The sequence below is a fragment of the Thioclava sp. F28-4 genome, from assembly GCF_002020045.1.
Classification (GTDB): domain Bacteria; phylum Pseudomonadota; class Alphaproteobacteria; order Rhodobacterales; family Rhodobacteraceae; genus Thioclava; species Thioclava sediminum.
In genome coordinates this window covers 1-115,343 of record NZ_MPZQ01000010.1, presented here as the reverse complement: position 1 = coordinate 115,343, position 115,343 = coordinate 1, and the positions used below count along the sequence as shown (strand labels likewise).

The 115,343-nt window shown below is 60.4% G+C and carries 98 protein-coding genes and 8 pseudogenes (1 of these 106 running past the window's edge); 43 read left to right on the top strand and 63 right to left on the bottom strand.

From position 1 onward, the window contains the following. From BMI87_RS18060 to BMI87_RS18045, 4 genes and pseudogenes are all read right to left on the bottom strand, one after another. On the bottom strand, positions 1–110 hold the 5' end (the start) of the coding sequence (locus BMI87_RS18060) for a type 1 glutamine amidotransferase domain-containing protein (RefSeq protein WP_009573565.1). It extends 568 nt beyond the left edge of the window; 110 of the gene's 678 nt are visible here — the first part of the coding sequence; the start codon lies at positions 108–110; its stop codon lies beyond the left edge, outside the window. Positions 111–119: 9 nt separating this feature from the next. Further along, complete coding sequence (locus tag BMI87_RS18055) at positions 120–1,157, bottom strand: NADP-dependent oxidoreductase (protein WP_078522931.1); 1,038 nt, start codon at positions 1,155–1,157, stop codon at positions 120–122. Positions 1,158–1,169: 12 nt separating this feature from the next. After that, complete coding sequence (locus BMI87_RS18050) at positions 1,170–2,327, bottom strand: iron-containing alcohol dehydrogenase (RefSeq protein WP_009573563.1); 1,158 nt, start codon at positions 2,325–2,327, stop codon at positions 1,170–1,172. A 4-nt stretch (positions 2,328–2,331) separates the two neighbouring features. Then, positions 2,332–2,469: pseudogene (locus tag BMI87_RS18045) on the bottom strand (organic hydroperoxide resistance protein); the annotation flags it as partial. Between the two features lie 142 nt (positions 2,470–2,611). Here BMI87_RS18045 and BMI87_RS18040 point away from each other — a divergent pair. Further along, positions 2,612–4,150: an ISL3 family transposase gene (locus BMI87_RS18040; RefSeq protein WP_078522938.1), complete on the top strand. Its 1,539-nt coding sequence runs from the start codon at positions 2,612–2,614 to the stop codon at positions 4,148–4,150. Between the two features lie 93 nt (positions 4,151–4,243). Here BMI87_RS18040 and BMI87_RS18035 read toward each other — a convergent pair whose 3' ends face one another. The 9 genes from BMI87_RS18035 to BMI87_RS17995 form a co-directional block, all read right to left on the bottom strand. Then, positions 4,244–5,062 carry an MBL fold metallo-hydrolase gene (locus tag BMI87_RS18035; RefSeq protein ID WP_146681659.1) on the bottom strand — a complete coding sequence of 273 codons (819 nt, stop codon included), beginning with the start codon at positions 5,060–5,062 and terminating at the stop codon, positions 4,244–4,246. A gap of 201 nt (positions 5,063–5,263) precedes the next feature. Then, entirely contained in the window at positions 5,264–5,830 is a 567-nt protein-coding gene (locus tag BMI87_RS18030) for a biotin transporter BioY (protein ID WP_078522930.1), read from the bottom strand. A gap of 48 nt (positions 5,831–5,878) precedes the next feature. After that, a complete protein-coding gene (locus BMI87_RS18025; RefSeq protein ID WP_078522929.1) occupies positions 5,879–7,045 on the bottom strand; it encodes an acyl-CoA dehydrogenase family protein in 1,167 nt (388 codons plus the stop codon). After that, the gene (locus BMI87_RS18020) at positions 7,042–9,045 is read right to left on the bottom strand and encodes a biotin carboxylase N-terminal domain-containing protein (protein WP_246832737.1); all 2,004 of its coding nucleotides are present in this window, start codon (positions 9,043–9,045) and stop codon (positions 7,042–7,044) included. The genes BMI87_RS18025 and BMI87_RS18020 overlap by 4 nt, the downstream gene beginning before the upstream one ends. Continuing rightward, on the bottom strand, positions 9,042–9,836 hold the full coding sequence (locus tag BMI87_RS18015; RefSeq protein WP_028093931.1) for a crotonase/enoyl-CoA hydratase family protein: 795 nt from the start codon (positions 9,834–9,836) through the stop codon (positions 9,042–9,044). Before BMI87_RS18015 ends, BMI87_RS18020 begins: the two co-directional genes overlap by 4 nt. A gap of 9 nt (positions 9,837–9,845) precedes the next feature. Beyond that, positions 9,846–11,444 (bottom strand): acyl-CoA carboxylase subunit beta, encoded by a 1,599-nt coding sequence (locus BMI87_RS18010; protein ID WP_028093930.1) that lies wholly within the window; start codon positions 11,442–11,444, stop codon positions 9,846–9,848. Positions 11,445–11,448: 4 nt separating this feature from the next. Next, entirely contained in the window at positions 11,449–12,078 is a 630-nt protein-coding gene (locus BMI87_RS18005) for a TetR/AcrR family transcriptional regulator (RefSeq protein ID WP_028093929.1), read from the bottom strand. 180 nt (positions 12,079–12,258) lie between these two features. Next, a complete protein-coding gene (locus BMI87_RS18000) occupies positions 12,259–13,089 on the bottom strand; it encodes an SDR family NAD(P)-dependent oxidoreductase (RefSeq protein ID WP_028093928.1) in 831 nt (276 codons plus the stop codon). A gap of 24 nt (positions 13,090–13,113) precedes the next feature. Then, entirely contained in the window at positions 13,114–14,298 is a 1,185-nt protein-coding gene (locus BMI87_RS17995; protein WP_028093927.1) for a lipid-transfer protein, read from the bottom strand. Positions 14,299–14,541: 243 nt separating this feature from the next. Here BMI87_RS17995 and BMI87_RS17990 point away from each other — a divergent pair, with 243 nt between their 5' ends. Continuing rightward, positions 14,542–15,204: a transferase hexapeptide repeat family protein gene (locus BMI87_RS17990; RefSeq protein ID WP_229861757.1), complete on the top strand. Its 663-nt coding sequence runs from the start codon at positions 14,542–14,544 to the stop codon at positions 15,202–15,204. A 114-nt stretch (positions 15,205–15,318) separates the two neighbouring features. Here the strand turns inward: BMI87_RS17990 and BMI87_RS17985 are convergent, their stop codons facing one another. From BMI87_RS17985 to BMI87_RS17965, 5 genes are read right to left on the bottom strand one after another with little or no spacing between them, the layout of a single operon-like run. After that, positions 15,319–16,926: an acyl-CoA carboxylase subunit beta gene (locus BMI87_RS17985; protein WP_028093925.1), complete on the bottom strand. Its 1,608-nt coding sequence runs from the start codon at positions 16,924–16,926 to the stop codon at positions 15,319–15,321. Between the two features lie 2 nt (positions 16,927–16,928). Continuing rightward, entirely contained in the window at positions 16,929–17,432 is a 504-nt protein-coding gene (locus BMI87_RS17980; RefSeq protein WP_229861756.1) for an acetyl-CoA carboxylase biotin carboxyl carrier protein subunit, read from the bottom strand. Beyond that, entirely contained in the window at positions 17,432–18,901 is a 1,470-nt protein-coding gene (locus tag BMI87_RS17975) for an acetyl/propionyl/methylcrotonyl-CoA carboxylase subunit alpha (protein ID WP_028093923.1), read from the bottom strand. The genes BMI87_RS17980 and BMI87_RS17975 overlap by 1 nt, the downstream gene beginning before the upstream one ends. A gap of 12 nt (positions 18,902–18,913) precedes the next feature. Further along, entirely contained in the window at positions 18,914–20,713 is a 1,800-nt protein-coding gene (locus BMI87_RS17970) for an acyclic terpene utilization AtuA family protein (protein WP_028093922.1), read from the bottom strand. A gap of 21 nt (positions 20,714–20,734) precedes the next feature. Further along, positions 20,735–21,520, bottom strand: coding sequence for an enoyl-CoA hydratase-related protein (locus tag BMI87_RS17965; RefSeq protein WP_028093921.1), 786 nt, complete (start codon positions 21,518–21,520; stop codon positions 20,735–20,737). A gap of 132 nt (positions 21,521–21,652) precedes the next feature. On the opposite strand from BMI87_RS17965, the gene BMI87_RS17960 reads away from it, so the two are divergent. Genes BMI87_RS17960 through BMI87_RS17935 form a run of 6 tightly spaced genes read left to right on the top strand, consistent with a single transcriptional unit; the run spans position 21,653 to position 26,638 of the window. Then, positions 21,653–22,867, top strand: coding sequence for an acyl-CoA dehydrogenase family protein (locus BMI87_RS17960; protein WP_051312421.1), 1,215 nt, complete (start codon positions 21,653–21,655; stop codon positions 22,865–22,867). A gap of 13 nt (positions 22,868–22,880) precedes the next feature. After that, complete coding sequence (locus tag BMI87_RS17955) at positions 22,881–24,080, top strand: acyl-CoA dehydrogenase family protein (RefSeq protein ID WP_028093919.1); 1,200 nt, start codon at positions 22,881–22,883, stop codon at positions 24,078–24,080. Positions 24,081–24,091: 11 nt separating this feature from the next. Further along, positions 24,092–24,946 (top strand): SDR family NAD(P)-dependent oxidoreductase, encoded by an 855-nt coding sequence (locus BMI87_RS17950; protein WP_028093918.1) that lies wholly within the window; start codon positions 24,092–24,094, stop codon positions 24,944–24,946. Next, positions 24,939–25,742: an enoyl-CoA hydratase-related protein gene (locus BMI87_RS17945; protein ID WP_028093917.1), complete on the top strand. Its 804-nt coding sequence runs from the start codon at positions 24,939–24,941 to the stop codon at positions 25,740–25,742. The genes BMI87_RS17950 and BMI87_RS17945 overlap by 8 nt, the downstream gene beginning before the upstream one ends. 12 nt (positions 25,743–25,754) lie before the next feature. After that, positions 25,755–26,237, top strand: coding sequence for a PaaI family thioesterase (locus BMI87_RS17940; protein ID WP_028093916.1), 483 nt, complete (start codon positions 25,755–25,757; stop codon positions 26,235–26,237). Further along, complete coding sequence (locus BMI87_RS17935) at positions 26,237–26,638, top strand: PaaI family thioesterase (protein ID WP_028093915.1); 402 nt, start codon at positions 26,237–26,239, stop codon at positions 26,636–26,638. The genes BMI87_RS17940 and BMI87_RS17935 overlap by 1 nt, the downstream gene beginning before the upstream one ends. Here the strand turns inward: BMI87_RS17935 and BMI87_RS17930 are convergent. Then, the gene (locus BMI87_RS17930) at positions 26,620–28,020 is read right to left on the bottom strand and encodes a TetR/AcrR family transcriptional regulator (protein WP_229861755.1); all 1,401 of its coding nucleotides are present in this window, start codon (positions 28,018–28,020) and stop codon (positions 26,620–26,622) included. The genes BMI87_RS17935 and BMI87_RS17930 overlap by 19 nt on opposite strands. Before the next feature lie 89 nt (positions 28,021–28,109). Here BMI87_RS17930 and BMI87_RS17925 point away from each other — a divergent pair, with 89 nt between their 5' ends. The 6 genes from BMI87_RS17925 to BMI87_RS17900 all read left to right on the top strand — a co-directional run bounded on the left by BMI87_RS17925 (position 28,110) and on the right by BMI87_RS17900 (position 34,515). After that, a complete protein-coding gene (locus BMI87_RS17925) occupies positions 28,110–28,871 on the top strand; it encodes a glucose 1-dehydrogenase (RefSeq protein WP_028093914.1) in 762 nt (253 codons plus the stop codon). 80 nt (positions 28,872–28,951) lie between these two features. Then, positions 28,952–30,922: an AMP-binding protein gene (locus BMI87_RS17920; RefSeq protein WP_246832736.1), complete on the top strand. Its 1,971-nt coding sequence runs from the start codon at positions 28,952–28,954 to the stop codon at positions 30,920–30,922. After that, a complete protein-coding gene (locus BMI87_RS17915; protein WP_028093912.1) occupies positions 30,919–31,773 on the top strand; it encodes an SDR family oxidoreductase in 855 nt (284 codons plus the stop codon). The genes BMI87_RS17920 and BMI87_RS17915 overlap by 4 nt, the downstream gene beginning before the upstream one ends. A 4-nt stretch (positions 31,774–31,777) precedes the next feature. Continuing rightward, complete coding sequence (locus BMI87_RS17910) at positions 31,778–32,482, top strand: AraC family transcriptional regulator (protein WP_229861754.1); 705 nt, start codon at positions 31,778–31,780, stop codon at positions 32,480–32,482. A 21-nt stretch (positions 32,483–32,503) separates the two neighbouring features. Next, complete coding sequence (locus BMI87_RS17905; RefSeq protein WP_028093910.1) at positions 32,504–32,959, top strand: PaaI family thioesterase; 456 nt, start codon at positions 32,504–32,506, stop codon at positions 32,957–32,959. Between the two features lie 515 nt (positions 32,960–33,474). Further along, positions 33,475–34,515: an IS110 family transposase gene (locus BMI87_RS17900; protein WP_146681660.1), complete on the top strand. Its 1,041-nt coding sequence runs from the start codon at positions 33,475–33,477 to the stop codon at positions 34,513–34,515. A gap of 406 nt (positions 34,516–34,921) precedes the next feature. Here the strand turns inward: BMI87_RS17900 and BMI87_RS17895 are convergent. Further along, a pseudogene (locus BMI87_RS17895) lies at positions 34,922–36,076 on the bottom strand (IS256 family transposase); the annotation flags it as partial. Between the two features lie 25 nt (positions 36,077–36,101). On the opposite strand from BMI87_RS17895, the gene BMI87_RS17890 reads away from it, so the two are divergent. Further along, a complete protein-coding gene (locus BMI87_RS17890) occupies positions 36,102–36,512 on the top strand; it encodes a glutathione S-transferase domain-containing protein (protein WP_229861753.1) in 411 nt (136 codons plus the stop codon). Between the two features lie 475 nt (positions 36,513–36,987). On the opposite strand, the gene BMI87_RS17885 is transcribed toward BMI87_RS17890, so the two are convergent. Further along, positions 36,988–38,508, bottom strand: coding sequence for a class I adenylate-forming enzyme family protein (locus tag BMI87_RS17885; RefSeq protein ID WP_028093908.1), 1,521 nt, complete (start codon positions 38,506–38,508; stop codon positions 36,988–36,990). 26 nt (positions 38,509–38,534) lie between these two features. Continuing rightward, a complete protein-coding gene (locus BMI87_RS17880; protein ID WP_035366641.1) occupies positions 38,535–40,535 on the bottom strand; it encodes an NADPH-dependent 2,4-dienoyl-CoA reductase in 2,001 nt (666 codons plus the stop codon). 128 nt (positions 40,536–40,663) lie between these two features. Between BMI87_RS17880 and BMI87_RS17875 the strand changes: the two genes are divergently transcribed. The 18 genes from BMI87_RS17875 to BMI87_RS17790 all read left to right on the top strand — a co-directional run bounded on the left by BMI87_RS17875 (position 40,664) and on the right by BMI87_RS17790 (position 61,410). After that, entirely contained in the window at positions 40,664–41,845 is a 1,182-nt protein-coding gene (locus BMI87_RS17875; protein WP_028093906.1) for an acyl-CoA dehydrogenase family protein, read from the top strand. Beyond that, positions 41,842–42,621 carry an enoyl-CoA hydratase/isomerase family protein gene (locus tag BMI87_RS17870; RefSeq protein WP_028093905.1) on the top strand — a complete coding sequence of 260 codons (780 nt, stop codon included), beginning with the start codon at positions 41,842–41,844 and terminating at the stop codon, positions 42,619–42,621. The genes BMI87_RS17875 and BMI87_RS17870 overlap by 4 nt, the downstream gene beginning before the upstream one ends. Positions 42,622–42,630: 9 nt before the next feature. After that, entirely contained in the window at positions 42,631–43,791 is a 1,161-nt protein-coding gene (locus tag BMI87_RS17865) for an acyl-CoA dehydrogenase family protein (protein ID WP_028093904.1), read from the top strand. Between the two features lie 27 nt (positions 43,792–43,818). Continuing rightward, entirely contained in the window at positions 43,819–45,210 is a 1,392-nt protein-coding gene (locus BMI87_RS17860) for a phenylacetate--CoA ligase family protein (RefSeq protein ID WP_028093903.1), read from the top strand. Continuing rightward, positions 45,207–46,814 (top strand): acyl-CoA carboxylase subunit beta, encoded by a 1,608-nt coding sequence (locus BMI87_RS17855; RefSeq protein WP_028093902.1) that lies wholly within the window; start codon positions 45,207–45,209, stop codon positions 46,812–46,814. Before BMI87_RS17860 ends, BMI87_RS17855 begins: the two co-directional genes overlap by 4 nt. Positions 46,815–46,824: 10 nt before the next feature. After that, positions 46,825–48,831: a biotin carboxylase N-terminal domain-containing protein gene (locus BMI87_RS17850; protein WP_028093901.1), complete on the top strand. Its 2,007-nt coding sequence runs from the start codon at positions 46,825–46,827 to the stop codon at positions 48,829–48,831. 4 nt (positions 48,832–48,835) lie between these two features. Further along, a complete protein-coding gene (locus tag BMI87_RS17845; RefSeq protein WP_028093900.1) occupies positions 48,836–49,795 on the top strand; it encodes a hydroxymethylglutaryl-CoA lyase in 960 nt (319 codons plus the stop codon). 12 nt (positions 49,796–49,807) lie between these two features. Next, a complete protein-coding gene (locus BMI87_RS17840; protein ID WP_028093899.1) occupies positions 49,808–50,722 on the top strand; it encodes an SDR family NAD(P)-dependent oxidoreductase in 915 nt (304 codons plus the stop codon). After that, a complete protein-coding gene (locus BMI87_RS17835; protein WP_028093898.1) occupies positions 50,722–51,516 on the top strand; it encodes a citryl-CoA lyase in 795 nt (264 codons plus the stop codon). The genes BMI87_RS17840 and BMI87_RS17835 overlap by 1 nt, the downstream gene beginning before the upstream one ends. Before the next feature lie 3 nt (positions 51,517–51,519). Further along, positions 51,520–52,683 (top strand): acyl-CoA dehydrogenase family protein, encoded by a 1,164-nt coding sequence (locus BMI87_RS17830; RefSeq protein ID WP_028093897.1) that lies wholly within the window; start codon positions 51,520–51,522, stop codon positions 52,681–52,683. 11 nt (positions 52,684–52,694) lie between these two features. Beyond that, complete coding sequence (locus BMI87_RS17825; RefSeq protein ID WP_028093896.1) at positions 52,695–53,534, top strand: MaoC family dehydratase N-terminal domain-containing protein; 840 nt, start codon at positions 52,695–52,697, stop codon at positions 53,532–53,534. Between the two features lie 211 nt (positions 53,535–53,745). Then, the gene (locus BMI87_RS17820; RefSeq protein ID WP_035366640.1) at positions 53,746–54,525 is read left to right on the top strand and encodes an ABC transporter ATP-binding protein; all 780 of its coding nucleotides are present in this window, start codon (positions 53,746–53,748) and stop codon (positions 54,523–54,525) included. Between the two features lie 4 nt (positions 54,526–54,529). Continuing rightward, positions 54,530–56,527: an AMP-binding protein gene (locus BMI87_RS17815; protein ID WP_246832735.1), complete on the top strand. Its 1,998-nt coding sequence runs from the start codon at positions 54,530–54,532 to the stop codon at positions 56,525–56,527. 15 nt (positions 56,528–56,542) lie between these two features. Continuing rightward, entirely contained in the window at positions 56,543–57,427 is an 885-nt protein-coding gene (locus BMI87_RS17810; protein WP_028093893.1) for a branched-chain amino acid ABC transporter permease, read from the top strand. Positions 57,428–57,430: 3 nt separating this feature from the next. Further along, on the top strand, positions 57,431–58,483 hold the full coding sequence (locus BMI87_RS17805) for a branched-chain amino acid ABC transporter permease (protein WP_028093892.1): 1,053 nt from the start codon (positions 57,431–57,433) through the stop codon (positions 58,481–58,483). Positions 58,484–58,517: 34 nt separating this feature from the next. Next, entirely contained in the window at positions 58,518–59,756 is a 1,239-nt protein-coding gene (locus tag BMI87_RS17800; RefSeq protein WP_051312416.1) for an ABC transporter substrate-binding protein, read from the top strand. A gap of 61 nt (positions 59,757–59,817) precedes the next feature. Next, the gene (locus tag BMI87_RS17795; protein WP_028093890.1) at positions 59,818–60,609 is read left to right on the top strand and encodes an ABC transporter ATP-binding protein; all 792 of its coding nucleotides are present in this window, start codon (positions 59,818–59,820) and stop codon (positions 60,607–60,609) included. Between the two features lie 12 nt (positions 60,610–60,621). Further along, positions 60,622–61,410, top strand: coding sequence for an SDR family NAD(P)-dependent oxidoreductase (locus BMI87_RS17790; protein ID WP_028093889.1), 789 nt, complete (start codon positions 60,622–60,624; stop codon positions 61,408–61,410). Between the two features lie 25 nt (positions 61,411–61,435). On the opposite strand, the gene BMI87_RS17785 is transcribed toward BMI87_RS17790, so the two are convergent. Beyond that, complete coding sequence (locus tag BMI87_RS17785; RefSeq protein ID WP_035366655.1) at positions 61,436–62,539, bottom strand: CaiB/BaiF CoA-transferase family protein; 1,104 nt, start codon at positions 62,537–62,539, stop codon at positions 61,436–61,438. Positions 62,540–62,651: 112 nt separating this feature from the next. Between BMI87_RS17785 and BMI87_RS17780 the strand changes: the two genes are divergently transcribed. Genes BMI87_RS17780 through BMI87_RS17770 form a run of 3 tightly spaced genes read left to right on the top strand, consistent with a single transcriptional unit; the run spans position 62,652 to position 65,878 of the window. Next, on the top strand, positions 62,652–63,440 hold the full coding sequence (locus BMI87_RS17780) for an enoyl-CoA hydratase/isomerase family protein (protein WP_051312414.1): 789 nt from the start codon (positions 62,652–62,654) through the stop codon (positions 63,438–63,440). 16 nt (positions 63,441–63,456) lie between these two features. After that, positions 63,457–64,695, top strand: a complete 1,239-nt coding sequence (locus BMI87_RS17775; protein ID WP_028093886.1) for a thiolase family protein — start codon at positions 63,457–63,459, stop codon at positions 64,693–64,695. A gap of 16 nt (positions 64,696–64,711) precedes the next feature. Beyond that, on the top strand, positions 64,712–65,878 hold the full coding sequence (locus BMI87_RS17770) for an acyl-CoA dehydrogenase family protein (protein WP_035366638.1): 1,167 nt from the start codon (positions 64,712–64,714) through the stop codon (positions 65,876–65,878). Between the two features lie 85 nt (positions 65,879–65,963). Here the strand turns inward: BMI87_RS17770 and BMI87_RS17765 are convergent, their stop codons facing one another. From BMI87_RS17765 to istA (BMI87_RS17755), 3 genes are read right to left on the bottom strand one after another with little or no spacing between them, the layout of a single operon-like run. Then, positions 65,964–66,449 carry an acyl-CoA dehydrogenase family protein gene (locus BMI87_RS17765; protein ID WP_246832734.1) on the bottom strand — a complete coding sequence of 162 codons (486 nt, stop codon included), beginning with the start codon at positions 66,447–66,449 and terminating at the stop codon, positions 65,964–65,966. 27 nt (positions 66,450–66,476) lie between these two features. After that, the gene (locus tag BMI87_RS17760; RefSeq protein ID WP_276202913.1) at positions 66,477–66,911 is read right to left on the bottom strand and encodes an ATP-binding protein; all 435 of its coding nucleotides are present in this window, start codon (positions 66,909–66,911) and stop codon (positions 66,477–66,479) included. Next, the gene (istA, locus tag BMI87_RS17755; protein ID WP_078522926.1) at positions 66,899–68,137 is read right to left on the bottom strand and encodes an IS21 family transposase; all 1,239 of its coding nucleotides are present in this window, start codon (positions 68,135–68,137) and stop codon (positions 66,899–66,901) included. Before istA (BMI87_RS17755) ends, BMI87_RS17760 begins: the two co-directional genes overlap by 13 nt. 148 nt (positions 68,138–68,285) lie before the next feature. Here istA (BMI87_RS17755) and BMI87_RS17750 point away from each other — a divergent pair. Next, positions 68,286–68,480 (top strand): annotated as a pseudogene (locus tag BMI87_RS17750) (transposase); the annotation flags it as partial. 72 nt (positions 68,481–68,552) lie between these two features. Continuing rightward, on the top strand, positions 68,553–69,581 hold the full coding sequence (locus tag BMI87_RS17745; protein ID WP_028093883.1) for an IS110 family transposase: 1,029 nt from the start codon (positions 68,553–68,555) through the stop codon (positions 69,579–69,581). A gap of 334 nt (positions 69,582–69,915) precedes the next feature. Here BMI87_RS17745 and istB read toward each other — a convergent pair whose 3' ends face one another. The 3 genes and pseudogenes from istB to BMI87_RS17730 all read right to left on the bottom strand — a co-directional run. Further along, the gene (gene istB / locus BMI87_RS17740) at positions 69,916–70,680 is read right to left on the bottom strand and encodes an IS21-like element helper ATPase IstB (protein ID WP_028093882.1); all 765 of its coding nucleotides are present in this window, start codon (positions 70,678–70,680) and stop codon (positions 69,916–69,918) included. A gap of 14 nt (positions 70,681–70,694) precedes the next feature. Beyond that, the gene (gene istA, locus BMI87_RS17735; protein WP_028093881.1) at positions 70,695–72,233 is read right to left on the bottom strand and encodes an IS21 family transposase; all 1,539 of its coding nucleotides are present in this window, start codon (positions 72,231–72,233) and stop codon (positions 70,695–70,697) included. 301 nt (positions 72,234–72,534) lie between these two features. Beyond that, a pseudogene (locus tag BMI87_RS17730) lies at positions 72,535–73,499 on the bottom strand (IS3 family transposase); the annotation flags it as partial. Here BMI87_RS17730 and BMI87_RS17725 point away from each other — a divergent pair. Then, a pseudogene (locus tag BMI87_RS17725) lies at positions 73,495–73,686 on the top strand (transposase); the annotation flags it as partial. The pseudogenes BMI87_RS17730 and BMI87_RS17725 sit on opposite strands and share 5 nt — an antisense overlap. Before the next feature lie 200 nt (positions 73,687–73,886). Here the strand turns inward: BMI87_RS17725 and BMI87_RS17720 are convergent. The 10 genes from BMI87_RS17720 to BMI87_RS17675 form a co-directional block, all read right to left on the bottom strand. After that, a complete protein-coding gene (locus BMI87_RS17720) occupies positions 73,887–75,083 on the bottom strand; it encodes a phenylacetate--CoA ligase family protein (protein WP_229861750.1) in 1,197 nt (398 codons plus the stop codon). Between the two features lie 27 nt (positions 75,084–75,110). Then, positions 75,111–75,920, bottom strand: coding sequence for an enoyl-CoA hydratase/isomerase family protein (locus tag BMI87_RS17715; protein ID WP_028095226.1), 810 nt, complete (start codon positions 75,918–75,920; stop codon positions 75,111–75,113). Positions 75,921–75,948: 28 nt separating this feature from the next. Further along, complete coding sequence (locus BMI87_RS17710; RefSeq protein WP_028095225.1) at positions 75,949–77,100, bottom strand: acyl-CoA dehydrogenase family protein; 1,152 nt, start codon at positions 77,098–77,100, stop codon at positions 75,949–75,951. Next, positions 77,097–78,221 (bottom strand): acyl-CoA dehydrogenase family protein, encoded by a 1,125-nt coding sequence (locus BMI87_RS17705; protein ID WP_028095224.1) that lies wholly within the window; start codon positions 78,219–78,221, stop codon positions 77,097–77,099. The genes BMI87_RS17710 and BMI87_RS17705 overlap by 4 nt, the downstream gene beginning before the upstream one ends. Beyond that, positions 78,208–78,657 (bottom strand): MaoC family dehydratase, encoded by a 450-nt coding sequence (locus BMI87_RS17700; RefSeq protein WP_028095223.1) that lies wholly within the window; start codon positions 78,655–78,657, stop codon positions 78,208–78,210. The genes BMI87_RS17705 and BMI87_RS17700 overlap by 14 nt, the downstream gene beginning before the upstream one ends. Continuing rightward, on the bottom strand, positions 78,654–79,373 hold the full coding sequence (locus tag BMI87_RS17695; RefSeq protein WP_028095222.1) for a transglutaminase family protein: 720 nt from the start codon (positions 79,371–79,373) through the stop codon (positions 78,654–78,656). Before BMI87_RS17695 ends, BMI87_RS17700 begins: the two co-directional genes overlap by 4 nt. 63 nt (positions 79,374–79,436) lie before the next feature. Further along, the gene (locus BMI87_RS17690) at positions 79,437–80,573 is read right to left on the bottom strand and encodes a CaiB/BaiF CoA-transferase family protein (RefSeq protein ID WP_028095221.1); all 1,137 of its coding nucleotides are present in this window, start codon (positions 80,571–80,573) and stop codon (positions 79,437–79,439) included. A 10-nt stretch (positions 80,574–80,583) separates the two neighbouring features. Next, positions 80,584–81,441, bottom strand: coding sequence for a MaoC/PaaZ C-terminal domain-containing protein (locus BMI87_RS17685; protein ID WP_028095220.1), 858 nt, complete (start codon positions 81,439–81,441; stop codon positions 80,584–80,586). Positions 81,442–81,464: 23 nt separating this feature from the next. Then, positions 81,465–82,616: a thiolase gene (locus BMI87_RS17680; protein ID WP_028095219.1), complete on the bottom strand. Its 1,152-nt coding sequence runs from the start codon at positions 82,614–82,616 to the stop codon at positions 81,465–81,467. Between the two features lie 3 nt (positions 82,617–82,619). Then, a complete protein-coding gene (locus BMI87_RS17675) occupies positions 82,620–82,997 on the bottom strand; it encodes a Zn-ribbon domain-containing OB-fold protein (protein ID WP_028095218.1) in 378 nt (125 codons plus the stop codon). 104 nt (positions 82,998–83,101) lie between these two features. Here BMI87_RS17675 and BMI87_RS17670 point away from each other — a divergent pair, with 104 nt between their 5' ends. Together BMI87_RS17670 and BMI87_RS17665 are read left to right on the top strand one after the other, a co-directional pair. After that, entirely contained in the window at positions 83,102–84,247 is a 1,146-nt protein-coding gene (locus tag BMI87_RS17670) for a CaiB/BaiF CoA-transferase family protein (protein WP_028095217.1), read from the top strand. 33 nt (positions 84,248–84,280) lie between these two features. Next, positions 84,281–85,447 carry a CaiB/BaiF CoA-transferase family protein gene (locus BMI87_RS17665; protein ID WP_028095216.1) on the top strand — a complete coding sequence of 389 codons (1,167 nt, stop codon included), beginning with the start codon at positions 84,281–84,283 and terminating at the stop codon, positions 85,445–85,447. A gap of 21 nt (positions 85,448–85,468) precedes the next feature. On the opposite strand, the gene BMI87_RS17660 is transcribed toward BMI87_RS17665, so the two are convergent. From BMI87_RS17660 to BMI87_RS17575, 18 genes and pseudogenes are all read right to left on the bottom strand, one after another. Then, positions 85,469–86,626 (bottom strand): acyl-CoA dehydrogenase family protein, encoded by a 1,158-nt coding sequence (locus BMI87_RS17660; protein ID WP_028095215.1) that lies wholly within the window; start codon positions 86,624–86,626, stop codon positions 85,469–85,471. Between the two features lie 204 nt (positions 86,627–86,830). Further along, complete coding sequence (locus BMI87_RS17655) at positions 86,831–87,757, bottom strand: electron transfer flavoprotein subunit alpha/FixB family protein (RefSeq protein WP_028095214.1); 927 nt, start codon at positions 87,755–87,757, stop codon at positions 86,831–86,833. Beyond that, positions 87,757–88,515 carry an electron transfer flavoprotein subunit beta/FixA family protein gene (locus tag BMI87_RS17650; RefSeq protein WP_028095213.1) on the bottom strand — a complete coding sequence of 253 codons (759 nt, stop codon included), beginning with the start codon at positions 88,513–88,515 and terminating at the stop codon, positions 87,757–87,759. Before BMI87_RS17650 ends, BMI87_RS17655 begins: the two co-directional genes overlap by 1 nt. Before the next feature lie 42 nt (positions 88,516–88,557). After that, positions 88,558–89,340 (bottom strand): enoyl-CoA hydratase/isomerase family protein, encoded by a 783-nt coding sequence (locus tag BMI87_RS17645; RefSeq protein ID WP_028095212.1) that lies wholly within the window; start codon positions 89,338–89,340, stop codon positions 88,558–88,560. Between the two features lie 11 nt (positions 89,341–89,351). Beyond that, positions 89,352–90,128, bottom strand: a complete 777-nt coding sequence (locus BMI87_RS17640) for an enoyl-CoA hydratase/isomerase family protein (protein WP_028095211.1) — start codon at positions 90,126–90,128, stop codon at positions 89,352–89,354. 78 nt (positions 90,129–90,206) lie between these two features. Beyond that, complete coding sequence (locus tag BMI87_RS17635; RefSeq protein WP_028095210.1) at positions 90,207–91,457, bottom strand: ABC transporter substrate-binding protein; 1,251 nt, start codon at positions 91,455–91,457, stop codon at positions 90,207–90,209. A 107-nt stretch (positions 91,458–91,564) separates the two neighbouring features. Then, a complete protein-coding gene (locus BMI87_RS17630; protein WP_028095209.1) occupies positions 91,565–92,803 on the bottom strand; it encodes an ABC transporter substrate-binding protein in 1,239 nt (412 codons plus the stop codon). A 33-nt stretch (positions 92,804–92,836) separates the two neighbouring features. Next, on the bottom strand, positions 92,837–93,646 hold the full coding sequence (locus BMI87_RS17625; RefSeq protein WP_028095208.1) for an ABC transporter ATP-binding protein: 810 nt from the start codon (positions 93,644–93,646) through the stop codon (positions 92,837–92,839). A 10-nt stretch (positions 93,647–93,656) separates the two neighbouring features. Beyond that, positions 93,657–94,730, bottom strand: coding sequence for a branched-chain amino acid ABC transporter permease (locus BMI87_RS17620; protein WP_028095207.1), 1,074 nt, complete (start codon positions 94,728–94,730; stop codon positions 93,657–93,659). A gap of 3 nt (positions 94,731–94,733) precedes the next feature. Continuing rightward, positions 94,734–95,621, bottom strand: coding sequence for a branched-chain amino acid ABC transporter permease (locus BMI87_RS17615; protein WP_028095206.1), 888 nt, complete (start codon positions 95,619–95,621; stop codon positions 94,734–94,736). Beyond that, positions 95,622–97,541 carry a long-chain fatty acid--CoA ligase gene (locus BMI87_RS17610; RefSeq protein WP_028095205.1) on the bottom strand — a complete coding sequence of 640 codons (1,920 nt, stop codon included), beginning with the start codon at positions 97,539–97,541 and terminating at the stop codon, positions 95,622–95,624. Then, positions 97,534–98,340 (bottom strand): ABC transporter ATP-binding protein, encoded by an 807-nt coding sequence (locus tag BMI87_RS17605; protein ID WP_028095204.1) that lies wholly within the window; start codon positions 98,338–98,340, stop codon positions 97,534–97,536. The genes BMI87_RS17610 and BMI87_RS17605 overlap by 8 nt, the downstream gene beginning before the upstream one ends. A 37-nt stretch (positions 98,341–98,377) precedes the next feature. Next, entirely contained in the window at positions 98,378–99,232 is an 855-nt protein-coding gene (locus BMI87_RS17600) for an SDR family oxidoreductase (protein ID WP_078522925.1), read from the bottom strand. Positions 99,233–99,337: 105 nt separating this feature from the next. Beyond that, positions 99,338–100,504, bottom strand: a complete 1,167-nt coding sequence (locus tag BMI87_RS17595; RefSeq protein WP_028095202.1) for an acyl-CoA dehydrogenase family protein — start codon at positions 100,502–100,504, stop codon at positions 99,338–99,340. After that, positions 100,501–101,712 carry a CaiB/BaiF CoA-transferase family protein gene (locus BMI87_RS17590; RefSeq protein ID WP_035367056.1) on the bottom strand — a complete coding sequence of 404 codons (1,212 nt, stop codon included), beginning with the start codon at positions 101,710–101,712 and terminating at the stop codon, positions 100,501–100,503. The genes BMI87_RS17595 and BMI87_RS17590 overlap by 4 nt, the downstream gene beginning before the upstream one ends. A 123-nt stretch (positions 101,713–101,835) precedes the next feature. Continuing rightward, positions 101,836–102,042, bottom strand: a pseudogene (locus BMI87_RS22595) (transposase domain-containing protein); the annotation flags it as partial. A 50-nt stretch (positions 102,043–102,092) separates the two neighbouring features. Next, a pseudogene (locus tag BMI87_RS17580) lies at positions 102,093–102,849 on the bottom strand (IS5 family transposase). Between the two features lie 140 nt (positions 102,850–102,989). Continuing rightward, positions 102,990–103,487 carry an Hsp20 family protein gene (locus BMI87_RS17575; protein WP_078522923.1) on the bottom strand — a complete coding sequence of 166 codons (498 nt, stop codon included), beginning with the start codon at positions 103,485–103,487 and terminating at the stop codon, positions 102,990–102,992. Between the two features lie 212 nt (positions 103,488–103,699). On the opposite strand from BMI87_RS17575, the gene BMI87_RS17570 reads away from it, so the two are divergent. Continuing rightward, positions 103,700–103,924, top strand: coding sequence for a hypothetical protein (locus BMI87_RS17570; RefSeq protein WP_078522922.1), 225 nt, complete (start codon positions 103,700–103,702; stop codon positions 103,922–103,924). A gap of 42 nt (positions 103,925–103,966) precedes the next feature. Here the strand turns inward: BMI87_RS17570 and BMI87_RS17565 are convergent, their stop codons facing one another. The 6 genes from BMI87_RS17565 to ftsH form a co-directional block, all read right to left on the bottom strand. Then, positions 103,967–106,171 carry an amylo-alpha-1,6-glucosidase gene (locus BMI87_RS17565; RefSeq protein WP_078522921.1) on the bottom strand — a complete coding sequence of 735 codons (2,205 nt, stop codon included), beginning with the start codon at positions 106,169–106,171 and terminating at the stop codon, positions 103,967–103,969. A 17-nt stretch (positions 106,172–106,188) separates the two neighbouring features. Continuing rightward, positions 106,189–107,289, bottom strand: coding sequence for a glycosyltransferase family 4 protein (locus BMI87_RS17560; protein ID WP_078522920.1), 1,101 nt, complete (start codon positions 107,287–107,289; stop codon positions 106,189–106,191). Positions 107,290–107,611: 322 nt separating this feature from the next. After that, positions 107,612–108,757: a cation:proton antiporter gene (locus BMI87_RS17555; protein ID WP_078522919.1), complete on the bottom strand. Its 1,146-nt coding sequence runs from the start codon at positions 108,755–108,757 to the stop codon at positions 107,612–107,614. Continuing rightward, positions 108,757–109,338 (bottom strand): NADH dehydrogenase ubiquinone Fe-S protein 4, encoded by a 582-nt coding sequence (locus BMI87_RS17550; RefSeq protein ID WP_210402487.1) that lies wholly within the window; start codon positions 109,336–109,338, stop codon positions 108,757–108,759. Before BMI87_RS17550 ends, BMI87_RS17555 begins: the two co-directional genes overlap by 1 nt. A gap of 62 nt (positions 109,339–109,400) precedes the next feature. Further along, positions 109,401–112,181, bottom strand: a complete 2,781-nt coding sequence (locus BMI87_RS17545; protein WP_078522917.1) for an ATP-dependent Clp protease ATP-binding subunit — start codon at positions 112,179–112,181, stop codon at positions 109,401–109,403. Positions 112,182–112,233: 52 nt separating this feature from the next. Then, positions 112,234–114,066 (bottom strand): ATP-dependent zinc metalloprotease FtsH, encoded by a 1,833-nt coding sequence (gene ftsH / locus BMI87_RS17540; RefSeq protein ID WP_078522916.1) that lies wholly within the window; start codon positions 114,064–114,066, stop codon positions 112,234–112,236. Positions 114,067–114,297: 231 nt separating this feature from the next. Here ftsH and BMI87_RS17535 point away from each other — a divergent pair. Further along, a pseudogene (locus BMI87_RS17535) lies at positions 114,298–115,281 on the top strand (IS3 family transposase); the annotation flags it as partial. Positions 115,282–115,343: the final 62 nt, after the last annotated feature.

Sequence of the window (115,343 nt, the reverse complement as noted above, 5' to 3'; positions counted from 1 at the left end):
GCGTCCTTGAAGACGTAATAGGGGGCCGCAAACTCCTCCAGCCAGAAGCCGGTTTTCTTGCCTGTGTCCCCGAGTGTGTCGTGGGATGTCAGTACCATCAGAATTTTCATGTTATTTTCCTATTTTTTCTCGCCGACGCGGATCACGCGCTTGCCAAAGTTTTCGCCATTCAGCAGGCCAATGAAGGCTTCGGGTGCATTTTCCAAACCGTCGATGATCTCTTCGCGGTATTTGATTTGGCCGCTTTCGATCCACGCCCCCATGTCTTTGGCAAAATCCGGGTAGAGGTGGCCGAAGTCGTCAAAGATGATGAAGCCCTGCACCTTGATCTTTTTGCGCAGGATTTGACCCATAAGCCAATTCATCCGGTCCGGTCCTTCGGGCAAGTCAGTCGCATTATACTGAGAGATCAATCCGCAGACCGGCACCCGTGCGTTTGAATTCAACAGCGGGATGACCCCGTCGAGGACCTTGCCGCCGACATTTTCGAAATAGACATCGATGCCATCGGGACTGGCCTTGGCAAGCTGTTCGGCAAAGTCATCTGCCTTGTGATCGATACAGGCGTCAAAACCCAACTCATTGACCGCATAGGCGCATTTCTCTGGTCCGCCCGCGATGCCGACCACGCGGCAGCCAAGGATCTTGCCGATCTGGCCCACAGTGGCCCCGACAGGGCCGGTTGCGGCCGCCACGGCGATGGTCTCGCCAGGTTTTGGCGCGCCAATTTGCGTCAGACCCGCCCAAGCGGTAAAGCCGGGCATACCCATGATACCGAGCGCCCAAGACGGATGCGCGGGTGATTTGCCAAGGTTTGTCAACCCCGCGCCATCCGACAGGGCATAATCCTGCCAGCCATTGAAGCTGAGCACCCAGTCGCCCGGCGCAAAGCCATCAACCTGTGAGGTGACGACCTGAGCCACTGTGCCGCCCTCCATCACGCCATCAATTTCCACCGGCGCGGCGTAAGATGGCGCATCGCTCATGCGCCCCCGCATATAAGGGTCCAGCGACAGATATTCGGTGCGCAGAAGCATTTGCCCAGCACCAGGGGAGGGGACGTCCCCTTCGACCAAGCGAAGCGTGTCCTTGGTCGGTTCGCCTCTGGGGCGTTCCGCCAGCACAAGCTGGCGGTTTACTGTTTCGGTCTGTGTCATGGTCATCATCTCCTAGAAGGCTGTTTCAAGAATGCGGCGGGCATCCTCGGGGGTGATGGCATTTTGTTCGCCAAGGGCGGTCATGCCGTGATCCTTCAAGGCGGCGACGATGCGATCAATTTCAGGTGCAGCAATTGCGTAATCGCCGAGTCGGGTTTTGATGCCCACCTGTTCAAAGAACCCGCGTGTTGCCTCGATCACGGCATCAATCCGCGCATCATCAGATCCCTCGCGGATGTCCCAAACATTGGCAGCATATTGCAGCAGTTTCTCGCGTTTGGGGCCACGTTGGTCGTTCATCAGTGACGGCAACACGACAGCCAGTGTGCGGGCGTGGTCGGTGTCATTGAGCGCGGTAATCTCATGTCCGATCATATGGCTTGCCCAGTCCTGCGGGACACCTGCGCCGATCAGGCCATTCAGGGCCAGCGTTGCCGTCCACATCAGGTTGGCGCGAACGTCATAGTCCTCCGGCGTCTCAAGGGCTTTGGGCCCAAGCTCGATCAGGGTGCGTAGCAGGGTTTCGGCAAAACCGTCCTGAACGCGCGCGGCGGATGGATAGGTCAGATATTGTTCGATGATGTGAACAAACGCGTCGGCCACGCCGTTCGCGATTTGACGGGGCGGCAGCGTGTAAGTGACCTCGGGGTCCAGCACCGAGAAAACCGGGTAGCAATGTGGGCTACCAAACGGAAGCTTAGCGCCCTTCTCGGGATTGGTGATCACAGCGCCAGAGTTCATCTCCGAACCGGTGGCGGGCAAGGTCAACACGGTCCCAAAGGGCAGCGCTTGCGTGATGACCGACCCGCGAGATGTCAGGATGTCCCAGGCGTCGCCATCATATTTGGCCGCCGCCGCGATAAATTTGGTGGCGTCAATAACGGAACCACCGCCGACAGCCAACAGGAAGGTGATCCCTTCTTGGCCAATCACCTCGACAGCTTTCAGCGCAGTGGCGAAGCGCGGATTGGGCTCAATGCCGCCAAATTCGACCAAGGTCCGGCCCGCAAGTGCCGCACGCACCTGACCAAGGACGCCTGTTTTCTCCGCGCTGCCTCCACCATAGAGGATCAGCACCTTTGCGTCAGCCGGAACCTGATCCTTTAGGTCCGCGATACGGCCCTTGCCAAACAGGATATGTGTCGGATTGCGAAAGTCAAAATTATTCATGGGTTCAGTTTCCTTCAGTTTCAATGTGCAGGCGCACGTCAACGTTTCCGCGTGTGGCGTTGGAGTATGGGCAGACCTGGTGCGTCGCTTCGACAAGTCTTTCAGCATCCTCGCGGGTCATGCCCGGCAGATGTGCGGTAATGTGGTTCTGCCTCACTTTGTGTGGCGCAACTATCCTGAAACTGGAAAATTCAGGAGGTATAGTTGTGAGTTCGAAGAAGCACTGGTCGCCCGGGAGCGATGTTGCCGTTCAAAGCGTTGAGCGAAGTGAAAGAGGCGGGTGGATTGTATCTGGCGTCTTGGCTCCCAACGGCATTTGCCCAGACTGTGGATTGCATTCACGCCGACGTCACGGCTGGCGGCGTCGGCGGCTGCAGGATTATCCCGCGCATGGAGACGAGGTAACGGTTGATCTCGCAATTTGCCGTTGGCGATGTCAGGCACCCGCTTGCCCACGCCGGACATTCTCAGACCAAATCGCCTCGATTGCGCGTCCATTTGCACGTCGTACTTCGCGTGTCGGGGAGATTGTCACCCATCTTGGGCATGCGACCGGCGGACGGCCAGCCGAGCGGTTGTTGCATCGTTTGGGCCTTGGAGTCAGCGATGACACGGTGCTTAGGCAGCTGAAGAACCGTGCCCAAGACAGTGGCGAGTCGCCGACAGTCATCGGGATCGACGACTGGAGTTGGCGGAAATCGCAAACCTACGGCACGATCATTGTGGATCTGGAGCGTCGCGTGGTGATCGACATTCTTGAGGATCGAGATGTCGTCAGCTGCACCAACTGGCTGAAGCGACACCCCGAGGTGGAAGTGATCAGCAGAGATCGCTGCGGTCTCTACGCCCAGGCAGCACGGCAAGGGGCACCGCAGGCGAAGCAGGTCGCTGACCGGTTCCATATCGTACAAAACCTGCGGCAGGCCATCGAGGAGCAAATGAACCTTCACGGCCGTGCGACCGGCAGGGCGCTGCTGTCCGACGCCGACAACATCACCGCAGCCGGCAGCCTTCTGAAGTCACGCCTGGCGCATAGGACGTCTCGGGAAGAGATTTTCGCCACCATTCATGCGCTCCGAAATCAGGGGCTTTCATGCAGCGAGATCGGGCGGCGAACAGGGTTCCCGCGTCGCAGCATCGCAAAATGGCTGCAGTTCGAGACACCACCGGACCGCAGGCGGGCCGCTTTGAAGCCGACATCGCCGTGGTACTTTGAAGAGTTCCTGAGCCAAAGCTGGAAGGAGGGCATTCGAACTGGCAGCGCCCTGTTCCGTCTGATCCGAGAGCGCGGTTACGAGGGGAGTCAGTCGCATTTGCAGCGTCTGTTGGCGGGCTGGCGAAAAGCAGAACAGCAAGGGAGCGACTCCAAGGTAGAGCACGAAATCCTTAAGCCAGTCCGGGACCCGGAAACGGGGCACGCGATTTCCCCGGTCATCGCAGCCGCGCTGTGCATCAAACCCCGCGGAAAGCTCACCCCGGATCAAGCGCGGAAAGTCGACGCGCTCAAGGCCGGTTCTCCCGCCTTCGCAACGATGCGAAGTCTCGCCATGCGGTTCAACGGTATCCTGCGTGGCCGCCAAGCAGACCCGCTCCCAGCATGGATCGACAACGCGATCGAAACCGATCTGGCGCCCATCGTGCGCTTTGCCCGCACATTGAACCGGGACTTCGATGCAGTCAAAAACGCCATCGAGATGCCATGGAGCAACGGCCAAGCAGAAGGTCAGATCAATCGCCTGAAGACGCTCAAACGCGCCATGTACGGTCGAGCCGGTCCAGAATTGTTGCGGGCGAGAATGCTACCGTTCCGCCACACAGATTGAGGCAGAGCCCAATTAAGGGCTACGCGACAGGAGTCCAGCATACATACGATATTATACTATCGCAACACCAAGTATAAAGACGCATAATGAAGTTTATGTTAATTTCCAGACTCCGCCATCTTGTACCACCCGCGACTCAGACAACAGCTTCTCCAGATGCGCCGCAACGTTTCGTTCTGCGGCCATTGCGATATGTGGGTCGGTTTTCTGGTAGACGGAAGCGGCGATATTCTGGACCGAACCCGGGGTGTTTGAGAGGTGGGCGAGGATCTCCGCCTCGCGACGCATGCGGTTGGAAAGCAACCGTTTGACGTAAGGTTGCGGATCCCGGAGTATAGGTCCGTGCCCCGGAAAGTAGATCCTATCGCCGCGCTCAATCAGCCGCTGTAGCTGCGCGCAGTAGTCGTGCATGTTTCCGTCAGGGGGGCTGACGATCGAACTGTTCCAGCTCATGACGTGGTCGCCCGTGAAGAGCACTCCGTCAGGTCTCGCGAAACAAAGGTGGTCGCTCGCGTGACCAGGTGTGTGCAGGACGGTAAGACCGGCAATGACCTGTCCGTCCTCCAGAAACAGGTCAGGTCGAAATGCATCGTCAGGGAATGCCCGTGAGGCATAAACAGGTGCGTCTGTCCGTGCTCGCAGGGCTGGGACGACTCCAAAATGATCAGAATGGTGGTGTGTGAGCAGAATCCCGGATGGTTTGGCCCCCAAATTTTCGATGATTGCCTCGAAATGTGTACTGTCTTCTGCTGGGCCGGGGTCGATTATGAACCGACCATCAGGCGTATCAATGATGTAGCTATTTGTCCCGTGGTAGGTCATCTTTCCGGGATTGTTCGCGACGATCCTCAGAATTCCAGGGGCCAATTCGACTCCCTTCGCGCGGCAAGGCTCCGGCTCTGAGAAAAACATGCTGCTTCTTTTCATTGTGTGCGACCAGTTATTGATTGCGAACAATCCGGTTCGCACAGTTTTGTGCGTTGCTCTCGCATGGCGCCGGAAACCTCAGGCTGGCGTCCGGTGCCTACCAAATCTGGCATCGGACCATTTCAACTTATATCGGACTAAGACCGTATGAGACTGAAACAGTCTGATACGGTCTTGGGCTGGCAGTCACACAGCGCGGCGATTATGGTAAGCAGAATACAGAACTACAGCAATTGTCGCCTTCGTCAGATCCCCGATCAGGAATGGGTAAAGCCCGGCGTTCAGCAATTTCTCGCCATAACCGACAAAGCCACCCAACCAGAACAGCCCTGCGCAATACATGAGTATCGAGCCCGAAAAGACCGCGACAGATGCTCTGAATGAAGGCCAAAGTCCTTGCAGTGCTTGAACAACCCAACCGGCAGCCGCCGCTGCAAGTGCGAAGCCTACCAGGTATCCGCCTGTGGGACCCGCGATATATGCCAGTCCTGCCGGAGCCGGAGGCGTGCCTGCGAAGACCGGCAGGCCAAGCAGACCTTCAAAAAGGTATGTCACAACAACAAGACTACTACGCACCGGCCCCAGGAAAAGACCCAGACCCAAGACAACCAGGGTCTGTGTAGACATAGGTACGGGGTAGAACGGCACCACGATTTTGGCGGATATTGTCAGAAGAATTGTGCCGACGAGTATTATCGAGATCTCTCGGGTCAGTCTTGCGACTGATCGGCTTTGAGTGGTTTCCAGATTCATCTTTTTCGTCCTTGTTTCTGTAGATTGTTAATTTTTTGGATAGTAAGCTCACATGCGCTTGGCGACTTCTTCCAACATGACTTCGCTCGCCCCGCCGCCGATGGCCTGCACACGGGCATCGCGTGACATGCGTTCCACCGGTGTTTCGCGCATATAACCCATGCCGCCGTGAAACTGGACGCAGTCATAAAGCACGCTGTTCACCAGTTCGCCGCAATATGCTTTGACCATCGAGACCTCTTTCACGCAGTCACCGCCCGCAGCATCCAGACCGGCGGCGTGATAGACCAGCTGACGTCCTGCAGCGATCCGCGTCTGGCAGTCGGCCAGCCGTTGGCGCACGGCCTGCTTGTCCCACAGAACGCCGCCAAAGGCCCTGCGCTGCTTGACATAATCCACGGTCATGTCCAGCGCGGTTTGCGCTTCGGCACAGGCCATCGCACCCAGCACGATGCGTTCGTTCTGGAAGTTCTTCATTACCGAATAGAAACCGCGGTTGACCTCGCCCAAGACGTTTTCGGCCGGGATGCGGACATCTTCGAAGATCAGTTCCGCAGTGTCCGAGCACAGCCAGCCGGTCTTGTTCAACGCCCGGCCGACCGAAAAGCCCGGCGTGCCTTTTTCGACTGCAAACATCGTGATCCCGCGCGATCCTTTGGCATCAGGGTCGGTCTTGGCCCCGACAAAATAGAGGTCGCCGTGAACGCCGTTGGTAATGAACATCTTGGTGCCGTTCAGCACCCAGTCCGACCCGTCCGGCACCGCGCGGGTGCGCATGCCGGCCACGTCCGAGCCTGCGCCCGGTTCGGTCACGGCGACGGCGGTGATCTTTTCGCCCGAGGTGATCGACGGCATCCACCGCGCCTTTTGTTCGGGCGTGCCGGCGTTTTCCAGATGCGGCGAGGCCATGTCGGTGTGGACCAGAACCGTAGCCGAAAAACCGCCGAAGGTGGATCGCCCGACCTCTTCGGCCAGAACCACGCTGGACATCACGTCGAGCCCCGCGCCGCCATACTGTTCGTCATAGCGCATCCCCAGCACGCCGAGATCACCCATCCGGCGCAGCACGTCGCGGGGCACCATGCCCTCCTCTTCCCAAGCCTCGGCCTTGGCGGTCACCTCGGTTTCAATGAACCGGCGCAACTGGTTTCGGATCATCTCGAGGTCTTCGTTGAACGGGCCGGTGACCTGAGTAATGCTGTCTTGTCTGGTCATGTGTTTTCCTCTGGATCGAGTTTGATGAGTGGGGCGTGCCCGGCGACCGTATCGCCGGGTGCACAATAGATTTCAGTCACCACGCCCGCGACCGGCGCGGGCAGGCTTTGCAACAGCTTCATGGCCTCAAGCACCACCAGCGTGTCACCGGCTTTGACGCGTTCGCCGAGTGCGACGCGCACCTCGGCCACGGCGCCGGGCATGGGTGCGGACAACAGGTCAGCGACGCCAGACCCGCCGGTGGCACGTTGCAGATGCTGGTCTTCCAGCGTACGCAGGTCTGTCGCGGTCATTCCAGCAGGGGTTTGCAGGTGCACTCGCCAGTGACTCGACGCGCGCACGACGTAAGCGATGCGCGAAAACGGAACCCCGTCGATGCGTCCGCTCAGACGGCATCCTGTTAAAGCGGCACTCTCGACCGTGATGGTCTGGCCGTCCGGCTGAATGGCAGTCAACCCCGACCCGGAGCCGTTCATGCGGATCGGTTCGTCTTTGGTTGTGCCCCAATAGAAGGCCGCGCCGGACTGTCTCGCAGGGGCTGTGAGTCGCCATGACCCCAGGCTTTCCCACGGCGATGCGCCCGTCGGCACGAGACGCAGATGCAGCGCCATCGCGGCAAAGGCCATGTCCCGGGGATCAGCGGACGGTTCAGTCCAGCCGCCTGGAAACATCTCGGGCAGGCCCGAGGTATGGTGACGGAACGCCGCAAAATCCGGGTGTGCCAGTAGCGCGCGTTGATAGGCCAGGTTCAGGCCGACGCCGCCGACGGCAAAAGCATCGATCGCGGTGATCGCCCGGCGGATCGCCCCGGCCCGATCCGGCGCGTGGACGATCAGCTTGGCAATCATGGAATCGTAGTGGTGGCCGACGACCGAACCGCACTCTACCCCAGTCTCCAGCCGCACATCCGCAGGCGGCGCCCAAAGGGTGATCTTGCCCGTTTCGGGGTGAAAATTCTCGGCCGGGTTTTCGGCGGCGATGCGGATTTCAATGGCGTGCCCGTCAAACTGCACATCGCCTTGCGTCAGCGTCAGCGGCTCGCCCCGCGCGATGCGCAACTGCCATTCGACCAGATCGATGCCGGTGATCGCCTCGGTCACGGGGTGTTCCACCTGCAACCGGGTATTCATTTCCAGAAAGTAGTATTCACCGCGCCCGGGGTCATAGAGGTATTCCACCGTCCCGGCGGAGCGATAGCCGATCGCCTGCGCCAACCGCACCGCTGCCGCACGCATGCGGTCGCGCACAGCCTCGGGAAGATCGGCGGCGGGGGCTTCTTCGATCAGCTTTTGGTGGTTGCGTTGCAGCGAACAATCGCGGTCGCCCAGATGCAGCACGGTGCCGTGAGTGTCGCCCAGAACCTGCACTTCGACGTGGCGGGCACGGGGCGCATAGCGTTCGAGGAACACCGCCGGATCGCCGAAGGCGCTCTGCGCTTCGGCCCGGGCAGATGCAATCGCTTCGGGTGCGTCGCCCAGATCGGAGACAAGCCGCATCCCGCGTCCGCCGCCGCCGGCGCTGGCCTTGACCAGAAAGGGGGTGCCAAGCGCCTCGGCCTCTTGCAGCAGGCGCGCGTCGGACTGATCCTCGCCGCGATAGCCGGGCAGGACGGGCACGCCTGCGGCTTCGGCGGCAGCCTTGGCCTCGATCTTGGAGCCCATCCGCGCGATAGCGTCGGGTTCCGGCCCGATGAACACAAGGCCCGCCGCCTCGACCGCCGCCGCGAAACCGGCATTCTCAGACAGAAAACCATAGCCCGGGTGCACCGCACCCGCGCCCGTCGCCCGCGCGGCCTCAAGGATGGCCTCGACGTTCAAATAACTGTCCGACGGGGCGGCCCCACCGATGCAGACGGCATGATCGGCCTCGGCCACGAAGGGCGCGTCGCGGTCCGCGTCCGAAAACACCGCTACGTTTTCCAGCCCCAGTTTGCGGCACCCGCGCTGGATGCGCCGGGCAATCTCGCCCCGGTTGGCGATCAAAACGCGGGTGAAGCTCATTTCACCCGCCATGACGGAACGCCCTTGTTGATGAAGCTGTTGATGCCTTCGATACCTTCCTCCGTCTCCCACGCATCGGCCAGCCGGTCGGCGGTGTAGATCATGTTGGTCTCCAGATCGTGGGACGCGACATAGGCGATCAGCGCCTTGGTATCGGCCACGGCACCCGGCGCGGCCTGAAGGTGATCATGCACCAACCGGTTCACCGTGGCGTCCAGGTCGGCCGGCGCGACAACTTCGGTCAACAGACCGATCCGCTCGGCACGGACCGTGTCGAACAACGCCCCCGACAGCATGGTTTCACGCGAATGCACCTTGCCGATGCGGGCCACCACATAAGGCGATATATTCGCGGGCAGAAGGCCCAGTTTGACCTCGGTCAGACCGAAGCGCGCGTCTTCGGCGCCGATGGTGTAGTCGCAGACGGAGATCATGCCGACACCGCCACCGTAGGCCGGGCCGTTGATCCGCCCGATCAAGGGCTTAGGCAGCGTGTCAAGACGGCGCAACAGCAGCGCCAGCGTGGCGCTTTGTGCGACCCTTTCACTACGGGTTTTCTTGACGTTAGAGGCGAACCAGTTGAAATCGCCGCCCGCGCAGAAGCTCTTGCCCGCGCCGGTCAGGACCACAATACGCACATCGTCATCTGCAGCCAGCTTTTCTGCGGCATCGTATAGCTCTGCGATCAATTCGCCATTCAGCGCGTTGTGTTTGTCGGGGCGGTTGAGCGTCAGCGTGGCGACGCCGCGCGCATCAGTTTCGACAAGGATCGTGTTGTAGGTATTGGTCAACTTGAAGCCTCACATTCTGAATACAGGCGTATGGCGACCGGCTTCGGGCACCGATGTCACGATGGCCAGGCACAGGCCAAGGATATCGCGGGTTTGCGCGGGTTCGATCAGCCCGTCATCCCAAAGCCGCGAGGTGGCATAATAGGGATCGGACTGTTCAGCATACTGGGCCCGAACCTGCTCCTCGATCAGCTTCATGTCGGCCTCCATCTTGCCCGGGTCGCCCCCTTTCTGGCGGCGCAGTTCCAGCATCACATTTGTGGCGATGTCGGCAGACATGGTGGCCAGTTCCGCCGTGGGCCAGGCAAAGAGAAAATTCGGGGCGAAACCACGTCCGCACATGCCGTAGTTGCCTGCCCCGTATGAGCCGCCCAAGAGGACCGACAGGCGCGGCACCTTGGCAACCGACATGGCATAGACCAGCTTGGCACTGTCTTTGGCAATGCCGCCGCGCTCGGCTTCGGTGCCGACCATGAAGCCCGAGATGTTGTGGAGGAACAAAAGCGGTATGTTGCGTTGATCGCACATCGACACGAATTGCGCGCCCTTGAGCGAACTGTTGGACACAAGCGCCCCATTATTTGCGAGAATGCCCACTCGATAGCCGTGAATCCGCGCGGTGCCGCAGACCAGCGTCTCACCCCATCCGGGCTTGAATTCGCGGAATTCGCCGGCGTCGATCATGCGCAGCAGAACCTCGCGCATGTCATAGGGCTGTTTGCGATCGGCGCTGATGACGCCAAGCAGTTCCTCTGGGTTGCGCGCCGGCGGCGCGCAGGTTGCATCGGGACCCATCGGGCGCGACAGGCCCAGTTCGGATACGATGTCGCGCATCAGAGCAAGCGCATGATACTCGTCCTCGGCCAGATGGTCAGACACACCGGAGACGCGCGAATGCATCTCGGCCCCCCCCAATGTTTCTCCATCAACCTCTTCGTTGATCGCCACCTTGACGATCGAGGGGCCGCCCAGATGGATGCGTGCATTGCCGCGTACCATGATGACTTCGTCCGACAGGGCCGGGATATAGGCCCCACCGGCCGTGCAGCCTCCAAAGACCGCCGAGATCTGCGGCAGGCCGCTCGCGGACATGTTGGTTTGACGATAAAAGGAATTGCCGAAATGGCGGGCATCGGGGAAAACCCGGTCCTGCTCTGGCAGATAGGCACCGCCGCAATCCACCAGATAGAGGCAGGGCAGCCGGTTCTCGGCTGCGATTTCCTGGGCGCGGATGTGTTTCTGCACGGTTTCGTGATAGAAAGACCCACCCTTCACTGTCGCATCGTTGGCGATCACAACGCAGGGAAGCCCGTGGACGATCCCGATACCGGTCACGATTCCCGCACCGGGCACCTCGCCCCCGTATTGACCGTAGGCGGCAAGCGACGACAGCTCAAGAAACGCAGTGCCCGTATCCACCAGCAGGTCGATCCGTTCGCGAACCAACAGCTTGCTGCGCTTGCGATGCCGCGCGACCATGTCGGGGCGGCCGCCAGCCGTTGCTTCGGCGATCCGCGCGCGCAGCATTTCGACGCGCTCGCTTTGTGCGGCGTGGTTGCGGGTGTAGGTCTCTGATGCGGTCAGCACCGCTGTTTCAAGACGTGCCATGAAGTTAGGTATCCTGTCTTTGGAGTATCCCGTTGAGGAACACATCGGCATAGGTGCGTGACAACGCATCGGCGCTACCGCGGTCCGGGTCGAACCAATCGAGCGTGGCGTTCAATGTACCGATCAGCATCAGGCGCAGGCGACGGATATCGACGTCTTGCTTCAGCGTGCCATCTTTCTTAAGCTGGGACAGAAGACTGTCCCACTCTGCCTCATAGGCCCTGCGCGTGGGCAAGTTGGCATCCCGGACGGATTGCGGCACCTGCCCGAAAATACGCACATTCGCCGATGTATAATCGCTCACATCAAGAAGCGCGCGCAAATGCGCCCGGATCGCAGAGCGCAGGATCGTTTCGCCATCGGTATCGGCTGGCAGGTCGGTGATGGCGTCTCTCATACTCGCGTGAACGACCCGAATCCCTGCATCAAGAACGGCCGCGACGATCTCGTCCTTGGAACCGAAATGATAGTATATGCTACCCGCCTTGATCCCGGCGGCCTCGGCAATTTTTCGGAGCGAAACGGACCCGTAGCCTTGTTCGCGGAAAAGCCGCGCGGCAATGTCCAGCACCCCGTCCCGTCCGACCGCGCTGCGCGATGTCTCGTTGACTTTGCTTGCAGTGCTTTGTGCCATAGACCTTCGTTTCGCCTCAGCGCCTAACTAACGACTGTTAGGTCAATAGCGCAAGTGAGTCAATCGTCTTAATCGTGCCCGATTGGAGTTTGCGGGAAATTCCGCATGGGCGACCGCCAAGAGGCCGCCCAGACAACAATGTGCTTGCCCGGACCCCGTTATCGGCTCCGGGCAAATGCTTTAGATCACGAAACCGCCGCCGCAGATGATGTGCTGCCCGGAAATGAAGTTCGATTCGGGTGCACAGAACAGATAGACGGCACCGGCTGCCTCTTCCGGCGTGCCGACCCGGCCTAGCGGGATCATGCGCTCCATCTGGGTTAGAAGGTCGGGATTCACGCCGACCTTGATCTCTTTTTCCTCGACCTGGATCGTGCTGTCTCCGTCGGCGCTGCCCTCGGTCAGGCGGGTGCGGATCGGGCCGAAAGCCACGGCATTGACGTTGACCTTGTAGCGGCCCCATTCCTTGGCCATCGTCCGGGTGACACCCAGAATGCCGGCCTTGGCGGCGGAATAGTTGATCTGGCCAGCATTGCCGCCGGTCCCTGCGATGGACGAGATGTTGACCACCTTGCGGAACACTTCCTGTCCGGCGGCGGCCTCTTCCTTGGCCTTGGCGCTGATCACCGGCTGCGCGGCGCGCAGGATCCTGAAGGGGGCCGTCAGGTGAACGTCGATGATCGCCTGCCATTGTTCGTCGGTCATTTTCTGAACGACGCTGTCCCAAGTATAGCCCGCATTGTTCACGATGATGTCCAGCCCGCCAAAGCTGTCCATGCCGGCCTTGATGAACCGTTCGGCAAAACCGTCCTCGGTGACGCTGCCGACACAGACCACGGCCTCGGCTCCCGTTGCGCGCACCGCCTCGGCGGTTTCATTGGCCGGATCGGCATCCAGATCGTTGATCACCAGCCGGGCCCCTTCCGAGGCCAGTTTGAGAGCGATTTCGTGGCCAATGCCCCGGCCCGAGCCCGAGACCAGCGCCACGCGCCCGTCGAGTTTTCCAGTCATATTGATTCCTCCCGAAAGGCGCTATCAGGCTTTTTCATAAAGCGTGGTGACGCAGGCCCCGCCGAGGCCCAGATTGTGCTGAAGCGCCAGACGTGCGCCATCAACCTGGCGCGCATCTGCCTGGCCGCGAAGCTGCTGAACGAGCTCGGTACATTGCGCTAGGCCGGTCGCCCCAAGCGGATGGCCTTTGGACAAAAGGCCGCCCGACGGGTTGGTCACGTATTTTCCGCCGTAGGTGTTGTCGCCATCATCAACGAATTTCGCCGCTTCGCCGCGACCGCAAAGACCAAGCGCTTCATAGGTGATCAGCTCGTTGTGGGCGAAACAGTCGTGCAGTTCGACCACATCCACGTCCTCAGGCCCGATGCCCGCCGCCTCGTAGACCTGATCGGCGGCGCGCTTGGCCATCGAAAAGCCGACCACTTCGCGCATGTCATGGGCTTCGAAAGTTTCCGGGCCGTCCGTCGTCATGGCCTGCGCCGAGATCCGAACCGAACTGTCCAGTCCGTGCTTGTCGGCGAATTCCTTGGAACAAATGATCGCGGCGGCCGCGCCACAGGTTGGCGGACAGGCCATGAGCTTGGTCATGACGCCGGGCCAGACGACCTGGGCGGCCATGACGTCTTCCGCCGTCACCTCCTGCCGGAACAGGGCAACCGGATTTTTGGCCGCATGTCGGCTGGCCTTGGCGCGGATTTTTGCGAAGGTTTCCAGGGGGGTGCCGAACTCGTCCATATGCGCCTTGCCCGCACCGCCGAAGTACCGCAGTGCCAGTGGGATCTCGGCACTGCCAACCAGTTCGTCGGTTTCTGCGTCGAAAGCTGCAAACGGGCTGACCCGGTCATGGAACATTGCACCGATTGCGCCGGGCTGCATCTGCTCGAACCCAAGCGCCAGAGCACATTCCACCGCGCCGCTTTCCACGGCCTGACGCGCCAGGAACAGGGCGGACGACCCCGTCGAGCAGTTGTTGTTCACATTCAGAACCGGGATGCCGGTCATTCCAACATGGTACAGGGCGCGCTGGCCGCAAGTGCTGTCGCCATAGACATAGCCCACATAGGCCTGTTGGATTTTGTCGTAGTCCAGACCCGCGTCGGCCAGAGCGGACCGGGTCGCCGCGGTTGCCATCACATCGTAGCTCTCGGATTTCCCCGGCTTCTGGAACGGGACCATCCCGACGCCGACGACATAGGCTTTATCTGACATTTCTCTCTCTCAGGTTTGGACTGGCCTGAATTATACAAGTGCCATTGCATTTTCTACCGTTTGTTAGAATTTACATGACGCCACGCGGACCTGTCAACACGATCACACTGTGGAGTATGGTGCTTGTCGAAGTTTCTAACATATGTTTGGTTGTTCGCGCTGCCTGTCTCGGAAGTCCGGGCAATTTTCGGTCCAGACCTCTGAGTCTGACCATGGCCTGACACAGCGAATGATGCATTTGGGATGTCTGGATTTCGCGACCATTGGTTTACAGACTACGAAAGGGCAAGAAAAATGGCGCATTGCTATGAATTCAAAGGGTTTATACCCGTTGTTCCCGATGATACATATGTCCATCCTCAGGCCGTTCTGATCGGAAATGTCATCTTGGGTCATGGATGCTACATCGGACCCGGCGCAAGCCTGCGGGGCGATTTCGGCAGAATCGTGATCGGGGATGGAGCCAATGTTCAGGATAACTGCATCATCCATTCCTTTCCCGGCCGCGACGCCGTCGTGGAAACCGACGGTCACATCGGCCATGGCGCGATCCTGCACGGCTGCACAATTGGCCGGAACGCTCTGGTCGGAATGAATTCCGTCATTATGGATGGTGTAGAGCTAGGGGCGGAATCGATTGTCGGCGCGCAGGCGTTTGTGCGTGGCGAAACCGTGATTCCGCCGCGTTCGATGGTGGTGGGATCGCCGGCAAAGGTGATCCGCGAGGTCAGCGAGAAAGAAGTCGCGTGGAAAACACGCGGCACCGCGGAATACCAGCAACTTGCGCGCGACTGTCTGGCCGGATTGACGCCGGTCGAACCGCTGAAGGCGGTCGAGGCAGACCGGCCCGGGATGGTGGCCTCTGACGTCGTCTCCATTCAGGAGGCGCGGCGGACATCGTCCTGACCTCTCCAGGCACCGGACCGGGGCGGGTTTAAGAAGCGGCCCGAAGCGGCAGGACCTATCTGAAAACGGGCGACACGACCGTTTCCCGGTGTATCGCCCGAGCCCCTCAAGCCGTTACAGACGGAAGATCCCGTAGTGCGGATCGTCGATCGGTGCATTGAGCGAGGCGGATATAGATATTCCAAGCGCGTTGCGCGTGTCCGCCGGGTCGAGGATGCCGTCGTCCCACAATTCCGAGGTCGAGGTATAGGCCTCGACATCGCGCTTGTATTTTTCCAGCACCGGTTCGCGGATCGCGGCGATTTCTTCTTCAGTCAGCTCTTTGCCTTCGCGCTGAAGCTGCCGGATCTTGACGTCCGCCATGGTATTTGCGGCCTGATCCGCCCCCATCACGCCGATCTCGGCCTGGGGCCACATGAACAGCGTGCGCGCGTCCCAGGCCCGTCCGCACATCCCGTAGTTGCCGGCCCCGTAAGACGCATTGGCGATCACTGTGAACTTCGGCACGACCGAGCCGCCCTGCGCCATCAGCATCTTGGCGCCGTCCTTGGCGATGCCGCGCTCTTCATATTCGCGGCCGACCATGTAGCCGGTGATGTTCTGGAAGAAGACCAGGGGCGTCCGGTTCTGATTGCAAAGCTGCATGAAATGCGCCGCCTTGAGCGAACTGTCGTTGAACAAAACCCCATTGTTGGCAAGGATGCCGACCTTGTAACCCCAGATATGGGCAAAGCCGCACACCATCGTGGTGCCATAGTCCGGCTGGTATTCGTGAAAGCGTGATCCGTCCACGATCCGGGCCAGAACCTCGCGCATGTCGAACTGGGTTTTCCGGTCCTTTGGAATGATCCCGTAAAGTTCCTTCGGGTCATAGAAAGGCTCTTCATAGGACGCGGTTTCGATGATTGTTTTTGGCATACGTTTCCACTGGCTGACAATTTCGCGCGCCAGTGAAAAGGCGTGTTGTTCGGTCGCAGCGCGATAGTCGCCGGTGCCCGATACCGAGGTGTGCATGACCGCCCCGCCCAGTTCCTGAACGCCGACCTCCTCGCCGGTGGCCGCTTTGACCAGCGGAGGGCCGCCAAGGAAAATCGCGCCTGTGCCTTCGATGATGATGTTGTAGTCGCTCAGCGTCGGCACATAGGCACCGCCAGCCGTGCAGTGTCCGCCGACCACGGCAATCTGCGGGATATTGGCCTGGCTCAGCTTGACCTGGTTGCGGAACACCCGCCCACCCAGATACCGGTCGGGAAACACCCCGTGCTGCAGCGGCAGGAAACCGCCCGCGCTGTCGCAGATATGGATGACCGGCAGGCGGTTTTCCAAGGCGACATCCAGTAGGCGCACGATCTTTTTCACGGTATGCGGATACCAGGCACCGCCCTTGACGCTGGCATCGTTGGCGTGGATGGCGACCTCGCGGCCTTGCACGATGCCGATCCCCGTAACCACGCCTGCGCCGGGCACCACCCCGTCATATTCACGACAGGCCGCCAGGGTTGAAAATTCCAAAAACGGAGTGCCGGGGTCCAGCAGCAGTTTCAACCGCTCGCGCACGCCCAGTTTGTTCTGGCGGGCAAGGCGGTCGATATCGCGCTGGGGGCGTTCGAAACGCGCCGCGTGCTGGCGGGCGTGGAATTCCTTAAGCCGTTCAGACATGGCGGCATAATTTGCCTTGTAGTCGGCGGCATTGGTGTCGATCTGACTTTCAATCCTGCGCATTGTCACTCCTCCTCCGGGGCCAATTGGGCTAGGATGTCTTTCAGACCAAAACTGTCGCCTACGGCGAATGGCATTTCGGCAACAACCCCGCTGCGCGGCGCCACCAGTGTGGTTTCCAACTTCATGCTTTCGATCACCAAAAGCGGCTGGCCTTCCTTAACCGCATCGCCGGGTTTGACCGCAACCGACACCACGACACCCGGCATGGGCGCCACCAATCGGTCGTCGCTCGCGCCACCGTCGCTGCCGGCCAGGCGTTCGGCGGGATCAACCCGTCCGACTTCGTAGGTTCGCCCGTCCATGTGCACAAAAGTTACTTCCGGCCCCACGGCCAGTCGCAATTCGCGCACAACACCCTTGGCCCGCAGCTTGTAACCGCCCGGCAGACCCGTCGGGTCCAATTGGCAGGCAACAGCGCCAGTGGGGGTATTGAGCACGAACCGGCTGCCATCATGACCCAGCCAGCAATCAGTCTCTTCTCCGTCGATCTGAAAAATCCGTTGCATCAGTTTCTCCACCCACCCATCTTGCGATACATTTCCGGTATCTGCATGACCTCACTCACCAGGCGCTCGTCCGATAGGGCCGCCGCCGCCATCAGCAAGTCAGAGACATCTTCGCCCGGCGCGGTCAGCGTTTCGGATTGTTCAGCCAGGAATCCCGTCGAAATGTCGCCCGAGGCAAAATCCGGATGCGCAAGGATTGCATCCAGATAGCCGGTGTTGGTCGTCACCCCGAGAATTACATAGTCTTGCACCGCTTGCCGCGCGAGGGCGATGGCCTGCGCGCGATCCTGGCCATGCACGATCAGCTTGGACAACATCGGATCAAAGTCGGTCGTTACCTTGCCACCGTCCAGAATGCCGCTGTCCACCCGCACGCCGGGCCCAGTGGGTTCGTCCAGCAGCAGGATATCGCCGACCGCGGGGCGAAAATCGACCGTCGCATCCTCAGCACAGATGCGCAGTTCGATAGAGTGTCCGGTTTGGGGAATATCCGCCTGCGCGGCGCTCAAGCCCTTGCCCGCCGCGACACGCAGCTGCTCGGCAACCAGATCGAAGCCGGTCACCATCTCGGTCACCGGATGTTCGACCTGAAGGCGGGTGTTCATTTCCAGGAAATAAAAGGCCCCATCCTGTGCATAGATGAATTCGACAGTCCCTGCCCCGCGGTATTTGACGGCGCGGGCAATTCCGGCAGCGGTCTCGCAGATCTCATCCCGTTGCTCGGGGGTCAGCGCCGGTGACGGCGTTTCCTCGATAATCTTCTGGAACCGGCGCTGGATCGAACATTCACGTTCCCAGAAATGGACCACGTTGCCCTGTCCGTCGCCCATCACCTGCACCTCGATATGGCGCGGGCGTTCGATATAGCGTTCGACGAAAAGCCGCCCGTCGCCGAAATATCGTTCGCCTTCGCGGCGCGCGGTTTCGATTTCGGTCTCCAGCGTGCTGTCCTCGCGTACGACGCGCATGCCCTTGCCGCCACCGCCGGCCGAGGGCTTGATGAGCAGCGGATAGCCAACGGCGCGGGCGCGTTCGACAAAGCTCGCCGGATCATCATCCTCGATGGCCGAGGGGGCGACGGGAAACCCGCGTTCCTCGACAAAGGCGCGGGCGCGGACCTTGTCCCCCATCAGGTCGATGACCTCGGACGTCGGGCCGACAAAGGTCACTCCGGCTTTTTCCAGCGCCGCGACAAAACCGGCATTCTCTGACAGAAAGCCATAGCCGGGATGAACCGCGTCCGCGCCGATCCCTTTGGCGGCTTCGACGATCTGAGGAATATCGAGATAGGCGGCCACGGGCGTCGGGCCCTCGATCATCACGACCTCATCTGCGATCAGATGCGCCGGCCCCTCTTGCTCGGCGACATGACGAAACACGGCAGTCGCAAGCCCGCGGGCCTTAGCGGTGCGCAACACGCGCGCCGCGATCTCGCCCCGATTGGCGACCAGGAGTTTCGAAATGGTCATGGTGTCGTCCTCTTAGTTCCGGGCCGCGGCATTCAGTCCGTCACGTGCGGCCAGATCGGCTGGCACGGGAATTTCGATATCAAGCAGCATCTGCGCGAACCCTTTGCCCTGCGGGTCTATGCGGACCGAGGCGATGCCGCCACCGCCAAGCGATTCATGCAACAGGAAATTCAGCGAATGGCTTCCAGGCAAGTCGAACCGTTCTACCCTGCCGTCGCAGACATGGGAGAAATAGTCCTTCACCACCTCTTCGCTGAGAGCCGAGCGGATATATGGCAGGTAGTCCGGCTTGCGCGCGAGGATGCCGATATTGGCGATGTCCCCCTTGTCGCCCGAGCGGCCCCAGGCCAAATCGACGAGGCGGACCTTGACAACGTCCGGACCGGGCTCGCGGCTATCTGCGGGCGGTGCGGCAGGCGGATCAAGGTGGACTGGCGTAGTGGCCACGCTCACGGGCACATCCTTGCCGTCGACCTCGACCGCGACGGGGGTTTCGGCCTTGCTCTGAAGGAAGGAAAATAGACGGACCACCGGCTGCACCTTTGGCCGTCCGGCGAAGAACCCGGTCAGACCCTGCGCGGTCGAAATCGCCATCGGTGCGATTTCGCCGGCAAAAATGTTCAGCGCGGCGCGATCGTCATGGACCGCGCCGATCTTGAGCACCACCTCGCGGGTCCGGGCGCGCGCATTTGCGCCATAGGCCGCCTCGGCCCCCAGCACCTCGACGCTGACCTGCCGGAAATCTCCCATGTTGCGGTCGCGGAAAATCCGGCGACAGCGGGTCAGGATCGCCTCGGCCACACGTTCGGCCTTGGCGGGTGCGTCAATCGCAGCCAGTGTCAGGGTAGAGACCGCGCGCCAGCCATCGGCATAGGTCGCCGACACCTTGTAGCTGTCGGTGCGCCCAAGCCCCCTGCCGCCCTTGACCAGCACCCGGTCGGGTCCGACCTGTTCCAGGGTGACCCCGGACCAGTCGCAGATCACGTCGGGCAACAGGTAGGCGCGCGGGTCCCCGATTTCATAGAGCATCTGCTCTCCGACTGACCCGGGCACGACCAGCCCGCCGGTGTCAGGCGTCTTGGTCATGATGAAACTGCCGTCTTCGGACACCTCGACGATGGGCATGCCCATATTGTCCCAACCCGGCACGTCCTGCCAGTCGGTGAAGTTGCCGCCGGTTCCCTGGGGCCCGCATTCGATCAGGTGGCCGGCCAGCGATCCCTGGCTGAGCTTGTCCCAGTCATCGTCGCCCCAGCCGTATTCATGCATCAGGGGACCAAGCGCGACCGCGCTGTCGGCGCAGCGTCCGGTGATCACGATGTCGGCCCCGGCATCCAGCGCGGCAGCGATGGGGCGGGCACCCAGATAGGCATTCATGCTCCAGATATCATCTGGAAATGCGACACCCGAGAACATTTCCGTCTGACCGTTTTTGCGAATTTCATCGGCCCTGGGCAACAGGTCATCGCCTAGCACGACTCCGATGGACAGATCGATCCCGGCCTGGGCGGCGGCTTTGGCAAGCGCATCGCTGCAGCCACGCGGGTTCACGCCCCCTGCATTGGCAACGACCTTGATCCCTTTTGCCTTGATATCCGGCAACCAGGGTGCCAGCGCCTTGACGAAGTCCGGCGCATAGCCCGACTCGGGCGCTTTGGCGCGGGCCCGCGCCATCAGCGACATTGTCACCTCTGCCAGATAGTCAAACACCAGATAGTCGATCTCGCCCTTTGAAACCAGTTGACCGATCGCTTCCGGCGTATCGCCCCAGAAGCCCGACGCGCATCCGATGCGCAGCTTTCGTTCCGACATATTCCTTTCCTCCCCGCTTGATCAGCGGCCCGTCCATTCAGGTTTGCGCTTCGCAATGAAGGCATCAAAGCCTTCGCGCGCGTCTTCGGTCTGCGCCACACGCGGTAAAAGAGTTTCTGCAAACCGCATTTGCTGCGGATAGGTCATATCCTCCATCGCGTGACAGGCGTATTTTCCCAGCCGGATCGCGCTCGGCGACTGCGCGGCAATCTGGGCAACCAGTTCTCCAACCTTGTCGTCCAACCCCGCGGCATCGGTCACGTAGTTGACCAGATTGAATTGCAGGGCTTCTTCGGCCGTCAGAGGAACGCCGGTGATGAACATCTCCATCAGCCTCCGCCGGGGCAGCACGCGCATCATGGGTGGCACGATCGTCATGGGAAACAGACCCACCTTCACTTCCGGCGTTCCGATGCGGGCATGATCCGCCATCACAGCCAGATCGCAGGCACAGATGATGCCCGCCCCCGCCCCCATCGCGACGCCATTGATGCGCGCGATCGTTGGCTTTCGGCACGCCTGTATCGTCTCGAACAACCTTCCGGCAAAATGATCCGGGTCCGCCGGATCCTGAACAAACGGGCCGCCATCCGCCCCCGCCTTGATGTCGCCCCCGGCACAGAAGGCGCGCTCGCCCTCGCCGGTCAGAACGATCACGCGGCAATTGCTGTCCCTCTCGGCAGCACATATGGCGGCCATGATCCCGTCTGCGACCTCACGGTTGAGGGCATTTCGATTGTCAGGACGTCGAATCGTGATACGCACTTCTTTGCCGAGTGCCTGCGATTGAACCACGCTCTCAGTCATTTCCGAAGCTCCCCCTGTATTTAGGACACCGCGCTTTCTTACGTCAGGTCGTCAAAAGCCTGGCTTGATCTATTTTCTAACATGTGTTTGATTTTGGTCAACACGGCGGAGGACATTTTTCGGGAGGATGATATGACCACTCAAAGTGAGGCCATCTCGGCTGATCTGGAAGCCATCAGGGCGAACTATTCTTTGACTGATGAGCAACGCCAGATCGTCGATCACGTGGATCGGGTGTCGCGCGACGTGCTACACCCGCTGCAAGCGCGTATGGATGACGAGGAATGGTGGCCCGATGATCTGTTCAAGCAGATGGGCGAGCTGGGCCTGCTGGGGATTACCGCACCCGAAGAGCTGGGCGGATCGGGACAGAACGAGTTCACCCAGGCGCTGGTGTCCGAGGTGATTTCGAAGTGGAATCCGGCTGTGGGCCTCTCACACGGGGCGCATGACAACCTGTGCCTGAATAACCTGCTGCGCAATGGATCCGAAGAGCAGGTAAAGAAATATGTGCCGGGTCTTTGCTCGGGCGACCTGGTTGGCGCTCTGGGCCTGACCGAACCGGGCGCGGGGTCCGATGCGCTTGGGTCCATGGCCACAACTGCCCGCCGCGACGGTGATGATTATGTCATCAACGGCTCGAAGATTTACATCACCAACGGGCCGATTGCCGATGTGATCCTGCTTTATGCCAAAACCGACAAGTCGAAGGGCGCCAAGGGCATTTCTGCTTTCATCATCGAGACGGACAATCCCGGTTTCAAGGTGGCGCAAAAGCTTGACAAGATGGGCTTTCGCGGCTCGCCAACCGGAGAACTGGTGTTTGAGGATTGCCGCGTACCCGCATCCGCCATGGTTGGACCGGAAAACACCGGCGTTTCGGTGGTAATGAGCGGGTTGGATCTGGAGCGTGCTATGGTTGCCTCAGTCTGCGTTGGCATGGCCGAACGCGCCCTGGAACTAGGGCTGGAATACGCCAAGATTCGCGAACAGTTCGGCAAGCCGATTGCAAGTTTCCAGATGATGCAGTCGAAACTGGCCGAGATCTACACCGAGGTCGAAACCGCGCGTGCCTTCAGTTATCGGGCGCTGGCCGCCTGTACCGGGTTGCCGAAAGGGGCCGGTGGCCGCGGCGAAATCCACAAGCTGACTGCGGCGGCCTGTCTTTACGCAGGCGAGGCATTCAACAAGGCGGTGACCGAAGCCTGCCATATTCATGGTGGCTCTGGCTACATGCAGGACACCGAGATCAACCGGCTGTTCCGCGCCAACAAATTGTTGGAGATCGGCGCGGGAACAAGCGAAGTCCGCAAGATCATCATTGCCGAAGAACTTTTGCGCGCCTGAGGGGGACGAGACAATGAACAAGCAACTGCGCAACGACACCGCTCTGCCAACACATTTCATGACGGACGAACAGCAGGCCCTGGCCGATCAGGCCGGCAAGTTCTTCATGTCCGAATTCCACCATCTGAATGCGGAAATGGACGATACTGATGACCTGCCGTCTTCGGTTTTCCCCAAGCTGGGCGAAATGGGCTACCTGGGACTGAACGTGCCGCCGGAATTCGGCGGTGCCGGGCTCGATTTTACCTCGGCCTGTATCATCACCGAACAGCTGTCGCGATCCTCTGCGGCCATCGGACTGACCCATGTGGCGCACGACAACCTCTGCGTCAATAATATCTATCGCAACGCCAATGACGATCTGCGCCGAAAATACCTGCCAGGTCTGTGCAACGGCACGCTGGTGGGTGCCCTGGGTTTGACCGAACCCGGCGCGGGGTCTGATGCGCTTGGCTCGATGCGGACCTCGGCCAAAAAGGATGGCGACGACTACATCCTGAACGGCGCCAAGATCTACATCACCAATGGGCCGATTGCCGATCTGGTGCTGGTCTATGCCAAGACATCGCCCGAAAAAGGGGCCAAGGGCATTTCCGCCTTTATCGTGGAAACCGACACGCCCGGTTTCAAGGTGGCGCAGAAGCTCAACAAGATGGGATTCCGCGGCTCGCCGACGGGCGAACTGGTATTCGAAGATTGCCGTGTTCCGGCTAGAAACATGGTCGGCAAGCTGGATGGCGGGGTTGCCGTTACCATGTCCGGACTTGATCTGGAACGTGCCATCGTCTGTTTCAACGCTCTGGGCATTGCGCAGCGGGCGCTGGATATTTCCATCGACTACGCCAAGACACGCCAGCAATTCGGCAAACCGATCGCCAGTTTTCAGATGGTTCAGGCGATGCTGGCCGACATGTATACGCAGATCGAGGCCGCGCGGAGCCTGTCCTTGCGCACCGCTGCCATGTGTGAAGGCCTCGAAGAGGGCGAAGGCGGGCGCGGCGAAATCCACAAGCTCACCGCTGCGGCGATCTACAAGGCCGCTGAGGCGACATCCTTCGTGCTGGACAAGGCCGTCCAGATTCACGGTGGCTCGGGCTACATGCGTGATACCGAAGTGAACCGGCTGTACCGGACCGGTCGCGTGCTTGAGGTCGGCGCGGGCACCCAGGAGGTTCGCAAACTCATCATCTCCGGCGAATTGCTGAAGAACTAAGGGGGCGGAACATGAGCGAAGCGAAATCAAGGCGTTACGCGTCGGATCTCATGGCGGGCCAGGTTGCCCTGGTCACGGGGTCCGGATCCGGAATGGGCCGGGCGACGGCGATCGAAATGGCCTCTTGCGGGGCCAGGCTTGCGCTGTTCGCGCGCCGGGAAGAGCCGCTGGAGGAGACCGCCGAGATGATCCGGTCGGCGGGGGGCGAGGCCTTTGTCGTGCCCGGAGATACCCGCGACGAGGACAGTATTGAAACCGCGATGGGGCGGATCAAGGACCACTATGGGCAGTTGGATGTTTTGGTGAACAATGCCGGCGGCCAGTATATCGCGGCCGCCCGCGATATCACCAACAAGGGCTTCGAAGCCGTGATCCGCAACAACCTGATAGGGTCTTGGCAAATGACACGCGCCGCTGCCGATCACTTCATGTACGACAATGGGGGATCGGTTGTGTTTGTCACCGCCATCTCGGCGCGCACCGCGCTTACCGGCTTTACACACACCGTCGCCGCCCGCGCCGGTGTGACGGGTATGATGAAAACGCTGGCCGCCGAATGGGGCGAATACGGCATCCGCCTGAACTGCGTTGCACCCGGCACGATCAAGACCGATGCGCTTGGCCGCTATCCGATTCCGCCGGAACAGTGGAAAAAGCTGAACCGCTCGGTGCTAAACCGGATGGGGGCGGCCGAGGACATCGCAGGCACGATCATTTTCCTGGCCTCGAAACTTGGCGGTTTCATCACCGGAGAAGACATTTATGTAGACGGCGGTGAGACCTTGCATATGGGTCATGACGCGCGGGACATGATCGACCCCGCGATGTTCGAGAAACGTAAAAGGGGAGATGGCAAGAATGAGTAAACATCCGGTCCTTCTGGAGGTTTCCGACAGGATCGCCACGGTTACGCTGAACGATCCCGAGCGGCGCAATCCGGTCACCGGAAACGACATGATCGCTGCCCTTCTGGAGACCTTCGCCAAGGTTCAGGCCGATCCTCAGGTCAGCGTGATGATCCTGACCGGCGCCGACCCGGCCTTTTGTGCCGGCGGCGACATCAAGGAAATGAACGATCCCGACAGCGTGTTCCGCAAGGAGCCGCTGGCGGCGGCGCAGAGCTATGTTGATGGGGTGCAGCGGCTGCCGCTTGCGCTCTACAACATGGATATTCCGACCATCGCCGCAGTCAACGGCCCGGCGGTGGGCGCGGGGTGCGACCTGACCATGATGTGCGACATGCGCATCGCGTCGGAAAAAGCAAGGTTCGGCGAAGTGTTTCTGAATCTCGGAATCATTCCGGGCGATGCGGGCAGCTGGTTCCTGTTGCGTCGTCTGGGCCACCAGAAGGCCGCCGATCTGACCTTCTCAGGGCGCATGGTCGAGGCCAAGGAAGCGCTGGAGCTTGGTATGGTGCTTGAACTTGTGCCTCATGAAAAATTGATGGAACGGGCCCGCGAACGGGCCGCTGTCATCGCCGCGAAACCGCCGCGCGCGGTGCGGGTCGCCAAGCGTCTGATGCGCAATGCCGAACGGATGGACCTGCCGGATTTCCTGAATTCCGCGGCGGCCTATCAGGCGCTCATGCATCAGACCGAAGACCACCACGAGGCGGTTGCTGCGTTCGTCGAAAAACGAAAACCCAATTTCACGGGGCGTTGAAGGAAAGATCGCATGTCAGACATCACCCAAAAGAAGATGGAGCAAATCGCGCAGATGTGGAATGCGCGCGGCAAGGGTCTGATAACGCATATGGCGCTTGAGATCGAAGAGGTCTCGACCGAAGGTGTTCGGGTTCGGATGCCGTTCAATCCGGACTTTTGCGTCGATGCGGAACAATCGCTGCTCCACGGTGGTATCCTGACGGCACTTCTGGACAGTGTCTTTGGACTGGCGAACTTTGTTGCCATCGAAGGCGTCAGTACCATGGCCACTCTTGACCTCAGAGTTGATTACCTGCGCCCGGCCCGTTCGCGCGCGGATGTCATCGTTCAAGCGCATTGTTTTCGCAAGACCCGTCACATCGCCTTCAATTCCGGCAGCGTCTGGTTCGCGGGCCATGAGGATGCTGAAATAGCCAGGGGAACCGCCTCGTTTGCATTGACGCGCGGCGAAACCAGCCTGTTTGACGCAATGAAAAAAGGAAAAACCTCGTGATGGACGTGCAAACTGTCAATGCCAATGTATCCCGGGTGCCGTTCTTCCGATTTCTCAACTTTGAGGTCAGAAGTCTAGACAGTCTCCATGCTGAGGCGGAAATGACCTTTGATGACCGCCATATCGGTAACCCGATCATGGAGTACTACCATGGCGGCATAATCGCGAGTTTTATGGAGGCCACTGCCGCCATCGCGGTACAGCCCGATTTCGCCGACGTTCCGGCCAAGCCGATCAACCTGACCGTCGATTACCTCAGACCCGGTGTGAAGGGACCGCTTTTTGCCCGCGCTAACGTCACGCGCAAAGGCAAGCGGATGGCAAGCGTCAGCGTGCTCAGCTGGCAGACGGATCGGGAAAAGGCGGTTGCCGAAGGGCTGTATCACTTCCTTCTGGTCTGACCGGGGCAACCGCTTTCAGGGCTACCTTGTCCTGTGGACGGGGCCGCTTCCCGGTTACAAATGCCTTCCAGTAACAGATTGATGAGCATGCTGGAGAATTCAGGCAGTGATAGATATCCTTCCACTCCTGCCTTGTTCGGGTCGAACCATTCCACCGTCCAGTTTAAGGCACCCAACATCACCTGGCGCAAGGGGACGATCTTGATATCCGACCGTATGGCACCGTCGTCCTGAGCTTCACGGAGTATCCAATCCCAGAGTTTTCCATACTCATGGCGAATACCCCTGTGCCTCTCCCTGAAATGATTGGGGAGCATTCCATAGCTTCTGATATTCGCCGAGGTGAATTCGCTTGCCTTGAAGAGGAAATCCAGGTGCGCCCAGATTGCAGTCGCTATCTTGGCGTGATGATCGTACGGGGCATCGAATTTCCGAACGGCGGCTTCGACACCTGATAGCAAGTCCCTCAGTCCGGCGTTTAGAACTTCGTCAACGATCGCTTCTTTGGAGTTGAAATGGTAATAGACGCTGCCCGCTTTCATGCCCGCTTCTTCCGCGATCTTTCTCAGCGTGGTCGCCTTGTAACCATTGTCCCTCAGAACGCGCGCTGCGGCCTTTAGAATTTCTGCACGGGTCCTAGCCGCCTTGCTGTCGGGATCCGGGGTTTTAGCGGGAGTGGCGGGGCACAGCTTCAAGCCTTCGGTATCCGCCTTGCGATGTGGACACATTCCGTCAAGTATCAGCTTACTCATTCGTTCCGCGAGGATGCGCACCGGATACTTGTCGACATCGTACCATTCTACGGTCCAGTTCATGGCACTTAGGATGAACTGGCGGATCACAGCAGTGGATATGTCGCTTCGAAGGTGGCCGGCGCGTTTGGCGTCATTCAGGAATTTGCCCCATGCACCCGCATATGATGCACGCAATTCGCGATGCGGGGCGCGTGTTTCGTCCGACAACATCGGATAGTTCCGAATATTGGCTGACGTGAAGTCGCTGTCGGTCAATAGGTAGGTAAGGTGTGTTTCAATCAGCAGTCCGAAAGTCTTGCGAAAATCCTCCGAACTTGTCGGTGCCGACCGAACGATTTCACTGACCGCCTGATATAGCTGACGGACGCCAAGATCGAGAACTTCGCTCAGAATCTGGTCCTTGGATTGAAAATGGTAATAAATGCTGCCAGCCTCAATGCCAGCTTCCTGCGCGATGTCGCGCATCGTCGTTGCGTGATAGCCTTCATTCCGAAAAAGTCGAGCGGCCGCAGCGAGTATGGCTTCGCGGGTCCTCTCCGACTTGCTCAGATCGTCATTAACTATCCTGGTATCTTCAACCTGTCGTGCCATCGCTTGTCGGTACTTGCTGTAGATGAGGCTGTCCATTGCAATAAATCTAACAACTGTTAGAATACACCGGAGAGAGTGTCGAATCAAAATCTTTTCAAGGTTCAAAGGAAGAGGAGGACCTCCACATGCGAGGGTTGAGTGGAAAACGGGTCGTCGTGACCGGCGGTGGGAGCGGCATTGGCCGAGCGGTTTGCGAACGGTTTGGCGCGGAGGGTGCCGAAGTCGCCGTTTTCGATCTGAACAAAGCCGGAGCGGATGAAACCGCCAATCTAATCACTGAATCCGGCGGAAAAGCGACGGCATTTCAGGCGGATATTACCGATCGTGCCCAGGTCGACAGCGCCGTTGCCGAGTTCGAATCCGGCGGACCGATTGACGTGCTGGTGAACAACGCGGGCTGGGACGTGATCAAACCGTTCCTCGACACCGATCCCGACCTTTGGAAGAAGATCATCGACATCAATCTTTACGGTCCGCTGAATATGCATCACGCGGTGCTTCCGGGCATGGTCAAGAACGGCGGCGGCCGTGTGGTCAATATCGCCTCCGACGCCGGACGCGTCGGATCATCCGGCGAGGCCGTGTATTCGGCCTGCAAGGGTGGCATCATCTCGTTCACCAAAACCGTAGCGCGCGAACTGGCGCGTAAAGGTATTCAATTGAACGCGGTCGCACCCGGCCCGACCGATACGCCGCTGTTCGCTCAGGTTGCCGAAGGCGAGGCCGGTCAAAAGATCGCCGAAGGTCTCAAGCGGGCGATTCCGATGAAGCGTCTTGCGCAGCCGACGGATTACCCTGGCATCATCTGCTTCCTGTCGTCCGACGACGCGGGATTCATCACCGGTCAGGTGATTTCGGTTTCGGGCGGCTTGTCCATGCACGGTTAAAACGCTGGCAGCAGCGCCGGACTCAAGGCGCTGCTGCCAAACCGTGCCAAGAGTTACCTTCCCGACTGGCCGCGCCTTTTGTGCGGCCCTTTTCCATTCTAGAAAGGTTGCGAATGTTTCAGCCAGGCTCTGACATCCAGCGGACAAGCACGCTGACCTCATTTCTGAGGGGCTGCGGCATTGACAGTTACGAGGAACTCGTCCGCCGTTCGAATGAAGACCCAGACTGGTTCTGGGGCCAGATCATTGACCATGCCGGGATACGGTTCGCGCGGCCCTACAGCCGGTTGCGAGATATCTCCGAAGGGCCCGAATCGATCCGGTGGGCCCTCGGGAGTACTTTGAATCTGACGGAAACCTGTCTTGACGCCCGAATTGCCGATGGCTTGGGCGACAAGGTCGCAATCGACTGGGTCGGTGAAGACGGAAGCCGCCGTCGCTGGACCTATTCCGACCTTACCGCCGAAGCCTCCCGCGTCGCCTCGGCCCTTGCCGCGCGCGGTGTAAGGCCCGGTCAGGCGGTGGGCATCTATATGCCGATGATCCCCGAAATCGAGGCCGCGCTTCTGGGGATTGCCCGGCTGGGCGCGGTTGCGGTGCCGCTGTTTTCCGGTTTTGCGCCTCATGCCATCGTATCGCGCCTGAACGACGCGGATGCCGTGGCGGTGCTGACAGCGGATGCCACACCCCGGCGAGGCAAGCCGGTCTGGATGGAGGCGACCCTTGCCCAGGCTTTGACCGACGTGCCATCGGTTCATACCGTGATCAGCCTGCGACGGTTCGGCGGTGCGGTAGCCGATTCCGCCCGCGATCTGGACTGGAGCGAAACCATAGGCCGCGCCAGTCCGGAGTTTGCCGCCGTTCCCGTCAGTGCCGATGACACCTTTCTGATCGCCTATACGTCAGGCACCACCGGACGGCCCAAGGGCGTCGTGCATACCCATTTGGGCGTGCAGGCGAAGGCCACGGCCGATTTCTTGCTTTGCCTCGACATGAAACGGGATGACCGGCACCTCTGGATGACCGACATGGGGTGGGTCATGGGGCCGCTCACCCTTTTGTCGGTGCTCTTGTCCGGTTCGACTCTGGTGCTGGCCGAGGGCGCACCATCAATGCCCGGCGATCCCTTCAGGCTGCTGCGTCTTGCGTCCGAGATGGAGGTCACGCATCTCGGCGTGGCCCCGACCCTGGTACGGCAGTTCATGACGCAGGATACTGAAACTTTGTCGGGCTACGACTTGTCGTCCCTGCGCATCGTCGCCTCGACCGGCGAACCCTGGACCGAGGATGCCTGGCTTTGGCAACTGGATCATATCTGTCGCCGCCGCGCGGTGCCGCTGAACATCTCGGGCGGGACCGAGCTTTTTGGCGCGATCCTGACCTCGACCGTGCTGCACGAGCTCAAGCCCGGCGGATTCTCGGCCCAGGCCATGGGTGTCGGGGCCAAGGTTCTGCGCCAGGACGGCAGCGAAGCCGCACCGGGCGAGGTCGGCGAACTGGTCGTGACCCAGCCGCCTCTGGGTCTGACCCCGGCCATCTGGGGGGACCGCGATCGCTACCTTGAAACCTATTGGTCCACCTTCCCCGGCCTCTGGCGGCACGGCGACTGGGTGCGCTGCGATCCGGACGGGACATGGTATATCCTGGGCCGGTCCGACGACACGCTGAACATCGCCGGCAAACGCATCGGCCCGCCCGAGATCGAGGCGGCGCTGACCGAGAGCGGAGAGGTGGTGGACGCCGCTGCCATCGCGGCACCTGATGACATCAAAGGCGTGGCCGTCGTCTGCGTCTGTGTGGCAGCCCAGGGCGTCACGCCTGACGCAGAGCTTGTGGAGCGGCTCAAGGATCGGGTCGGAGAGATCGTCTCGAAACCCTTCCGCCCGCGCGAGATCCACTTTGTCGAGGCCCTGCCCAAGACCCGCAGCATGAAAACCATGCGCCGTGTCGTGCGTGCCGCCTTTCTCGGTGAAGATCCGGGCGATCTGTCGTCGATCAGCAACCCGGAAACCATTCAGCCCATCGCAGACCTGCAAAAGGAAAAGTCATGATCACTGTTTTCGGAGCCACGGGCACGACTGGCGCGCCCCTCGTCGATACGCTTCTGGCAAAAGGCGCGTCCGTGCGCGCTGTCACCAGCGCCCCCTCCAAGTTAGATGCGCTAAGGGCCAAAGGATGCGAGGCGGTCGCAGCGGATTTCACGGACCCTGCCGCGCTGGCGCAGGCCTGTGACGATGCAGAAAAGATATACTTGGTCACGCCTGCCCATCTGAACATGCGCCAGTGGAAGGCGAACGTGATCGAGGCGGCCAAGGCCGCGGGCGTGCGCCATATCGTTGTGGCCACGGGGCTTGGCGCGTCGCCCAAGGCGGGGCTGACCTTTGGAAAGTGGCATTCCGAAACCCAGGAGCTGCTGAAGCAAAGCGGCCTTGACTGGACCTTTGTCCAGCCGACCTATTTCATGCAGAACCTGCTGTGGCAGACCGGTAACATTGCAAAGGACGCCGTGTACTATGACGATCTGGGCGGCCCCGTGGCCTGGATCGACGCCCGCGACATCGCGGATGTCGCCGCCGAGGCGCTGACCGCTCCGGGTTACGAAGGCAAGGCTCTTGGTCTGACCGGGCCCGAAGCTCTTACCGGAGAAGATATCGCCGCCCTCCTGTCCAGGGTGACCGGGCGCACTGTCACCTGCGCACCCCTGTCGGCCGAAAATGCCAAGGCGGGCATGGTGGCTGGCGGAATGCAGGACGAGGTCGCCAGAGCCATGGTCGAATTGGCTTCCATCGCGCCCAAGGGCTACCTTGCCGGCATCGAAACCACGGTCAGCGATGTGATGGGACGCCCGGCGCGCCGATTTGCCGATTTCGTCGCCGAGAACCGGGATGCTTTCGTCAAGTAACCTGATGGCGCCGCCGCTTTATCTCGAACTGGCGCCGCCTGAGGAAGCGGCCAAACAGATCGACCATTTGTTCGTGTTCCGCGATACCGGTGTGCTGAGCGGTGGTGGACGCGGGCGGTTCGCAACCGACCTCTTTACCCTTTCGGTAACGCGCGACGACAGCGGCGGCGGGCGCGTATCGCTGGCAGAACCGCGCCCCTATTTTTCGCCCCGCCCAAGGCCATTCCAGGGTGTCGTGGCCGGGCTACGACTGTCGTCACGACCGCAGCGATTTCCCGACTCCACAGGGCTGGACATGCTGGCCTCAGAACTGGCCCGGATTCAGACCGGGGACGATGACCTGCCTGCGCTCATCGCGGCGCTTGACGGCCTTGCGAGAGACCTGCGCTTTGCCGCACCAACCGGAGCTTACAGCGACCGGACCAAACGTCGAAAGGTGCGGGCGGAAACCGGCGTGTCGCGGCGGCGGCTTGCGACCTTGCGACGCTTTCGCCGGGCTCTCGGGCAGCTTGCGTCAAAGACCCTGCCGCTGAGCGATCTGGCGCTGGACGCCGGATATTACGATCAATCTCACTTGTCCGCCGCTTGCCGGATCTTCGCCGGCAAACCGCCCGGCGCGTTGCGCGCTCTGTCTATTCCGCGTCGTTTTGACCTTTCGCTACAAGATACGCGCCTCAAAGACCGCCTAAGATTGGTCATTGACGAATGAAATCGAAGAGGAAGACCCGCCATGACACAATTCAAACCGAAAAACCCCGACTATGACGCACGCGTGCGCAACAGTTTCGATCGCCAGAAGGTGATGAACACGTTGGGGATCAGCATTGCCGAGTTGTTACCCGGTCGCATCGTTCTGGAAATGGCACATCAGGTTGCACTGACCCAGCAGCATGGGTTTTTGCATGCCGGAATCGTGTCGACAGCGCTGGACAGCGCCTGCGGATACGCGGCCTTTTCGCTGATGTCAGCGGACGCGGCAGTGTTGACGGCCGAATTCAAGATCAACCTACTCAACCCGGCGGACGGCGAACGGTTTCGCTTCGTCGCTGACGTGGTGAAACCAGGCAGGACGCTGACCATATGCGAGGCGCGTGCCTATGCCGTGAAGGGCCAGGATGAAAAGCTCGTCGCAACGATGACCGGAACGCTCATGGCGCTGATCGGGCGGGCGGGGGTCGCGGACTGAGCGCAACCCGGCCGCAGCACATCCGATCCGGGCGGCCGGACCGATTATTCAGACAGCTGGATCAGCTGTTCCAGCGGCTCGCGACCTCGGCCAACCGTTTCCCGTAGGCGCGCGCGGTATCCAGATCGCCGCCAGCAGGTTCAGACCTCCCAAGCGGTAATGTTAGCCTTTAGCAGTGCGGTCGCCGATTTTCCGTCGTCAGGGTTTTTCGGAGAGCTGAGACTGTATCGTAACGGAGGATCTGGTTCGGTTTCTGTTCAAGTTTATGCGGCAGCGGCCTGATGCTGCAACCGTAATTGGGATAAAGCGTTGGAAGCAAAAGGATGATGTCCCCGGGCGTGGTGTAGCTCCTCATGGGCCTCGCGCTCACTGGCGGGCCGAGCTGGTCAGTCGCGCTGCGCAGCAGGCAGGCTGACCATGACATCATCGCTGACCGGCGTGAGCGTTTCCAGATGTCGTCATGGGGCGGCCAGGACCGGATAGGCTGGCGCTTCCACAACCCAGAGGAGGACGGCATGAAGATCTTCATCGGCATCGACGTTTCGCTCGCGAGCTCCGCAGTCTGTGTGATCGACGAACATGGGCAGGTCGTGAAGCGGGCGCAGATCGACAGCGAGCCCGAGGCGCTTATCGCCTTCCTGCGGGACCTGCCCTTTACCATCGAGGCAATCGGACTGGAGGCAGGGCCGCTGTCGCAGTGGCTTCATCGCGGCCTGGGTGAAGCGGGCTTCGAACTGGTCCTGATGGAGACCCGGCAGGTCAAGGCGGTCCTGAAGGCCATGCCCGTCAAAACCGACCGCCGCGATGCCGAGGGCATTGCCAGGCTGCTCCGCATGGGCTGGTTCAGGCCGGTCCACTGCAAGTCGGTGTCCGCCCAGGAGATGCGCGCTTTGCTGAGCGCCCGCAAGGCGGTCCAGAAGGCGGCACTGGACATCGAGCAGTCCTTGCGCGGGGTCCTGCGCAATTTCGGGATGAAGCTCGGTCCTGTCGGCAAGGGCAAGGGGCGCTATGAATCACGGGTCCGAGAGCTGGTTGCCGGGAATGCCGCGCTGGAGGCAGCAGCCACGGCCATCCTCGATGCCCGGACGGTGCTGCGCGACAGGCTATCGGCGCTGGACCGCAGGGTGCTCGAGCTTGCCCGGCAGGACGATGCCTGCCGACTGATGATGACGATGCCCGGAGTCGGCGCCGTGGTCGCATTGACCGTGCGCTCGGCGATCGACGATCCGGCGCGGTTCCGGTCGTCTCGGGATGTAGGACCATGGGTCGGCCTGACGCCGCGGCGGGAACAGTCAGGCGAGCGCGATGTCACCGGCAGGATCACCAAGGCAGGAGATGCAGCGCTGCGGACGGCGCTCTTCAATGCCGCCACCGTGATGATGCATAATGCGAGGCCATGCCAGCTCAAGGCATGGGGCATGCAGGTTGCCAGACGCCGCGGATCGAAGCGCGCCACAGTGGCCGTCGCACGGCGGATCGGCGTCGTGCTTCATCGGATGTGGCTGGACGGAACCGAGTTCCGCCCGCAGCGCAAGCCGGTCCCGACTACAGCCTGAGACGATCATCGACACGGCAAGAAGGAGAAGATCAACTTCTGGCAGGGTCTGCCCCGCCACGAAGAAGTCCCCACCGGGACGCGGTTCCCGGCGACGCCGGATATGACGCTGCCGCCGGACGTTCCATCCGAGCGCGTTTTCCAGATGGGCGCCCGGGAACCGATCTCACCGACATCATGTAGGCGGCCAGCGCGCCGACCACGGACGGAAGCATGACACCGGTATGGGACTGGGAGTGGAGGCGATGGCGCTGCAGAAGGAGCACATGGTTTTGCCCAGGACCAACGCGGCTGTCGGCGCGGGCGGCGCTCCGATATCTGATGTCTCCGCGCCGCCCGCGCCTCGCGTTCCGCAGCCAGCCCGGCAATTGCGGGTGCCTTGCCGTGCAAATTCCGGATTGACGGCAGGGGCCCCAAGACGGAAGTGTCATGTAACGGCCGCGCTGGACGGTCCATTCCTCGGTCTGCTCCATCAGGATTGCCCCTACCAATCTCCGGATCGAGGCTTCGTTGGGGAAGATGCCGACGACGTCCGTGCGTCGCTTGATCTCACCGTTGAGGCGCTCAATCGGATTCGTGGAATGCAACTTCGCGCGGTGCTGGGCCGGGAAGGTCATGTAGGCCAGCACGTCCTCCTCCGCCGTATCCATGAGCGTGGCCAGTTTCGGCAGCTTGAGCCGCATCTGGTCCGCTACCAGCCGCCACTGGGTCTTGGCCGCGGCATGGTCAGGCTGCGCAAAAGCGGTGGCGATAAAGGCCGAGACGACCCTACGGCTGCTCTTGCCGGCATGGGCGAGCGCATTGCGTTGGAAATGAACCCGGCAACGCTGCCAGGAGGTCGTCAGCACCCGCGCCGTGGCCGCCTTGATGCCCTCATGCGCATCGCTGATCACCAGCTTCACGCCGGAAAGGCCGCGGCGCACGAGGTCGCGCAGAAACTCTGTCCAGAAGGGCTCGGCTTCGGAAGCACCGATCGCCATGCCCAGCACTTCGCGTCGGCCGTCGGTGGTCACGCCCACCGCGATCGTCACGGCGACGGATACGATCCGACCACCCTGGCGGACCTTGAGATAGGTCGCGTCGATCCACAGGTAGGGCCATTCTCCTTCTATCGGTCGGGTGAGGAAGGCATCGACCCGCTCGTCGATTTCTTCGCAGAGCCGACTGACCTGGCTCTTCGAGATCCCGGTGCCCCCCATGGCCTGCACCAGATCGTCCATGGACCGTGTCGAGACGCCATGGACATAAGCCTCTTGGATGACGGCCGTCAGCGCCTTTTCCACCGAGCGCCGGGGCTCGAGGAACGAGGGAAAGTAAGAGCCGGTCCGCAGGCGCGGGATGCGTAACTCGACACTGCCCGCACGGGTCTGCCAATCCCTGTCGCGGTAGCCATTGCGTTGCGCCAGCCGCTCGGTGCTCTTTTCGCCGTAGTCGGCGCCGGTCTTGGCGCCGACCTCCAGCTCCATCAGCCGCTCGGCGGCAAAGCCGATCATATCGCGCAGCAAGTCCGCATCGCCGCTCTTCTCGACGAGCGCGCGAAGGTCCATCATCGGTTTGGTCATCGGGTCTATCCCTCGGTTCAGGTTGGTGTCAGCAACCCGACCCTACCGAGAAACCCGATGGCCACCGACAGCTACACCACGCCCCGGGACGTCACCAGCAAAAGTCGCGGCGCTCCGCGCAAAGTTCCTTCGGCTGGACGCGGAGCTTGGGGAGGGACTATGGTTCGATGGCCACCGGTTCAGCCTCGTCGATGTCGTATTCGGCCCGGTCTTCCGTTATTTCGACGTTTTTGACGCCATCGGAGAGTTTGGCGTCTTCATAGGGCTTGCCCGGGTAAGGGCCTGGCGACATGAACTGGAGCATCGGGTTTCTGTGAAGAGTGCCGTCAGTGAAGACTACCCGACTCTTCTGCGTGACTTCATCAGACGGCGCAATTCTTACCTGTCCCAGATCATGCAGACAGGAGGGCCGAAGAAGACAGTTACACAGGTGTAATCGGCTGACCGCTGATCACTTGATATCGTTTTGTCGGGTCGCAGTACAGAACCGGACGTTTGAGTTCGCTTGGCGAATGCGCGCACTGTTCCGCACATCGGATAGTCGCCGACTTTCCCTTGAAGGCCCGCAGCAGCGTCAACCGGCACTTGCCGGCATTCCATGCCCGTCCGTGCGAAGCGCCGGGTTACCTGCTGCTCCCACAGCGCAACCTGGAACAAACCACCGATCGCGCTGATTAATGGCTTAGGGATCGAAGAATCCTCCTGAGCTCAATCCCCCGGAATACCCGCAGCCGTGTGGTCCGACAGAGGGCAGCACATCAATCGCGGGTCAATCTATCCCAGTTGGTGGACCTCTTTCAGGGGGCTACTCCAAAGGGGGGGGATGAGCTCATCGCAACGATGAAAGGAACGCTTTTATCGCTAGTGGGGCGAACGGGCGTGGCGGGGTGACGATCGGGTCAGAGCGAAAATTAATCTGCGAGCCGGGCTTCGAGGATATGCCGCTGGACCTTTCCGCTGGTCGATCTGGGAAAGTCCTCGAACGCGATGAAGCGAATTTCGCGCGGTCGTTTGTAGCCTGCGAGGTTGTCGCGGCACAAATTCATCAGCGCTTCGGCATCCGGCCCGTCCTTGCCGCGGGCGACAAAGGCCACCGGACTTTCCCCCCATTTCACGTCAAATGCCCTGACCACGGCGGCATCGACCACCCCGGGATGAGATAGAAGAACACGCTCGATCTCCGCAGGATAGACGTTCTCGCCGCCGGTCTTGATCAGGTATTTGGCCCGGTCCACAAAGTCGATGGTTCCGTCCGCATTGCGCCGGAACAAGTCGCCCATGTGGAAAAAGCCGTTGCGAAAGTCACGGGCGTTGGTGTCGTCGGCGTTCCAGTACCCGGAAAACAGCGTCTGACCCCGAAGCGCCATTTCGCCAGGCGTTCCATCCGGGACTTCGCGGTCGTCGGGATCGACCAGCCGTACCTCGCAAAAGGCGCTGATGCGTTTGGAAAGCCGGTCCGGGGTCACACCCGGCGCGATCAGATCGGCGGTTCCTGGCGGCAGGCCGGTTTCGGTTGCACCGAAGGAATTCAGGTAAGGCGTGTCCAGAAGGCCGGTCAGTTCCGCGATCTGATGCGGCGGCACCAGATCGGCCATAGCCCCACAAACCTTGATGCCTTTTACCGGCAAAGGGTTGGCGCGTCGTTCGGCAATAAAAGCTTCCAGCGCCCCGGGCATCATCACGAACCAGCCGATCCTGTGGCGTGACAGCGCCTCGTTGATGACGGCAGGCCTCAACCCGTCCACCATCACCACGGTCCCGCCCCGCAGGATCGTCGCCAGCGCATGATCGGTGGAGGCCATGTGGAACATCGGCGCCCAGGCGATGAACCCGTCGCCGGTATCCAGCGCCAGCTGGGCCGCAAAAACCATGGATCGGGCAATATGCGCGCGGTGGCTGATAAGCGCCCCCTTGGGCAGGCCCGTGGTCCCCGAGGTATAAAGGATCGTCAGACCAGCCTCTGGATCGTCGACCATGGTTCCGATGCGCGGGTCCGGTCCGGCCGCGGCAATGGCCGTGTCCAGATCCGGCCCGATAATCAGACAGGGCGTTGCCGCGACGGCCCGGTAAGCTTCTGAAAGGTCCGGTTCGACGACCGCGAGAACCGGCGCGACCAGATCTATGCAGTGCCGCAGTTCATCGGAAGCAAGCCGCCAGTTCAGACAGGCGACGATCGCGCCGATTCCCGCTGCGGCGAGTTCGACCTCCAGGTATTCAGAGCGGTTGTGCGCCAGGATCGCAATCCTGTCGCCCGGCGCAACGCCCCTGGCCAGAAACACGGCAGCCAGACGATCGACCCGCTCCAGCAGTTCTGCATAGGTCAGTTTCCTGCTGCCGTCCTCGATGGCCAGGGCGCGGGCGCAGTCATGTGCGCGGGTTCGAAAGATCGAATACAGATCAGCGCGCCCCGCGCGGATGACGTCGGTCAGCATGGTTTACCCCTTGCCCGGCCTTCGGTTCAGAGATCCTGCGCCAGGCGCACGCCCTCATCAATGGCGCGCAGCGCATCCAGTTCAGCGGCCTCTTTTGCCCCGCCGATCATCGTAACCGGGACGCCGCGCGCGGCAAGCTCTTGGGCCAGGGTCCGTTCCGGTTCCTGACCGGTGCATAGCACAATTGTATCGGCCGCAATGACCTTTGGCATTCCGTCCGCGACGATATGCAGTCCCGCATCGTCGATACGTTCATAGGTCACGCCGCCCATTGCCTCGACCCCATGTTTGCGCAGCGCGTTGCGCAGGATCCACCCTGTCGAAACACCAAGCCCCGCGCCCGGTTTGGCCGTCTTGCGTTGCAGCATAACGACCTTGCGGCGCGACGGTTTCGGTGCCAGAGGGTCGCCCGCCAGGGCACCCGACGACACAAATTCGGGGTCCACACCCCAGGTTTCGCAAAAGACTTCGGCGTTGGCGGTCTCGGCGGATTCGGTCACCAGGAACTCGGCCACATCATGACCGATGCCCCCTGCCCCCATCACGACGACACGGTCGCCCGCCACGCGGTCACCGGACAGAATTTCGGCGTAGGTCGCGACGCTGGGATGGTCGATACCCGGCAGGTCGGGAATGCGCGGCGTGACCCCGGTGGCGATCACCACATGGTCAAATCCGTCAAGATCGCTCGCCTCTGCCCGCTGTCCCAGACGTTGCGTGACCCCGTGTTTTTGCATCTGACCGGCATAATACCGAAGGGTTTCGTCGAATTCGTCCTTGCCCGGTGCGGCGCGGGCCAGATTCAGCTGACCGCCCAATTTGTCCTGCGCTTCGAACAGGGTGACATCGTGGCCCAGCCGCGCCGCCTCGGCGGCTGTGGCCATGCCCGCGGCACCACCGCCAACGACGGCCACTTTCTTTGGCGTGTCGGCTGGCGTATCCCGGAATTCCGTTTCACGCCCGGCCTTTGGATTGACCAGACATCCGACCGGACGGTCAGAAAAGATGAAATCCAGGCAGGCCTGGTTGCAGGCGATGCAGGTGTTGATCTCGTCCGCGCGGCCCTCTCGCGCCTTTTTCACGAAATGCGGATCGGCCAGAAACGGGCGCGCCATCGAGATCATGTCCGCATCGCCAGAGGCAAGTATGTCTTCGGCAAGCTGGGGTGTGTTGATCCGGTTCGAGGCGACCACCGGGATCGACACGGCCGCTTTCACGTTGGCTGCCGCCTTGCGCCAGGCACCGCGCGGCACCGGATAGGCGATCGTCGGCACGCGGGCCTCGTGCCAGCCGATGCCGGTGTTCAGAATATCCGCACCTGCGGCCTCGATCTTGCGGGCCAGTGCGGCAATTTCATCGGCGGGCGCGCCGCCCTCGATCAGATCGGCCGCCGAAATCCGGTAGATGACCAGAAAGTCGGGGCCGCAACGTTCGCGCACCGCGCGCACGATCTCGACCGGGAATCGGTGGCGGTTCGCGGCGCTGCCGCCCCAGTCGTCTTGGCGCTTGTTGGTATGGGTGACGGTGAATTCGTTGATCAGGTATCCCTCGGACCCCATGATCTCGACGCCATCAAAGCCTGCGGCCTGCGCATTGGCGGCCGCCACGGCAAAATCCTCGATGGTACGGAGAATGTCGGCTTCGGTCATTTCACGCGGGATGAAACGGTTGATCGGAGCGCGGATCGGCGACGGGGCGACACAGCCTTCGATCTTGGCATAGCGCCCGGCGTGAAGAAGTTGCGCGCAGATCAGGCTGCCTTCGGCCTGCACCGCCTCGCAGATCGGGCGCAGGTCAAGCGCTTCTTGCCGGGCATCGATTCGCGGACCTTCTGGATCAAATATGCCTTCGGCATTGGGCGAAAACCCGCCGGTGACCAGAATCGCCGCCTCCCCCCGCGCACGCTCGGCGTAAAACGCGATCTGTTTGGCTATGCCGTCAGGCTCGGTTTCCAACCGCGTGTGCATCGACCCCATGATGACACGATTTCGCAATGTATGTTGGCCTGCGCGGATGGGCGAGAGCATGGTTTCAAAGCTTCCATCTGGTCTATTTTTCACTTCGGTTCTCCTCCTCAAAACTGCACTTGATCTACAATCTAACATTTGTTAGATTTTTCTGGAAAGAAGATTTTCGCTCATGGGGAGGAGCACCGATGCAATTCCAGCCTACAGACGATCAGAAGGCGTTTCGCGAGACCGCAAAGCGCTTCGCAACTGAAAGACTTGCGCCCACATATCAAGAACGCGCCAGCGGCCATACATTCGACCGTGCGCTGATCAAGGAGATGGGCGCACTGGGGCTGATCGGGGCCGATCTGCCCGAGGAATTCGGGGGACTCGGCGAAAGCTCTGTCACGTCAGGGCTGATCGTCGAAGAGATCGCCTATGCTGATTTCAACGCAAGTTACGTGCAGCTTCTGGGCTCTCTCATGGGCGGAATGGTTGCCAAACATGCCTCCAAGGACATCGCGTCGGAATGGGTGCCCAAGGTTGTTTCGGGTGATGCTGTCATTGGCCTGGGCCTGACAGAGCCGCGCGGCGGTTCGGATGCGGCGAACCTGATTCTGAGGGCCGAGAAATCCGGCAACGGCTGGCGGCTGAACGGTGAAAAGACATCCATGAGTTTTGCCAGTCAGGCGGATGCGGCGGTCGTCTTTGCCCGTACCGGCGATCCTGACGGCGGCTCACGCGGGGTCAGCGCCTTTTTCGTCGATCTGAACCAGGAAGGCATCAAGCGCACCCATTTTGACGACATCGGCACCAAGCCTGTCGGGCGCGGCTCGGTTTTCTTTGACGATGTTTTCGTGCCGGCTGAAAACATGATGGCGGAACAGGACCGTGCCTTTGGCACGATCATGGCGGGCTTCGACTATTCCCGCGCACTGATCGGGCTGGAGTGCCTGGGGGCCGCGCAAGCGTCGGTGGATGAAACCTGGGCCTACGTTCAGGAGCGCGAGGCATTCGGAGCCCCGATCGTTCAGTATCAGGGTGTCAGCTTTCCCCTGGCCGAGGCCGAGACCCAACTGACCATGATGCGCCAGCTTTGTTATTACACGCTGGACCTGCGCGACCGTGGCCTGCCCCACACCTCTCAGGCCGCCATGTGCAAATGGTACCTGCCCAAAACCGCCTGCGAGATCCTGCACCAGTGCCTGATCCTGCACGGACATTACGGCTACACCACCGACCTGCCCCACCACCAGCGCTACAACGATGTGCTCGGCTTGCAGATCGGTGACGGCACCGCGCAGATCCAGAAGCTGGTGATCGCCCGCGAGAAGGTCGGTCGCATGGCGCTGCAGTATGACAAGAAGGCGAAGGGAGCGGCCAAATGAGCGGCCCCATCCTCGTCACTTCCGAGGGCAACACCGGCATCATCGAACTTGCCCGCCCCGAGAAATTCAATTGCCTGTCACTTGACGTGCATGAGCGCATTTCTGCTGCGCGGTCGGAATTCGAGGCGAACCCGGATATTCGGGCGATCCTGATCCGGGCGCAAGGCAAGAACTTTTGCACCGGCGCCGATCTGGTGGAAGTGAAAGGTAAATTGAACGATCCCGCCGCGCTGGACCATTTCATCGCCTTTGGCATGAAAAACCTGCGTGCGCTCGAAACCTCCTCCCTCCCTGTCGTAGTCGCAGTGCAGGGGTTGTGTCTGGCCGGCGGGATCGAACTGATGCTGGCCTGCGACGTGTGCTTTGCGGCCGAAAGCGCCCAGTTTGGCGATCAGCATGCGCAATTCGGGCTGATTCCCGGTTGGGGTGGCTCGCAGCGGCTGACGCGGTTGATGGGGCAGCGCCGGGCGCTCGACCTGATGTTCTCGGCCCGCTGGCTCAAGTCGGACGAGGCCAAAGAGGCCGGCCTGGTCAACTACATCGTGCCGGATGCGGATCTGTACAAGATCTCGCTGGAATACTGCCAGAAGATCGCCACCCGCTCGCGTCCCGGCATCGCGGAGATGAAGCGGTTGGCGCGCGAAGGCGCGGACCTTGGTATCGACCAGCAGATGCGGCTTGAGCGCGATGCCGCGGTGCGCGCACTGCCCAGCGATGACGTGGCCGAGGGCCTCGACGCATTCGAGAACCGGCGCGCCCCCGAATTCAAGGCCTGAGGACGAAACATGGATTTCATTTTGAACGACGAACAACGCCAGATTTACGAGTATGGCGGCCAGCTGGCGCAGAAATACGACAATGCGTATTGGCTGGACCACGCGCGCAGGCATGAGTTCCCGCACGAGATGTTCAGGCAGATTGCCGATGACGGTTTCCTGGGCATCATGGTGCCCGAGGAATTCGGCGGCGCGGGCCTTGGTATGACCGAAATGGCCCTGTTCATGGAGGGCACCGCCAATCACGGCATTCCGCTTTTGATGATGGTGGTCGGGCCGACCATGTCGCTGGCCCATATCGCCAGCCACGGGAGCGAGTTCCACAAGAAAGAACTGCTGCCGGCTGCCTGCCGCGGTGATATCCAGTTCTGTTTCGCGATCACCGAACCGGGGGCCGGGTCGAACACGATGAAGGCCACTACGCTGGCCAAGCGTCGAGGCAACCGGTTCAGCCTGTCGGGCGAAAAGACCTTCATCACCGGGGCCGAAGTGGCCGACTACTGCCTTGTGGTGGCGCGGACCAAACCGCATACCGAGGTCAGCCGCAAGACCGACGGCTTTACCCTGTTCGCCGTGGATCTGAAGAAAAAAGGCGTCGACAAGCAGCGGGTGAAGATCTCGATCCCCCTGCCCGAGGAGCAGTGGACACTGTTCTTCGACGATGTGGATCTCGGCCCCGAGGATGTGGTCGGCGAGGTGGACGAAGGGTTCTCGATCCTGTTCGACAGCCTCAACCCCGAGCGTATCATCCTGGCCGCCTTGTGCTGCGGCATCGGCCGGTTCGCCCTGAACAAGGGCGTGGCCTATGCCTCCGAGCGCAATGTGTTCGGCCAACCCATCGGTGCGCACCAGGGCGTACAGCATCCGATGGCCAAGGCGCATACGGCAGTCGAAATGGCCAGTCTGATGACCCGGCGCGCGGCATGGGAGTTCGACAACAAGCTGCCTGCCGGTGCGTCGTCGAACATGGCGAAATATGCCGCCGCCGAAGCCGGGATCGAAGCGGTCGACGCGGCGCTTCAGGCGCATGGTGGATCGGGCTTTACCGAAGATACGGGACTTTACGAAATGTACCCGCTGGTCCGCCTGCTGCGCACAGCGCCGGTGAACCGCGAACTGTGCCTGAGCTTTATCGGCGAAAAGGTCATGGGCCTGCCACGATCCTATTGATCGCCACCGCTTGGAACGGAGAACGACATGCAATTTGGAATGCGCTTCCGGCGGGAAGATGCCGCCGACAAGGTAAATGATCGCTTCTGGCACGCGATCGAGGGCACGCCGCTCGACGAGGTGCGCCGTATTCAGGAAGAGCGACTGCGCGATCAGATGACCTATCTCAAGGCAAACTCGACTTTCTATCAGGAGAAGTTCGCGAAAGCCGGTGTGGAATTCGACGATATCCGCACCATCGAAGACCTGCAGAAACTGCCCTATACCTACAAGACCGAGATCCGCGAAAGCCTGGCCGCCGATCCGCCGTTCGGCAAACACCGCGCCGCGCCCATGTACGAGATCATCCAAATGCAGGCATCGTCGGGCACGACCGGCAGCCCCTCATATGTGGCCCTGACCGAATCCGACGCCGAAATGTGGCACGAGATGACGGCACGCTGTTTCTTTGCCAATGGCGTGCGGCCGGGCGACATGGTGCTGCACGCGTTTTCGCTCGCCAAGGGCTTTGTCGGCGGCATCCCCGTGATGCAGGGGTTGCAGTACATGGGCACGATCGATGTGCCGGTGGGCGCCGATGGCGGCGCGGAACGGCTGCTGCGTGCCTGTGCCGATACCCGTCCGCGCTGCATCGTCGGTGCCCCGAATTTCGTGCTGCACCTGGCCGAAAAAGCGCCCGAAGTGCTGGGCTGCAAGGCCGACGAACTGGGCGTCGAACGGGTGATCGTGGGTGGTGAACCGGGTGGCGGCATCCCCTCTATCCGCGCCAAAATCGAAAAGGCCTGGGGCGCGAAATGCACCGAGATGCTGGGCGGCACCGATCTGGGCGTGACCTACTGGGCCGAGTGCGACGCCCAGTCGGGTATGCACATGGTCAACATGGATTATGTCCTGACCGAGCTGCTCGACCCGGAGAGCGGCAGGATCATTCCCTGGAAAAAAGGCGCAGAAGGCGAGATGGTCTATACCGCGCTCGGCCGCCAGGCCAGCCCGCTCGTGCGGTTCCGGTCAGGCGACTACATCGAGGTCATCGACACCGAATGCTCCTGCGGCCGCACCGGCCCCAAGATCCGCTGCACCGGGCGCACAGATGACATGCTGATCGTTCGCGGGGCCAATGTCTTTCCGTCCGCAATCAACAGCCTAATCATCGAAATGGTGCCCGAGACCAACGGCGTCATGCGGATTGTCGCAGATTTCGAGGGCCATACTACGCAAGGCGCGCTGACGGTGATCGTCGAACGTGGCCCCGGTCGCGATCCGGCCGATGACGGCGCCCTGAAAAAGAAGATCGAACAGCGACTTCGCGACGCGCTCGTCTTCAAGGCCGACGTCCATCTGGTCGCGCCCGACACTTTCGAAAAACCCGGCGCAGCTAAAGTTGCCTTCGTTCTGAGAGAATATCCCGACCTGCCATGACACGAATGAAATCCCTTCTCGACACCGGATCTAATGACTTCCGGGAAAACGACGCGCAGTATCGCGCAAAGATTGCCGAACTGCACGCCCTTCGCCTGACCCAACGCGTCGGCGGCCCCGAAAAGGCACGCGAACGGCATGTGAAGAAAGGCAAGATCCTGCCGCGAGAAAGGATCGAACGGCTGATCGACCCGGGCACACCATTTCTGGAACTCGGCGAGTTGGCCGGATTGAATATGCACAAGGGAGTTCCACCCGGCGCCGGCATCATTACCGGTATTGGCGTGATCGAAGGCCGTCAGTGCATGATCATCGCCAATGATGCCACCGTAAAGGGCGGCACCTATTTCGGGATCACCTGCCGCAAACACGTCCGGGCACAGAAAATTGCCTGGAAAAACCGCCTGCCCGTCATCACCCTCGTGGACTCCGGCGGTGCCTTCCTGCCCGACCAGGCCAACCTTTTCCCCGACGAAGGCCAGTTCGGCTCCATCTTTCACCAACAGATCGGCATGTCTGGCGATGGTGTGCCGCAAATCGCCGTGGTCATGGGGCCCTGCACCGCGGGTGGTGCCTATATCCCCGCGCTCTGTGACGAAGTGGTGATCGTGCGCGGTCAGGGCTTTATGTATCTGGGCGGACCGGAATTGACCTTTGCCGCAACCGGCGAAAAGGTCGAAGCCGAAGAACTGGGTGGCGGCAAGATGCATTCGTCCGTTTCCGGTGTGACCGACCATTTGGCCGAAGATGACGCCCACGCTCTGGCCATCACGCGCGAAATTGTCAGCCATCTTGGCGAAAAACCCCAACCCCGCAAGACGCCCGAAACGCCCCGTGCGCCCGCCTACCCGGTCGAAGAGATTTATGGGCTCATCAGCCGCGACCCCAAGGTGCCGACCGACAACCGCGAAATCGTGGCTCGGTTGGTCGATGAGAGCGATTTTCACGAATTCAAGCCGCTTTATGGCGACACGATCATGACCGGCTGGGGGCGCATCCACGGCCACGAGGTCGGGATCATCGCCAATACAGGCGTGCTTTTCGTCGAAGCCGCGCTGAAGGCGACGCATTTCATCAATCTCTGCGTCCAGCGTGATATTCCGCTGCTGTTCCTGGCCGATGTGAACGGCTTCATGGTGGGCCGCGAGGTCGAGCAGATGGGCATTGCCAAGGCTGGCGCCAAGATGATCACGGCCATGTCTTCGGCCCGGGTGCCGAAATTCACAATCATCACCGGTGGCTCTTACGGGGCCGGATACCTGGCGATGCTGGGCCGCCCGTTCCAGCCGGACGCAATGTTCGCCTGGCCGACGGGACGGTCGGCAATCATGGGGCCGGAACAGGCCGCCAGCGTGCTGGCTCAGGTCCGCGCGCAGATCAACGAACGCGAAGGCAAAAGCTGGACCCCCGAGGAGGAGGAAGCCTTCAAGGCACCGATCCGCAAGGAATACGAAGATTTTCAGGGAGCCTATAATTTTGCTTCCAACCTTTGGATCGACAGCGTGATCGAGCCCTGTGAGACCCGTGACGTCATGGCGCTGATGCTGGATGTGACATCGCGCAGACCCAAGGTCGATACCAACTTCGGCGTGTTCAGGATGTGATGAGCGAACCGTGAAAATCAAAACGCTTCTAATCGCCAACCGCGGCGAAATTGCCTGCCGGATCGCGCGCACCGCGCGGGCCAGCGGTATCACCCCTGTCGGCGTGCATTCGCAGGCCGATGCCAATGCCCTGCATGTCCGCGAGATCGGCAAGTCGGTCTGTATCGGCGCCGGACCTGCATCTGAGAGCTATTTGAAAATCGACGCAGTGATTGCCGCCGCGCAATCGGTGGGCGCGGATGCGATCCATCCCGGTTACGGCTTTCTGGCCGAAAACCCCGATTTTGCCCGTGCGGTCGAAGCCGCCGGCATGATCTTCATGGGGCCGACGCCGGCGACGCTTGAACGTTTCGGGGACAAGGCCAGCGCCAAGGAAGCCGCCGTGGCTGCCAGCGTCCCGGTGATTTCGGGCGCGGAAGGCGCGCGGTCGGATCCCCGGGAAATCGCCGACGAAGTGCGCCAAATGGGCCTGCCGGTCCTGCTCAAGGCTGTCGGCGGCGGTGGTGGGCGCGGACAACGGCTCGTCACCGACGAAACCACGCTGGTCGAGGACATCGAAGGCGCGCTGCGCGAAGCAAAATCCACCTTCGGCTCCGAAGGGCTGCTGTTGGAGCGTTTCCTGCCCGAGGCGCGCCATGTCGAAGTGCAGATCGCAGGTGACGGCAAGGGCCATGTGGTGCATCTGTTCGAACGCGATTGCACGCTTCAGCGCCGCCACCAGAAGGTCATCGAGGAAGCCCCGGCCTGGGGTCTGCCCCGGACGCTTATGGACGACATCGCGCGCGACGCGGTGCGTCTTGGTGAAACGCTGGACTATCGCGGGCTGGGCACGGTCGAGTTTCTGGTCGCGGGTGACGAGTATTTCTTCCTTGAGGTGAACCCGCGCATTCAGGTGGAACATCCCGTCACCGAAGCGATCACCGGGCTGGACCTTGTCGCGCTTCACCTGCGGATTGCCGAAGGCGCGGGCCTTGGACTGGTGCAGGACGATCTGACGATCAACGGCCACGCGGTCGAGGCGCGGCTTTACGCCGAAGATCCGGCGATGCAATTCGCCCCGTCGACGGGCACGCTCTCCACGCTCAGCCTGCCATCGGGCCTGCGCATCGACAGCGGCGTCGAAGAAGGCGATGACGTCACGCCCTACTACGACCCGATGATCGCCAAGCTGATCGTGCACGCGCCCGACCGGGAAACCGCATTGGCACGTCTGGCCACGGCGCTTGATCATGTCGCGGTCGAAGGTGTCGAGACCAATCGCGCCTTTCTAACGGCGCTGGCGCGAAACCATGAATTCGAACGGATGCAGGTGCATACCCGCTGGATCGACGGCAGGCTGGATGAGCTGACACAGGCACCCGGCCTGACCCGCCCCGATCTGTGGAAAGCGACCGCTGCCATTCTCTTCGTGACCAAGTCGCGCAGCGACACAAACGCCAATCCCTGGACCAACCGTGATGCCTTTACCGGCTGGCGGCTTGGTCTGGGCGGCGATGCGATTGAAGCGGGGCAGCGCGTGACGCTTACCGATTCTGACGAGGTATCCGAGGAACTGCGCGTCAGTCCTGTCAAACCGGGTGCCAGATACACCGTCTATTCGGAAAACGGCGAGGCGCTGACACTGTCGGCACGTGAACTGACCCCGGGCTGTTGGCGTGTCGGCGAAGGCGACACCGTCCATCTGATCGAGGCACGTCTGCACGCGGGCGTGATCGAACTGGACACGCCCGAAGGCCGCCTGGTCTTCCGCCCCGCCGCGCCCCTTGCCTTTGCCGGCGGCGATGCTGCGGCGGATCGCGCCGTGACCTCTCCGCTGACCGGCATGATTGTCGAAATCAAGGTCTCCGATGGTCAGAGCGTGGCCGAAGGCGACGTGGTTGCGGTCATGGAATCCATGAAACTCGAAATCTCGATCCGGGCAGCCGCGGCCGGGATCGCCAGCCACATATCCGTCTCGAATGGAGACATGGTCGATCGCGGCCAGGTCATCGCCGAGATTCTGCCATCCGAGGAGTGATGAAATGACCGACTTTCCCAAATTCGTAGAATTTCGTGAAGAAGGCCCGCGCGAGGGTTTTCAGATCGAAAAAAAGATTTATCCAATCGAAGAGCGGATCGAACTGATCGACATGCTCAGCGAAACCGGTCTGAAGCGCATTCAGGTCGGAAGTTTCGTCAGCCCGAAATACGTACCGCAAATGGCCGACACCGGCGAGTTGTTCCAGCGTATCAAGCGCAAGCCGGGCGTGAATTACACGTCGCTGTGGCTGAACGACAAAGGGTTTCGCAAGGCCCTGACCGCGCATGAGGTCGATATCGACCCGCGTCTGCTGTTCTATCCCTCCGAGGCATTTGCCCAGTCAAACAACAATTGTTCCTCGGCGGAAATGCGGGAGAGACAACGGGACTGGGTCCGTCTTTACAAGGAAGAGGGATATACGGTCGACGCAGCCTATGTGATGACCGCCTTCGGCTGCAACCTCGAAGGCCCTATCCCCCAAGAACGCATTCTGGACGATTTCCGCTTTATCCTCCAACTGTGCGAGGAAGAGGACATCCCCGTGCCGATCCTTGTGATCGCCGACACCATGGGTTGGGGAAACCCCGAGGCGGTCAAACGGATGATCGGCGCGCTGCGGGAAATGGCGCCCGAGGCGCGCATCGGTATGCACATCCATGATACGCGTGGGTTGGGGATCGCCAACGTTTATGCGGCCCTGTCGATGGGCGTGGACATGTTCGAAAGCTCCGTCGCCGGTCTTGGCGGCTGTCCTTTCGCGGGCCACGGCCACGCGCGCGCCGCAGGAAATGTCTGCACCGAGGATGCAGTGTTCCTGTGTCACGAGCTCGGCATCGAAACCGGCATTGATCTGGACAAGCTGATCGCAGCGGCGGTCAAGGCAGAAGAGATCATCGGCGTGCCGCTGATGGGCCGGGTCATGCATACCGGCGGGTTGGACAAATACCGCAAGGCGGGCTGAGGAGGGAAGAAGATGGCAAAAGCACTTGACGGAAAGGTCGTTCTGGTCACCGGGGCCGGCGGTGGGATCGGGCGCGACATCGCCTTGATGGCAGCCGCAGAAGGCGCTGCCGTTGTGGTCAACGATCTGGGCGCGTCCCTGAAAGGCACCGGTCAGACAGAAACTGCGGCGCAGAAAGTCGTCGAAGAGATCAGGGCCGCTGGGGGCGATGCCATTGCCGATGGCGGCTCTGTCACCGATCCCGTTGCCGCGCGCGCGATGATCGAAGCCGGGGTCAAGGAATTCGGTCGCATCGACGCGGTGGTGAACAACGCCGGCATTCTGCGCGACGGGTTCTTCCACAAGATGACCTACGAGGATTTCGACGCGGTTGTGAAGGTCCATCTCTACGGTGCGTTCAACACCAGCCGCGCGGCGGCTGATTATTTCCGCGAACAAGAGGGCGGTGCTCTGGTGCACATGACCTCGACCTCGGGGCTGATCGGCAATCTGGCGCAGGCGAATTACGCGGCGGCAAAGCTGGGCATCGCGGCCTTCTCGAAATCGGTGGCGCTTGACCTCAAGCGGTGGAACGTGCGTTCGAACTGCATCGCGCCCTTCGCCTGGAGCCGGATGATCTCGTCGATCAAGACCGACACCCCGGAACAGGTGGCACGGGTCGAAAAGATCAAGGAGATGACACCGGCCAAGGTTGCACCGATGGCCTGCTTCCTGATGAGCGACCGCGCGGCTGACGTGTCAGGACAAATCTTTGCGGTTCGCAAGAACGAAATCTTCCTGTTCAACCAGCCCCGCCCGGTGCGGTCGGTTCATTCCGGTGATGGCTGGACCGCCGATGAAATCGCCGAGCGTGCCATTCCCGCGCTCAAATCGCAATTCTCACCGCTCGAGGTTTCGGCGGATGTCTTTTCGTGGGATCCGGTATAATGGGAAAACGCAAAGAAAAAATCAGCTCCGACATTGCCTGGAGCACCTCTGACAAAATCAGTGTGCGTGGGCTCGATCTGCCCAACGAGATCCTGGGGCACATGAACCTTGGCGATCTGGCGTTCCTGCAGTTGACGGGTCGCAAGGCCACGCCCGAGGAAAGCCGGGTGTTCAACGCCATCGTCATTACCCTGGTCGAACATGGCATCACGCCTTCGGCCCTGGCGGCGCGGATGACTTACATGGGGGCGCCAGAATCGCTTCAGGCGGCTGTGGCGGCTGGCTTGTGCGGGCTTGGCACCGTCTTTGTCGGTTCGATGGAAGGTGCCTCGAAAATGCTTTACGAGGCGCTGCCGCAGGACAAGTTGGGCACCGGTGTCGATCTGGATGCGCTGGCCGTCGAGACGGTGGAAAAATTCCGCGCCCGCAAGATGATCGTGCCGGGGCTCGGACATCCGGTGCACAAGCCGGTCGATCCGCGCACACCTCGCCTGTTCCAGATCGCTGCCGAGAACGGCAAGTCCGGTGAATACATCGAGTTGATCCAGAAAATTCAGACCGTTGCCGAAGAAAAATCGGGTAAGATGCTGCCGATTAACGCCACCGGGGCGATCGGAGCAATCTGCTGTGAATTTGGCTTCCCCTGGAAGATCGTGCGGGGCTTTGGCGTCATGGCACGCGCCATCGGTCTTGTCGGTCATATCCTCGAAGAGAGCGAAAACCCGATTTCCTATGAGCTTTGGCAGCGTGCCGAGCAGGAGATTCTTGAAACGTCGGGTCCGGGAGCGCAGTAACAGATGCAGACGTCTGCCCCAGACACTCATACCGATCTACGCGACGCCTTGCGCGCACTATGCGCGCAGTTTCCGCCAGAATATCATCGCAAGTTCGGCGAAAACGAAACCTACCCGGAGGAATTCGTCGATGCGCTGACCCGCGAGGGCTGGCTTGCCGCGATGATCCCCGAGGAATACGGCGGCTCGGGTCTGGGGTTGACGGAAGCCTCGATCATCATGGAGGAGGTGAACCGCTGCGGCGGAAACGCGGGCCATTGCCACGGGCAGATGTATAACATGGGCACGCTTCTGCGACATGGATCGGATGAGCAAAAGCAGAAATACCTGCCCGGTATTGCCAGCGGCGCGTTGCGCCTGCAATCCATGGCCGTGACCGAACCGACAACCGGGACCGACACCACCAAACTGAAGACCACCGCGGTCAAGAAGGGTGACCGGTATGAGATCAATGGCCAGAAGGTCTGGATCAGCCGTATCCAGCATTCTGACCTTATGATCCTGCTGGCACGCACCACGCCGTTGAGCGATGTCAGGAAAAAGTCGCAGGGCCTGTCGATCTTTATGGTCGATCTGAAAGAGGCAATCGGCAACGGTATGGAAGTCCGCCCCATCGCCAATATGCCCGGCCACGAAACCAATGAAGTGTTTTTCGACAATCTGGAAATCCCCGCCGAGAACCTGATTGGGACCGAGGGGCGCGGATTTTACCATATTCTTGACGGGCTGAATGCCGAACGGACCCTGATTGCGGCGGAATGTATCGGTGATGGATACTGGTTCGTTGACAAGGCCCGCATCTATGCCGGCGACCGCATGGTCTTTGACCGTCCCATCGGCCAGAACCAGGGCGTGCAATTCCCTATCGCCAGGTCCTATGTGAACATCGAGGCCGCCAATCTGATGCGCTTTGAAGCCTGCAGGCGGTTCGATGCTGGGCTGGATTGCGGAGCACAGGCGAATATGGCAAAGCTGCTGGCTTCGGAGGCCAGCTGGGAAGCGGCCAATGCCTGCATCCAGACCCATGGCGGCTTCGGTTTCGCACGGGAATACGATGTCGAGCGCAAGTTCCGCGAGGCGCGCCTCTATCAGGTCGCCCCGATCTCGACCAACCTGATCCTGTCATATGTCGGAGAACATATCCTCGGCATGCCAAGATCGTTCTGAAGGCCAGGGTTATGGGTGAGATCGACCTTGACGCGCTGGCGCCCTGGCTGGGACGCACCGAGACCAAGGAAGATGTTCTGACGCAGGGGTTGATCGACAAATTCCGCGCCACGCTCGGTCCGCATCTTTGGGACGGATCAGGCGATGTCCCGCTGGGAATTCATTGGTGCATTGCCCTTGATACCGTGCCAGCTGCCGCCCTTTCAGCAGACGGCCATGCCGCGAGGGGTGGATTCCTGCCCCCAGTTCCGCTGCCCGCCCGCATGTGGGCGGGCGGCGATGTTACGCATATCGCGCCGCTGAAGACCGGCGAAACCATCACCCGCCGCTCGGTGATCGGGGACATAACGGCCAAGCAGGGCCGCAGTGGCCCATTGGTTTTTGTGACCGTCGAGCACGAGTATCTGAGTGGCGAACGGCTTTGTATCCGGGAGCAGCAATCGATCGTTTATCGTGAGATTTCCACCCCCCGCACGGGCGAGAGCGCAGCTGACGCGGGTGACCCCACCACGCTTAGATCGACGCTGACACCGGATCCTGTTCTTCTGTTTCGCTATTCGGCGCTGACGTTCAATGCCCATCGCATTCACTATGATTACGTCTACGCCACCGAAACCGAAGCCTATTCCGGACTTGTTGTGCATGGTCCATTGCAGGCCACGCTGCTTCTGAATCTGGCGGCGGATGCGTTGAAAACATCGCCCCACCGGTTTTCGTTCCGCGGCCTCGCGCCACTCACCCTGCCCTGCGAATTGCAACTGCACAATGAAGAGACCGGCACCTCCGGGACAGTCTGGTGTCAGGATCAAAACGGTCTTCGAAGCTTTTCCGCAGAGTACGCGGCTGTCTGATCGGTTTCCTTTGGTAGCGGATTCAGTTGTTGACCAATTTTTCTAACAACTGTTAGGCTGTGCGGAGAGACTTGGTAAATAGACCAGGCAAACCTCTGAATTAAGAGGTGGGAGGAGGAACAATGCGAGGAAAACCCGTAACCAACGGAAAACCGTGCGGTCAGGCTATGCGTGCCTCCATGAGGTGTTGGGGAAAAGCACGGATTGTAACATGACCACGAATAACGGGCACGTATCGTCACCGCTTGCGGTGCGTGGTGCAACTTTGAAATTTGGCGGTGTGACCGCGCTCGACGATGTGAGCATCTCCGTGGCCGACGATGAATTGCTTGCAATTATCGGTCCGAATGGTGCCGGAAAAACATCACTTCTGAACGTGACTGCGGGCTTCTACCGTCCGCAGAAGGGCCGTGTCGAATTGTCCGGGCAGGACGTGACCGGCCTGCGTGTTGACCAGATCGCGCGACGCGGTCTGGCGCGGACGTTTCAGGGCACCCATCTTTTTGCCGGGCAGACCGTGGTAGAAAACATCATGATCGGTCGTCACATGCTGATGAAATCGAATGTGATCCAGGCCTTTTTCCAGTTCGGTCCCGTGATGCGCGAAGAAACGGAACATCGCGAAGCGGCGGAAGAAATTATTGACTTTCTAGAGATTGAGGCAATCCGCAACCGGCCCGTGGGGACGTTGGGATATGGGTTGCGAAAGCGTGTCGATCTGGGCCGTGCATTGGCGCAGGAACCATCGATCCTCCTGATGGATGAACCGATGGCCGGCATGAACTCGGAAGAGAAAGAAGACCTGGCGCGCTTCATTCTCGATGTGCGCGAGGCACGCAAGATTCCAGTGGTTCTGGTCGAACACGACATGGGCGTCGTGATGGACCTTGCCGACCGGATCGTGGTGCTTGATTTCGGGCGGGTCATCGCCGAAGGCACGCCGGAAGAAATCCAGAACGACCCGGCCGTAATCAAGGCGTATCTGGGGTAGCGAAATGGCTAAGCAACGGACAGCAATGGCATTTTCGGACCCGGCGGTGACACATAGCGAAACCTTGCCGCAGGTTTTGCTCGCGCGAGCGACATCCACACCGACCAATCTCGCCGAACGGCACAAGCGCCTGGGCATCTGGCGTGAATTCACCTGGGCGGATGTTCTTGACAGGGTTCGTGCCCTGGCGCTCGGGTTGGAGAACCTGGGCTTGTCGGCTGGCGAATCCGTCATGACGATCGGCGAAAACGAACCCGAGCATTTCTGGGCTGAATACGCCGTCCAGTCGTTAGGCGGCAAAGTCCTGTCTGCCTATCCGGATCAAAACGCCGAAGAAATTCTGTATCTGGCCGAAGACTCGCAAACGCGGATTTTTCTGGCGCAGGATCAGGAGCAGGTCGATAAATGCATCGAGATCGCGGGCAAGTACTCGGGCGCCCTGGCGATCGTTTACTGGGATGACTCCGGTCTATGGGGCTATGATCATCCCCTTTTGCATTCGTTTGAAAGTGTGAGCGCGGCAGGGCGTCAGATCCACGCCAAGGAACCCGCCAGATTTGAAAAACACGTAAAACGTGGACGGGCGGACGATACCGCCTTGCTGTCCTATACCTCGGGGACCACGGGAAAACCCAAGGGCGTTGTCATCAGCCATCGCTACCTGTTCGACAACTGCTCGCGGGTGATGGGGGCAATCGAAATCGCGCCGGGCACCGAATACCTGACCTACATTTCGCCGGCCTGGGTCACGGAACAGATTTTCGGCCTGTCGATCGGTTTGATCGCGCCCATGGTCGTCAATTTCCCCGAAGGCCCTGAAGACGTACTGACCAACATTCGCGAACTGGCGGTCGACGCACTGGTGTTCAGCCCGCGCCAGTGGGAAAATCTCGCCTCCATCGTTCAGGCCCGGATGCTGGGGGCGGGCAAAATCCGCAATGCGATGTACAACTGGGGCATGAAGGTCGGCCACGACGTTTATGTGGAACGGCTGGAGGGGCGTAGCCCTAGCCTTGCCGCACGCCTGCAGCTTCCCTTTGCCGAAGCTCTGGTGCTGCATCACCTGCGCGACAATCTTGGCCTTGGTAAGGCCAAAAACGCAATGAGCGGCGGCGCCCTGATGGCACCTGACGTCTTTCGTATGTTCCACGCGATGGGGGTTAAGCTGCGCAACGTGTATGGCGCGACCGAAATCGGCCTTCTGACCGCGCATGTCGGCGAAAGCTATCAGCTGGAAACCAGCGGCAGCTGGATGCAAAGCAACACGAACTACGGCGAACCGCTGGAATACAGGGTCTCGGACGAAGGGGAGCTTCAGGTGCGGGGCGGATCGGGCTTCGGTGGCTATCACGGCAAGCCCGAAAAGACCGCAGAGGAATTGACTGAAGACGGTTGGTACAAGACCGGTGACGCGGTGTCGATGACCGACGACGGCGAGCTTTTGTTCTTTGACCGTGTCAAGGATATGCGCCGCCTGGCAAATGGGCACACCTATCCGCCGCAATTCATCGAAACGCGGTTGCGATATAGCCCCTTCATCAAGGATCTCATGACCTTGGGCGACGAAACCCGGAGCTTCGTCAGCGCGCTTATCAATATCGATATGGAAGTTCTCGGGCGTTGGGCGGAAGAGAACAAGATCAGCTTTTCGACCTACACCGATCTCTCGCAGAAACCCGAAGTTCTGGACCTTATCAAAGGCGAAGTGGCGCGCATCAATGCGCTCCTGCCCGAAGGCTCGCGCGTGGCACGTTTTGCGAATTTTCCCAAGGAACTCGACCCGGATGAAGGCGAGTTGACCCGCAGCCGAAAGCTTCGCCGGGCCTTTCTGGAGGAACGGTATGCCAAGCTCGTCGAGGCGATCTATGCTGGCGATGACGAGACAGATCTCGAAATCGCTGTGACCTATCAGGACGGCCGTCAAGGCGTTCTCAAGACCACGGTTCGCGTGTCGGATGTTGAAAACGCATCGAAGGCTGCCAAGCGGCAGTCCAAATCTTAAAGGAGGTCGGCGACAATGGTCTATTTCATCAATGACATCATTACCGGGGCTTTGATCGGCCTTCTGTATTCGCTGGTGGCCATGGGCTTTGTTGTGATTTACCGCGCCAGCAAGGTGTTCAACTTCGCGCAGGGCGAGCTTGTGATCATCGGCGGGTTCATCGTCTGGTTCACAACGATGCAAGCGGGGCTTAGCCTTTGGTTGTCGATACCCCTTTCGCTGGTTCTGGCCGGGCTGGTCGGGTACGCAATCGAACGGATTTTCCTGACAAAGCTGATCGGTGAATCGGTTTTCTCGATGGTCATGGTCACCGTCGGCCTTTTGATCCTGCTGCGCGGTTTGGTGCTGCTTGTGTTCGGTCCCGCGGTAAGACCCTTCCCGATCATTTTTCCGCTGAAACCCTTGTTCCTCGGCGATATGTTGATCCCGATGAACCTCCTGATAGGTGGGATCATCACCATTGTCGCGGCCGTCGGCCTGTCGTGGTTCTTCAACCGGACCCGGTCCGGCCTCCGTATGACCGCTGTGGCGGAGGACCACGTCGTAGCTTCCTCGATGGGCATTTCGGTGAAAGGCTCGATTGCCGTTGCCTGGGTTCTCGGGGCAATCCTGTCCACAATTGGTGCGATGATCTTTCTCAGCGGCAAATCGCTGACCTTCCTGGCCTCGGATATCGGGTTCGCGGCCCTGCCGGTGGCGCTGTTTGCCGGGCTGGAATCCATCGGTGGGCTGATCCTTGCGGGCGTGATTATCGGTATCGTCCAGAGCCTGACAACCAACTATCTTGACCCGCTGATCGGAGGGTCACTGGGCAGCGTTGTTCCCTATATCATCATGCTTGCCATTCTGCTGATCCGACCGACCGGCCTGTTCGGCTGGCGCACAATCGAACGGGTGTAATCCATGGACCCTTCCGGCGTATTCCCGACAAGCTATCGCAGTGACAGACGTATTGTCCGCACACGCTGGCAAGCGCTTGCCCTCGTCCTGTTCATGGGTTTGCTTCTGGCGGCACCCTATCTGGTGAGCGGGCGCATAATCGCCATTCTGAACATGATGATGATCAGCGCCGTCATCGCCGTCGGGCTTCAGATCTGCACCGGCTATGCGGGCCAGATCAACCTGGGTCAGGCGGCGTTCATGGGGGTCGGCGCCTATACGGCCTCGATACTGGCCTCGAAGACCGGCCTTACGTTTCTGCTGACCATTCCTCTGGCCGGGCTCTCGGCTGCGCTGTTCGGCTTTCTTTTTGGCTTGACCGCGGCGCGGATCAAGGGGTTCTATCTGGCACTGACCACGATTGCGGCTCAGTTCCTGTTCCACTTTGCCGTATTGAACCTGCCGTCAACCTGGCTGGGTGGATCGAACGGTATCACCGTGCCCCCGGCCGAGCTTTTCGGGCTGCGATTTGTCAGCGAATCTTCGCAGTTCTATCTGAATTTCGCGGTCACCACGATCATGGTGGCGGGCGCGTTCGGGATCGTTCGGTCACGCTTCGGCCGTGCCTTCGTGGCGGTCAGGGATGATGACGTGGCTGCGGGTATAATGGGGATCAATGTCGCGGCCACAAAGGCAAATGCCTTCCTGATCGGCGCTTTCTATGCGGGCGTCGGCGGGGCGCTTTGGGCCTATCTGATCCGCTTCGTGGGGGTAGACCAGTTCACCCTGTTTCACTCGATCTTCTTCGTCGCGATGATCATCGTCGGCGGGATGGGTTCAATCGTGGGGGCCCTGATCGGCGTCTTCATTATCCGCATCATCCAGGAAATTATCGCGACGGTCGGACCCAATATCGCCGACTCGGTGTCATTCCTTGGCGGTGACATCGTGTTCGCTGGCATGAATGTCGTTCTTGGCGGCGTGATCGCATTGTTTATGATCCTCGAACCCAAGGGGCTGATGCACCGCTGGAACATCCTGAAGTCGTCATACCGTATCTGGCCGTTTCCTCACTGAGAAATAGAGCGGCTCTAAACCTGGGAGGAAAAATATGACTTACCAATCGAATCGAGGTCTTCGCGGCTTACTGGCAGCGGCTGCCTTGGCGGCCGCGGCTACCATGCCTTTGAAGGCGCAGGCCGAAGAGACCTATAATCTGGCCCTGCTGTCGGACTTTTCCGGCCCTTATGCTGACATCATGCCCATCCTGGCCGGCGGACGTGAGGCTGTGTTCACCTGGTGGAATGAAACCCGCGGCAAGGAACTTGGCGTCACGCTGAACTACAAAAACTACGAAACCCGCTATGACGCGGCACAGGTGGCAAGTCTCTGGCCCGGGATCAAATCGGAACTGGACCCGATTGCGGTTGTCGGCCTCGGCGGGCCTGACGTCGCGGCCCTTTCCGAACGCCTGCCGGAAGACAAAATCCCAATGTTCATGGCCACAGCGGCCTACGGTTTTGCCTGGCAACCGGATGCCTGGATTTTCAACCCACGCCCGACCTATTCGCACGAAAGTGTCGGCTTTCTGAACTGGATGCGTGAACAGCGCGGAGGAGACGAACCGCTCAAGGTTGCGATCCTCGCCTCCGAAGCATCGCCTGCCTATGTCGACATGGCAAAGGGCCTTGAACTCTATGCCGAAGAGCACCCCGAGGAGATCGACCTCGTCGAGGTCATCTATACCGAAGTTCAACCCACCGATCTGACGGGGCAAATGCGCCGCGTTGTACGAGCCGGGGCCGAGGCACTGGTAATCCAAACGAACACCTCTATCGTGGTTGCCGCGAAACGTGGGCTGCAGGCCAACGGGGCGAACATCCCGATCATGATGAGTTCGCATAACGGGCTTCCGGCCTCGGGTGGCGCGCTTGGCGGGCTTGAGCAAATGGAGGGGGACTTTGAAGCCTACGGCATGGCGATTGCGGCCGATGAGGACACTCCCGCGCGACAATTCTACGAGACATTGGTTGCCGATTACGGACTCGAAGCACCTTGGAACGTCGTGACCGCAATGGGCGTATCTCAGGGTCTCTATACCGTGATCGTGATCGATCACGCGATCGAGGCGAACGGCGCCGAGGGGCTGACCGGAGAGAAAGTGCGCGAGGCGCTTTTTGCTCGAACGATCACGACCGAAGAAACCCATGGCTTTCTTCCCTCCCTCACGTTTACTCCCGAAGCGCCTTTCCCATTAGAAGGCCTCAAAGTGAATGTGGGCACCGTCAAAGATGGGAAAATCACCATCGAAGCAACTGGTGTCGATGTTCCGCACGTAGAAAAATGGTGAACTACTCCGGGCACCGCAGTCGCGGTGCCCGTTCTGATCCTTAGCCCCGGGCAATATGACCATGCTGGAACTCAACAACGTAGAGGTGACATATTCCGACGTCATCCTGGCGCTCAAAGGCGTGTCCATGACAGTCCGTGCGGGACAATGTGTTGCTCTGCTCGGTGGCAATGGCGCAGGAAAAAGCACGACGCTTAAAGCCATCTCGGGAACGCTCAAATCCGAGGATGGAACCGTTTCGGCGGGGTCCATCGTTCTGGACGGAACTCCCATTCAGAACATGGAAGCCTCGGAAGTCGTGAAGAACGGTCTCATCCATGTGATGGAAGGGCGGCGCGTTTTGCGGCATCTGACGTCAGAGCAAAACCTGATCGTCGGCGGACACATGGTGCCCAACTCCGCCGAGCTGAAAAAGCGCCTGGACCATGTTTACGCCTTGATGCCCCGGCTTGCGGACCTGCGCAACCGCACCTCTGGCTTCATGTCTGGCGGCGAACAGCAACTGCTTCTGATCGGCCGGGCCATGATGGCCAGCCCCAAGATTATCGCGATCGACGAGCCGTCGTTGGGATTGGCCCCGATGATGATCCGGGATGTTTACGAAGTGCTCAAGCAGCTCAAGTCAGAAGGCACGACCTTTTTCCTGGTTGAACAGAACAGTGCCGCGGCGCTGTCGATCGCCGACTATGCCTATGTGATGGAGAATGGCCGGATCGTGATGGACGGCCTTGCCGACAAGCTCGCGGACAACGAGGACATCAAGGAATTTTATCTCGGCGTCACCGCATCGGGCGAGCGCAAAAGCTATCGAGATATCAAACACTATCGCCGCCGGAAGAGATGGCTGGGATAGAAAGGAACGAAGATGAGTAACCTGCTTTCCATCAAAGGTCGTACCGCATTTGTAACCGGAGCGGGGCAAGGCGTTGGTCGGCAAGTCGCGCTTTATCTGGCAGAACACGGAGCCGGTGCCGTCGTTGTCAACGATTTTCATGCAGAACGGGCCGAAAGCGTTGCCGCGGAAGTGGAGGCAGCGGGTGCAAATGCTCTGCCGCTCGCCTTCGACGTCTCGGATTTCGATGCGGTTGGCGCGGCGTTTGCCGAAACGCAGACCACATTTGGCGGCGTGGATATTCTGGTCAACAATGCGGGCAACGCCGGGCCGACATCGCGGCTCGACGATCTGGTCCCGTTTTGGGAATCCGATCCCGACGAATGGCGCCGCTGGATGGCCACCAATTTCGATGGGGTGCTGAACTGCACCCGTCACGCCATGCCGTTGATGGTCAACGGTGGCTATGGGCGCATTGTGACCGTCATTTCCGACGCCGGCCGTGTCGGTGAACCGCATCTGGCGGTTTATTCCGGGGCCAAGGCCGGTGCGGCCGGCTTCATGCGGGCAATTGCAAAAGCCGGTGGTCGGTTCGGGATCACCGCGAATTGCGTCGCCTTGGGGGGCACAAGAACTCCGGCTGTCGCCGACCTGATCCCAGATGCAGAGACCGAGAAGCGGGCATTGTCGCAATACGTGATCCGCCGGCTGGGCGAGCCGGAAGACCCCGCCGGAATGATCCTGTTCCTCTGCTCGGATGCTGCCAGCTGGATCACCGGACAGACCTATCCAGTGAATGGAGGGTATTCGTTTGCCTGCTAGAGCCGACATCGGCCAACCGCCGCCTCTAGTTGGCGTCGTCCGAAAAAACGCTGTCATTATCTGCCCCGAGTTCAGGGGGCAGATTCGGTGTTGCGGTTTCGAATCCATCAAATTTCAACGGCTGGACAATAAAAGTCTCGGCCTTGCCGCCGTCATGCGTAATCTTGCGCAGCAGCTGGCGCGCACGCACATGGGGGTCGTCCAGCGTTTCGACCAGGGAGTTGACCGGACCCCATGGCACCCCCGCCTTATCCAGAAGGTCGCCCCATTCGGCGCGCGTCTTGCCGACCAAAATCGCCGCGATTTCTTCGCGCAGCGCGACCTTGCGGGCGACACGGTCGCGGCCTGTCAACGGCGCAAGATCCGCCCTGTCGATCACATCGCAGAACGGTTTCCAGAACCAGTCCTCATGCGCGATGGACAAGGTCAAGAGCTTGCCGTCTTTGCAGGTGAACACGCCATAGCCCGGCTCGGCGATAAATTCGCCCAGCGGTGTTCCATTGGCGGCGGGAGCGAGGAATGCGGTCAACATCGAAACCACCGCATCCGACATGGACACGTCCACGTAACGCCCCTGCCCTGTGCGCTGGCTCGACACCACCGCCGACAGGATTGCGATCGCCGCGAACAACGCCGCGCCAACATCCGCAAGGGGGATCGGCGGCACAGGGCCGGGCTGCTTTGCATCGGCCTGATCGGCCAGCAAACCTCCAACCCCTTCATAGCTCAGATCGTGCCCCGCCCTGTCTCGATAAGGGCCATCCTGCCCGTATCCCGAAATCGACACGTAGACCAGCCGCGGATTAGCACTACGCATGTCCTCGAAACCGGCACCGAGCGCCGCGAGCTTTCCGGGGCGGAACCCTTCAACGATGACATCGGCGGTTTGCGCAAGGGAGCGAAATTGTGCGAGGCCATCAGCGGATTTCAAGTCGAGCGCCACGCTGCGTTTGCCGCGGTTCAGGGCCCTAAACAGAGGCGGAAACTGACGGGCCGGATCGCCGACTCCCGGTCGTTCGATCATGGTCACCTCGGCCCCCATGTCCGACAACAGCATGGTCGCATAGGGACCCGGGAATTGTTCAGCGAGGCTGAGAATCTTCAGGCCGGCCAGGGGTGCAGTGCTCATATCAGTCTCCAGCTCTTGTTTTTCCCGCGGGCGGGTCCCGTCCATAGCAACTCGATCCGTCGGGAAAAGCAAGCCAGAACTAAAAATTATTATTGTTCTTCAGGAGGTTAAGATGACTGAAGTGCCAAAGACCCTGTCCGTCGAACGTGTGGCTGGAACCGAATGGATCACTTTTCAGCGGACCGACCAGTTGAACGCCATGTCGATGCAGATGCTACGGGAAATGGCGGACGCGCTTGAAGCCGCGATTGCCGATAACGCGGTTCGCGCCATTGTCCTGACCGGATCCGGGCGGGCGTTCTGCGCCGGTGCGGACCTCAAGGAGGTCGCCGGTGCCAAGCACGTACCCGGCGAACCCGACCTTCTCGATCTCGTCGAACACACCTTCGGGTTAATGCGTCACGGCCCCAAGCCAGTGATCGCCGCCGTAAACGGGCTGGCCATGGCGGGCGGTTTGGAAATGGTTATGGCCTGCGATCTGGTCTTTGCCGCTGAAAGCGCGCAACTGGGTGATGCTCACTCCAATTTCGGCGTCTTTCCGGGCGCGGGGGGCGCGGCGATCCTGCCGCGGCGGGTCGGGCTGAACCGCGCGAAATTCCTGTTATTCTCGGGCGAGAACATTTCGGCCCAGGACATGATGGACTGGGGGTTGGTGAACAAGGTCGTGCCGGACGCAGAATTGCGCGACGCCGTACAGGCTTTCACCGACCGGCTGGCGGACAAGAGCCCCGCCGTATTGCGCCGCATGAAGAAGGTGGCGAACCGGTCGCTGAACGTGGACGAAACCGCCGCCCTGGCCGAAGAGATGCTGAACCTGCGCGCGCATATGCGTTCCTGGGACATGCGCGAAGGGCTGGCGGCTTTCAATGAAAAGCGCAAACCGCAGTTTCGCGGCTACTGAACAGGGAGACTGCAAAATGCAGGATATCTACGTTGTTGGCGTCGGGATGACACCGTTCGGGAAATTCCGGGACAAATCGATCAAGGACCTGACGGGCGATGCCGTCGCCGCCGCACTGACTGACGCCGGGCTGACGGTCGATCGCATTGACGGCGCATTTTTCTCGAACGCGGTGCAGGGCCACATGGAGGGCCAGCACATGATACGGGGCGAAATCGCGCTGCGTGAAATGGGCATTCAGGGCATTCCGGTGGTGAATGTTGAAAACGCCTGCGCCAGCGCCTCGACCGGGTTCAAACTGGCAGTCGATTTCCTCAAGGCCGGCAATGGCGACTGCTGTCTCGCCGTGGGCGCCGAGAAGATGTATTCTGACGACCGTGCATTGATGTTTTCGGCCTTCGACAGCGGCTGGGACGTCAGCAACAGCGAAGAGGTCGCGCAACGGCTGGCCGATCTGGGTGCAGGGGTCGAGGAACCCGAAGGATCGAAATCGCCCAAGCCTTATAGTGTATTCATGGATGTCTACGCAGGTTTCGCGCGGCTTCACATGAAAACTTTCGGCACCACGCAGGAGCAGTTTGCTGCCGTCTCCGCCAAGAACCATGCGCATTCCGTGCATAATCCACTGGCGCAATACCGAGAAGCCATGAGCGTCGATCAGGTATTGGCCGCGCCGCCGATCACCTATCCGCTGACCCTACCGATGTGCGCCCCGATCTCAGACGGGGCCGCTGCGGCCGTTTTATGCACCGGCGAGGGGATAAAACGTCTGGGCCTCGATCCCGCCCGCGCCATCAAGGTCAAGGCCGCGATCCTGCGCTCGGGCACCGACCGTCCGCCGGAAGATTACAAGAACCACCTGACCCGGCTTGCCGCGCTTGAGGCCTATGAACAGGCCGGGATCGGCCCCGAGGATATATCGGTGGCCGAAGTGCATGACGCCACGGCCGTGGGCGAAGTGATCCAGATCGAGAACCTCGGGTTTGTCGAATTCGGCGAGGGCGGTCCCGCCAGTCTGCGCGGCGAGACAAAGATCGGCGGACGCATTCCGGTGAACCCCTCGGGCGGGTTGGAATCCAAGGGCCACCCGGTCGGTGCCACAGGGATAGGGCAGGTTTTCGAACTGGTCACGCAACTGCGCGGCGAAGCTGGCGCGCGTCAGGTCGAAGGGGCAAAGAACGCCATCGCCGAAAACGGCGGGGGGTTGCACGGGGTAGAAGAAGCGGCCGCCTGCGTCACCATTCTTGGCCGCTGAAACAAGGAAAAGAACAATGGAAAACGTGATCGCCGCCGCTCAGGCAATCTATACAGATGAGCAACGCATGTTGCTGGAAAACTTCCGCAAGATGGCCGAGGCGGAATTCGCGCCGCTGGCCGAGAAATACGAGAACCTCGGCCACCCGCCCGATGCGGAAACGCTGAAATCCCTGTTCGCCAAGGTCGAGGAATTCGGGCTGATCAGCGGCCTGATTCCGGAAGAGGACGGCGGCGCCGGAATCGACCGCATGACCTATGGCATCCTTTACGAGGAACTGGCCCGGATATGGGCCGATCTGGCGATTGCGGTGCTGATCCAGGGCCACGCGGTGTTTGCGGTCAACCTTTTGGGCGACGCGGCGCAAAAAGAGGCCTATCTGAAGCCACTCCTGCGCAGCGAACGGATCTGTGCCACCTGCATTTCCGAGCCGGAAGTCGGCTCGAACGTGCGCGAGGTCAAGACCCGCGCAGAACGCAGGGGCGACAAGATTTTCGTCACTGGCCAGAAGCTCTGGATTTCCAATGGGGCGCAATCGGACTTTGCCATTGTAGTCTGCAATCTGGACGACGGGATTTCCATGGTCATCGTCGATCGCGACACCGGCGGTTATGAAAGCCGCGAGTTGCGCAAGATGGGGCTTGTCGGTGCCTCGACCTGCGAATTGTTCTTTGATCAGGCCGAAACCACGGAGGCCCACGTTCTGGGCAATTCCGGCGGCGGTCTGTTCCAGACCTTGAAACTGTTTGAAAGCGCGCGTGTGTTTGTTGGCCTGACCAGCATCGGCATCGCCCAGGCGGCGCTGGAATGTGCGGTCAAATATGCGCAGGAACGCGAGCAGCATGGCAAACCGATTGGCGGGCATCAGTTGATCCAGGGCTATCTGGCCGACATGGCCACACATCTCGATGCCGGGCGGCTTTTGTGCCAACGCGGGCTGCAACTCTTGGATCTGGGCGTGCGCTGCGACACCCAGACCTCGATGGCAAAATGGTATGCGACCGAGATGGCCGTCGAAATCGCCGGCAAAGCGGTGCAAATCCACGGCGGCAACGGCATCACCAAGGAGTTCCCCGTTGAACGGCACTTCCGCAATGCGAAGGTCATGCCGATCCCGGATGGCACCACCGAAATTCAGAAGCTGGTGATCGGGCGAAACCTGACCGGGTTGAACGCGTTCTGAAAAAGGGCCTTGGCCGCCCCACCCTCGACGGTCGTCAGCGTCGAGGGTGGGCACGACCCGGCGGAATCGCGATACGGGCGAAGGGTCAGTAGGACTTGGGCATCCCCAGTGCCTTCTCGGCCACGTAGGAGAGGATCAGTTCCTCGCTGACCGGCGCGATGAAGTTCAGCACGCTTTCGCGAAAGTAGCGCTCGACGTGGTATTCCTGCGCGAAGCCAAAGCCGCCATGGGTGCGCACCGCCCGGAACGCTGCTTCGTAGGCTGCCGAGCCTGCGAGGTTGCGCGCGGTATTGGCCTCCAGCCCACAGGGCCTGCCCTGATCGTAAAGCGCGGCGGCCTTGTAGGTCATCAGTTCCGCCGCTTGAAGACGCATCCACACCGCGGCAAGCGGATGCTGGATCGCCTGGTTCTGATCGATTGGACGGCCGAAGACAACGCGCTCGCGCGTGAGCCTCCCCAACTGAACTGGTCCACCGCTATGTTTAGGAAACGGAGGACCGAGAATGGCAAACAAGCGACTTGTCAACGCCGTTTGAACTTTCCCCAAAAGTGCCGAAGTAAAATTCCCCACTTGCTTGGTCCCGGTGATCAGCCGGCGTCAGTGATCTGTAGCTCCGTTTTTTGTTTTGGGTGGCCGCCCGCGTCGATTTGGCGGCGGTGGTGGGGTGATGGGGGCGTTGGCGCAAACATGCTCGGGTATGAGGTCGGCATGGCCGCGCAAGCGGTAGCTGGCACCCTCGATCTGGATGACCACGGCGTGGTGCAGGAGCTGGTCGAGCAGCGCGGTGGCAACGACGGGATCGCCGAAGACCTCGCCCCATTCGGCGAAGCCGCGGTTTGAAGTTAGGATCATGGCGCCCTTTTCGTAGCGGGCGTTGACGAGTTGGAAGAACAGATTGGCGCCGCCGGTGGTGATGGGGAGGTAGACGATCTCGTCGACGATCAGCAGAGACGCCCGGGCATAGAAACGGATCTTCTCGGCCAGCCGGCCCTCCCGCTCGGCCTGGCTCAACGCTGCAATCAGATCGGCCAGGGTCGCGCGGTAGACGCTCTTGCCGGCCTTGACGGCTGCGACGCCGAGAGCGGTCGTCGCAGCCCCTGCGAGGATCGCGACAGGGATGATCTAGGCGGCGGCGCCTTGCGATGGGCCGGGTCGACGCGGCGGCGCGCCTTGCCTTCCAGAACCGGATGACGGGCGATCAACTGACCGTCCTCGTAGATCCGCAACTCGGTGGCGTGATGCTGGACCTCGAGCGTGCGACGCCGGGTGGTGTCCGGGACGGAATAGAAGCTGCCGCCGACCGAGATCATCCCGTCCCTGCTCACCCGGCGCTCCACGGTCAGCACAGCGCTATAAGGGATCGCCGGAAGAGGCTTGAGGTTAGGCTGTTCCTCGGCAAAGGCCTCGTCCACCACGCGCCGGGTGGTGGCGTGGACGCGCGGATTGGCGACCTCGGTCCGACAGGCGTCAAACTGGGCGTTGAGATCGTCCATGTTGCGGAACGTGCGGGCCAGGAAGAAGTCTTGCCGGATATAGCGGAACGGGCGCTCGACCTTGCCCTTGGTCTTGGCCCGATACGGCTGGCAGGCACGTGACACCGCGCCATAATGGTTCAGAAGCGCCACCAGGGAGGTGTTGAAGGTCACCACCCCCGCCTCGTCCTCGCCGATCACGGCCGTCTTCATCCGGTCATAGAGGATTTCCTCAGGCACGCCGCCCATGTCCGAGAAGGCCGCGATGTGACAGCGCAGGACAGATTGCAGGTTCTGGCTGGCAACGAACCGGCCCCAGAGCCAGCGGCTGTGCCCGAGCACCATCGAGAACAGCCAAACCTTGCGGGCCACGCCGGGCTCGTCGCTGAATTCGACGGTGAACTCGGCAAAATCGACCTGGGCCTGCTTGCCCGGCGGGGTTTCGAACCGGCGCTCGAACTGCGTCCGCCTGGGCGGGCGGACCTCGCGCAGGAAATCGGTCACCATGGTGTAGCCGCCCTCGTAGCCCAGTTCCCGGATCTCGCGCAGCAGGCGCGCGCCGCTCAGATCCGGGAAAGCCTGAACACGCTCCTGCAAATAGCGTTCATAGGGCTCGATCATCCGCGCCCGTGGTCGGCGCGGGCCGTAGACTGGCGCCTCCAGTCCACGGTCGAGGTATTTCCGCACGGTCTTGCGGTCACAGCCAACTTTCCGCGCGATCGCGGAAATGCTGAGACCCTGTTTCTTCAGATCATGGATCAAAACGATCTCCCTCAGTCCCTTCACCTGCCTGCCCCCTGTCAGTCTTTATTTGGAGCATCAGGCCTGTGTCCCGCGGCAGCGCCAATTCCGAATATTTGAGGTTCGGAATTGGCCCTGCCGCTCATGGCTGGGGATTTTTCAAACGGCGGTTTTGGGGAGATTACGTCCGGCGATTACACGACTCAAGCCCGAAGAGATTGTCTCGAAGTTACGACAGGTTGAGGTGCTGATGGGACAGGGCATGTCCCGTCTCGACGCAATCCGACAGATCGGCGTTGTTAAACAGACGTATTATCGCTGGTGCAAGCAGTATGGCGGAATGGGCGTAGATCAATTGAAGGAACTGAAGCGGCTCCAGGAGGATGACCTAATGGGATGAACTGCCTACCCACCGACCCGCTGCTATCGTGGCGGGATTGGCAGAGGAGAGGAGCATCCGATGGACATTAAGGTTTTAGGCATTGATCTGGGCAAGACGGTTTGCAGTCTCGCGGGGCTGGATGAGGCGGGGGCGGTTATCTTCCGGAAGCGTCTCCAGCGGCATAGGCTTCTGGATTTCCTGAGCGCCCTGTCGCCCTGCATCGTAGCCATGGAAGCTTGTGGTGGCGCACACCACATTGGTCGCTTCTGCCGCCAGCAAGGGCATGACCCTCGTCTGATATCGCCACTTTACGTTCGGCCCTATGTGAAGGTCCACAAGAACGACGACCGTGATGCCGAAGCGATCGCCGAAGCCGCCACTCGACCAACCATGTCGTTCGTCGCCATCAAATCCGAAGAGCAGCTCGACCTTCAGACATTGCACCGCGCACGAGAGCGCCTGGTGACGGAAAGGACACGCCTGATCAATCAGGGCCGCGGGTTTCTAATGGAACGTGGTCTCCGCGTCGGCACGGGCCGGCATGTCTTCCAGAAGGAACTGACGAAGTTGACGGTCGAAGACGCTGCCGATCTGTCACCGCGCATCGTCCAGATGCTGGCCGACATGGCCGCCGAGCTGGACGAGATCAATCGACGCGTGACGGCCCTGGATGTGGAGATCAAGCAACTCGCCAGGAATGACGCGGACATGCTTCGCTTGATGGAAATACCCGGTGTCGACCCGACCATCGCGTCCGCCTTGGTTGCCGCAATCGGCACGGGCTCGAGCTTTGGCAAGGGGCGTGATCTCGCAGCATGGCTTGGTCTTGTTCCTCGACAGATCACGACAGGCGGCAAGGCCAAGCTGATCGGCATATCGAAGCATGGCAACCGATACCTGCGAAAGCTCTTCATCCATGGGGCCCGGACAGTTCTGCACCCTGTTCGAGACAGGACCTCACCGATCACCAGGTGGGTGGATGGGCTCAAGGAGCGGGCGCATGTGAATGTCGCCGCCGTCGCGATGGCAAACAAAATGGCGCGGATTGCTTGGGCAATTCTGACCACGGGTGAGAGATACCGCCCAACCGCACTGTCTGGCGCATGATCAGGACGATGTAATCGAGGGAACAACGGAATCTGCGAGCGAGGAGGAGATGGACCAACGACCGATCGGCGTCTTGTCAGTCTGACGGGGAGCATGGCCCCAGAGTGCCGATGAGCTAACGAGACACAGGACGCGCGACTTCCCATCTTGGTCAGAGGCAAACCGAATGGCCTCGAAGAAAGACCGAATACATAGAAGCAGGGTCAACGGGGCATCGACTGCGCATTTCGCGGGATTTGGGCAGTGATTTCGCGTGATCTCGGGCACGCGTTTCACGGCATCGCGGGCAGCCATTTCACGCCTCCGGGCAGGCTGGCCAACGGTTGATATTGAGTCAGGTTGCGACGCCCTGGTCAAGAGTTTTCAATGTTCTCATTTTTCTGCGCATGCTGTCGCCGCTCAGCGTGAGACGGTGCGCATTGTGGACCAGGCGGTCAAGGATGGCATCTGCGAGGGTGGGATCTCCGATCACCTCAAACCATTGATCGACAGGCAACTGGCTGGTCACGATGGTCGAGCCGCGACCTTGGCGGTCATCGAGGATTTCAAGCAGGTCGCGACGCTCGGTCGGTGTCAGAACTGACAGCCCCCAATCATCGAGGATCAGCAATTCAGTGCGTTCGATCGCCTTAAGGACACGGGCATGCCGTCCGTCGCCTCTGGCGATGGCCAGCATCTGGAACAGGCGGGGCACGCGGTGATAGACGACGCGCCGATCGTCCCGGCAAGCCTTGTTCCCGAGGGCGCAAGCAATCCAGCTTTTCCCCAAGCCTGTTGGCCCTGTGATCAGCAGATTTTCATGGCGGTTGATCCAGCCCCCATCGATCAGATGCGCCATGACACCTGCATCGATGCCGCGCGGGCTACGCATATCGATATCTTCAACGCAGGCTGTGTGACGCAGGGCAGCAAAGCGCAACCGGGTTGCCAGTCTCTTGGCATCACGCTCTGCCGCTTCGCGATCAACAAGCAGGCCCAGCCGTTCTTCGAAGCTGAGGCTTTCGAACATGGCGCCAGCGCGGCGCTGCTCATGCAGGGCCTGTGCCATACCGCTCAGCCCGATCGCCTCCAGGCGGTCGCAAGTGGGATGTGTCAACAAGGGTTTTCTCCTTTTCAATGGTAATACTTCTGCCCGCGGATGTTGGGGTGGTGCAGCGGCAGCTCATTGGGTTCGGGCTCCATGAAGGCCCGATCAAGTCCGGTCTTCAGGATGGAACGAATGGAAGCGACTGACCGGGCCTTGAGGCTGATCCCGCGTCGACACGCGGCATCAATCCGCCCCGGCTCAAAGCTTCTGGCCAGCGACAGTATGCCCAAGCAGGTCCGGAAGCCCTGCTCGGGATGCGGCCTGTCCTGCATCACGATGTCACAAAACGCAGCCACCGATGGTCCCAGCTTTGCAGCACTGCTGAGGATCCGCCCAGGCGACCATTCCGCATAGCGGCGATGGGCCGAGGGCATATGTTCTGGCACCGTGATATGGCTGCGGCGCCCGGGGTCCCGCAGGTGACTGGCGACGCGCTTGCCGCGATGGAAGACTTCCACGGTTCTGTGGGTGATGCGCGCGTCAACCACCTGCCGGATCAGGCTGAACGGCACAGAATACCAGCAGCGATCCACCTCGATGTGATAATCCGGCGCAACACGGGCACGTTTCCAGCGCGCAAAGACATAGGGTTCTGCTGGCAATGGCTGCAAGTTTGGGCGATCGAGCGTCGCAAACAGATCCGCCCGGCTGGCCCCATAATCGCGCATGACGCGCATGTTTAGTTCGTCCAGCAACGGCCGGATGGCGGTATTCAGCTCTGCCAGTGAGAAGAACCTGTGATTGCGCAGCCGCGCGAGGATCCAGCGTTGGGCAACCTGAACGGCCACCTCGACCTTGGCCTTATCCTTGGGTTTGCGCACGCGCGCAGGCAGGATCGCCGTGCCGTAATGTTCCGCCATTTCTGCATAGGTCCGGTTCAAGCCGGGATCATACCGGTCTGCCTTGATCACGGCTGACTTGAGATTGTCGGGCACGACGACCTGCGGCACGCCGCCCAGATAGGCGAACATTCCGACATGGGCCGCAATCCAGTCCTCAAGGCCTTCGCTGGCGACGGCCACAGCATAGGTATAGCTCGAGGCACCCATCGCCGCGACAAACAGCTTGGCCTCGCTGACCTCACCCGTGGCCGGATCGACAATGTCGATCGTGTCACCCGCAAAGTCGATAAATACCTTTTCGCCGCCGACATGTGTCTGCCGCATGCTCGGTCGGACACGCCCCTTCCACGCCTCAAAATGAGTGCAAAACCAAGTGTAACCAAACCCGTTGGGGTGCTGCGCACGATATTCCTGCCAGAGCAACATGCGGGTCACGCTGCGCCGACGCAGATCCTTGTCGACCGCCGCCCAATCCGGGACCGGACGCTCCGGGTCAGATACATCCGATGCGTTTGGAAACAACAACAGCTCAAGGCTGTCGTCATCCAGACCTTCCGGCAGCGGCCACGCCAAGCCGGCATCGCGCGCGCGGCGCAGATAGGTCCCAACACTTCCTTTCCCAAGCCCCAGCGACGCGGCGATCGCACGCTCGCTCAGCCCTTGGGCAAATCTCAGTCTCAATACGTCCCGAATACGGCGCATGGTCAAACGTCCTGTCGGCATTCCGATCCTCCTGTTCTTCAGGAGGCGGAGTAACTGCAGTTCGTTGGCCAGTCCTGCCCATGATCGCGCGAAATCAATGCCCGCGATCCCGCGAAACAGGTGCCCGCCTTCCCGTGAAATCACTGCCCACGATCAGATGAAATCAGTGCCCGCCATCACGCGAAACGCGCACATCGACAAATCGCTTGCAGGAGAAGGCAGTTCATACATGCCCCCCGAAACCTCCCTCGTTCTGATGTAGAGTTTGCTCAACCTTGAAGCGACACCCATCTTTGGACCAGCGGCGGGCAGAGTTTTCCGGCTATGATCGGGGTGACGGGCTGGTTGCGCCTCCCGATTTCGTCAGCAGGATCGGCGGTTTGTTCCCGATCGCGCTGTGTGGCCGTTCGTCATTGTAGTATCTCCGCCAAGCCTCCACTTTTTCGCAGGCATCCGCAAGGTTCATGAACCAATGTGTGTTCAGGCACTCCTGCCGGAACCGTCCGTTAAAGGCCTCGATGAAAGCGTTATCGGTCGGCTTACCGGGCCGTGAGAAGTCAAGGATCACGCCGCGCTGATAGGCCCAGAGGTCCATGTCGCGGGAGATGAACTCGCTACCCTGGTCGACCCGGATCGTCTTCGGATAGCCGATCCGCCGGCACACCCGATCCAGGGTGGCGACCACGTCTTCCCCGCGATAACTGAACCGAACATCCAGCACCGGCGAATGACGCGAGAACGTGTCCACGACCGTCAGGACGCGCAGCTTCTTGCCCGTGGCAAGCTGGTCATGCACGAAGTCCATCGCCCAGACATCGTTGGGGCCGACAGCCTCGGCCCGGTCATCGCGCAGCTTGGCCTTCACCCGTCGTTTCGGCGTCTTGTTTCTGAGTTGCAAGCCCAACTCCCTGTAAATGCGATAGACTTTCTTGATATTCACGTCCCAGCCTTCGCGACAAAGGACGACATGCACCCGGCGATAGCCGTAGCGCACACGGGTTTCGCAGATCTCCTTGATCCGCGTTTTCAAAGCCGCCGGATCGGGGCGCCGGGATATGTAGTGGTAGGTGGAACGGTCAAACCGGAGAGCCCCACAAGCCCGCCGGATCGACACCGCCCAGTCCGCGCACATCCCGTCAATCAGTTCGCGCTTCCGACCCGGCTTCAGAGCTTTCTTTTGATGACGTCCTGGAGCATCTCGCGATCCAGTGTCAGATCCGCGACGATCTTCTTCAGCCGCGCATTCTCGTCTTCCAACTCGCGCAGCCGCTTCATCTCCGACGAAAGCTTCAACGGGCGGATGCGGGATGAACTGCTCAATGGGGAAATCTTCTATAGCCTGCGTGAGGCTCAAATCCTGATCAAGCAATGGAGGAAACACTACAACACCAAGAGGCCACACAGTGCATTGGACTATCGGCCACCGGCTCACGAAACCATCATCCCAATGGAAACCAGCCCAATCATGCACTAACAATTACCTTGGGCCAATCAGATCGGGCTGCTCTGGATCGGAGCGGTGAAAGAGGTGATGACCACGGCGGCCTACATCGACCGTCTCGACCGAGAATACCACGCCGCCAAAGATGCGCACTGTTCCTGACGATAGAGGGCGGCCAGTTGCCCGGCCGCCCATCTGTTTCTGCGGTTGTCGCGAATGATCGAGATCCGATCTTAGCGGTCTTTTTGGTTGACGATCAGTTCTGCATTCTCGGGCAGTTCCGCAACAATGCTCACCGCGTCGGCACGGATCCTGGCATGCAATTTAAAGGCCTCAGCTGCGGCCGCTTCCGCAGCAGAAGCGTCGGCACCGTCTTCCAGCACAAGCGAGAGGCGGATCATGTCGCGATCGTTCTCGCGCGTTACCACGGCCTGCGCGGCCTTTGCGCCCGGCGTGCCGATGACAACTTCCTCAACCACGCGCGGATAAACGAAAATCTCGCGCACTTTGACCGCTGCCCCGACCCGGCCCTGCAATGCTGAAATCCGGCTGACGGTGCCATCCGCGTTGCTTTCCAGGGCAAAGGCGCTGTCGCCGGTGCCGAACCGGATCATCGGCCAAGTGGCATCGCGCGCGGTCACGACAACCTCGCCTGGTTCACCATGGGCGACCTGTTCCCCGCTGACCGGATCGCAGATCTGCACCACGCGGTCGGGATGAACCAGATAGCCGTCGCCGCCATCCTCATAGGCGACAAGGCCCAGATCGGCTGTGGCATAGGCGGCCCAGGTCGACACGCCGTAATCGGCCTCGATCCGGCGGCGTTTGGCCATCCAGTCGCCCATTTCCCCGCCCAGAAAGGCGGTTTTCACCTTCCAGGCGTCGCGGCCATAGGTTTCGATCACCTTGTCCGCCAGCGTCAGGAAAAACGCAGTCGAAGCACAGATCGAAGTCACGCCGGTTTCGACGATGATTTGTGCCTGAAGCTCGGTGTTGCCGACGCCGCCCGGGATCACCGTGGCGCCTGCGGCCTGTGCCGCTTCGTCGAACAGCAGGCCAGCCGGTACCAGATGATACATCCAGGTGTTCAGGATGATATCTCCCGGCCCCACGCCTGCGGCCTTGAACAGAAGGTCAAGGCCGTGGCCGCCACCGCCCGAAAGGGCTGGTTCGAAAATCGGGCCGGGGGACACGTAGATTCGCCCGATATCCTTTAAATCCGAGGCGAGGAACCCGCCAAAAGGCGGGTTCTCGCGCTGAATCTTCAGAAGCTCTTCCTTCTTCATCACTGGAAGGCGCGAAAGGTCCGCCACCGATGTGACGGCTGCCGGATCGAATCCGGCAGCCGTGAATCGCGATTTCAGACCAGGAGCCTTTTCGGCCGCAGCGGCATAGGCTTGCGCTATATCTTGGTAGATATCATCAGACATTTCCATGCCTCCTCGTCCAATCAGGCTTTAGAGCGGGCAGTCCTTGCGGAAGTTTGGCGCGCGCTTCTCGCGGTGCGACAACACACCTTCCTTGACGTCCTCGCTCATGAAGCCAAGCATCTCCAGCGCGGTCGACGCATCAAAGATCGGCCCGGCCTGGCGCAGCCAGTTGTTCAGCGAATACTTGGTCCAGCGAATCGCGCTTTGCGAGCCGTTGGCTAGTTCGACGGCTGTATCCAGCGCGATCTGCTGCAGCTCGTCATCCTCGACGCACATTGATACCAGACCGATACGCTCGGCCTCTTCGCCCGACACCGGCTTGCAGGTCATCAGATAGTATTTCGCCTTGGCCATCGAGGTCAGCAGCGGCCAGATAATCGCCGCGACGTCACCGGCGGCAACACCAAGGCGGGGATGACCATCGACAATCTTGGCCTTCTTTCCGGCGATCGAGATGTCGGCGAGGATGGCAACCACAAGGCCCGCGCCGGCCGCAGGGCCATTGATCGCGGAAATGATCGGCTTGTTGCAGTTGATGATGTTGTAGACGAGATCCTTGGCTTCTTTCCACGTCTTCATGATCTCGTGCGAGTTGCCAATCATGTTTTCGATCAGGCTGAAATCGCCACCGGCGGAAAACGCCTTGCCCGCACCGGTCACGATGACCGAATTGATGTCTGGGTCACGGTCGATATCGATCCACATGTCCGTCATCTGGGTGTGAGTTTCGGCATCGACCGAGTTAAACGTCTCGGGCCGGTCGAACGTGATGCGCAGCACGCGATCCGCCGGGTAGTCAAATTTCAGTTTATCGTATTTTGCATAACGATCCGACATAGTTCTATTTCCTCCGTGGGGTATTGAGTCAGCCAGGCAGTCCCAGGACGGCCTTGGACAGGATGTTTCTTTGGATTTCGTTCGATCCACCATAGATCGTGGTAGGTCTGGCCTTGTAGAAGCTCGACAAAACGTCGACGCTAACATTGCCAACCTGAAGCGGCCCGATGGAGCCGCCATCGGGACCGGCTGCTTCGATCATCAGCTCGGTGATGCGCTGGAAGCATTCAGTCACCCAAATCTTCAGCATGGAGACATCCGCACCCAGCGTCTCGCCACGTTTGAGCTGATCTGCAAAACGGGCATAAAGCGCGGCATGATCTTCCACATCCAGTGCCGCCTGGGCAAAGCGGTCACGGAACACCGGATCGTCAAACGCGCCACGGCCACGGGCAAAGCTTTCAAGCTGTCCCAGAGCGTTCTGGGCCAGACTTGGCGAACCGATGAAAATGCGTTCGAAGCTCAAGAGAGCCTTGGCCATCGTCCAACCCTTGTTCAGCTCGCCCACGAGGTTCTCGCGGGGCGTCCGTGCATTGTCAAAGAAGACCTCGCAAAACTCGGTCTCGCCCGACAGGGTCGTGATGGTGCGCACATCGACTCCGGGCTGATCCATCGGAGCGAGCAGGAAACTGATGCCTTGTTGTTTCTTGGGTGCATCCGGATCGGTGCGCACCAGCATGAAAATGTGCGTAGCGTCATGCGCCATCGTGGTCCAGATCTTCTGTCCGTTGATGACAAAGTCGTCCCCGTCAATTTCCGCGCGCGTGCGCAGGTTGGCCAGATCCGACCCTGCGCCGGGCTCGGAGTAGCCCTGGCACCAGATGTCTTCGCAACTCAGGATACGCGGCAGCCAGTAATCCTTCTGTTTCTGGGTGCCGAATTTGATGATCAGTGGGCCGACCATCTGCACGCCCATGTCACGACCGCGATTGACGCCCCAACGCTGCTGTTCCTCGTAGAAGATCAGAAGCTTGGAGGCATTTAGCCCCATCCCGCCGAATTCAGCGGGCCAGGCCGGTGCAACCCAGCCCTTGGCGTGAAGCTTGCGGTGCCAATGTTCGATCTCGGCGAACTTCGGTCGGTGCGGCAGGTGACGCAGCTCCTCGGGATATTCCGCCTCGAAGAACTGGCGCACTTCTTTGCGGAACTCTGCATCGGTCATAGCGTTCCAGTCGGTCATTGTGCTGCCCCCTCTGCTTCGCGTGCCTCGAACCATATCCGCCTGTGATAGGCATCGTCGCCCAACCAGGCCGACAGCACCAGCGCCCGGTTCAGGTAGAGCCCGATATCGAACTCATCCGTGTACCCGACGGCCCCGTGCAGCTGGATGGCGTCGCGGGTGATTTTCTTGGCGGCCGTGACGGCGCGCGCTTTGGCGCGGCTGGCAATCGGGGCCCGAACCTTCGGATCGGTTTCGCTGTCCATCTGCGCAAGCGCCTCCCGCACTCCGGCCTGCGCGACCTCGCACATCACGTTGAGGTCGACGGCACGGTGCTGGATGACCTGGAATGATCCGATCGGCTTGTCGAACTGCTCCCGCGTCTTGATGTAGTCGAGCGTGATCTCGAAGGCGCGCTCGCTCAGGCCGACAAGCTCGGCCGCGGCAAGCGCCGTTGCATCGGCGACAGCCTCGGCCAGTGCAGTGAGAACCGCACCGCCGCTGGCCAATTCCGCGGCCGGAGTTCCCGAAAACGAAAGCTCGCCCAGAGAGCTGCCATCCGCCTGCGTCCGCTTGTCGATGACAAGCCCCTGCGCGTCTGCCTCAGCCAGAACCAGAACCGGACCATCATCCTGTTCGGCCACGACAAGGAACCCGTGCGAACCGATCGCACCGACGACCCAGGCCTTGCCACCGGTCAGCTTTCCGTCCGCGTATCGGCAGGTCGCATCGGCAGGCGCCCCGTCGGGGCCGCGTTCCTGCCAGGCAACCGCCAAGGAAATTTCGCCGCCGATGAGCTGTGCCATCTTCGGATGATCCGGACAAAGGCGGCGCAGAAGGCCGAGGCTCAGACCGATCGTCGACACGACCGGTTCCGGGGCAATCACACGGCCGACTTCCTCGGCGATGACACCCCCGGCGGCTAGGCCCATGCCAAGCCCGCCCTGATCTTCGGGCACCGCCACGCCGAAAACACCGGCCTCGGCGAGTTCCCGGACCATCTCCGCATCGAAACCGCCCCCGGCATCACGAAGTTTTCGGGCTCTGTCACTTCCGCCCGCCCGTTCAAACAACGTGCGCGCGCTCTCGCGCAACAGGCGAAGGTCTTCTTGTTCGCTGGAAAGGATATCAGTCTGTGTCATTTTGTTTTCGCTGGATCATTACGGGGGTGTCGGTCGAAAAAACGACCTCGCCCGCAGGGTTTTTGGCGCTGAGCGTATAGTGCAAAACACCTCTGTCGGGCTTGCTTTTTGACGGCGTGACCGCGTTGACCGTCAGTTCGACATCAAGGGGTTCGTTCGGGCGCACCGGCCGCAGCCAGCGCAGATTGTCAAAGCCCATGCCACCGATATTGGCGACATCGACCATCATTTCAGACATGACCGGCCTAAACACTTCCAGCATCGTCTGAAAGCCCGAGGCGATCAGGCTGCCATGTATGGCGGTTGCATAGTCTTCGTCGGTGTGCAGCCGCTGCGGATCCCATTCCTCGGCAAACGCCTTTATTGAATCCGCGCTCATCGGAGCGCTGCGAAAGCGATAGACCTGGCCCGGCGAGAAGTCTTCCAGATACCTCAAGAGGCACCCTCCTTTGCGAAACCGTCATCGTATCCGCTCGCCTCCTTGGATATCCGGATGCGGTTGAATTCTTCCAGCTTCGGATAGGTTTCCTTGAACGCCACCAGGAACTCACCCATCGGCGCGTCGAAATAGAGACCACGGTCGTTCACATATTCCATGTGTCGGTGATTCTGTTCGTCGAACTCATGAAAGAGCGCGTCGTGATAGCCGTCGAAGACCAGGGGTTTGACCCCGAATCTTTCACACAGTTCCATGTTGAATGCAGGTGTCACTTTGTAGGCCTCATTCCCCAACCACAGCTGAACATAGCCGTGGTAGATAAAGAGATCGGTCCCCATCAACTCCTGCAACTTGGGTGTATTCAGGTGGTTGCGCACATCCGCGAACCCCAGAGCGGCGGGGATACCCACAGCACGCAAACAAGCCGCCAGAAGAATTGCCTTGGGAACGCAAAACGCCGCTTCCGCCCCAGCGATACGGCTGGCACGGTAAGAGTCCTCATCCAGCGCAAAACAATAGGGATCATAGCGAATATCGTCGCGCACCGCTTCGAACAGGCGGATCGCCTTATCTCGATTGGTTGCGTCCACAGGAAGATCACGCAAAGCCGATGTCACGAAACCCTGCACTTCCAAGCTATCGCTTTCCACAAAGCGCGATGGCATGACATAACGCTCAGCTTCAGTCGGCAGGTCATCGTCAGACTTGTCCATTGGCCCCTCTTTATTTCTAACAATTGTTAGATTATCGATTCAAAACCTGCCCGTCAACGGGATTTACTCTGTCTTCGGTTGGTCCACGCCATAACGCGTATTGTCTTCGCCCAGAGTGGCTGCAACTCCGACCGAATTTCCCGAAGAACGGAACTCCGGGGCAATTGGCAGCGGCAAAGCGGGCGCGTCCCGGCCGGAGATTTTTACTGTCCGCCCGAACACGTCACGCGCTTTGAAATGCGGGTCACGCGCCGCCTCGGCGGGCGTCTTCACGACCGAACAGCAGCAATCTGCCGCTGCCAGCAAAGCCTCCCAATGGGTCGAGGGATGTTCCCTCAGACGACGTGCAACCTCCGCGGCACAGGCATTTGGATCGGACCAGTCATCGCGAAGGGCCACCGGCAAACCAATGACATCGCAGAACGACTGCCAGAACTTTTCTTCCAATGCGCCGACGGCGATCTGACGCCCGTCCGCAGCCGTATAAAGCCGATACCGGGCCAGGCCACCCGTCAGACGGCTGCCACCGCTTTCGATGTTCTGCCCGGCAATCACACCTTCGGCATGGGCCCAATAGGCAAAGGCGAACGCCCCCTCGGCCATTGCGATATCCAGATGCGTCCCCTGCCCGCTTGCCTGCCGCGCAATCAGGGCCAGCAGGATATTCATCACCGCAGGATAGGTTCCGCCGCCGATATCGGCGACCAGCCCGAACGGGGCCGTTGGCTGGTCATCCGGTCCACGACTGAGCGACAGGATACCCGCATCACCGACGTAGTTGAGGTCGTGGCCGGCGGCGCTGGCCTTTGGTCCGGTCTGGCCATAGCCGGTGATCGAGCAATAGATGAGACCGGGATTGATCTTGCGCACCGCTTCATAACCAAGCCCCAGCCGGTCCATCACGCCGGGACGGAACTGCTCTACAAGAACATCGGCCCTCTCGATCAAGGGGCGCAGACGTTCCACTGCGCCCCTTGACTTGAGGTCGATGGCCACCGATCGCTTGCCGTGGTTCAACACGGCAAATCCGATGCTCTCTCCGTCGATCTTGGGCTCGGTTTGGCGCGCGTCCTCGCCGACTCCGGGACGCTCGAACTTGATCACTTCGGCGCCGGCCTCGGACAGCATGAGCGTCGCCATCGGACCGGGAAGAAGTGTGCTGAAATCCAGCACCAGGATATCCTTGAGCGGTTGAGCCATCTTCACTGCCTCAGGCGAAGCGCGCCGCGCCGTTGTTCAGAACAACCACGTCGCGTGCCGGTATAGACGCTCGAAACCGGGCCTCGCCGTCCTCTTGCCAGATTTCGAACCGCACGGTTTCGCCGGGATAGACCGGCGCCGAGAACCGAACATCCAGACCGACAAGCCGGGCAGAATCATAGTCCAGTAACGTCTTGAGAATCGCCCGGGCCGCCAGCCCATAGGTCGCCAGACCATGCAGGATAGGGCGGTCAAACCCGACAGAACGGGCAACATCCGGGTCAGCATGAAGCGGATTGAAATCACCGCTGAGACGATAAATAAGGGCTTGGCGCGGCAGGGTATCGATATCACATACATGATCAGGCGCCCGATCAGGCAGAACTGCGGGTGCCGGACCTGCCTGGTTCTCACCGCCGAACCCCCCATCACCGCGACAGAAAGCCGACATCGCCACGCGCGCCAGTTTTTCACCGCTGTCCGCGTCGATAATATCACGGCTTTGGTAAATGACGGCTCCCTTGCCCTCGCCCTTGTCGGCGATGAAGTCGATCTTGCTGCGGCCGACAATCCGGCCATGTGTCGGCAGCGGCTTGTAGATGTCGAGCCACTGTTCTCCGTGCAGCACTTTTTGCCAGTTTACGCCGGTCTTGGGATCGCGCAGCCAGAAGCCGGGATACCCCAAAATGACCGCCATCGAGGGAACTGCCTTGAGCCCGTCCTCATAGACATAGGCCAGCTCCTTTTTGTCGGTCGGATCCTCGCCGAACCCAAGGCCGAGTGCATACAGGATGGTATCCCGCTCGGTCAGCGTCTGTTCGATTTCCTCAAAGTCCCAGTTCGACAGTGCCTCGAAATCCAATGGCATTTACTTTCCTCCCTTAGTTGCCGTCAGAGCGTGTTTTGCGATCCAAGTATCGCCGTGACCTGACTGGACAGCACACCGCCGTTGCCATGCGCCAGCGCCAGATCAATATCCTCCAACTGAATGCCCGGCGCGTCGCCACGGATCTGACGGGCAGCCTCGATCACTGTGAAGATGCCGTACATCCCGGGGTGCACACAGGACAGGCCGCCGCCATTCGTGTTCACCGGCAAGACGCCGCCAGGCGCGATGCGTCCGCCCTCGACAAAGGCCCCTCCCTCGCCCTTCGCGCAGAACCCAAGATCTTCGAGAAACAAAATCGTGTTGATGGTGAAGGCATCATAGAGCTCGACCGCCTGGATATCCGCAGGGGTCACTCCGGCCGCCGCAAAGGCGCGCGCGCCCGAGTCGCGGGCCGCGGTCACGGTGAAATCCTTCATCTGGGAAATCTGCCGGTGCGAGCTCTCCGCCGCACTGCCCAGCACATAGACAGGCGCCTTCGGGAAATCCCGGGCGCGGTCCGCGCGGACCATTACGATCGCGCCGCCGCCGTCGGTGACAAGACAACAGTCGCGCACGGTCAATGGATCGCCCACCATGCGCGCACCCAACACGTCCTCGCGGGTCAGCGGGCCGCGCTCGAACGCTTCGGGGTTGTGCTGCGCCCAGGCCCGCGCGGCGACGGCCACGTCGGCCAGCTGTTCGCGGGTGGTGCCATATTCATGCATGTGCCGCGCCGCCGCCATCGCATAGGCCGAGATCGGATAGCGCGGATTATACGGCGCCTCGTAGGCCGGCGGACGTGAAGCGGTCACCAGTCTGCCCGACGCGGTGCGCTGGTTGGAGCCATAAACAATCAGCGCGACATCACACAGACCGGCGTCCAGCGCCATGGTCGCGGACGTCAGGTAGTTTACGAAGGACGAACCGCCCGACATCGTGCCATCAATGAAACGGGGCTGGATGCCCAGATACTCCGCCGCCATAAGCGCCGGCATGCTGTCTTCCATCATGGTGCAAAACAGCCCGTCGACGTCGGACAGTTTCAGCCCGGCATCGCCAAGCGCCGCAAGCGCAGATTGCGCCATGACATCATAGGCCGTCAGGCCATGGGCTTCTCCGAAACCGGCATGACCGGTTCCCACGATGGCGGATTTCCCCCGAAGTTCTGTGGTCATGACTTATACCTCCGACGGCTTGAAGAGCACGGCAGGAGCGTCCTCGGCCTCGCCCACGAAAGCGGTTACAGCCATGTCGATGGCGACCTCACCCGGTGCAATGCCTTCGACCCGGCTCATCATTCGAACGCCCTCTTGAAGCTCGACCATGCACACGTTGTAGTCGCCGCCGCGGTCGTGGCTTCGGCGCACGACGGTTGTGGTGTAGACTCGTCCCTTGCCGGTGGCCTGCTTCCACGAAATCGCGGTGCCATGACAATGTGGACACAGGACTCGCGGGAAAAAGTGATAGGCCCCGCAGTCGTCGCACTTGGGCAGCAGGATCTCTCCCTCTGCCAGCGCGCGTTGGAAAAGCTGGTCTGGTCCTTTGGCATCCTGCATAGGCGTTCTCCTTCAAGCGACCCAGTCTTTGTTTAAGCGTATTGATAATCATTCTAACAATTGTTAGATTTAGTCAACCTTTCAGGATCAATTGAGAGAAACTCATGTCAGGTTCAGACTTAGCCCCCCTTTCCGGCAAACTCGTCGTTGCGCTGGAACAGGCAGTCGCCGCGCCTTTTTGCTCCTCGCGGCTGGCCGACGCCGGCGCACGCGTGATCAAGATCGAACGCAAGGGCGCAGGTGATTTCGCCCGCGCCTACGATACCGCCGCCAACGGTGAAAGCGCCTATTTCACATGGCTGAACCGAGGCAAAGAATCGGTCGCCTTGGACATTAAAGCCGACGAAGACCGTGAAATCCTGCTCAGGATGCTGGAAAACGCAGATGTGTTTATTCAGAACCTGCTGCCGGGCGCGCTGGCCAAGCTCGGGCTCGATTCCACAAGTCTGCGAAAGAGGTTCCCGCGCCTGGTGACCTGCGACATCACCGGATATGGCGAAGACGGCCCGATGCGCAACGCCAAGGCCTACGACCTTCTTGTGCAATGCGAAAGCGGTCTGGCATCAGTGACCGGTACGCCCGACGGACCGGGACGGGTGGGCGTGTCGGTCTGCGATATCGCCACCGGTATGACAGCCCATGCAGGAATCTGCGAAGCACTTGTCGGGCGTGATCGCACCGGCAAGGGCAGCGGCGTTTCCGTAGCAATGTTCGATGTGATGGCCGACTGGATGTCGGTACCGCTGCTGTATCACGATTACCTTGGCAAGCCTACACCGCGTGTCGGGCTGAACCACACGGTCATCTGTCCCTACGGGGCCTATCAGTGCAAAGACGGCCAGCTTGTCGTCATTACCGTGCAACACAACGGCGAATGGCAACGGTTCTGTGAACACATACTGGGCGACGCGGCGCTGGCGACCGACCCCCGTTTTCACGACAACACATCGCGCATCAACAACAAACCCGCGCTCGAAGAGCTCATCAAGGCCGTGTTCGCCTCGCATGATCGCACCGAGATGCTGAAGCGCCTTGACGCTGCGGGCATTGCCTCCGGCGCGGTGAACGACGTGGCGGACCTGTCCGATCACCCGCAGCTTGACCGATCCGTGATAAGCACACCCTCGGGCGAGATCAAAGTCCCGACACCCCCGATCCGGCGCAGCCTCGGCGAAACGGCACTGGGCCCCTGCCCGGCCTTCGATGCGGAAGGTGAAGCCATACGCGCCGAATTCGGGCCCCTTTCATGAAAACGGTGGACAACTAAAACGGTGGACAACCAAATGACCGCTGAGAACAAACCGGCGATCCTTCAAGGCGTGAAGATCGTCGATCTGACTTCTGTAGTTTTCGGACCTTTGGCGACGCAGATGCTGGGCGATCTGGGGGCCGATGTGATCAAGGTGGAAGGCCCCGAGGGCGATCTTCTTCGCCAGGTCCAGCCATCGCGCAACAAGCTGATGGGGGCCGCTTTTCTGGGGACCAACCGTAACAAGCGCAGTGTCGTACTCGACCTCAAAACACAAACCGGTCGCGATCAGTTGCGCAAACTGCTCATCGATGCCGATGTGATGATTTCGAGCATCCGGCCTGCGGCGCTTGCCAGATTGTCTTTGGATCCCGAAACCCTACGCCAGGAAAACCCGAACCTGATCACGGTATCCGCTACCGGTTTCGGGCAGGACGGACCCTATGCCGCCAAGCCTGCGTTCGACGATTCCGTTCAGTCGGTGTCGGGATTGGCCAGCCTGGCGACCCTTCGCGACCCCGAGGCACCGCCCTCTTATGCCCCGACAATTCTCGCCGACAAGCTTGGCGGGGTCACCGCTGCCTATGCCGTGATGGGTGCACTGTTCCACCGCGAGCGTACGGGAGAGGCCCAGCATGTCGAAGTTCCGATGTTTGAGACGCTGGCCGCCTTCCTGTTGGCCGAACACATGGATGGCGCCACCTTCGAGGAGACTCCGCAGGATTTCGGCTATGCCCGCATGCTGGTTCCGCACAGGCGTCCGGTTCAGACGGTAGATGGCTATATCACCATTCTGCCCTACACCAACGTGCAATGGGCGCGGTTCTTTCAGGCGGTCGGGCGCGACGACATGATCGACCATGTCTGGGTCACTGACATGGATGCCCGAAGCCGCAACATCGGCGCGGTATACGATATGGTGGCGCAGATTGCGCTGACCCGGACCACGGATGACTGGCTTGCCCTGATGGAGCAGGCAGATATACCCGCCATGCCGGTGCGCAACCTGTCAGATTTGCCGAACGATCCCCATCTTGCCGCGACCGGCTTCTTCCAACGGATTGATCACCCATCCGAAGGACCGATCTGGACGACACGCCCGCCGATACGATTCTCGGCAACACCGGCGCGGCATGATCATCGCCCGGCCCCGCGACTTGGGGAACACAGCGACGAGATTCTGGTGCCGGGTAGGGAATAGCCCCACCCGGCACCAGACGGATCAAACATCCAGCGAACGCGCGATCAGTTCCTTCATGATCTCGTTGGTGCCGCCATAGATCATCTGGACCCGGCTGTCGGCATAAAGACGCGCGATGGGGTATTCCATCATGAAACCGTAACCGCCGTGCAGTTGCAGGCATTCATGCATGACCTCGTTCTGCGTCTGGCTGCCCCACCACTTCGCCATCGAAGCCGTGGCCGCATCAAGTTCGCCCGCTTCAAGACGCGCGAGCCCGTCATTTACGAAGGAACGTAGCAATTCGGCCTTGGTTTTGCATTCCGCCAGTTTGAAGCGTGTATTCTGGAAGTCCATGATCCGGCTTCCAAATGCCTTGCGGTCCTGAACATATTTCACCGTTTCATCGATCGCAAAATCAATAAAACCGAGGGCGGTAATGCCGATCATCAGCCGCTCCCAAGGCAGCTGCTTCATCAGCTGGTAGAACCCCTGCCCCTCTTCCGGACCAAGCAGGTTCGCCGTAGGCACGCGCACATCCTCGAAGAACAGCTCAGCAGTATCCGAACCTTTCATACCCAGTTTCTTCAGGTTCCGTCCCCGGCGAAAGCCCTCGGCGCCCTCGGTTTCCAGAACGATCAACGAAACGCCCTTAGCGCCGGCGTTGCGGTCGGTCTTTGCCACGATAACAACGAGATCCGCCGTGTGCCCGTTTGTGATAAAGATCTTCGAACCGTTGATCTTGTAGTGGTTGCCATCCTTTTCCGCATAGGTTTGTACGTTCTGGAGGTCAGAGCCCGTTCCAGGCTCGGTCATGGCAATCGCCGCAACGCTGTCGCCGCTGACCAGTTTCGGCAACCACTTTTTCTTCTGTTCCTCACTGCCATATGCGTTGAGATAATGGATTACGATGGACTGGATCCCATAGCCCCAACCCGTATCACCGGTGCGCCCCTGCTCGTAGACGGTAATCGCGTCGAACCCGATGCCGCCACCGAACCCACCATATTCTTCGGCAATCGAGCCACCCATGACACCCTGCTGACCGACTGTTTTCCAGAAGTCGCGGTCAACAATTCCCTGCTCCGCCCATTTTTCAATCTTCGGAGCCATCTCTGCATCGAAAAGCCTGCGTGTACTATCGGCGAACATCTTGTGTTCATCCACTGCCCAACTCGGGGAGTTCTTGATCAGAGACATGTTTTATTCCTATCGAGTCATGCTTGCATTGAAAAAATCTAACAAGTGTTTTTTTCTCACAATGAACCCGAGCCGTTCTGACGGGGCGTCACACGGCTTCGGACCGTGCGCATCCGGATTTATCCAATCAACACGCCGCCCATTCGGCTCGTATAAAAAGGCTCGACAAAACAGGCGGGCCTTTTTATACTTTTTTGCAATGGCTTACAGCTTGTCGGTCAGTTCGGGCACGGCCTCGAACAGGTCGGCGACCAGACCGTAATCGGCAACCTGGAAGATCGGGGCCTCTTCGTCCTTGTTGATCGCGACGATGATCTTGCTGTCCTTCATGCCCGCAAGGTGCTGAATCGCACCCGAGATGCCGACGGCGATATACAGGTCAGGCGCGACCACCTTGCCGGTCTGGCCGACCTGCCAGTCGTTCGGTGCAAAGCCCGAGTCGACGGCGGCGCGGGATGCGCCAACGGCGGCGCCCAGCTTGTCGGCCAGTTTCTCGATCAGCGCAAAATTGTCTTCCGAGCCGACGCCACGGCCGCCCGAAACCACGATACCGGCCGAGGTCAGTTCGGGACGGTCGCTTTCGGCGACCTTGTCTTCGACCCATTCCGACAGGCCCGAAACGGATGCGCCGCCCACGGTTTCCACGGCGGCCGAGCCACCGGTGCCGGCCGCGTCGAAGCTGGCGGTGCGGAAGGACACGACCTTTTTTGCGTCGCCCGATTTCACCGTCTGGATCGCGTTACCTGCATAGATCGGGCGCTCGAACGTGTCGGCATCGACCACGCCGGAGACATCGGTCAGCATCATCACGTCCAGCAGCGCGGCCACGCGGGGCAGCACGTTCTTGGCGTCGGTGGTGGCGGGTGCCACGATGTGATCGTAGTCGCCTGCCAGCGACACGATCAGGTCGGCGGTCGATTCCGCCAGGCGATGACCCAGCGCGGGGTCTTCGGCGACCAGCACCTTGGCCGCGCCGTCGATTGTCGCGGCTTCTTTCGCGGCGTCGGCGGCAGACGCGCCGGCGCACAGAACCGTCACGTCGCCCAGGGCCTTGGACGCGGTGACCGCCTTTGCGGTCGCGTCCATCGATAGTACACCATTGTTGACTTCGGCAAGAAGAAGAACAGCCATCACACCGCCCCCTTTTCCTTGAGTTTAGCAACCAGCTCGTCGACCGAGCCAACCATTTCACCGGCGGCGCGTTCGGCCGGCGCGGACGTCTTGACCACGGTCAGGCGCGGGGTGACGTCGACGCCATAGTCGGCGGCCGTCTTTTCATCCAGCGGCTTTTTCTTGGCCTTCATGATGTTGGGCAGCGACGCATAGCGCGGTTCGTTCAGGCGCAGGTCGACGGAAACGACGGTCGGCATCTTGACCTTGATGGTCTGCAGGCCGCCATCGACCTCGCGGGTGACGACGGCGCTGTCGCCATCGATGCCCACTTCCGAGGCAAAGGTCGCCTGGCTCCAACCGAGGATCGCCGACAGCATCTGGCCGGTGGCATTCATGTCGTTGTCGATCGCCTGCTTGCCGCAGAGAACCAGACCGGGCTGTTCCTCTTCCACGACCTTGGCAAGGATCTTGGCCACTGCCAGCGGCTCGATATCCTGGTGCACGTCATCCGCTGCGACGACCAGGATGGCGCGGTCGGCGCCCATGGCCAGTGCGGTGCGCAGGGTTTCCTGCGCCTGTTTGACGCCGATGGATACCGCGACGACCTCTTCGGCCTTGCCGGCCTCTTTTAGGCGGATCGCCTCTTCGACGGCGATTTCGTCGAACGGGTTCATCGACATCTTAACGTTGGCGAGATCGACACCGCTGCCATCCGCCTTGACGCGGACCTTCACGTTGTAGTCGATCACCCGTTTCACGGGCACGAGTACCTTCATTGGCGTGGTCTCCTTGAGTTTTGCGATAAGGTTTCAACCGAGCTAACGGTCTTTGAATTCTGGAGTTCTTTTTTCCGAAAACGCTTTCATCGCTTCGGGAAAGTCATGCGCGCACAGCAAAACGCTTTGGGCATCGCGCTCGATATCCAGCGCCTCGAGATAGCTGCACTCGGCTGCGGCGCGCATCACACGCTTGGCGGTCTGAACGCCAAACATCGGGTGCGTTGCAATCTCGCGGGCAATTTCCAACGCCCGTACTTCGACCTGGTTGGCCGGCACACATTCTTCGACAACGCGCAGGTCCCTAGCGGTGCGCCCGTCGATTTCACGGCCCGTGAGCACAAGCATCCGGGCCACGCCCGCACCGGCGCGCTGCTGAAGCAGCCAGCTTGATCCCGTGTCGGGACAACCGCCGACGCGTGCAAATACTTCGCACAGCCGGGCATCTTCGGCGGCAACGACAATGTCCGCCGACAAGGCCAGGCTGAGGCCCGCGCCAAAAGCCACGCCGCATACCGCGGAAATCAGAGGTTTGCGAAACAGATAGGCCGCGCGTCCGCCATCGTGAACCAGGTCCACCATTTCCGACGTCGCCCGCGCGCCTTTGGCGATCTCGGACTGAAACCCGACAAGATCGCCGCCGCTGCTGAAATGATCGCCGCCGGTCATGACAACGGCACGGATCGTAGCGTCCCGTTCGGCTTCGCGCAGGAGCGCCACCAGTTCTTCGACGAACCCGATGCTGTAAGGGTTGCGTTTTGTCGGCTGAAGAAAACGCAGGATTCCGACAGGGCCTTCCCTGTCCAGGCGAATAAGCTCAGTCATTCAAGTCTCCATCAGGTCCCGGTCCAGACGGGTGCTCGCTTTTCAGCAAAGGCCTTTGGGCCTTCAATCGCGTCGTTGCTGGCGTAAACCACCTCGTGCAGGCGCTTGCCCTCTTTCAGGCCACCCGCACAGCCCAGGTCCATGGTCGCGCGAACGCCGCCTTTGGCCGCAATCACCGAAAGCGGGGCCGCGCTGGCAATGCGTTTGGCAAGGTCGAAGGCCCGTGCGCGGACAGCATCGGGAGTGTCTTCGATATAGTTGGTGAACCCGTATTCGTGCAGGCGCTCGATCGGCATCAAATCGCCGGTCAGAACAATTTCCATAAGGATGGGCTGCGGCAGCATGTACAATGCTGGCGATGCCCAAGGCGATCCACGACCGATCTTTACTTCGGTAATGCCGACCTTGGTTCCCTTGAGACCGACCCTCAGATCGCAATTCAGCGTCAGCATCATTCCGCCCGCCATCAGCGACCCCGTCATCGCCGCGATGATCGGTTTTTTGCAGGCGCGCATGGTCTCGTGAAACGGGTCGCGCATCTTGGTCAGAATATCGACGCCCTCGTCGCGTGCGATTTGTGTGGCTTCCTTCAGATCCAATCCGGCGCTGAAAACGCCGCAATCGGCCGACGTCAGAATGGCCACGCGAACGCTGTCGTCCGCCTCGATCTTCTCCCAGGCGTCGGTCAGCCCGTTCGTCGCCGCCACAGAAAGCGCGTTCTTGCGTTCTGGCCGGTTGATACAGACGGTCGCAATGCCATCTTCAATCTTCACGTTAATGGGACTCATGATACCTGCTTCGTTTCTCTGAACAACTTGGGTGCGTAAAGCTTCCCCGCGATATGTTTACCGCGGGGAAGCTGTGTCCTACTCGACTTTGAAAGTCGCGGAGCTGCGCTTGATGACATCCCACACAACGTCGAGATAGTCGGCGCTCCAGTCGGTCTGCGGAACCCAGGTTTCGCCATTCCACTGCTCGACCCGAGTCTTGCCACCACCACCATGATCTTTGTCGGTCACTGTAACCGGGGCCATGGTGCCGTTTCCATCGAAGTTCTCGATCGATTCATAGGCATTCTTCATGCTTTCCGGTGTGATCGGCCAACCGTTTTCGGCAATCGCGATACGCGCGGCTTCAAAACCGACCGAATAAATCGCCATACCCATGTTATAGTACACGTCTCGCACCAGATTCTCGGGTCCGCTGCCCTTGCCATTGGCATAGTAGGTTTCCAGCATCGTCTTGACGATCGGAACTTCCTGGCCACCGGCCACGTTGGTTCCGCGCAAAATGCCTTTTGCCTCTTGTGCGCCAATGTTGGCGATATCGACCTCGTTGAGCCAGTTGACCGACAGGTAACGGTCGATCGGGAACCGGTTGCGGCGCATTTCCTTCGAGGCAACCACATGCCCGCCAGCCAGAAGCCAGCTGATCACGTAATCTGGCTTATCACGGCGGATCTTGCTCCAGGCACCGGCCTGATCCGAACCGGGGAGCGGCACGGGGTAAAGCTCCAGTTCAAACCCTTCCTTTTCGGAAAGCGTTTTCAGGATCTCGATCGGTTCCTGGCCAAAGGGATAATCCAGATAGATGAACCCGATCTTCGCCTTGCTCAGGTCACCGCCCATCTGGCCCTTGATGAAGGCAACGTCATTTGCCGCCTGCTGCCAGTACGTCGGACCGACCGGGAAAACCCATTTGAACACTTCCCCGTCAACTGCATCGCCACGGCCAACGAAGGACTGCATCAGAACGTTGCCGTCCTTCATGGCACGCGGCAGAACCGCGTTCGTGACCGGCGTCGAGAGCATGTAGAAAAGGAACACGCCTTCGCGCTTGAGCTGCTCGTAGCATTCCACACCGCGCTGCGGTTCGTTGCCGTGATCGCGAACGATGATTTCTACCGGATGCCCTTCGATACCGCCATTTTCATTGGTGTACATCGCCAGATCCTGGGCGGCCTGGGCCACCTGCGGCGAAACGAAAGTGTAGGATTTGCTAAGGTCGAAGCAGAGTCCGAAGCGGATCGGCTCCTTGTCCTGCGCTGCGGCCACAGTCGCGCTTGCTGCCAGCGCGGCAGTCAGTGCCACCGCCTTTATGTGCTGTTTGACTTTCATGTTCTCTCACTCCCGTTGGTTTGGTTTGGTTTGGTTTGGGGCGGTGATACCGCTTTGCAAACGCCGCTGCCGCCCCGCGTAACGTCGCCCTTCCTGCTACCAGTCTTTCACTGCTCGTATTGTGAGGAACTTTCTTTCACCACGTCCCACACGACGTCCGTGTACTCAGAGATCCAGTCGGTTTGCGGCACCCAAGTCTCCCCGTCCCACATCTCGATCCGGGTCTTGCCACCGCCGCCATGATCTTCGGCCGTCACCGTAATGGGGGCCATCAGCCCGTTCGCGTCGAATCCCTCAAGCGACTCCAGTCCGGCCTTGTAGGATGTCGGAGTGATCGGCAGCCCCTCGGCTTCCGCCGCCTTGCGCGCGGCTTCGAACATGATCGAATACATGGCCAGCCCGGTGTTGTAGAAAACGTCCTGCGTGTTCTCGATCGGACCGGATCCCTCGCCCTTGTCATAAAGCTCGGCCATGATTTCCTGATACAGGGCAATATCCTGACCGCCCACGACATTGGTCCCGCGCTTGATACCTTTGGCGGCCTCTTTACCGATGTTGGCGATATCGACTTCGTTCAGCCAGTTGACGGAGATGTATTTGTCCATCGGAATGCGATTGCGCTGCATCTCTTTCGAGGCAACCACATGGGCACCGCCCAGCATCCAGACAATCACATGATCTGGGTTGTCCCGGCGCACCTTGGACCACACACCGGCCTGGTCGCTGCCAGGCAGTGGCACGGGGTACAGTTCAAGCTCGAAACCCTCTTTCTCGGACAGGGTTTCCAGGATCTCGATCGGCTCCTGCCCGAAGGGATAATCGAAATACACAAACCCGACCTTCACATCTGACAGATCGCCGTCATGCAATTGCTTGATGTAGGCGACATCGTTGGCGGCCTGTCCCCAATAGGTCGGCCCGATCGGATAGACCCAATCGAAGACGGTGCCATCAACGGCATCGCCGCGCCCGACAAGCGACTGCATCAGGATACGCCCGTCTTCCATGGCCCGCGGCAGGATAGCCAGAGACACCGGAGTGGACAGGGTATCGAAAACAAAGACGCCCTCGCGGCTGAGTTTCGAGTAGCACTCGATTCCGCGCTGCGGTTCGTTCCCGTGGTCACGCACGATGACTTCGACCGGTTCCCCACCGATGCCGCCCTTCATGTTGATGAGTTTGGCAAGGTCCATCGCGGCCTGTGAAACCTGCGGCGTGGCAAAGGTATAGGCCTTGCTGAGATCGTAGCAGATGCCGATCTTGAATGGCTCGGCCAGCGCCTGGGTGCCGAACAGCGCCCCGCCAACCATTGAAAATACTGCCAGCGCTTTGGTAAGTTTCTTCATTTTTTCCTCCCTGAACAGTTTTCGAATAGTACGTTAGCTCAGCCAACGTTTGCGTCGGCTGTAGTGCTTGACGTTGTGAAAATCGGTCTCTCCGCCGCCTAGATAGAACTCCTGAATGTCGGAGTTGGATTTGAGCGCCTCGGCCGTGCCGTGCATAACGACGCGGCCGTTTTCGATAAGATACCCTTGCGAAACGATCTCCAGAGCTGCCAGGGCGTTCTGTTCCACCAGCAGGACGGACAGGCCCTCATCCTTATTGATCTTTTGCAGGATGCCGAAGATTTCCTCGACCAGGAACGGAGCAAGCCCGAGACTTGGTTCATCAAGCATCAAAAGCTTCGGCTGGGTCACGAGGGCCCGCCCAATGGCAAGCATCTGTTGCTCACCACCCGACAAATAGCCTGCTTGCGAATTTTTGCGTTCGACAAGCCGTGGAAAATAGGCGTAAATCTTGTCCTTTTCCGCATTCAGCGTCGATCGGGACATTCCGCGCGGCGCGGCGGCGGTCAGGTTCTCGTCGGGGGTCAGATGTTCAAAGACCCGCCGCCCTTCGATGACATGACAGATGCCCATCTCGACGCGTTTTTGCGCGGGCGCTTCGGTAATGTCCGTTCCCTGGAACGTTATCTCACCTCGGCTGATGCGTCCGCGCTCGGCCTTCAAAAGACCGCTGATCGCTTTCAACGTGGTACTTTTTCCAGCGCCGTTCGATCCCAAGAGTGCGATCATCTCGCCCTTTGGGACTTGGACCGAAACACCTTTGATCGCCAGTATTACATTGTCGTACAGTACTTCGACGCTGTTCATGGATAGAATGTTCTGGGCTTCAACTTTTTCTTGCATCGGCATTCCCCTATTTCTTGAACTGATCGAAGGGCCAGACCATCAGATAGTCTCTGATGTTGCCGTAGAGTTTTCCCAAACCGAGTGGTTCGATCAGAAGGATAATGACGATCAGTGCGCCATAGACTGCGTTCGGGATGTGAGCGAGTGTTTCAACATCGATCTGCATGCCAAGCCCGTCACTCAGCGTGACGACGAGACCATTCACGATACCCGGAACAAGAAGGATCAGGGCAACACCGAAATAGGAACCGATAATGCTGCCAAGGCCGCCAACAATCACCATCGCAAGAACCTGGATCGAAACGGCAACCGAGAATTGCTCGGGTGCGGCGAGAAAGAAAAAGGTGGCAACAAGCAACGCACCGCTGACGCCTGCGATGAACGAAGAAGTCGCGAATGCGAGGATTTTGTAGTAGAAACTGTTCACACCCAGGATCGCGGCCGCAAAGTCTTTTTCCCGGACAGCGACCAAGGCGCGACCGAGTCCAGTACGCTTGAGATTAAGCATGAAGATCGTCACCAACACACACCAGCCGAAGGCGACATAGTAGAAGCCAGTATCAGTGGTAATCTCTTGCCCGAGCAGCGCCAATGTCGGTGACTGGAGCGACGCGTGTGAGCCCCCCGAGATCGCCGGAGAGTGGGTCAGAACCCAGTCCATCACGAATTGCATCGCAAGAGTGGTAAGGGCGAGATACAGTCCCTTGACCCGCAAAGCGGCAAAAGCAAACAGGCTGCCGATTACGGATGACGTCAATCCGCCGATGATAAGGGCGAATTCCCACGGCACCCCGAAACGCGCGGCATGGATCGACGAATACGCTCCGACGGCCATGACCGCAGCATAACCCAAGTGAAGTTGGCCTGCCCAACCTGTCACCAGATTCAATCCAAGCGCGGCGGCCGTCCAGATCAGCCAGGGAAGCATGTAGCTGTTCAGATAAAGCGACGGGATGATGAATGGCGCGGCAAGGCCAATCAAGAAGATGAATGCTGTCAGATTCCGGTCAGCAGGCACCTTGAAGATTCGGCTATCCGAAACGTAGTTGGCGTGATGGACGCCAGAAAGTCTGTAAAACATGCCTTACACCCTTTCGATGTCGTGACGACCGAACAGCCCGTGCGGACGGATCATGACGGTAAGAATGAGCACGGCAGCGACGATAAGCTCACGGCTTCCGCCTCCGACAAGCGGATCGAGGAAATCAGCGCCAACGTTTTCGACGACACCTAGGATGATGCCTGCGATCACGGCGCCAAGGATACTGTCGAGACCACCGAGAACGGCAACCGTCAGTCCTTTGAGAAGCAACAGCGACAGCGCCTGATCGACACCCTGAATCTCACCCCAGATGACGCCAGCGGCGACGGCAACAACGGATGCCAATGCCCAGGACAACCCAACGCCGCGCTCAACCGAGATACCTACCGACCACGAAGCCATGTAATCATCCGCGATCGCCCGCAACTTGATCCCGGTCCGGGTTCGGAAAAACAGCATGAATGCGACAAACAAGGCGAGCGCAACACCGGCACCAACCAGATGGATGCGGCTGATGAAGATGTCGCCCAGGAACAGCGGATCATAGCTGACGCCCAGTTCCATCGAACGCGACGTCCCGCCCCAGATCGCAAGCGTTGTACCCCGAAGGAAAATGTCGAGGCCGAGTGTCAGCATCAAGATCATGACAACCGGCCGACCTGCGAGACGGCGCAGAGCAACACGCTCAATGCCGAACCCAAGGCCGAACATGACAACCGCAGCCAGAGGGATGGCCAGCCACAAGGGTAAACCCACGTCGCGTGCCAGCGCCAGAACCACATAGGCCCCTACCATGGTCAACCCGCCCTGCGCCAGATTGGGCACCGAAGATGCCTTGTAAATCAGCACAAGGCCGATGGCGAATAGCGAGTACAGCAGACCCGTCAAGACTCCGTTGATCGCAAGCTCAGATAGAAAGACCCAATCCATTTATACCTCCCTGATTGGAAGGTTTCTTTCGACCTTCCCTACTTCCCCGGTCTCGTAAGTCACCTGCGCACTTACATGGACCTCTTTTGAACCGTCGTAGAGCGCTGCGATAACGTCAGCATAGCGTTCCTCAACGACCTTGCGCCGCAGTTTTCGTGTCCGTGTGATTTCACCATCGTCCGGGTCGAATTCTTTCGGCAGACTGACAAAGCGTTGCAGGCGCAATGGCTCGGTGACGGCCTTGTTGACCCGTTGGAACGCCTCGCGAAGCAACGTCGCGACCTCTTCACGCTGAGAAAGATCGGCATATGACACGTAAGGTACGCCGTTCACTTCGGCCCAGTGCCCCACGGCCTCGAAATCCACGCAGACCATCGCCGTCAGTTCCTTCAGCCCGGCGCCAATCACGGCCGCATCCTTGATATACGGGCTGAATTTCAACCGGTTCTCGATGTAGTTTGGAACGTAACGTTCACCGTCGGCGGTGTGCATGACCTCGGAGACACGGCCCAGAACAACCAGGTGTCCGTCGTCTTCCAGATAGCCGGCATCGCCGGTATGCAGCCACCCGCCCTCAAGCGCTTCGGCGGTCGCTTCGGGTTTGTTGAAATACCCTTCGAACACGCTGTCCGAGCGCAACAGGATCTCACCGTCTTCGGCAATGCTGACCTCGACGCCAGGCACCGGTTTGCCAACCGTATGAAGACGGACCTCGCCCGAAGCCTGAATCGCGTTGATCGCGCTGTTCTCGGTCTGGCCGTAGAGCTGACGCAACTTGATCCCCAGGGCGCGGTAGAACACAAAGGTGTCTTCCCCGATCGCTTCACCGCCGGTGAACGCGTTCTTGAGTCGGCTCATCCCGAACTGGTCCTTGATCGGTCCGAAAATGATTGCCTCGCCCAAAAGTCGGCCCAAAGGCTCCAATATACCACCGCTTTTTCCGTTCAGCTTGCGTGTCTCAGCTGCGATGGCCCGATCCATGAAGAAATGGTACAACCGTTTCTTGAAAGGGGTCGAATTCTCGATACCCACCTGGATTGTCGTCAGCATCTGGTCCCAGCTTCTCGGCGCCGCCAGATAGAAGGTCGGAGCGATCTCGCGCATGTCGCGCACGACCGTTTCCTGGCGCTCAGGCACATTCACGGTGAAACGCCAGAGGAGTGCCGCGGCAACGGTTATGGCGTAGTCTCCCACCCAGGCCATCGGCAGATAGGCCAGGATTTCCTCGTTTTCGTCGAATGCGCCCGCCGCATGTCCGTTCTTAGCGGCAGCAAGAACATTTTTGTGACTTAGAACGATACCTTTCGGCTCGCCCGTGGTCCCTGACGAATGCAGGAAGATGGCCGGATCTTCGGGTTTTGCACGACCGTAAAGCTCTTCGCGCAGGCCGGGGGCTTCATTCAGATCGTGCTGACCGACTTCGATCAGGTGATCCCAGGACATCAGCCCTTCGACCTCATAGAAACCAAGGCCCCGCGCTTCGTCATAAATGATGTGGTCGATCCCCTCGGCGCCCGCGGCCTTCAGTTCCAGGATCTTGTCAACCTGTTCCTGATCTTCGGCGATGGCCGCGACGATCTCGACTTCGCCAAGAAAGTGCCGCAGTTCCTCGAGAGTTGCACCCGGATAAGCGGGCATTGCGTAGGCACCAAGCAACGAAACAGCCAGCATGCCACCATACAGCCGCGCCCGATTGTCGCCCAGGATAAGCACCGCCTTGCCCGGTGTTACGCCGATTTTCTCAAGCCCGGCCGCGCAGGCCAGCACCTCTTCGGCGTATTCCGCCCATGTGGTTTCCTTCCAGATCCCACGCTCTTTTTCGCGAAGCGCGATTTCCGAACCGTGTTTCGAGGCGTTCCGCGCCAGAATTGCGCCGATCGTGTCGCTGCCCGAAGACTGTTTCTTCGTCAAATCAGTCATGCGACCCTCCGATATATGCCTCGATGACCCGCGGGTCCTTCACAACCTCCTTGGGGATGCCACTGGCGATCATTTCACCATAATTCAGGGCCAGCATCCGATCACAAATGCCGGTGATGACATCCATATGATGTTCGATCAGCAGAACGCTGACGCCGCGTTCGGCACGGGCATCCAGAATGAAACGGGACATATACCCTTTCTCTTCCTGGTTCATGCCGGCCATCGGTTCATCGAGAATCAGCATCTGTGGCTCGGCCACCAATGCCCGCGCCAGCTCGACCCGCTTTTTCAACCCGATCGGAAGACCATCGACCAACTCATGCCGAATGCTCTCGAGCTGTAGAAACTCGATCACCTCCTCGACGATTTTACGGTTCTCGATTTCTTCACGCTGTGCTGCCAACCAATATAGCGCCGTACGCAAAACGCCTGGGCTCATGTGGATGTGCCGCCCGAGCAGGATGTTGTCCAGAACGCTCATCCCGTTGAACAGAGCAAGATTTTGGAACGTTCTTGCAACGCCGAGCTTGGCAACCTTGTGAGGCGCCGTACCCGTAATGTCGTTTCCTGCCAGCCGGACCCTGCCCTCGTTTGGCGGGTAAAATCCGGTAATTGCGTTTGTTAGCGTTGTCTTGCCGCTGCCATTCGGACCGACAAGTCCAAAGATTTCCCCTTGTCGAATAACGAGGTCAACACCGGTGACAGCGACGATGCCGCCGAACCGTCGCTCGACCCCGCTGCACTCCAGTATCGCCCCATCATCGGCTCCGATTGCTGTTTTAATCTTTGTCGTCATCTAGATCTCATTGTCCCCCTAAGGTTCACGGCCAACATCAGGTAATCCGGAAGTAGTCCGGCCGCCCCGTTGGCCATGGATCCCCCCACAATTGCTGCCCACCGTCGATGTTCAGAACTTCACCGGTTACGAATTTCCCTGAATTGGCCGCCATATAGACAACCCCTTCAGCGACATCCCATTCGTCCCCGGCGTGCCGCATCGGGTTGGAGTCCTGAAATGTCGCAGAACCCTCCGGAGGGTAGTTCCCGAAACCGTTGCTTTCGCAGCAACCCGGCGCCACGCAGTTCACTCGGATATCGTGCGGCGCCCACTCAACGGCCACAGATTTCGACAGGAAAATCACCCCTGCCCGCGCCGCACAGGTATGTGCGATCCCGGGCATACCGCGCCAGATATCGGCCACGATGTTGACGATGGAGCCCGATTGCTTGTTGGCAACCCAGTGGCGCGCCGCGGATTGCATCATCCACCAGGTGCCGTTGAGGTTGGTGTCTATGACGGCATTCCAGCCCTTTGGACTGAACTCCAACGCAGCTTGCGGAAACTGACCCCCAGCATTGTTTACCAAAACGTCAATCGCCCCGAATTCCTGGTTCGTCTTGGCGACAAAATCCTCGACCTGCTCAGGCTCCCGGATGGTCATAGGCATAGCAAAAACCTCGCCCCCGAAACCTTTGAGGAAATCTCTGGCCGAAGCCAGCTTCCCTTCGTTGCGTCCATTGATCGCCAGATTGGCCCCGAGCCTTGCGAACAGGGTCGCAATTGCCAGCCCCAATCCGCCTCCAGCGCCGGTCACCACAACGATTTTGCCGGTGAATAAACCGCTTGCGTAAACGGTTGCACGTTTTGATAGGTCCTCCCTCGAAGACCCAAACTGCGTCTTATTCATGACGCCTCCTCCCATTGCCCATTAGGGGCAGTTGTCAGCAATCTAACGAGCGTTAGAAAATTGGTCAAGACAACTTCTCAAACCAGCCCCGCCCGTCATCTCCGATCAGTAAGACTTTGGAAGCCCAAGGGCTTTTTCTGCTATGAACGACAAAAGCATCTGCGGTGTCACCGGCACGATGCGGAACAGCAGAGCCTCCCGTACCAGTCGCTCCACGTGATATTCCTTGGCGTATCCGAATCCGCCAAATGTAATTTGCGCGGCTTCGGTCGCCTCGACCGCGGCGTCGGCGGCCAAAAGCTTGGCAGCGTTCGCCTCGACGCCGCAGGATTCTCCCGCATCGTAGAGGGCTGCAGCGTGCATCACCATGAGATTGGCAGATTCCACCCGCGCCCAGGCTTTGGCGAGCGGATGCTGAACACCCTGATTTTGGCCGATTGGGCGGTCAAAAATCACACGTTCGTTTGCATAATGCGCCGCGCGCGCCAGTGCGTTGCGCGCAATACCGATACATTCGCCGGCCACCAGGACGCGTTCGGGATTCAACCCGTGCAAAATTTGTCTAAAGCCTTTGCCTTCCTCCCCGATCAGGTCCTCAGCCGGAATCGGCAACCCATCGATGAAAACTTCATTCGAATCGACAGCTTTTCGACCCATCTTTTCGATCTCTCGCACGTCAACGAAATTTCGGTCGAGATCTGTATAGAACAGGCTCAGCCCTTCGGTCGGGCTGCTCACATCTTCAAGCCGCGTTGTCCTGGCCAGAAGCAGCATCTTGTGGGCCACCTGCGCGGTAGAAATCCAGACTTTTTGTCCGTGCACGACATATCTGTCCCCCTGCCGCACCGCCATGGTCTTCAGCTTTGTGGTATCCAGCCCCGTCGTCGGTTCGGTCACGGCGAAACACGCCTTTTCGTCACCCGCGATCAGAGGGCCAAGCATACGCGCGCGCTGCTCATCGGTCCCGAACTTCACCACCGGGTTGAGCCCGAAAATGTTCATGTGGATGGCCGAGGCTCCGCTCGCGCCGGCCCCCGACTCGGCGATTGCCTGCATCATTATGGTCGCCTCGGTGATCCCCAGACCCGCGCCGCCGACAGCTTCTGGCATGGCGATACCTAGCCAGCCGCCATCGGCCATTGCCCTGTGCAGTTCATGGGGAAAACCACCGTTGCGATCCCGATCCAGCCAATAGTCGTCGTCGAACCTTCCGCAAATCCGCAGAATCTGGTCGCGAATCTCTTGTTGGTCGGCGGTCAATCGAAATGTCATAGCGCGCGCCCTCCTTCCAATCTTACGAGCCCAGCCTCACATAGGGCCGTGATCCGCTCATCGTTAAAACCAAGATCACGCAGAATGCTTTGGCTGTCTGCGCCAGGCGGTCGTCCCAGCCAACGAAGCTGACCGGGCGTCGCGCTGAGATGAGGGACCGGGCCAATGACCTGAGTCTGTTCGCCAGCGACCGACACGATATCCCCGCGATGGCTTATCTGCTCGTTCGTCGTGATTTCCTCGACACTCAACACACGCGAGGCAACGGCATCATGGCGGGCGAATACCGCCTCCACTTCCTTAGCTGTGTGCTGCATGACAAAATCATTGATCGCATCGAAGACCACCGCCATGTGCTGCGACATCTCGCCAAGTGTCGCAAACCGCGGATCATCGGCAAGGGCGTCCCCGCCGACTGCCCGCAACAGTCGTTGCGCGGTTTCCGCGCTTCCTGCGGAAACGGTCAGCCACACCCCATCGGACGTTCGGAACATCCCCCCCGGAGCAAAGTCCATCGGCTGGCGCAGCCCATTGCGCCGCGGCGAGAGCTTCGCGCCCGTCAATGCGGGAACAGGATAGTCCATCAACCGAAGCAACGCCTCGAACACCGCAAGATCGACGACCTGACCGCGTGCAATGCCCTTTTCGCGAGCAAATAGCGCGATCATGACTCCCAAAGCGCCCATCAGCCCTGTCGTGCTGTCGGCTGCCGGAAACCCGGGGTGCATCGGCGGCCCGTCGGGAAAACCGGTCAGATGTGCTAAACCACTCATGGCCTCCGCAGCACGTCCAAACGCTGGCACGTCGCGCATCGGACCGTCCTGTCCGTAACCTGAAACCCGCAAGACAACCAAGTCCGGGTTCCAATCGTGCAGGACGTCTGGCCCAACACCAGCACGTTCTAGCACACCCGGACGGAAATTTTCGATCAGCACGTCGGCATCTTCAACCAACCTGCGCAGGATGTCCCGGCCCTCGTCGGACTTCCAGTCCAGGCCTAGTGTTTTCTTGTTGCGGCCCAAAGTCTTCCACCAGACGCCCACCCCATCCTCTGCCTTGGGTCCAAGGTCGCGCATCATATCCGTCCGGTTGGGGGCTTCGATCTTGATGACATCTGCACCAAAATCCGAGAGTAAAGCTGCCGCAAGTGGTCCGGCAATTACGTGACCAAGTTCTATAATCTTCAGTTGATCAAGGGGTCTAGACATCTGCACTTTCGACTCTGCTAATTTTCTAATGGTTGTTCGATTGCTAGCAAAGGCGAAGTCTGACCTCAAGATTCAAAGGTAATCAGCTCCCCGAAAACGTAGCCGCCCGGTTGTTACCATGGATCAGTTCATTGGCGTCCAGTTCCATGGAAGCGGTTCGTTGAGCGGGTTGGTCATGTGATTGTGGATGCGGTCGAGGATTTCGGCCAGCCAGGCTTGCGGATCGTGGCCGTTCATCTTGGCTGTCTCGACAAGGGACATCGCCCGGGACAGCGTTTCGCCACCGCTGTCGGAGTGTGCGAAAAGCCAGTTCTTTCGCCCGATGCTGATCAGGTGAGCTACTCCCCGAAAACTGGACCGGTTTGGCTTAGGGTCAGGATTCATAACCAATAGATGACGAGAGCCGCCAGGGCGATGGCCGAGAGGAAGACCTTCGGAGATCGGTCATAGCGGGTCGCCACACGCCTCCAGTCTTTGAGCCTGCCGAACATTATCTCGATCCGGCTACGGCGCTTGTAACGGCGTTTGTCATATTTGATGGGCGTCTTGCGTTGCTTCCGGCCCGGGATGCAGGCGCGTATCCCTTTGTCCTGCAACGCGTCTCGGAACCAATCGGCGTCATAGCCGCGGTCCCCGAGCAGCCAGTCGACCTTGGGTAGGCTGCTCAGTAGCGCCCGCGCACCGATGTAGTCACTGACCTGCCCAGCGGTGACGAACAGGCTGAGCGGTCGCCCTTGGCTGTCGCAGATGGCATGCCGTTTGGTATTCATGCCGCCCTTGGGTCGGCCGATCAGGCGACCGCGCCCCCCTTTTTCGCGGCCATGCTGGTCGCGGTGCGGTGTGCTTTCAGGTAGGTCGCGTCGATCATCACGGTCTTTTTTTCTCCGTGTTCGGCAGCCAGCCCGACCATCATCTGGGCGAAGATGCCTTTTTCGCTCCAACGCTTCCACCGGCTGTAGAGCGTCTTATGTGGGCCATAGGCGGCCGGAGCATCGCGCCAACGCAAGCCATTGCGATTGATAAAGATAATCCCGCTCAGCACCCGTCTGCATCGACCCGTGGCTTGCCGTGCGACTTTGGAAAGAAAGGGGAAAGCTTGGCCATCTGCTCGTCGGTCAGCCAGAAAAGATCGCTCACGTCGCCGCTCCATTTTCGGAGCCGTGAATCACGCGACGCAACAGAAATCAATGCATCCTGACCCGAGCCTCCAGATTGCAGGAAGGGCGTCCGGCCACCACCCGAGCGGCCGGAACGTCCCGTTCTGGGTCCAAGGTGGTTCAGGCCGCGACCGGTTCCGGCTCTGGAGCTGTCTCGAGCTGCCTGGGCTCGTGACCTTCGACCGCCGCAGGAGACGCGATCTCGATCCGGCGCGGTTTGAGTTCCTCGGGGACCTCGCGCTTGAGCTGGACGGTCAGGAGGCCGTTCGACAGCGTGGCCCCTTCGACCCGGACGTGATCGGCCAGTTCGAACCGACGTTCAAACGACCGGCCAGCGATGCCACGATAGAGATAGCTGGCACCGCCGTCACCTTCGGGCGTCTCCTTGCGGCCCGACACGATCAGCATGTTCTTGTCTTGGGTCAGGGTCAGATCGTCTTCGGCAAAGCCCGCCACCGCCATGTCGATGCGATAGTCGTCCTCGCCGGTCTTGACGATGTCATAAGGCGGCCAGTTGTCGAGCGTCTCCACTCGACGGGCTGTCTCGAGCGCGTCGAGCATACGGTCGAAGCCAACGCTCGAACGGAACAGAGGTGCAAAATCAAGTGTCGTTGCCATAGCCATATCCTCCTTTGAGCAACATGGGTACAGACATCGGGAGCACCGCAGGAGCGATGTCCCGCTTCATGGCCGATCCCCATCTGGGCGATCTGCATAAAGCGATTTGGAACAGTACCTTACGATTTCAAGAGGATGCTCGGAAACTTTTTTCTACGTACATCTCTCCTATATTTCTCTTGCTTCCTTGTGGCATTCGAAAGGAGGAGATCATGACCGAAAACGACGTGATAAGCATCCTGGGTCCCCGCACGGACCCCATGTTTCTGTCTGATATTCTGCGCACCGACGCCGACGCCTCCGAGCTTGCCCGTGCCAAGGCCTGGGTCGAGGCGGACGAGGTGGAAGGCGTTGCCCATAGCCCCTTCCCATCGGGTCGCATCGCCCGGCTGGTCGAATTGCTCGAAGCCAATCAGAAAGATGACGATCTGCTATAACAGAAATCGAGCTGGCGTTCAGGACGACGCCAGCCCGTCTCTTCAGGTGGTCACGATCACCCGAACCGGCCCGGCGCGGCGCAAAACGTCTGCAACCACGTGGGTGCCGGATCGGCGGAGAGCCACATCGACGGATCCGCCATCAAGGCGCAGATTGTGCAGCACGACCTCTCCCAGGAAGTCCGGAAGGATCGGTTGATCGAAGATCAACTGCCGCGCCTCGGCGTCGAACCGTAGCCCTAGACATGCCTGAAGCAGCAACAGCGGCGCTCCCGCCGCCCAGGCCTGCGGCGTACAAGCCACCGGATAGAAGGTCGGCCCTTGCGTCTCGCGCCGCGGAAAGCCGCAGAATAGCTCCGGCAACCGTCTCAGATCGATATAGGTAGCCGCAGAGAAGATGCCCTCGAAAATCCGTGCGGCCTGCTCACGGAACCCGTAGCGCGCCAGACCCGCCCCGATCAGCGCATTGTCATGGGGCCAGACTGAACCGTTGTGGTAGCTCATCGGATTGTATCGTGCCTGGCCCGCGGCAATGGTCCGCACTCCCCATCCACAGAAAGACGACGGCCCCATCAGCGCTCCGACGACCATTTCGGCGCGTTCCTTCGGGACGATCCCCGTCCAGAGCAGATGGCCCGCATTCGAACTGCGCACCCGGCAGGGCTGTTTGTCACCATCGAGGGCGAGCACATAGGTCCCAAGCTCATCGTCCCAGAACGCCGCGTCAAAACAGGACTTGAGTTCCGTGGCCTTTTGCGCCTGTTCCTGCGCGATGCCGTCATGACCGAGTTCCCGTGCGATCTCGGACGCAGCCAGCCGGGCAGCATAGACGTAGCCCTGCACCTCGCAAAGCGCGATCGGCCCCTTGGCCAGCGTCCCATCGGCGTGAAACACCGCATCATGACTGTCCTTCCACCCCTGGTTGGCGAGCCCCTTGTCGCTGCGCCTCCCGTATTCCACGAAACCGTCGCCGTCCCGATCGCCATAGGTCTCGATCCAGTCAAGCGCCGCACGGACATGCGGCCAGAGTGTTTCCAGCACCACCCGATTGCCGGTGCGTTCGAAATACGCCCCGGCGAGCATCACGAACAGCGGTGTCGAATCCACGCTGCCGTAATAGCGCCGGAACGGAACTTCGCCGGTTTCCGCCATTTCGCCATAACGCATTTCATGAAGGATCTTGCCCGGCTCGGCATCGGTATCCGGATCGAATGCCGTCGCCTGGTTGGCCGCAAGATGCAGCAGAACGCCCCGCGCGACCGCCGGGTCGAGCCAGAGCATTTCCCAGGCGGTGATCAGTGCATCGCGCCCGAACACGGTGCTGAACCAGGGCACGCCTGCATAGGGATAGGGCCCCTCCTCCGTATCGGTCATGAGCATGTAGAGGTCCGAGACCGAACGGCGCATGGTCTCGTTGAATATCTCGTTGGAGCTTTGCACCGTGGCTGCGCGGGAAGAAGAACGTCTGAGTGCGCGGCGCGCGTCCCGCAAGGAGCGGAAAAACAGGCGCGACGGGTGATCCTCGGCCCCATTCACGTCGCAGCTGATCTCGATAAAGAGCGAACGCGCTTCTCCGGGGGCGAGGCTCAGACGATAGACGGCTTTCCCCGGCTCAAGCTGCGCAGGCGCAGGATCGAAACGCAGAGCGGTGCTACGTGGATTGTGGTCGAGCCCCCGGTACGACAAGAGCACGTGCGAGCCATCCACCTCCGGCAAGAGCGACGTTCCCCGGCGGGCCCGTTCCCGGCCACGGACCTCAAAAATATCCGCAAAATCGGCCTCAAAGGCGATTTCCAAGGTAATCTCATGTGGGGCCTCGTCGAAATTGCGTACCGCCAGCCGCTCATAACACGTGCCCTGCCAGAGAAACCGCGTCCGGCGCATGTGGATGCGATCATGCGCAATCAGACAGCGACCGGTTTCGTCATAAAGATCGGGATTCGTCAGATCGCAGGTCAGCGTCGCGTTATCGTCGCGCAATGTGGACGAGAGCAGCATGGGCCGCTCTCCCCCGATGGTCAGATAGTAATGCGAGAGATACCTGGTGTCGCGATGGAACAGGCCCTCGGGGCTGCCTGGCCCCGAGAGCACATCGCCATTGTGATCGAACACGGCGAAGGTATCACCGTGCTTCAGGGTTCGTGGCCGCCGCTCCTGCAAGGAGGCTGCCGCCGGGATAAAAAATTGCGCCGGCGGCACTACCAGTTGCGACGCACGCAAGCCCGTTTGTTGCAGCGCCTCGGTCATCTTACTCTCCTTCGCACTCATTCCGCTGCATGCAGCACATGGGCCCCATGGCCGCCGAGCATATGCGGGAGCGGCATCGTAACAGCCTCGACGCCCGGCAGCCCGCGATAGATTTCGACATAGTCGCGCGCCATGCGATCCGCGGTGAAGCGTAGTTCGAACGTCTCGCGCACGATTCCTCTGCTGATACGGTCCAGCTTGCTGACGGCCGCGACAGCGTCCTCCAGCGAATGCACGACATAGCCGGTCAGCCCTGGCTCCACGATCTCGGGCACTGAGCCATTCGCCCATGCGATTACAGGCGTGCCGCAGGCCATGGCCTCGATCATCACCAAGCCGAAAGGTTCGGGCCAGTCGACCGGGAAGAGCAGCGCCCGCGCGTTCCCGAGAAATTCGGCCTTTTGCTTCTCGTTGATCTCTCCGATGAACTCGACATTGTCGTGGGCGTCGACCATAGGCGCGATGATCTCTTCCCAATACTTGCGATCCGCATCGTCTATCTTGGCGGCGATTTTCAATGGCATCCCCGCTCGCACCGCTATCTCGATGGCGCGGTCCGGCCGTTTCTCCGGCGAAATCCGCCCAAGAAAGGCAAGATAGTCCCCCTTCGGAGATTTGGTGAACGACAGCAGATTCTTGGGAAGTCCATGATAGACGGTCGCTGCCCAGTTCACGAAGGGCAGCGGACGGCGCTGGTCGTCCGAGATAGAAACGAGCGGATAGTTTGGGAACGTCGCGTAGAAGGGACGAAGATCAGGCCCGTCGAGCCGGCCGTGCATGGTCGTCACCATGCGATCGGCGAATGCGCGCGCCATAGGATAGTGCAGGAAGTCGATGTGAAAATGCAGCACGTCGAATTCATCGGCCCGCAAGCGGACTTCCTCCAGCATGGCGACATGCCAAGGCAGCGAGTTCTTCACCTTCGGATCGAGCCGGAGCGCTTCCTTGCTGCACGGGACCAGGTGGGCCTTGGTCCGGCTGTCGCCGCTGGCGAACAGCGTGACTTCATGGCCCTGCCTGACCAGTTCTTCGGTGAGATAGGAGACGATCCTTTCTGTTCCCCCATAGAGACGCGGCGGGCAACTTTCTTCCAGCGGTGCGATCTGTGCGATCTTCATCGGCAAAACCTCCTCTTCTGAGCGAAGCCTCAACAATGGATGCGAGAAGGTCGACTACAATCACCCCGCCTGGGCATGACCGCCGGATGTGGCATCTCGAATTCGGACAGTCGTGATACAAGATCACTGCCATCCGCCGGACCATGGTTCCGGAACGCGAGATGGCCTTGCCCGGCAAAACCTCCTGCGCAAAACAGCGATGTCAGATAGCAGGGAACCCCTGCGAAAAGTTCAGTTAGAAATCGACTTTGGAGTTTCAACCCCCTCCGGCGCGCAAAAATATGACGCGAAGCAGGCAGGTGCTTGGTGTGCGTTGATCGGTTTATGCTGCGCGACGAACCACAACCGCTCCAATCAGCATGCTCAGCCCCAACGCGAGGAACAGAGGGTCGGCGATCTTGGCTTGCAACAGGCCGGAGGCAGTCGTGACAGAGATGAGCATCAAGCTGAATTCGCCGCCATGGGCCAGGATGGCGCCCGCGCGAAGCGCAGTCTCGAGCTGTTCTCCGAACATGCGGGTCAGAGCAACAACAAGCGCGAGTTTCACCACCATGAGCACAAAAAGCCATGCCAACACCGTTGGCCATGTCGACCAAATCGCACCTATATGGAGTTGGGTTCCGATACCGATGAAGAACACCCCGACGAACAAATCCCGGAACGGCCTGATTTCCCGTTCGACAAATTGGCGAGCGTCGCCCTCGGCGATCATCATGCCGGCAGCGAATGCACCGAGCGCCGGCGAAAGACCCGCAACCTGCGCAATAATGGCCGCGAGCAAGGCAACGGTCAGGGCAAGAAGCTGTGCGAGTTCAGCCGCGCCCTGGGTTGCGACCCATCCGGCAAGCCGCTGAAGCATTGACCGGGTGATGAAGAGCGCCCCGACGAGCACGCCCATGCCCCCGACCATCTTCAGGACGTCGTGCGCGCTTTCCACGGTTCCTGCCCCGGCGATGACATCGTGAAACGCCAGAAAGCCGACGGCCGCCAGATCCTGAAACAGCAGAACAGCAATCGCGACCCGTCCCTGAGGCGTTCCGAGCGCATCGCCGCCCGCCAGGACCTTAAGACATAGCGCGGTCGATGACATCGCGACCGCGCCAGCGATCAGAACCGCTGCCGCCGGCGCGATCTCGGTAAAGACGAGGAGCCCTACGGTGACCAACCCTCCAACTACGAGCACCTGTACCAGACCGAGTCCGAAGATCAGCCGCCGGAGCGACACGAGCTTGTCGAGGGAGAATTCCAGACCAAGCGCAAAGAGAAGCAGGATCACCCCGACCTCACCGATAACCGTCAGTGTGGCACCCTCGGCGATGAGCCCCAGACCGGACGGCCCGATCACAATGCCGGACAGCAGGAAACCGACCAGTGCGGGGATGCCAAGCCGTGCGCAGATCGCGACATGGCAAAAAGCCATCATGGCGAGCAACGCGGCGGCCTCCAACAGCCCCTGGTCGGCGTGCATCAACGTCGCCCGCTTCCATAGACAGTCGCCCCGATCCACGCCGGTGGGTCGGACGCGGGGAAGGACTCAGCACTCGCTTCACAGACCGGGTCTGCAGCCGTCGCGAGTTCCGCTGAGAGATCACGAACGCTGGCCGCGTCGATGCCTCGGTGAAGCCGATGCCGGGAACTCGGTCGGTGGCCGGTCTCGATGCGGTGGGCGCCAGGAGCATCGGTTCCCTTGCTGGTTGGCACTGTCTCCCACCAGAATCGGCGCGGTGGCACGGATCGACGTTTGTCCGGCTCGTGGCGCACGATATACTGCCAGTCGTTTCGTTCCGCGAAGGCGATGGCGCTGTCGAGATCAGGGAATGTCAGGCGGATCGGACGATAGGGATCTTCGGTTGCGGTCCAGCCCATAAGAAGCTCGATGACCGGCGCCCGGGCCGGCTCAAACTCGAGTATCCAATGCTGCCGCCTGATTGGAGCGGAGGTGTGGGACGAGCGAGCTGGCCTGTAGATCAACGCTGTCGGCAGGTCTGGAGATGTCAGGTCAGTTCCGGGGATCTTCGGTCGAAACGGTGGGCGGTTATGTCCTTTCATCATGATTTACCTCTCTTCGGATTGCGGCACCGGCGGCGTTACCGTCGCCGGTGCACGGGCCGTCATTCGGCGGCAGGCTCGGTCTCTTCGCTATCGCCATTGCCGGGCTCGCCGAGGGCCTCGGTTTCTCCTGCGCTCTCCAGCTTTTGGAAAGTGATCTTCTGATCATCTGCGGCCCAGGCAACGCGCACCTTGTCGCCGTCCTCGATCCGGCCCGAAAGCATCTCGCGGGCGAGCTCGGTCTCCAGCTCCGACCGGATTAGCCGTCGCAACTCGCGGGCGCCGAACTCTGGTCGGAAACCCATCGCTCCAAAATGCTCCGCAACGGTTTCGTCGTAGTCGAGTTCGACCCCCTGGGTCATCGCCGTGCGGGCGACGCGGGCCAGCTGCAGCTCGACGATCTGCCGGATTTCCGACTGGTTCAGAGAATGGAAGACGATGATCTCGTCGATCCGGTTGATGAACTCGGGCCGGAAATGGCCGCGTAGCACGTCCATCAGTTCGGATTTCTGCTTTGCCTCGTCGAACTCCTTGGTTCCGCGCTTGCGAAGGTTGCGCTGGATGATATCGGAGCCGAGGTTCGACGTGGCGATAATGATGGTGTTGGTGAAATCCACCACGCGGCCCTTGCCGTCGGTCAGACGCCCGTCGTCGAACACCTGAAGCAGGATGTTGTAGACATCTGGATGCGCCTTCTCGATCTCGTCGAGCAGCACGACAGAATAGGGCCGGCGGCGGACCCGTTCTGTCAGCTGGCCGCCCTCGTCGTAACCGACATAGCCCGGCGGGGCGCCAACCAGCCGTGCGACCGCGTGACGCTCGCCATATTCCGACATGTCGATCCTGAGAAGCGCATCCTGATCACCGAAGATCACCTCGGCCAGCGTCTTGGCCAGTTCCGTCTTGCCGACGCCGGTCGGCCCGAGGAAGAGGAAGGTCGCAGTCGGACCGGAGCCTTCGCGCAGACCCGCGCGCGCGAGACGCACGGCATCGGCAACGGCATGGATGGCCTCTTCCTGGCCGATGACCCGCTCATGCAACTTGTCCTCGAGTTTCAGCAACTTTTCGCGCTCTTCTGTCGTCAGCTCGCTCACCGGCACGCCGGTCAGTTTCGAGACGATCTGCGCCACGTGGTCGGCGCGCACTTCAGCCGTCGCAGAGGCCCGGTCGCGCTTCCAGGTTTCCATCAACTCGTCAAGCTCGACCTGTTTGGCGTCAAGCTCTTTCTTGAGTTCAGCAGCACGGTCGAACTGCTTCCTCCCCGCAGCGTAGTCCTGCTCGCGCCTGATCTGCGCGACCTCGGCTTCGAGCTCCTGCACGTCCACGGGCCGCGCAGTGGCCGAGATCTTCACCCGCGCCGCGGCCTGGTCGATCAGGTCGATCGCCTTGTCGGGCATGAAGCGGCCGGTGACGTAGCGATCGGAAAGCTCGGCCGCCGCGACGATGGCCTCGTCGGTGATCGTCACCTTGTGGTGGCTTTCCAGCGTGTCGCGCAGGCCGCGCAGGATCATGATCGTCTGCGCCACCGTCGGCTCATCGACATAGACCGGCTGGAAGCGGCGCTCCAGCGCGGCGTCCTTCTCGATGTATTTCTGGTATTCGTTGAGCGTTGTCGCGCCGATCAGGTTCAGCTCGCCGCGGGCCAGCGCCGGCTTGAACGTATTGGCGATGTCGAGCCCGCCTTCGCCGCCGCCCTGTCCGGCTCCGACGATGGTGTGGATCTCGTCGATGAACAGGATCATGTCGGCCTTGTTGGCCTCGATCTCCTTGAGAATCTTCTGGACCCGCTCCTCGAACTCACCGCGATATTTCGATCCGGCCACCATCGAGTTGATGTTGAGTTCGACCAGCCGTTTGTCGCGTAGCGCCTCAGGCACCTCGCCAGCGACGATGCGCTGCGCCAGCCCCTCGATGATCGCGGTCTTGCCGACGCCCGGCTCGCCGATCAGCACCGGGTTGTTCTTCTTGCGGCGCGCCAGAACCTCGATCGTCGTCTCGATTTCACGCGCCCGGCCGATCACCGGGTCGAGCCCGCCCTCGCGCGCCAGCTTGGTCAAATCGCGGCTATATTCATCCAGATCAGGCGTGCTCGACGGGGTTTCGACACGGCCTTCTTCGGCCCCCTGGCCGACGACCTTCGTCACCTGCTGACGCAGCGCCTGCGGGGTCAGGCCCAGCCGGTTCAGGATTCCCGACGCGACGCCCTCGCCCTCTTCGGCGAGACCGATCAGAAGGTGTTCGGGGCCGACATAGGAATGGCCCAGCTCGTTCGAGGCGATGAAGGCGCGGTTCAGCGCATCCTTCACCCGCGGGCTGACGCCGATCTCACGGTCCTCCCCCGTTGCGTCGCCCTTCTTCGCTTCGCTCTCGATCTGGCGGCGCAGATCGTCGGCGTCGATCTTGACCTGCCCCAGCACCGTGCGGACAACATCCGAGCCGGTCAGCGCCAGCAGAAGGTGTTCCGTATCAACCTCGGTCCGGCCGAATTCATGCGCCTTCTGGCCCGCCTCCTGCAAAAGCCGGTTGGCCTGTTCGCTCAGGCGGTCAGCGATATTGATGCCGCCGCGCCGCGCGGTGCGCCCCGCCTGTCGGATCGGGACGGGTTGCCCCTGATCTTCGCCAAACCGATCGAAAAGGCCACCGGCATCGCCAAAGAATTCATCGAAGAGCGAGCGCCCTCCGAAAAGCGATTCCAGTGGCGATGTGCTACGCCCCTGCCGTCGGGCAATCCTGCGGTAGTCCTCGTCGCAAAGCTCCATCACCTTGCGTTCACCGTTGACAGAGACCTGCGCACGAAAGCTGGCAGGTCGGGATTTGCAGATATCACAGATGCCGTTTGCCATTTTTCACCTCCGTCATGCTCCCAGCCGGAACGTCCGGACTGGATCTCCGTGTTCAGGCCGCCTCGACCTCCTGAATGCGGACCTTTTCTGCGATGGCCCGAAGGTCGGGCTCGTCCAGCGTCTCGCGGTCGAGCAGATCTCGGGACGTTTCCTCCAGCAGCGCCCGGTTCGCGTCGAGAAGCGCGACCGTACGCGCGAAGATGTCGTCGATGATCGCCTTGACAGCGGTATCCATCCGCTCGGCCGTTGCCTCGCTGTGGCGGCGGTTGAGCCAAGCGGATTGATCCCCCGTGCCAAGGAAGCCGGGCCGCTCGGTGTCATAGCTGACATGGCCCAGATCGGGGTCCATGCCGTAGCGCGCGACCATGGCCCTGGCGATGTCGGTTGCCTTCACCAGGTCGTCGGCGGCACCGGTCGAAAGGTGATCGTATATGACCTTCTCGGCCGCACGCCCGCCCAGAAGAACGGCGATCTTGTTCTCCAGTTCCTCGCGGGTCATCAGGAAGCGGTCTTCGGTCGGGCGCTGGATCGTATAGCCGAGCGCACCGATCCCGCGCGGGATGATCGAGACCTTGTGCACCGGATCGACCCCCGGCAGCGCCATCGCGACCAGCGCATGCCCCATTTCGTGATGCGCCACGATTTCCCGCTCGCGCGCGTTCAGAACACGATTGCGCTTTTCCAGCCCGGCGACGATACGCTCTACCGCGTTGTTGAAGTCTTCCATGGTCACCGCATCGGCCTTTCGGCGGGTTGCCAATAGCGCCGCCTCATTGACCAGATTTGCCAGGTCCGCTCCGGAAAAGCCCGGGGTCAGCGCGGCGACCTTCTCGGCATCCACATCCGGTGCGAGCGTGACCCTCTTCATGTGCACATTGAGGATCTGCACGCGGCCCTTCTTGTCGGGCTTGTCCACCAGCACCTGCCGGTCGAAGCGCCCGGCCCTGAGCAGCGCCGGGTCGAGGATTTCCGGCCGGTTGGTGGCCGCCAGCAGCACGATCCCCGACGACGGGTCGAACCCGTCCAGCTCAGTGAGAAGCTGGTTCAGCGTCTGCTCGCGCTCGTCATGGCCACCGGCGACCTGCCCGGCCGCTCGGGCGCGCCCGAGCGCGTCGAGCTCGTCGATGAAGATGATCGCGGGTGCGTTCTTGCGGGCCTGCTCGAACAGATCGCGCACCCTTGCGGCGCCGACGCCCACGAACATCTCGACGAATTCAGAGCCGGAGATCGAGAAGAAGGTCACGCCCGCCTCGCCCGCCACGGCCCGCGCCAGAAGCGTCTTGCCGGTACCCGGCGGGCCGACCAGCAGGATACCTTTCGGGATCCGCGCGCCGAGCTTGCCGTATTCCTCGGGCGTCTTCAGGAAATCGACCACTTCCTCCAGCTCGGCCTTGGCCTCGTCGACCCCGGCCACATCGGCAAAGCTGACGCCGGTTTCCTTCTCCATATAGACCTTGGCCTTCGACTTGCCGACCTGCATGAAGCCGCCGAAACCCTGCCTGTCGGCGAACTTGCGAAAGACGAACATCCAGAGACCAAAGAAGACCACTGCAGGCACCACCCAGGAGAGAAGCGCCCCGATCCAGGTGTTTTGCGGAACGCCGGTGATCTCGACATCCGCGTCGTCCAGCCGTTCAAGAATTGCGGGATCGACGATCGTGGTGACGAAGCCAGAGCGGCCGTCGATGGGAGTTTCGAAGGTGCCGGTGATCGTATCGGACCCGACCGCAACCGAAGCGATGTCGCCGTCGGCCAGATACTGTTCGAATTGGCTATAGCTGATCGGCGCGATGCTGCGGTAGCTGGCGATCAGATCCTGAATAAAGATCACCGCAAAAAATGCGACGATCCAGTACCAGATGTTAAATTCGGTTCTCTTTTCCATCCCCTTCTCTCCTCGGCGCCAACCCGTAGAGATGTTGCTGATCGATCACACCTGGCCAGATTTGTATTTCCCGATCCGGGTTCAAGAGGGATCTGACCTGCCACGGGATTTTTCCTCCACCATCACTTAGAGTCCGACCCAACTTGAGGACGGACAATGAAGCGAATGAGATTCACGGATTGGAGATGGGACCGTGGCCCCAGTGGGGCCGCGTAAGCCCATCGGAACCAGATCATCGGCATCCTGGCGGAACACGAGGCAGGCGCGAAGTGCGCAGACTTGTGCCGCAAGCACGGCATGTCGGAAGGGACCTTCTATAACTGGAAGGCGAAGTTCGGCGGCATGACGGTGCCCGAGGCAAAGCGGCTGAAGACGCTCGAAGACGAGAACGCCAAGCTGAAGAAGCTGCTGGCCGAGCAGATGCTGGACCTGGCGGCGATGAAGGAACTGGTTTCAAAAAAGTGGTGACGATGAGCCATGTCACGCCATTGGTCCGAGTGACAATGGCGAACGCGTGAAGCGCGAGGCGGTCGCGCATCTGAGGTCCCTGCTCGGGCTCTCGGAGCGGCGGGCGTGCCGGATTGCCGGGGCGGATCGCAAGATGGTCCGCTATCAGGCGCAGCGAGCTCCGGATACGGAGCTGCGTGGCCGTCTGCGCGAGCTGGCCAACGAACGCAGACGGTTCGGCTATCGGCGGCTCTTCGTGCTGCTGCGCCGCGAGGGCGAGCGGTCCGGGATCAATCGGATCTATCGGCTCTACCGCGAAGAAGGCCTGACGGTGCGCAAAAGGACGGCCCGGCGCAAGGCGGTCGGAACACGGGCTCCGATCCTGGTTGCGGCGCGGCCCAATGCCCGCTGGTCGCTGGATTTCGCTACGCGGACCTTCGGTTCGTCCACGATCAGTTCGCCAGCGGCGAGCGCTTCCGGGTGCTCAACGTGGTCGACGATGTTACCCGAGAGTGCCTCGCCGCGATCCGTTCGCCATCGGCCTCGAACCGATGGCGGCTCGATGGCTCACCCTCGATCTCGGGGCGCCGTGTGGCGCGTGAACTGACTGCCCTGATCGAGCGCCGCGGTAAGCCAGGAATGATCGTCAGCGACAACGGCACGGAACTGACCTCGAATGCCATCCTGCGGTGGTGTTCCGAGCACCGGATCGAATGGCACTACATCGCGCCGGGCAAGCCAATGCAGAACGGTTTCGTGGAGAGTTTCATGTATAGACGGCCCCGCGGGCGCAAGTGTTTTGAACGTGATCTTCATCGGCCGGTGCGTTC

Bases quoted from the DNA above. Each gene is read 5' to 3' on its own strand.
- BMI87_RS18055 (WP_078522931.1), bottom strand. From the start codon at position 1,157: ATGACACAGACCGAAACAGTAAACCGCCAGCTTGTGCTGGCGGAACGC.
- BMI87_RS18050 (WP_009573563.1), bottom strand. From the start codon at position 2,327: ATGAATAATTTTGACTTTCGCAATCCGACACATATCCTGTTTGGCAAG.
- BMI87_RS18035 (WP_146681659.1), bottom strand. From the start codon at position 5,062: ATGTTTTTCTCAGAGCCGGAGCCTTGCCGCGCGAAGGGAGTCGAATTG.
- BMI87_RS18030 (WP_078522930.1), bottom strand. From the start codon at position 5,830: ATGAATCTGGAAACCACTCAAAGCCGATCAGTCGCAAGACTGACCCGA.
- BMI87_RS18025 (WP_078522929.1), bottom strand. From the start codon at position 7,045: ATGACCAGACAAGACAGCATTACTCAGGTCACCGGCCCGTTCAACGAA.
- BMI87_RS18020 (WP_246832737.1), bottom strand. From the start codon at position 9,045: ATGAGCTTCACCCGCGTTTTGATCGCCAACCGGGGCGAGATTGCCCGG.
- BMI87_RS18010 (WP_028093930.1), bottom strand. From the start codon at position 11,444: ATGGCACGTCTTGAAACAGCGGTGCTGACCGCATCAGAGACCTACACC.
- BMI87_RS18005 (WP_028093929.1), bottom strand. From the start codon at position 12,078: ATGGCACAAAGCACTGCAAGCAAAGTCAACGAGACATCGCGCAGCGCG.
- BMI87_RS18000 (WP_028093928.1), bottom strand. From the start codon at position 13,089: ATGACTGGAAAACTCGACGGGCGCGTGGCGCTGGTCTCGGGCTCGGGC.
- BMI87_RS17995 (WP_028093927.1), bottom strand. From the start codon at position 14,298: ATGTCAGATAAAGCCTATGTCGTCGGCGTCGGGATGGTCCCGTTCCAG.
- BMI87_RS17990 (WP_229861757.1), top strand. From the start codon at position 14,542: ATGTCTGGATTTCGCGACCATTGGTTTACAGACTACGAAAGGGCAAGA.
- BMI87_RS17985 (WP_028093925.1), bottom strand. From the start codon at position 16,926: ATGCGCAGGATTGAAAGTCAGATCGACACCAATGCCGCCGACTACAAG.
- BMI87_RS17980 (WP_229861756.1), bottom strand. From the start codon at position 17,432: ATGCAACGGATTTTTCAGATCGACGGAGAAGAGACTGATTGCTGGCTG.
- BMI87_RS17975 (WP_028093923.1), bottom strand. From the start codon at position 18,901: ATGACCATTTCGAAACTCCTGGTCGCCAATCGGGGCGAGATCGCGGCG.
- BMI87_RS17970 (WP_028093922.1), bottom strand. From the start codon at position 20,713: ATGTCGGAACGAAAGCTGCGCATCGGATGCGCGTCGGGCTTCTGGGGC.
- BMI87_RS17965 (WP_028093921.1), bottom strand. From the start codon at position 21,520: ATGACTGAGAGCGTGGTTCAATCGCAGGCACTCGGCAAAGAAGTGCGT.
- BMI87_RS17960 (WP_051312421.1), top strand. From the start codon at position 21,653: ATGACCACTCAAAGTGAGGCCATCTCGGCTGATCTGGAAGCCATCAGG.
- BMI87_RS17955 (WP_028093919.1), top strand. From the start codon at position 22,881: ATGAACAAGCAACTGCGCAACGACACCGCTCTGCCAACACATTTCATG.
- BMI87_RS17950 (WP_028093918.1), top strand. From the start codon at position 24,092: ATGAGCGAAGCGAAATCAAGGCGTTACGCGTCGGATCTCATGGCGGGC.
- BMI87_RS17945 (WP_028093917.1), top strand. From the start codon at position 24,939: ATGAGTAAACATCCGGTCCTTCTGGAGGTTTCCGACAGGATCGCCACG.
- BMI87_RS17940 (WP_028093916.1), top strand. From the start codon at position 25,755: ATGTCAGACATCACCCAAAAGAAGATGGAGCAAATCGCGCAGATGTGG.
- BMI87_RS17935 (WP_028093915.1), top strand. From the start codon at position 26,237: ATGGACGTGCAAACTGTCAATGCCAATGTATCCCGGGTGCCGTTCTTC.
- BMI87_RS17930 (WP_229861755.1), bottom strand. From the start codon at position 28,020: ATGGACAGCCTCATCTACAGCAAGTACCGACAAGCGATGGCACGACAG.
- BMI87_RS17925 (WP_028093914.1), top strand. From the start codon at position 28,110: ATGCGAGGGTTGAGTGGAAAACGGGTCGTCGTGACCGGCGGTGGGAGC.
- BMI87_RS17915 (WP_028093912.1), top strand. From the start codon at position 30,919: ATGATCACTGTTTTCGGAGCCACGGGCACGACTGGCGCGCCCCTCGTC.
- BMI87_RS17910 (WP_229861754.1), top strand. From the start codon at position 31,778: ATGGCGCCGCCGCTTTATCTCGAACTGGCGCCGCCTGAGGAAGCGGCC.
- BMI87_RS17905 (WP_028093910.1), top strand. From the start codon at position 32,504: ATGACACAATTCAAACCGAAAAACCCCGACTATGACGCACGCGTGCGC.
- BMI87_RS17900 (WP_146681660.1), top strand. From the start codon at position 33,475: ATGAAGATCTTCATCGGCATCGACGTTTCGCTCGCGAGCTCCGCAGTC.
- BMI87_RS17885 (WP_028093908.1), bottom strand. From the start codon at position 38,508: ATGCTGACCGACGTCATCCGCGCGGGGCGCGCTGATCTGTATTCGATC.
- BMI87_RS17880 (WP_035366641.1), bottom strand. From the start codon at position 40,535: ATGCTCTCGCCCATCCGCGCAGGCCAACATACATTGCGAAATCGTGTC.
- BMI87_RS17875 (WP_028093906.1), top strand. From the start codon at position 40,664: ATGCAATTCCAGCCTACAGACGATCAGAAGGCGTTTCGCGAGACCGCA.
- BMI87_RS17870 (WP_028093905.1), top strand. From the start codon at position 41,842: ATGAGCGGCCCCATCCTCGTCACTTCCGAGGGCAACACCGGCATCATC.
- BMI87_RS17865 (WP_028093904.1), top strand. From the start codon at position 42,631: ATGGATTTCATTTTGAACGACGAACAACGCCAGATTTACGAGTATGGC.
- BMI87_RS17860 (WP_028093903.1), top strand. From the start codon at position 43,819: ATGCAATTTGGAATGCGCTTCCGGCGGGAAGATGCCGCCGACAAGGTA.
- BMI87_RS17855 (WP_028093902.1), top strand. From the start codon at position 45,207: ATGACACGAATGAAATCCCTTCTCGACACCGGATCTAATGACTTCCGG.
- BMI87_RS17845 (WP_028093900.1), top strand. From the start codon at position 48,836: ATGACCGACTTTCCCAAATTCGTAGAATTTCGTGAAGAAGGCCCGCGC.
- BMI87_RS17840 (WP_028093899.1), top strand. From the start codon at position 49,808: ATGGCAAAAGCACTTGACGGAAAGGTCGTTCTGGTCACCGGGGCCGGC.
- BMI87_RS17835 (WP_028093898.1), top strand. From the start codon at position 50,722: ATGGGAAAACGCAAAGAAAAAATCAGCTCCGACATTGCCTGGAGCACC.
- BMI87_RS17830 (WP_028093897.1), top strand. From the start codon at position 51,520: ATGCAGACGTCTGCCCCAGACACTCATACCGATCTACGCGACGCCTTG.
- BMI87_RS17825 (WP_028093896.1), top strand. From the start codon at position 52,695: ATGGGTGAGATCGACCTTGACGCGCTGGCGCCCTGGCTGGGACGCACC.
- BMI87_RS17820 (WP_035366640.1), top strand. From the start codon at position 53,746: ATGACCACGAATAACGGGCACGTATCGTCACCGCTTGCGGTGCGTGGT.
- BMI87_RS17815 (WP_246832735.1), top strand. From the start codon at position 54,530: ATGGCTAAGCAACGGACAGCAATGGCATTTTCGGACCCGGCGGTGACA.
- BMI87_RS17810 (WP_028093893.1), top strand. From the start codon at position 56,543: ATGGTCTATTTCATCAATGACATCATTACCGGGGCTTTGATCGGCCTT.
- BMI87_RS17805 (WP_028093892.1), top strand. From the start codon at position 57,431: ATGGACCCTTCCGGCGTATTCCCGACAAGCTATCGCAGTGACAGACGT.
- BMI87_RS17800 (WP_051312416.1), top strand. From the start codon at position 58,518: ATGACTTACCAATCGAATCGAGGTCTTCGCGGCTTACTGGCAGCGGCT.
- BMI87_RS17795 (WP_028093890.1), top strand. From the start codon at position 59,818: ATGCTGGAACTCAACAACGTAGAGGTGACATATTCCGACGTCATCCTG.
- BMI87_RS17790 (WP_028093889.1), top strand. From the start codon at position 60,622: ATGAGTAACCTGCTTTCCATCAAAGGTCGTACCGCATTTGTAACCGGA.
- BMI87_RS17785 (WP_035366655.1), bottom strand. From the start codon at position 62,539: ATGAGCACTGCACCCCTGGCCGGCCTGAAGATTCTCAGCCTCGCTGAA.
- BMI87_RS17780 (WP_051312414.1), top strand. From the start codon at position 62,652: ATGACTGAAGTGCCAAAGACCCTGTCCGTCGAACGTGTGGCTGGAACC.
- BMI87_RS17775 (WP_028093886.1), top strand. From the start codon at position 63,457: ATGCAGGATATCTACGTTGTTGGCGTCGGGATGACACCGTTCGGGAAA.
- BMI87_RS17770 (WP_035366638.1), top strand. From the start codon at position 64,712: ATGGAAAACGTGATCGCCGCCGCTCAGGCAATCTATACAGATGAGCAA.
- BMI87_RS17745 (WP_028093883.1), top strand. From the start codon at position 68,553: ATGGACATTAAGGTTTTAGGCATTGATCTGGGCAAGACGGTTTGCAGT.
- istA (WP_028093881.1), bottom strand. From the start codon at position 72,233: ATGCCGACAGGACGTTTGACCATGCGCCGTATTCGGGACGTATTGAGA.
- BMI87_RS17720 (WP_229861750.1), bottom strand. From the start codon at position 75,083: ATGTCTGATGATATCTACCAAGATATAGCGCAAGCCTATGCCGCTGCG.
- BMI87_RS17715 (WP_028095226.1), bottom strand. From the start codon at position 75,920: ATGTCGGATCGTTATGCAAAATACGATAAACTGAAATTTGACTACCCG.
- BMI87_RS17710 (WP_028095225.1), bottom strand. From the start codon at position 77,100: ATGACCGACTGGAACGCTATGACCGATGCAGAGTTCCGCAAAGAAGTG.
- BMI87_RS17705 (WP_028095224.1), bottom strand. From the start codon at position 78,221: ATGACACAGACTGATATCCTTTCCAGCGAACAAGAAGACCTTCGCCTG.
- BMI87_RS17695 (WP_028095222.1), bottom strand. From the start codon at position 79,373: ATGGACAAGTCTGACGATGACCTGCCGACTGAAGCTGAGCGTTATGTC.
- BMI87_RS17690 (WP_028095221.1), bottom strand. From the start codon at position 80,573: ATGGCTCAACCGCTCAAGGATATCCTGGTGCTGGATTTCAGCACACTT.
- BMI87_RS17685 (WP_028095220.1), bottom strand. From the start codon at position 81,441: ATGCCATTGGATTTCGAGGCACTGTCGAACTGGGACTTTGAGGAAATC.
- BMI87_RS17680 (WP_028095219.1), bottom strand. From the start codon at position 82,616: ATGACCACAGAACTTCGGGGGAAATCCGCCATCGTGGGAACCGGTCAT.
- BMI87_RS17675 (WP_028095218.1), bottom strand. From the start codon at position 82,997: ATGCAGGATGCCAAAGGACCAGACCAGCTTTTCCAACGCGCGCTGGCA.
- BMI87_RS17670 (WP_028095217.1), top strand. From the start codon at position 83,102: ATGTCAGGTTCAGACTTAGCCCCCCTTTCCGGCAAACTCGTCGTTGCG.
- BMI87_RS17665 (WP_028095216.1), top strand. From the start codon at position 84,281: ATGACCGCTGAGAACAAACCGGCGATCCTTCAAGGCGTGAAGATCGTC.
- BMI87_RS17660 (WP_028095215.1), bottom strand. From the start codon at position 86,626: ATGTCTCTGATCAAGAACTCCCCGAGTTGGGCAGTGGATGAACACAAG.
- BMI87_RS17655 (WP_028095214.1), bottom strand. From the start codon at position 87,757: ATGGCTGTTCTTCTTCTTGCCGAAGTCAACAATGGTGTACTATCGATG.
- BMI87_RS17650 (WP_028095213.1), bottom strand. From the start codon at position 88,515: ATGAAGGTACTCGTGCCCGTGAAACGGGTGATCGACTACAACGTGAAG.
- BMI87_RS17645 (WP_028095212.1), bottom strand. From the start codon at position 89,340: ATGACTGAGCTTATTCGCCTGGACAGGGAAGGCCCTGTCGGAATCCTG.
- BMI87_RS17640 (WP_028095211.1), bottom strand. From the start codon at position 90,128: ATGAGTCCCATTAACGTGAAGATTGAAGATGGCATTGCGACCGTCTGT.
- BMI87_RS17635 (WP_028095210.1), bottom strand. From the start codon at position 91,457: ATGAAAGTCAAACAGCACATAAAGGCGGTGGCACTGACTGCCGCGCTG.
- BMI87_RS17630 (WP_028095209.1), bottom strand. From the start codon at position 92,803: ATGAAGAAACTTACCAAAGCGCTGGCAGTATTTTCAATGGTTGGCGGG.
- BMI87_RS17625 (WP_028095208.1), bottom strand. From the start codon at position 93,646: ATGCAAGAAAAAGTTGAAGCCCAGAACATTCTATCCATGAACAGCGTC.
- BMI87_RS17620 (WP_028095207.1), bottom strand. From the start codon at position 94,730: ATGTTTTACAGACTTTCTGGCGTCCATCACGCCAACTACGTTTCGGAT.
- BMI87_RS17615 (WP_028095206.1), bottom strand. From the start codon at position 95,621: ATGGATTGGGTCTTTCTATCTGAGCTTGCGATCAACGGAGTCTTGACG.
- BMI87_RS17610 (WP_028095205.1), bottom strand. From the start codon at position 97,541: ATGACTGATTTGACGAAGAAACAGTCTTCGGGCAGCGACACGATCGGC.
- BMI87_RS17605 (WP_028095204.1), bottom strand. From the start codon at position 98,340: ATGACGACAAAGATTAAAACAGCAATCGGAGCCGATGATGGGGCGATA.
- BMI87_RS17600 (WP_078522925.1), bottom strand. From the start codon at position 99,232: ATGAATAAGACGCAGTTTGGGTCTTCGAGGGAGGACCTATCAAAACGT.
- BMI87_RS17595 (WP_028095202.1), bottom strand. From the start codon at position 100,504: ATGACATTTCGATTGACCGCCGACCAACAAGAGATTCGCGACCAGATT.
- BMI87_RS17590 (WP_035367056.1), bottom strand. From the start codon at position 101,712: ATGTCTAGACCCCTTGATCAACTGAAGATTATAGAACTTGGTCACGTA.
- BMI87_RS17575 (WP_078522923.1), bottom strand. From the start codon at position 103,487: ATGGCAACGACACTTGATTTTGCACCTCTGTTCCGTTCGAGCGTTGGC.
- BMI87_RS17570 (WP_078522922.1), top strand. From the start codon at position 103,700: ATGACCGAAAACGACGTGATAAGCATCCTGGGTCCCCGCACGGACCCC.
- BMI87_RS17565 (WP_078522921.1), bottom strand. From the start codon at position 106,171: ATGACCGAGGCGCTGCAACAAACGGGCTTGCGTGCGTCGCAACTGGTA.
- BMI87_RS17560 (WP_078522920.1), bottom strand. From the start codon at position 107,289: ATGAAGATCGCACAGATCGCACCGCTGGAAGAAAGTTGCCCGCCGCGT.
- BMI87_RS17555 (WP_078522919.1), bottom strand. From the start codon at position 108,757: ATGCACGCCGACCAGGGGCTGTTGGAGGCCGCCGCGTTGCTCGCCATG.
- BMI87_RS17550 (WP_210402487.1), bottom strand. From the start codon at position 109,338: ATGAAAGGACATAACCGCCCACCGTTTCGACCGAAGATCCCCGGAACT.
- BMI87_RS17545 (WP_078522917.1), bottom strand. From the start codon at position 112,181: ATGGCAAACGGCATCTGTGATATCTGCAAATCCCGACCTGCCAGCTTT.
- ftsH (WP_078522916.1), bottom strand. From the start codon at position 114,066: ATGGAAAAGAGAACCGAATTTAACATCTGGTACTGGATCGTCGCATTT.